This window comes from Kocuria sp. KKT182, assembly GCF_055635395.1.
In genome coordinates, this window is record NZ_CM145757.1 from 1,805,019 (window position 1) to 1,917,281 (window position 112,263).

General features: G+C 73.8%; 102 protein-coding genes, 3 tRNA genes, 1 other RNA gene and 2 riboswitches (2 of these 108 running past the window's edge). Of the genes, 56 read left to right on the forward strand and 50 right to left on the reverse strand.

Annotated elements, in window-relative coordinates; genetic code table 11:
* A protein-coding gene (locus tag ACZ2G1_RS08330; protein ID WP_095651256.1) for a thiamine pyrophosphate-binding protein crosses the window boundary here: on the forward strand, positions 1–371 show its 3' portion. It extends 1,348 nt beyond the left edge of the window; 371 of the gene's 1,719 nt are visible here — the last part of the coding sequence; its start codon lies off the left edge, out of view; its stop codon occupies positions 369–371.
* Between the two features lie 55 nt (positions 372–426).
* Here the strand turns inward: ACZ2G1_RS08330 and ACZ2G1_RS08335 are convergent, their stop codons facing one another.
* On the reverse strand, positions 427–1,767 hold the full coding sequence (locus tag ACZ2G1_RS08335) for a hemolysin family protein (protein WP_031283023.1): 1,341 nt from the start codon (positions 1,765–1,767) through the stop codon (positions 427–429).
* Between the two features lie 130 nt (positions 1,768–1,897).
* On the opposite strand from ACZ2G1_RS08335, the gene ACZ2G1_RS08340 reads away from it, so the two are divergent.
* Positions 1,898–3,112: a glycerophosphodiester phosphodiesterase family protein gene (locus tag ACZ2G1_RS08340; RefSeq protein ID WP_035927705.1), complete on the forward strand. Its 1,215-nt coding sequence runs from the start codon at positions 1,898–1,900 to the stop codon at positions 3,110–3,112.
* A 60-nt stretch (positions 3,113–3,172) separates the two neighbouring features.
* Here the strand turns inward: ACZ2G1_RS08340 and ACZ2G1_RS08345 are convergent, their stop codons facing one another.
* The 5 genes from ACZ2G1_RS08345 to ACZ2G1_RS08365 form a co-directional block, all read right to left on the reverse strand.
* Positions 3,173–3,385 carry a hypothetical protein gene (locus ACZ2G1_RS08345; protein ID WP_017833937.1) on the reverse strand — a complete coding sequence of 71 codons (213 nt, stop codon included), beginning with the start codon at positions 3,383–3,385 and terminating at the stop codon, positions 3,173–3,175.
* Positions 3,386–3,479: 94 nt separating this feature from the next.
* The gene (locus ACZ2G1_RS08350; protein ID WP_232035252.1) at positions 3,480–4,358 is read right to left on the reverse strand and encodes an ABC transporter ATP-binding protein; all 879 of its coding nucleotides are present in this window, start codon (positions 4,356–4,358) and stop codon (positions 3,480–3,482) included.
* Between the two features lie 16 nt (positions 4,359–4,374).
* Positions 4,375–5,148 carry an ABC transporter permease gene (locus ACZ2G1_RS08355; RefSeq protein WP_017833935.1) on the reverse strand — a complete coding sequence of 258 codons (774 nt, stop codon included), beginning with the start codon at positions 5,146–5,148 and terminating at the stop codon, positions 4,375–4,377.
* Positions 5,145–5,939, reverse strand: coding sequence for an ABC transporter permease (locus ACZ2G1_RS08360; RefSeq protein ID WP_051063790.1), 795 nt, complete (start codon positions 5,937–5,939; stop codon positions 5,145–5,147). Before ACZ2G1_RS08360 ends, ACZ2G1_RS08355 begins: the two co-directional genes overlap by 4 nt.
* 38 nt (positions 5,940–5,977) lie before the next feature.
* On the reverse strand, positions 5,978–6,943 hold the full coding sequence (locus tag ACZ2G1_RS08365) for an ABC transporter substrate-binding protein (protein ID WP_031283239.1): 966 nt from the start codon (positions 6,941–6,943) through the stop codon (positions 5,978–5,980).
* Positions 6,944–7,075: 132 nt separating this feature from the next.
* On the opposite strand from ACZ2G1_RS08365, the gene ACZ2G1_RS08370 reads away from it, so the two are divergent.
* Together ACZ2G1_RS08370 and mdlC are read left to right on the forward strand one after the other, a co-directional pair.
* Entirely contained in the window at positions 7,076–8,026 is a 951-nt protein-coding gene (locus tag ACZ2G1_RS08370; RefSeq protein WP_426119810.1) for a LysR family transcriptional regulator, read from the forward strand.
* A gap of 94 nt (positions 8,027–8,120) precedes the next feature.
* The gene (mdlC, locus tag ACZ2G1_RS08375; RefSeq protein ID WP_426119812.1) at positions 8,121–9,722 is read left to right on the forward strand and encodes a benzoylformate decarboxylase; all 1,602 of its coding nucleotides are present in this window, start codon (positions 8,121–8,123) and stop codon (positions 9,720–9,722) included.
* Between the two features lie 23 nt (positions 9,723–9,745).
* Here the strand turns inward: mdlC and manA are convergent, their stop codons facing one another.
* Entirely contained in the window at positions 9,746–10,858 is a 1,113-nt protein-coding gene (gene manA / locus ACZ2G1_RS08380; protein ID WP_052132974.1) for a mannose-6-phosphate isomerase, class I, read from the reverse strand.
* A gap of 64 nt (positions 10,859–10,922) precedes the next feature.
* On the opposite strand from manA, the gene ACZ2G1_RS08385 reads away from it, so the two are divergent.
* A complete protein-coding gene (locus ACZ2G1_RS08385) occupies positions 10,923–12,323 on the forward strand; it encodes a phosphomannomutase/phosphoglucomutase (protein ID WP_035927725.1) in 1,401 nt (466 codons plus the stop codon).
* A gap of 66 nt (positions 12,324–12,389) precedes the next feature.
* Here ACZ2G1_RS08385 and ACZ2G1_RS08390 read toward each other — a convergent pair whose 3' ends face one another.
* The 3 genes from ACZ2G1_RS08390 to ACZ2G1_RS08400 all read right to left on the reverse strand — a co-directional run bounded on the left by ACZ2G1_RS08390 (position 12,390) and on the right by ACZ2G1_RS08400 (position 16,171).
* Entirely contained in the window at positions 12,390–13,577 is a 1,188-nt protein-coding gene (locus ACZ2G1_RS08390; protein ID WP_470377686.1) for a globin domain-containing protein, read from the reverse strand.
* 58 nt (positions 13,578–13,635) lie between these two features.
* Complete coding sequence (locus ACZ2G1_RS08395; RefSeq protein ID WP_017833927.1) at positions 13,636–14,127, reverse strand: RrF2 family transcriptional regulator; 492 nt, start codon at positions 14,125–14,127, stop codon at positions 13,636–13,638.
* Positions 14,128–14,305: 178 nt separating this feature from the next.
* Positions 14,306–16,171 (reverse strand): phosphoenolpyruvate carboxykinase (GTP), encoded by a 1,866-nt coding sequence (locus tag ACZ2G1_RS08400; RefSeq protein ID WP_017833926.1) that lies wholly within the window; start codon positions 16,169–16,171, stop codon positions 14,306–14,308.
* 299 nt (positions 16,172–16,470) lie between these two features.
* Here ACZ2G1_RS08400 and ACZ2G1_RS08405 point away from each other — a divergent pair.
* Positions 16,471–16,546, forward strand: a tRNA-Arg gene (locus ACZ2G1_RS08405).
* 83 nt (positions 16,547–16,629) lie between these two features.
* Here the strand turns inward: ACZ2G1_RS08405 and ACZ2G1_RS08410 are convergent.
* From ACZ2G1_RS08410 to upp, 5 genes are all read right to left on the reverse strand, one after another.
* Entirely contained in the window at positions 16,630–17,814 is a 1,185-nt protein-coding gene (locus tag ACZ2G1_RS08410) for an FAD-dependent monooxygenase (protein ID WP_109242943.1), read from the reverse strand.
* Positions 17,815–17,826: 12 nt separating this feature from the next.
* Positions 17,827–18,813: an aldo/keto reductase gene (locus ACZ2G1_RS08415; RefSeq protein ID WP_470377687.1), complete on the reverse strand. Its 987-nt coding sequence runs from the start codon at positions 18,811–18,813 to the stop codon at positions 17,827–17,829.
* A 53-nt stretch (positions 18,814–18,866) separates the two neighbouring features.
* Entirely contained in the window at positions 18,867–19,406 is a 540-nt protein-coding gene (locus ACZ2G1_RS08420) for a SixA phosphatase family protein (RefSeq protein ID WP_017833923.1), read from the reverse strand.
* A 96-nt stretch (positions 19,407–19,502) separates the two neighbouring features.
* On the reverse strand, positions 19,503–20,327 hold the full coding sequence (locus tag ACZ2G1_RS08425) for a winged helix-turn-helix domain-containing protein (RefSeq protein ID WP_035927744.1): 825 nt from the start codon (positions 20,325–20,327) through the stop codon (positions 19,503–19,505).
* Between the two features lie 507 nt (positions 20,328–20,834).
* Positions 20,835–21,470 (reverse strand): uracil phosphoribosyltransferase, encoded by a 636-nt coding sequence (gene upp, locus ACZ2G1_RS08430; RefSeq protein ID WP_031283230.1) that lies wholly within the window; start codon positions 21,468–21,470, stop codon positions 20,835–20,837.
* A gap of 88 nt (positions 21,471–21,558) precedes the next feature.
* Between upp and tadA the strand changes: the two genes are divergently transcribed.
* The 9 genes from tadA (at position 21,559) to ACZ2G1_RS08475 (ending at position 35,201) form a co-directional block, all read left to right on the forward strand.
* A complete protein-coding gene (gene tadA / locus ACZ2G1_RS08435; RefSeq protein ID WP_109221733.1) occupies positions 21,559–22,104 on the forward strand; it encodes a tRNA adenosine(34) deaminase TadA in 546 nt (181 codons plus the stop codon).
* A 29-nt stretch (positions 22,105–22,133) separates the two neighbouring features.
* Positions 22,134–22,223 (forward strand) — tRNA-Ser (locus ACZ2G1_RS08440).
* 206 nt (positions 22,224–22,429) lie between these two features.
* The gene (locus tag ACZ2G1_RS08445) at positions 22,430–23,263 is read left to right on the forward strand and encodes a thioesterase family protein (RefSeq protein ID WP_035927749.1); all 834 of its coding nucleotides are present in this window, start codon (positions 22,430–22,432) and stop codon (positions 23,261–23,263) included.
* A gap of 123 nt (positions 23,264–23,386) precedes the next feature.
* Positions 23,387–23,713 carry a 2Fe-2S iron-sulfur cluster-binding protein gene (locus ACZ2G1_RS08450; protein ID WP_017833918.1) on the forward strand — a complete coding sequence of 109 codons (327 nt, stop codon included), beginning with the start codon at positions 23,387–23,389 and terminating at the stop codon, positions 23,711–23,713.
* Between the two features lie 85 nt (positions 23,714–23,798).
* Entirely contained in the window at positions 23,799–26,669 is a 2,871-nt protein-coding gene (locus ACZ2G1_RS08455) for an FAD-binding and (Fe-S)-binding domain-containing protein (protein ID WP_017833917.1), read from the forward strand.
* Positions 26,670–26,811: 142 nt separating this feature from the next.
* A complete protein-coding gene (locus ACZ2G1_RS08460) occupies positions 26,812–27,666 on the forward strand; it encodes a DUF4232 domain-containing protein (RefSeq protein WP_470377688.1) in 855 nt (284 codons plus the stop codon).
* Complete coding sequence (locus tag ACZ2G1_RS08465) at positions 27,656–32,674, forward strand: Lhr family ATP-dependent helicase (protein WP_470377689.1); 5,019 nt, start codon at positions 27,656–27,658, stop codon at positions 32,672–32,674. Before ACZ2G1_RS08460 ends, ACZ2G1_RS08465 begins: the two co-directional genes overlap by 11 nt.
* Positions 32,675–32,701: 27 nt before the next feature.
* Complete coding sequence (locus tag ACZ2G1_RS08470) at positions 32,702–33,544, forward strand: DNA-formamidopyrimidine glycosylase family protein (protein ID WP_109268501.1); 843 nt, start codon at positions 32,702–32,704, stop codon at positions 33,542–33,544.
* Between the two features lie 127 nt (positions 33,545–33,671).
* Entirely contained in the window at positions 33,672–35,201 is a 1,530-nt protein-coding gene (locus ACZ2G1_RS08475) for a stealth conserved region 3 domain-containing protein (protein WP_470377690.1), read from the forward strand.
* An 89-nt stretch (positions 35,202–35,290) separates the two neighbouring features.
* On the opposite strand, the gene ACZ2G1_RS08480 is transcribed toward ACZ2G1_RS08475, so the two are convergent.
* The 4 genes from ACZ2G1_RS08480 to ACZ2G1_RS08495 all read right to left on the reverse strand — a co-directional run bounded on the left by ACZ2G1_RS08480 (position 35,291) and on the right by ACZ2G1_RS08495 (position 39,412).
* Entirely contained in the window at positions 35,291–35,848 is a 558-nt protein-coding gene (locus ACZ2G1_RS08480; protein ID WP_017833912.1) for a hypothetical protein, read from the reverse strand.
* 494 nt (positions 35,849–36,342) lie between these two features.
* Complete coding sequence (locus ACZ2G1_RS08485) at positions 36,343–37,446, reverse strand: pyridoxal-phosphate-dependent aminotransferase family protein (RefSeq protein WP_017833910.1); 1,104 nt, start codon at positions 37,444–37,446, stop codon at positions 36,343–36,345.
* Positions 37,447–37,548: 102 nt separating this feature from the next.
* Positions 37,549–37,914 carry a hypothetical protein gene (locus tag ACZ2G1_RS08490; protein WP_109221737.1) on the reverse strand — a complete coding sequence of 122 codons (366 nt, stop codon included), beginning with the start codon at positions 37,912–37,914 and terminating at the stop codon, positions 37,549–37,551.
* A gap of 226 nt (positions 37,915–38,140) precedes the next feature.
* On the reverse strand, positions 38,141–39,412 hold the full coding sequence (locus ACZ2G1_RS08495; RefSeq protein ID WP_232035251.1) for an MFS transporter: 1,272 nt from the start codon (positions 39,410–39,412) through the stop codon (positions 38,141–38,143).
* A gap of 401 nt (positions 39,413–39,813) precedes the next feature.
* Here ACZ2G1_RS08495 and ACZ2G1_RS08500 point away from each other — a divergent pair, with 401 nt between their 5' ends.
* Positions 39,814–40,305: a nucleoside deaminase gene (locus tag ACZ2G1_RS08500; RefSeq protein WP_017833907.1), complete on the forward strand. Its 492-nt coding sequence runs from the start codon at positions 39,814–39,816 to the stop codon at positions 40,303–40,305.
* A 338-nt stretch (positions 40,306–40,643) separates the two neighbouring features.
* Here ACZ2G1_RS08500 and ACZ2G1_RS08505 read toward each other — a convergent pair whose 3' ends face one another.
* Complete coding sequence (locus ACZ2G1_RS08505) at positions 40,644–44,150, reverse strand: bifunctional proline dehydrogenase/L-glutamate gamma-semialdehyde dehydrogenase (protein ID WP_470377691.1); 3,507 nt, start codon at positions 44,148–44,150, stop codon at positions 40,644–40,646.
* 128 nt (positions 44,151–44,278) lie between these two features.
* Here ACZ2G1_RS08505 and ACZ2G1_RS08510 point away from each other — a divergent pair, with 128 nt between their 5' ends.
* Positions 44,279–45,187: a LysR substrate-binding domain-containing protein gene (locus tag ACZ2G1_RS08510; protein WP_035927786.1), complete on the forward strand. Its 909-nt coding sequence runs from the start codon at positions 44,279–44,281 to the stop codon at positions 45,185–45,187.
* A gap of 27 nt (positions 45,188–45,214) precedes the next feature.
* Here the strand turns inward: ACZ2G1_RS08510 and idi are convergent, their stop codons facing one another.
* Complete coding sequence (gene idi / locus ACZ2G1_RS08515) at positions 45,215–45,766, reverse strand: isopentenyl-diphosphate Delta-isomerase (protein ID WP_017833904.1); 552 nt, start codon at positions 45,764–45,766, stop codon at positions 45,215–45,217.
* Positions 45,767–45,888: 122 nt separating this feature from the next.
* On the opposite strand from idi, the gene ACZ2G1_RS08520 reads away from it, so the two are divergent.
* The 5 genes from ACZ2G1_RS08520 (at position 45,889) to tgt (ending at position 51,409) form a co-directional block, all read left to right on the forward strand.
* Positions 45,889–46,830 (forward strand): pseudouridine synthase, encoded by a 942-nt coding sequence (locus ACZ2G1_RS08520; protein ID WP_043739122.1) that lies wholly within the window; start codon positions 45,889–45,891, stop codon positions 46,828–46,830.
* On the forward strand, positions 46,827–48,080 hold the full coding sequence (locus ACZ2G1_RS08525) for a DUF418 domain-containing protein (RefSeq protein WP_470377692.1): 1,254 nt from the start codon (positions 46,827–46,829) through the stop codon (positions 48,078–48,080). The genes ACZ2G1_RS08520 and ACZ2G1_RS08525 overlap by 4 nt, the downstream gene beginning before the upstream one ends.
* A 42-nt stretch (positions 48,081–48,122) precedes the next feature.
* Positions 48,123–49,436, forward strand: coding sequence for a glycoside hydrolase family 76 protein (locus tag ACZ2G1_RS08530; protein WP_172604388.1), 1,314 nt, complete (start codon positions 48,123–48,125; stop codon positions 49,434–49,436).
* A 62-nt stretch (positions 49,437–49,498) separates the two neighbouring features.
* Positions 49,499–50,041, forward strand: a complete 543-nt coding sequence (locus ACZ2G1_RS08535) for an NUDIX hydrolase family protein (protein ID WP_017833900.1) — start codon at positions 49,499–49,501, stop codon at positions 50,039–50,041.
* Positions 50,042–50,107: 66 nt separating this feature from the next.
* A complete protein-coding gene (gene tgt / locus ACZ2G1_RS08540; RefSeq protein WP_172604911.1) occupies positions 50,108–51,409 on the forward strand; it encodes a tRNA guanosine(34) transglycosylase Tgt in 1,302 nt (433 codons plus the stop codon).
* Here the strand turns inward: tgt and ACZ2G1_RS08545 are convergent.
* The 3 genes from ACZ2G1_RS08545 to ACZ2G1_RS08555 form a co-directional block, all read right to left on the reverse strand.
* A complete protein-coding gene (locus ACZ2G1_RS08545) occupies positions 51,391–51,858 on the reverse strand; it encodes a universal stress protein (protein ID WP_095651285.1) in 468 nt (155 codons plus the stop codon). The two genes, tgt and ACZ2G1_RS08545, sit on opposite strands and share 19 nt — an antisense overlap.
* Before the next feature lie 138 nt (positions 51,859–51,996).
* Positions 51,997–52,488: a universal stress protein gene (locus ACZ2G1_RS08550; RefSeq protein WP_251355919.1), complete on the reverse strand. Its 492-nt coding sequence runs from the start codon at positions 52,486–52,488 to the stop codon at positions 51,997–51,999.
* A 67-nt stretch (positions 52,489–52,555) separates the two neighbouring features.
* Positions 52,556–52,981, reverse strand: a complete 426-nt coding sequence (locus ACZ2G1_RS08555; protein ID WP_035927806.1) for an Lrp/AsnC family transcriptional regulator — start codon at positions 52,979–52,981, stop codon at positions 52,556–52,558.
* A 161-nt stretch (positions 52,982–53,142) separates the two neighbouring features.
* Between ACZ2G1_RS08555 and ACZ2G1_RS08560 the strand changes: the two genes are divergently transcribed.
* Together ACZ2G1_RS08560 and ACZ2G1_RS08565 are read left to right on the forward strand one after the other, a co-directional pair.
* Entirely contained in the window at positions 53,143–53,334 is a 192-nt protein-coding gene (locus tag ACZ2G1_RS08560; protein WP_017833895.1) for a hypothetical protein, read from the forward strand.
* Between the two features lie 212 nt (positions 53,335–53,546).
* Positions 53,547–55,100: an alanine/glycine:cation symporter family protein gene (locus tag ACZ2G1_RS08565; RefSeq protein WP_043739146.1), complete on the forward strand. Its 1,554-nt coding sequence runs from the start codon at positions 53,547–53,549 to the stop codon at positions 55,098–55,100.
* Between the two features lie 105 nt (positions 55,101–55,205).
* Here ACZ2G1_RS08565 and ACZ2G1_RS08570 read toward each other — a convergent pair whose 3' ends face one another.
* A complete protein-coding gene (locus ACZ2G1_RS08570) occupies positions 55,206–55,928 on the reverse strand; it encodes a TVP38/TMEM64 family protein (RefSeq protein WP_158279190.1) in 723 nt (240 codons plus the stop codon).
* Between the two features lie 61 nt (positions 55,929–55,989).
* Here ACZ2G1_RS08570 and ACZ2G1_RS08575 point away from each other — a divergent pair, with 61 nt between their 5' ends.
* Together ACZ2G1_RS08575 and ACZ2G1_RS08580 are read left to right on the forward strand one after the other, a co-directional pair.
* The gene (locus ACZ2G1_RS08575) at positions 55,990–56,463 is read left to right on the forward strand and encodes an SRPBCC family protein (protein ID WP_158279191.1); all 474 of its coding nucleotides are present in this window, start codon (positions 55,990–55,992) and stop codon (positions 56,461–56,463) included.
* A 43-nt stretch (positions 56,464–56,506) separates the two neighbouring features.
* Positions 56,507–57,316, forward strand: a complete 810-nt coding sequence (locus ACZ2G1_RS08580) for an MBL fold metallo-hydrolase (RefSeq protein WP_035927815.1) — start codon at positions 56,507–56,509, stop codon at positions 57,314–57,316.
* Here the strand turns inward: ACZ2G1_RS08580 and ACZ2G1_RS08585 are convergent.
* A complete protein-coding gene (locus tag ACZ2G1_RS08585) occupies positions 57,301–57,960 on the reverse strand; it encodes a DUF4126 domain-containing protein (protein ID WP_035927819.1) in 660 nt (219 codons plus the stop codon). The genes ACZ2G1_RS08580 and ACZ2G1_RS08585 overlap by 16 nt on opposite strands.
* 53 nt (positions 57,961–58,013) lie before the next feature.
* Positions 58,014–58,724 (reverse strand): queuosine precursor transporter, encoded by a 711-nt coding sequence (locus ACZ2G1_RS08590; RefSeq protein WP_109221741.1) that lies wholly within the window; start codon positions 58,722–58,724, stop codon positions 58,014–58,016.
* A gap of 226 nt (positions 58,725–58,950) precedes the next feature.
* Here ACZ2G1_RS08590 and ACZ2G1_RS08595 point away from each other — a divergent pair, with 226 nt between their 5' ends.
* Both ACZ2G1_RS08595 and ACZ2G1_RS08600 read left to right on the forward strand, forming a co-directional pair.
* Positions 58,951–59,808 carry a hydroxymethylpyrimidine/phosphomethylpyrimidine kinase gene (locus ACZ2G1_RS08595; RefSeq protein ID WP_017833888.1) on the forward strand — a complete coding sequence of 286 codons (858 nt, stop codon included), beginning with the start codon at positions 58,951–58,953 and terminating at the stop codon, positions 59,806–59,808.
* A 206-nt stretch (positions 59,809–60,014) separates the two neighbouring features.
* On the forward strand, positions 60,015–60,683 hold the full coding sequence (locus tag ACZ2G1_RS08600) for a TetR/AcrR family transcriptional regulator (RefSeq protein ID WP_017833887.1): 669 nt from the start codon (positions 60,015–60,017) through the stop codon (positions 60,681–60,683).
* Here the strand turns inward: ACZ2G1_RS08600 and ACZ2G1_RS08605 are convergent.
* Both ACZ2G1_RS08605 and ACZ2G1_RS08610 read right to left on the reverse strand, forming a co-directional pair.
* The gene (locus tag ACZ2G1_RS08605) at positions 60,667–61,017 is read right to left on the reverse strand and encodes a type II toxin-antitoxin system VapB family antitoxin (protein ID WP_017833886.1); all 351 of its coding nucleotides are present in this window, start codon (positions 61,015–61,017) and stop codon (positions 60,667–60,669) included. The two genes, ACZ2G1_RS08600 and ACZ2G1_RS08605, sit on opposite strands and share 17 nt — an antisense overlap.
* Positions 61,018–61,085: 68 nt before the next feature.
* Positions 61,086–62,432: a hypothetical protein gene (locus ACZ2G1_RS08610; protein ID WP_109221743.1), complete on the reverse strand. Its 1,347-nt coding sequence runs from the start codon at positions 62,430–62,432 to the stop codon at positions 61,086–61,088.
* Positions 62,433–62,634: 202 nt separating this feature from the next.
* Here ACZ2G1_RS08610 and ACZ2G1_RS08615 point away from each other — a divergent pair, with 202 nt between their 5' ends.
* Positions 62,635–63,414, forward strand: a complete 780-nt coding sequence (locus ACZ2G1_RS08615) for a hypothetical protein (RefSeq protein ID WP_470377693.1) — start codon at positions 62,635–62,637, stop codon at positions 63,412–63,414.
* Positions 63,415–63,554: 140 nt separating this feature from the next.
* Here the strand turns inward: ACZ2G1_RS08615 and ACZ2G1_RS08620 are convergent.
* A tRNA-Ser gene (locus tag ACZ2G1_RS08620) sits at positions 63,555–63,639 on the reverse strand.
* 132 nt (positions 63,640–63,771) lie between these two features.
* On the opposite strand from ACZ2G1_RS08620, the gene ffs reads away from it, so the two are divergent.
* The 6 genes from ffs to ACZ2G1_RS08650 all read left to right on the forward strand — a co-directional run bounded on the left by ffs (position 63,772) and on the right by ACZ2G1_RS08650 (position 70,517).
* An RNA gene (gene ffs, locus ACZ2G1_RS08625) (signal recognition particle sRNA small type) lies at positions 63,772–63,868 on the forward strand.
* A 75-nt stretch (positions 63,869–63,943) separates the two neighbouring features.
* The gene (locus ACZ2G1_RS08630; RefSeq protein WP_470377694.1) at positions 63,944–67,090 is read left to right on the forward strand and encodes a DNA polymerase III subunit gamma and tau; all 3,147 of its coding nucleotides are present in this window, start codon (positions 63,944–63,946) and stop codon (positions 67,088–67,090) included.
* A gap of 91 nt (positions 67,091–67,181) precedes the next feature.
* A complete protein-coding gene (recR, locus tag ACZ2G1_RS08635) occupies positions 67,182–67,778 on the forward strand; it encodes a recombination mediator RecR (protein WP_017833883.1) in 597 nt (198 codons plus the stop codon).
* 96 nt (positions 67,779–67,874) lie between these two features.
* A complete protein-coding gene (locus tag ACZ2G1_RS08640) occupies positions 67,875–69,161 on the forward strand; it encodes an aspartate kinase (protein ID WP_017833882.1) in 1,287 nt (428 codons plus the stop codon).
* Positions 69,162–69,207: 46 nt separating this feature from the next.
* Positions 69,208–70,143 (forward strand): 3-methyladenine DNA glycosylase, encoded by a 936-nt coding sequence (locus tag ACZ2G1_RS08645; protein ID WP_470377695.1) that lies wholly within the window; start codon positions 69,208–69,210, stop codon positions 70,141–70,143.
* Positions 70,140–70,517 (forward strand): Rieske 2Fe-2S domain-containing protein, encoded by a 378-nt coding sequence (locus ACZ2G1_RS08650; RefSeq protein ID WP_017833880.1) that lies wholly within the window; start codon positions 70,140–70,142, stop codon positions 70,515–70,517. The genes ACZ2G1_RS08645 and ACZ2G1_RS08650 overlap by 4 nt, the downstream gene beginning before the upstream one ends.
* A gap of 7 nt (positions 70,518–70,524) precedes the next feature.
* Here the strand turns inward: ACZ2G1_RS08650 and ACZ2G1_RS08655 are convergent, their stop codons facing one another.
* Together ACZ2G1_RS08655 and ACZ2G1_RS08660 are read right to left on the reverse strand one after the other, a co-directional pair.
* Positions 70,525–71,124 (reverse strand): helix-turn-helix domain-containing protein, encoded by a 600-nt coding sequence (locus tag ACZ2G1_RS08655; protein ID WP_109268512.1) that lies wholly within the window; start codon positions 71,122–71,124, stop codon positions 70,525–70,527.
* Positions 71,121–71,669: a hypothetical protein gene (locus tag ACZ2G1_RS08660; RefSeq protein WP_272026187.1), complete on the reverse strand. Its 549-nt coding sequence runs from the start codon at positions 71,667–71,669 to the stop codon at positions 71,121–71,123. The genes ACZ2G1_RS08655 and ACZ2G1_RS08660 overlap by 4 nt, the downstream gene beginning before the upstream one ends.
* 188 nt (positions 71,670–71,857) lie before the next feature.
* Here ACZ2G1_RS08660 and purS point away from each other — a divergent pair, with 188 nt between their 5' ends.
* The 5 genes from purS (at position 71,858) to cls (ending at position 77,370) form a co-directional block, all read left to right on the forward strand.
* Complete coding sequence (gene purS / locus ACZ2G1_RS08665) at positions 71,858–72,121, forward strand: phosphoribosylformylglycinamidine synthase subunit PurS (protein WP_031283211.1); 264 nt, start codon at positions 71,858–71,860, stop codon at positions 72,119–72,121.
* A gap of 2 nt (positions 72,122–72,123) precedes the next feature.
* Positions 72,124–72,918, forward strand: coding sequence for a phosphoribosylformylglycinamidine synthase subunit PurQ (gene purQ, locus ACZ2G1_RS08670; protein WP_272026188.1), 795 nt, complete (start codon positions 72,124–72,126; stop codon positions 72,916–72,918).
* A 17-nt stretch (positions 72,919–72,935) separates the two neighbouring features.
* Positions 72,936–75,233, forward strand: a complete 2,298-nt coding sequence (purL, locus tag ACZ2G1_RS08675; protein ID WP_470377696.1) for a phosphoribosylformylglycinamidine synthase subunit PurL — start codon at positions 72,936–72,938, stop codon at positions 75,231–75,233.
* A gap of 93 nt (positions 75,234–75,326) precedes the next feature.
* Positions 75,327–75,845 (forward strand): GNAT family N-acetyltransferase, encoded by a 519-nt coding sequence (locus ACZ2G1_RS08680; protein WP_144835880.1) that lies wholly within the window; start codon positions 75,327–75,329, stop codon positions 75,843–75,845.
* 31 nt (positions 75,846–75,876) lie between these two features.
* Positions 75,877–77,370 (forward strand): cardiolipin synthase, encoded by a 1,494-nt coding sequence (gene cls, locus ACZ2G1_RS08685; protein WP_017833873.1) that lies wholly within the window; start codon positions 75,877–75,879, stop codon positions 77,368–77,370.
* 16 nt (positions 77,371–77,386) lie between these two features.
* Here the strand turns inward: cls and ACZ2G1_RS08690 are convergent, their stop codons facing one another.
* The 4 genes from ACZ2G1_RS08690 to ACZ2G1_RS08705 form a co-directional block, all read right to left on the reverse strand.
* Positions 77,387–78,220, reverse strand: a complete 834-nt coding sequence (locus ACZ2G1_RS08690) for an anti-sigma factor (protein WP_109221750.1) — start codon at positions 78,218–78,220, stop codon at positions 77,387–77,389.
* Complete coding sequence (locus tag ACZ2G1_RS08695; RefSeq protein ID WP_035927855.1) at positions 78,204–78,767, reverse strand: RNA polymerase sigma factor; 564 nt, start codon at positions 78,765–78,767, stop codon at positions 78,204–78,206. The genes ACZ2G1_RS08690 and ACZ2G1_RS08695 overlap by 17 nt, the downstream gene beginning before the upstream one ends.
* 129 nt (positions 78,768–78,896) lie before the next feature.
* The gene (locus ACZ2G1_RS08700) at positions 78,897–79,583 is read right to left on the reverse strand and encodes a class F sortase (RefSeq protein WP_017833869.1); all 687 of its coding nucleotides are present in this window, start codon (positions 79,581–79,583) and stop codon (positions 78,897–78,899) included.
* Between the two features lie 101 nt (positions 79,584–79,684).
* Positions 79,685–80,503, reverse strand: coding sequence for a DUF4397 domain-containing protein (locus ACZ2G1_RS08705; protein ID WP_035927860.1), 819 nt, complete (start codon positions 80,501–80,503; stop codon positions 79,685–79,687).
* Between the two features lie 153 nt (positions 80,504–80,656).
* Here ACZ2G1_RS08705 and ACZ2G1_RS08710 point away from each other — a divergent pair, with 153 nt between their 5' ends.
* Positions 80,657–80,968, forward strand: coding sequence for an SDR family oxidoreductase (locus ACZ2G1_RS08710; protein ID WP_323632581.1), 312 nt, complete (start codon positions 80,657–80,659; stop codon positions 80,966–80,968).
* 39 nt (positions 80,969–81,007) lie between these two features.
* On the opposite strand, the gene ACZ2G1_RS08715 is transcribed toward ACZ2G1_RS08710, so the two are convergent.
* A complete protein-coding gene (locus tag ACZ2G1_RS08715; protein ID WP_017833866.1) occupies positions 81,008–81,226 on the reverse strand; it encodes a hypothetical protein in 219 nt (72 codons plus the stop codon).
* A gap of 160 nt (positions 81,227–81,386) precedes the next feature.
* Here ACZ2G1_RS08715 and ACZ2G1_RS08720 point away from each other — a divergent pair, with 160 nt between their 5' ends.
* On the forward strand, positions 81,387–82,517 hold the full coding sequence (locus ACZ2G1_RS08720) for a baeRF2 domain-containing protein (RefSeq protein ID WP_017833865.1): 1,131 nt from the start codon (positions 81,387–81,389) through the stop codon (positions 82,515–82,517).
* A gap of 93 nt (positions 82,518–82,610) precedes the next feature.
* Here ACZ2G1_RS08720 and ACZ2G1_RS08725 read toward each other — a convergent pair whose 3' ends face one another.
* The 3 genes from ACZ2G1_RS08725 to ACZ2G1_RS08735 form a co-directional block, all read right to left on the reverse strand.
* Positions 82,611–84,029 (reverse strand): LLM class flavin-dependent oxidoreductase, encoded by a 1,419-nt coding sequence (locus ACZ2G1_RS08725; protein ID WP_017833864.1) that lies wholly within the window; start codon positions 84,027–84,029, stop codon positions 82,611–82,613.
* A 78-nt stretch (positions 84,030–84,107) separates the two neighbouring features.
* Positions 84,108–84,222, reverse strand: a riboswitch (SAM riboswitch).
* Between the two features lie 142 nt (positions 84,223–84,364).
* Positions 84,365–84,829: a CoA-binding protein gene (locus tag ACZ2G1_RS08730; RefSeq protein WP_017833863.1), complete on the reverse strand. Its 465-nt coding sequence runs from the start codon at positions 84,827–84,829 to the stop codon at positions 84,365–84,367.
* A gap of 85 nt (positions 84,830–84,914) precedes the next feature.
* Positions 84,915–85,592 carry a maleylpyruvate isomerase N-terminal domain-containing protein gene (locus ACZ2G1_RS08735; RefSeq protein ID WP_017833862.1) on the reverse strand — a complete coding sequence of 226 codons (678 nt, stop codon included), beginning with the start codon at positions 85,590–85,592 and terminating at the stop codon, positions 84,915–84,917.
* 107 nt (positions 85,593–85,699) lie between these two features.
* Positions 85,700–85,804, forward strand: a riboswitch (SAM riboswitch).
* A 5-nt stretch (positions 85,805–85,809) separates the two neighbouring features.
* Between ACZ2G1_RS08735 and ACZ2G1_RS08740 the strand changes: the two genes are divergently transcribed.
* From ACZ2G1_RS08740 to ACZ2G1_RS08775, 8 genes are all read left to right on the forward strand, one after another.
* Positions 85,810–86,643 carry an ABC transporter ATP-binding protein gene (locus tag ACZ2G1_RS08740; RefSeq protein ID WP_109243045.1) on the forward strand — a complete coding sequence of 278 codons (834 nt, stop codon included), beginning with the start codon at positions 85,810–85,812 and terminating at the stop codon, positions 86,641–86,643.
* A 95-nt stretch (positions 86,644–86,738) separates the two neighbouring features.
* Positions 86,739–87,782, forward strand: coding sequence for an aliphatic sulfonate ABC transporter substrate-binding protein (locus ACZ2G1_RS08745; protein ID WP_017833860.1), 1,044 nt, complete (start codon positions 86,739–86,741; stop codon positions 87,780–87,782).
* On the forward strand, positions 87,779–88,600 hold the full coding sequence (locus ACZ2G1_RS08750; protein WP_095649792.1) for an ABC transporter permease: 822 nt from the start codon (positions 87,779–87,781) through the stop codon (positions 88,598–88,600). Before ACZ2G1_RS08745 ends, ACZ2G1_RS08750 begins: the two co-directional genes overlap by 4 nt.
* 59 nt (positions 88,601–88,659) lie before the next feature.
* Entirely contained in the window at positions 88,660–90,786 is a 2,127-nt protein-coding gene (locus tag ACZ2G1_RS08755; protein WP_136341140.1) for an AMP-binding protein, read from the forward strand.
* Positions 90,787–90,993: 207 nt separating this feature from the next.
* Positions 90,994–91,752 (forward strand): succinate dehydrogenase/fumarate reductase transmembrane subunit, encoded by a 759-nt coding sequence (locus tag ACZ2G1_RS08760; protein ID WP_229587216.1) that lies wholly within the window; start codon positions 90,994–90,996, stop codon positions 91,750–91,752.
* A 5-nt stretch (positions 91,753–91,757) separates the two neighbouring features.
* Positions 91,758–91,880 carry a hypothetical protein gene (locus ACZ2G1_RS08765; RefSeq protein ID WP_336649597.1) on the forward strand — a complete coding sequence of 41 codons (123 nt, stop codon included), beginning with the start codon at positions 91,758–91,760 and terminating at the stop codon, positions 91,878–91,880.
* Complete coding sequence (locus tag ACZ2G1_RS08770; RefSeq protein ID WP_017833855.1) at positions 91,877–92,599, forward strand: 2Fe-2S iron-sulfur cluster-binding protein; 723 nt, start codon at positions 91,877–91,879, stop codon at positions 92,597–92,599. Before ACZ2G1_RS08765 ends, ACZ2G1_RS08770 begins: the two co-directional genes overlap by 4 nt.
* Before the next feature lie 79 nt (positions 92,600–92,678).
* Positions 92,679–94,298 carry an SLC13 family permease gene (locus tag ACZ2G1_RS08775; protein WP_109268521.1) on the forward strand — a complete coding sequence of 540 codons (1,620 nt, stop codon included), beginning with the start codon at positions 92,679–92,681 and terminating at the stop codon, positions 94,296–94,298.
* Between the two features lie 69 nt (positions 94,299–94,367).
* Here the strand turns inward: ACZ2G1_RS08775 and ACZ2G1_RS08780 are convergent, their stop codons facing one another.
* Positions 94,368–95,435 carry a tartrate dehydrogenase gene (locus ACZ2G1_RS08780; RefSeq protein ID WP_109242965.1) on the reverse strand — a complete coding sequence of 356 codons (1,068 nt, stop codon included), beginning with the start codon at positions 95,433–95,435 and terminating at the stop codon, positions 94,368–94,370.
* A gap of 333 nt (positions 95,436–95,768) precedes the next feature.
* On the opposite strand from ACZ2G1_RS08780, the gene ACZ2G1_RS08785 reads away from it, so the two are divergent.
* Positions 95,769–97,163: an O-acetylhomoserine aminocarboxypropyltransferase/cysteine synthase family protein gene (locus ACZ2G1_RS08785; protein ID WP_470377697.1), complete on the forward strand. Its 1,395-nt coding sequence runs from the start codon at positions 95,769–95,771 to the stop codon at positions 97,161–97,163.
* Positions 97,160–97,654, forward strand: a complete 495-nt coding sequence (locus tag ACZ2G1_RS08790) for a CoA-binding protein (protein WP_017833126.1) — start codon at positions 97,160–97,162, stop codon at positions 97,652–97,654. The genes ACZ2G1_RS08785 and ACZ2G1_RS08790 overlap by 4 nt, the downstream gene beginning before the upstream one ends.
* A gap of 66 nt (positions 97,655–97,720) precedes the next feature.
* Here ACZ2G1_RS08790 and ACZ2G1_RS08795 read toward each other — a convergent pair whose 3' ends face one another.
* The 3 genes from ACZ2G1_RS08795 to ilvD all read right to left on the reverse strand — a co-directional run bounded on the left by ACZ2G1_RS08795 (position 97,721) and on the right by ilvD (position 101,788).
* Positions 97,721–98,242, reverse strand: coding sequence for an OsmC family protein (locus tag ACZ2G1_RS08795; RefSeq protein WP_470377698.1), 522 nt, complete (start codon positions 98,240–98,242; stop codon positions 97,721–97,723).
* A gap of 71 nt (positions 98,243–98,313) precedes the next feature.
* On the reverse strand, positions 98,314–99,798 hold the full coding sequence (locus ACZ2G1_RS08800) for an alanine/glycine:cation symporter family protein (protein ID WP_017833124.1): 1,485 nt from the start codon (positions 99,796–99,798) through the stop codon (positions 98,314–98,316).
* 157 nt (positions 99,799–99,955) lie between these two features.
* On the reverse strand, positions 99,956–101,788 hold the full coding sequence (gene ilvD / locus ACZ2G1_RS08805; protein ID WP_035927896.1) for a dihydroxy-acid dehydratase: 1,833 nt from the start codon (positions 101,786–101,788) through the stop codon (positions 99,956–99,958).
* Between the two features lie 217 nt (positions 101,789–102,005).
* Between ilvD and ACZ2G1_RS08810 the strand changes: the two genes are divergently transcribed.
* Together ACZ2G1_RS08810 and ACZ2G1_RS08815 are read left to right on the forward strand one after the other, a co-directional pair.
* Positions 102,006–103,532, forward strand: a complete 1,527-nt coding sequence (locus ACZ2G1_RS08810) for a gluconokinase (protein WP_368827498.1) — start codon at positions 102,006–102,008, stop codon at positions 103,530–103,532.
* Positions 103,533–103,744: 212 nt separating this feature from the next.
* Entirely contained in the window at positions 103,745–104,038 is a 294-nt protein-coding gene (locus ACZ2G1_RS08815) for a hypothetical protein (protein ID WP_052132987.1), read from the forward strand.
* Between the two features lie 69 nt (positions 104,039–104,107).
* On the opposite strand, the gene ACZ2G1_RS08820 is transcribed toward ACZ2G1_RS08815, so the two are convergent.
* The 4 genes from ACZ2G1_RS08820 to ACZ2G1_RS08835 form a co-directional block, all read right to left on the reverse strand.
* Positions 104,108–105,475, reverse strand: coding sequence for a short-chain fatty acid transporter (locus ACZ2G1_RS08820; protein ID WP_017833120.1), 1,368 nt, complete (start codon positions 105,473–105,475; stop codon positions 104,108–104,110).
* Between the two features lie 115 nt (positions 105,476–105,590).
* Positions 105,591–106,811 (reverse strand): fumarylacetoacetase, encoded by a 1,221-nt coding sequence (gene fahA / locus ACZ2G1_RS08825; RefSeq protein ID WP_017833119.1) that lies wholly within the window; start codon positions 106,809–106,811, stop codon positions 105,591–105,593.
* An 84-nt stretch (positions 106,812–106,895) separates the two neighbouring features.
* Complete coding sequence (locus ACZ2G1_RS08830; protein ID WP_470377699.1) at positions 106,896–107,768, reverse strand: hypothetical protein; 873 nt, start codon at positions 107,766–107,768, stop codon at positions 106,896–106,898.
* Positions 107,765–108,991, reverse strand: a complete 1,227-nt coding sequence (locus ACZ2G1_RS08835) for a homogentisate 1,2-dioxygenase (protein ID WP_017833117.1) — start codon at positions 108,989–108,991, stop codon at positions 107,765–107,767. Before ACZ2G1_RS08835 ends, ACZ2G1_RS08830 begins: the two co-directional genes overlap by 4 nt.
* A gap of 97 nt (positions 108,992–109,088) precedes the next feature.
* On the opposite strand from ACZ2G1_RS08835, the gene ACZ2G1_RS08840 reads away from it, so the two are divergent.
* Positions 109,089–109,676, forward strand: coding sequence for a MarR family winged helix-turn-helix transcriptional regulator (locus ACZ2G1_RS08840; protein ID WP_176337346.1), 588 nt, complete (start codon positions 109,089–109,091; stop codon positions 109,674–109,676).
* 133 nt (positions 109,677–109,809) lie between these two features.
* Positions 109,810–110,610, forward strand: a complete 801-nt coding sequence (locus tag ACZ2G1_RS08845; protein ID WP_470377700.1) for a type IV toxin-antitoxin system AbiEi family antitoxin domain-containing protein — start codon at positions 109,810–109,812, stop codon at positions 110,608–110,610.
* Between the two features lie 73 nt (positions 110,611–110,683).
* Here the strand turns inward: ACZ2G1_RS08845 and ACZ2G1_RS08850 are convergent, their stop codons facing one another.
* Together ACZ2G1_RS08850 and ACZ2G1_RS08855 are read right to left on the reverse strand one after the other, a co-directional pair.
* Entirely contained in the window at positions 110,684–111,874 is a 1,191-nt protein-coding gene (locus ACZ2G1_RS08850) for an acetyl-CoA C-acetyltransferase (protein ID WP_017833115.1), read from the reverse strand.
* On the reverse strand, positions 111,871–112,263 hold the 3' portion of the coding sequence (locus tag ACZ2G1_RS08855; RefSeq protein WP_115163072.1) for a CoA transferase subunit B. The gene runs 309 nt beyond the window's last position; 393 of the gene's 702 nt are visible here — the last part of the coding sequence; the start codon falls outside the window, past its right edge — the gene reads right to left on this strand; the stop codon is at positions 111,871–111,873. The genes ACZ2G1_RS08850 and ACZ2G1_RS08855 overlap by 4 nt, the downstream gene beginning before the upstream one ends.

Below are 112,263 nucleotides of genomic sequence, written 5' to 3' on the forward strand. Positions count from 1 at the left end.
CGCACCGGCTGCCGGTGCTCGGCACGGGGGACGGCGGTTTCCTCATGGGGATCGCCGAGCTCGAGACCGCCGTCCGGCTGGGCCTGCCGCTGGTGTGCGTGGTCTACGACGACGCCGCGTACGGCGCGGAGGTGCACCACTTCGCCGGTGACGGGGACGCGCCCCTGGACACGGTGGTCTTCCCGGACGCCGACATCGCCGCGATCGGCCGGGGCTTCGGCGCCGACGGCGTGGTCGTGCGCTCCGCCGAGGACCTGGCCGCCGTGCGCACCTGGCTCGACGGGCCCCGGGACCGGCCCTTGGTGATCGACGCCAAGATCGCCTCCGACGGCGGGGCGTGGTGGCTGGCCGAGGCCTTCCGGGGCCACTGACCCGGCTCCCGCGCCACGAGGTCACCGCCGGCGGGACGGGCCCCGCCGGGACGGATCAGGCCCCGGACCGGCCGTCCTCCGCCGCGTCCCGCCGCAGCCGGGTGATCCGCACCCGCTCCACCCGGCTGCGGTCCACGGCCAGGACCTCGAGCCGGTAGCCGTCCACGTCGACGACGTCCGCCGGGCGCGCCACCCGCCCCAGCCGGTCCATCACGAACCCGCCGACCGTCTCGTAGTGGCCCTCGGGGATGACGAGCCCCGCCTCCACCGGGACCTCCTGGATGATCAGCCCGCCGTCCACGAGCACGGCCCCGCCCTCGCGCAGCACCGTGTCCTCGTGCTCCCGGACCCCGGCGTCGAACTCGTCGTAGATCTCGCCCACGAGCTCCTCCACGAGGTCCTCCAGGGTCACGATGCCCGCCGTCCCGCCGTACTCGTCGACCACCAGCGCGATGTGGTGCCCGTCCTTGCGCATGGCCTGCAGGGTGCGCAGCACGTGGTTGGTCTCCGGCAGGAAGGGGATGGGCCGCACCACGTCCCGCAGGGTCCGCGGAGGGGCCTCGATGACCCCGTCGCCGTCCTGGTCCGCGACCACGAGGTCGCGGATGTGCACGAAGCCCAGGACGTCGTCCACGCTCGTGCCGAGCACGGGGTAGCGGGAGTGCGGCAGGGCCAGGGCCGTGCGGTAGGCCTCCGTGACGGGCAGGGTGCCGTCCAGGAAGTGGACGTCGGGGCGCGGGCGCATGACCTCGGCGAGGCGGCGCTCGCCCGCCTCGAAGACGTCCGTGAGGATCGAGCGCGAGACGGCCCCGATGCCCCGGGTGTCCACGACCATCTCCCGGATCTCCTCCGCCGAGACCTCCTCGGTGACGGCGTGCGGGTCCCCGCCCACCAGCCGGACCACGAGGTTCGTGGACACGGACAGCAGCCAGATGACGGGGCGCATGAGCGTGGCGAAGACGCTCAGCGGAGGGGCCAGGATCTTCGTGAAGCCCACGGAGCGCTGCATGGCCAGGCGCTTGGGCACGAGCTCCCCGAGGACGAGGGAGAGGTACGCGATCACCAGGGTCATGCCGATCAGCGCGGAGGTCTCCGCGGCCGCGGTGGACAGACCGGCCCGCTCGAAGACGGGGGCCACGTCCGGGGCGAGCGTCGAGGCGCCGTAGGCCGAGGAGAAGAACCCCGCCACCGTCACGCCGATCTGCACCGCCGAGAGGAAGAGGTTGGGGTCCCGGACGAGGGCGGCGGTCCGGGCGCCCTTGCGGCCCGAGCGCTCGATCCGCTTGACCTGGCTCTCCCGCAGGCTCACGATCGCCATCTCGGTGCCCGCGAAGACGCCCCCGACGGCCACGAACAGCAGGACCAGGAGGATGTTCACGATCGTGCTGTTGTCCATGGCGACCACAGTACCGGCCGCCTCCGGGACGCCAGGAGATCACCTGCTCGTCACGTCGCGTTGACCGGTTCGTCTCCGCGCTCCGCTTCGGTGGAGGGGCACTGTCCCCCCAGGCACGAGGAGCACCGTCATGACCACCCGTTCCCCCCGCACCCTGCGCGGCGCCGCCGCGGCCCTGTCCGCCGTGGCCGTGCTCGGCTCGGCGCTGCCGGCCGCCGCCGCCCCGTCCGGCACCGAGGACCCGATCGTCGTCGGGCACCGCGGCGCCGCCGGCACCGCCCCCGAGAACACGGTCCCCGCGTTCAAGGACGCCCGCGCCGCCGGCGTCGACTACCTGGAGATCGACGTCCAGCTCAGCGCCGACGGCGTGCCGTTCCTGTTCCACGACAGCACCCCCGCGCGCACCACGGACGTCGAGGAGGTCTTCCCCGGCCGCGAGGACGACCCGATCACGTCCTTCACGTGGGACGAGCTGCAGCAGCTCGACGCCGGCTCCTCCTTCGACGCGCAGTTCGCCGGGGAGCGGATCCCCCACCTCGACGACGCCGCGCGGATCGCCACCGTCAACACCGGCGTCTACATCGAGATCAAGTCCCCGCAGAACTCCCCCGGCATCGAGCAGGTCGTGGCCGACGCCCTGGCCGAGGACCGGGACTGGGCGAAGCTGCTCGCGGCGGACAAGGTCACCGTCATCGGCTTCGACGAGGCGTCCAACCGGACCTTCGCCGGGCTGGCCCCCGACGTGCCCCTGCAGCAGCTCACCGGCAGCGTCCCGGACGCCGCCACGATCGAGCGGTGGGCCGGTGTCGTGGACTCCGTGGGCACGAACTACCGCACCCTCGACGCCGGCGACGTCGCGCGCGTCGACGCCGCCGGCCTGGCCCTGGGCGTCTACACCGTCAACTCCCCGGAAGCGGTCCAGCACGTGGTGGACCTCGGCGTCGACATGATCACCGGCGACTTCCCCCTCCAGACGGCCCGCCACCTGGACGGGCGCGACCCCTTCCCCGCGAACAACGGGATCCGGATCGAGGACTCCGTCAACGACGTCCCCGGCGACGACCTCCAGCCCGGGACCGGCGAGCACGTGGTGCTCACCAACACGGGCCGGACCGCCGTGGACGTCAGCGGGTACGTGCTGCGCGACGCCGCGAACAACGTCCTCACCGTGGGCGAGGGCTACGAGCTGGCCCCGGGCGAGCGGCTGCGCGTGCACACCGGACCGGGCACCGGCACGGAGGACGCCCACTACAACGGCGGCACCTCCGCCGTGCTCAACAACGGCGGCGAGTCCGTCGCCCTGTGGACGGACAACGGCCGGCTGCTGGACGTCTTCGCCAACTGATCCGGGACGCCCCCGCGCCGAGCGGGCCCCGCCGGCGACCACCGGCGGGCCCGCCCGGGCTCACCAGAGGTGGCGGCACTGCCCGTTCTGGCAGGAGAACTCGGGGGCGCGCCCGTCGGGCAGCATCATCGACGGGGACGCCAGCTCGACGTCGCGCGCCAGGTCCCAGTCGTCGGGCATGATCTGCACGTAGACCAGCTCGAACCCGGTGGCGCCGCAGCGCGGGCACGGCGCGGTGGTGCCGCGCAGACCGTCGGACGGGGTGGTGCTCATGGCGGGCCTCCCGGGGAGAACGGCCCCGGGCGCTCCGGAGCCGGTGGGCCCAGTGTAGTGGGCGCACCGGCTCCGGACGCGGCCGCGGGCCGGCTCAGACCCTCGTGCCCGCCTCCCGCTTGGCGCGCTGGATCTCCTCGTAGACGTGCCCGCGCAGCTCGGTGAACCGCGGCAGGCCGCGGGTGGTGAGCTGGTCGCGGTCGTCGGGCAGGTCGATCGGGAGGTCCTCCTGGACCACGGTGGGCGAGCTCGAGAGGATGATGACGCGCTCGCCGAGGTAGACGGACTCGTCGATGTCGTGGGTCACGAACAGCACGGTCACGCCCATCCGGTGCCACACGTCCCGGATGAGGTCCTCGAGGTCGGCGCGGGTCTGGGCGTCCACCGCGGCGAAGGGCTCGTCCATCAGCAGGATCTTCGGCTGGTAGGCGACCGCCCGGGCGATGGCGACGCGCTGCTGCATGCCGCCGGAGAGCTGCCACGGGTACTTCTTGTCCGCGCCGCGCAGGTCCACGGCGGCGATCGCCTCCTCCACGAGCCGGTTCCGCTCGTCCCGGGCCAGCCTGGCGTTCTTCAGCGGCAGCTCCACGTTCTCGCGGACCGTCATCCAGGGGAACAGGCTGCGCCCGTACTCCTGGAAGACCACGGCCATGTCCTTGGGCGGACCGGTCACCTTCTCGCCGCCCAGCAGCACCTCGCCGGAGGTCGGCGCCATGAGCCCCGAGATGCACTTGAGCAGCGTGGTCTTGCCGGAGCCGGAGGGCCCCACGAGGCACGCCAGCTCGCCGCGGCCGAGGTCGAACGTGAGGTTGCGGACCGCCTCCACGTCGCCGTGGTCGCTCTGGTAGATCTTCTGCAGCCCGCGCACGGACAGCAGCACGTCCTTCCCGCCGGTGCGTCCCGCGCCGGCGTCCGAGACCCCGGTGGCGGTCGCGTCCGTGCCGGTCCGGGGTGCGGTCGCGCCGCCGTCCACTGCCGAGCTTCCTGATTCAGCCTGCATTCTCCACCTCTTTCAGGCCCCGGTACCAGGCGAGGACCTTGCGTTCAACACGTTGGAAGACGAACGCCAGCACCACCCCGATGAGACCCAGGACGGCGATGCCGCTCCACATCTCGGGGATGGCGAACGATCGCTGGAACTGCACGATGGTGAAGCCGAGCCCCGAGGACGAGGCGAACATCTCCGAGATCACCATCAGGATCAGCCCGATCGACAGGGCCTGCCGGATGCCGGCCATCATCTGGGGGCTGGCGGCGGGGATCACCAGGTGGACGATCCGCGACCACCCGTGGATCCCGTACGAGCGCGCCGTCTCGTTCATGACGGAGTCGACCGAGCGCACGCCCTCGATGGTGTTCAGCAGGACGGGCCACACGGACCCGAGCACGATCACCACCACCTTCATCTGGTCGTTGACGCCGATGAGCAGCATCAGCACGGGCACCAGCACCGGCGGCGGGATCGCCCGGAAGAACTCGAGCACGGGCTCCAGCAGGTTCCGCAGCCAGCGCACCGACCCGATCACGAGACCGGCGACGACGCCGACCAGGATGGACAGCGCCAGCCCCACCAGGAGCCGGCCGATGCTCGGCAGCACGTCGTCGAAGAACCGGTCGCCGAACCAGACGTCCACGAACGTCGTGGCGAACTCGCCCGGCTCCGGGACGTAGAAGTTGGTCGTCGTCAGGGTGTAGGCCCACCACAGCAGGACCAGCAGGACGGGCAGCGCGAGCGCGTAGCCCAGGGTCTTGACGAGTCTCACACCGCCACCTCTCCGCGGACGGACGAGTGCCAGGCCAGCGCCCGGCGCTCGAGCGCCCGCATCCCCAGGTTGATGAGCACGCCCAGCAGCCCGGCCGTGACGATGAACGCGTACATGGCCGTGACGGCGCCGCCGGACTGGGCCAGGGAGATCTCCCGGCCCAGCCCCGGCGTGCCGATCACGAGCTGGGCGGTGACCGCCAGGATCAGCGCCACGGCCGCCCCGAGCCGCAGCCCGGTGATCACGTAGGGCAGGGACGTGGGCCACGTGACGTACCGGACGCGGGCCAGCGTCCCGAGCCCGTAGCTCTTGGCCGTGTCCTGCGCCACGGTGTCCACGTCCCCGACCCCGTAGAGGACCTGGATGAGGATCTGCCAGAAGGACGCGTACACGACCAGCAGCAGGGTGGACTCGAGCTGCACGCCGAACAGCAGGACGGCCAGCGGGATGAGCGCGACCGACGGGATGGGCCGGAGGAACTCGATCGTGCTGTGGGTGGCCCGGCGCAGGAACGTGCTGCTGCCGATGACCAGCCCCAGGACGATCGCGGCGACCGCGGCGATCAGCAGCCCGAGGAACCAGGCCCGGACGGTCTGCCAGACCGCCAGCCAGAAGCCCGCCGAGCCGAGCTGCTCCCCGAGCTCCAGCAGGACCGCGCTGGCCGGGGGCAGGTACCGGGGGTCGACGATCCCCGTCAGGGGCAGCAGCTCCCAGGTGAGCAGGAACCCGAGGATCCCCAGCACCCCGAGAACCCCGGGCCCCCAGGCCCGTCCCGTGCGCTTTCGTGCCATGTCGTGCTCCCTCCCTCGGGTGCCGGGTCCGCGGACGGCTACGGCAGCAGCGCGTCGAGGTCGGGGGCCTGCTCGAGGGTCCCGTACTCCACGGCGGCGTCGCCCAGCTTCTGCAGCGCCTCGCGGTCGAACTCGGTGCGGAAGCGCGGCAGGGCCATCTCGGCGCGCAGCTCGTCGCTGATCTCCGTGTAGGTCCCGACGATCTCCCGGACCGCGTCCGGGTTCTCGTTCGCGTACTCGAGCGAGCGGTTCATGGCGTTCTGGAACTTCTCCACCAGCTCGGGGTCCTCCTCGAGCTTCTGGGCGGTCGTGAAGTAGCCGGCGATGTCGAGCTCCGGGTCGAACTCCACGAAGTTGTAGGACACCGCGCGGGCGCCCTCGTCGAGGACCTGGGTGAGGAACGGGTCGAGGATCCAGGCCGCGTCCACCTGGCCGCGGTCGAGCGCGGCCGGGGCGTCCGGGAAGCCGACCTCCACGAAGTCGATGCTCTGCGGGTCCCCGCCGGCCTGCTCGACGACGTGGCGGATCGTCGTGTCGCCGATGTTGTTGAGGTTGTTCACCGACACCGTCTTGCCGGCCAGGTCCTCGGGGCCCTGGATGTCCGAGTCGGCGGGCACCACCACGGCGCCGAAGTCCCGCTCGGTGTCGCCCGAGGTCGTGGTGCCGTTGGCGACGTACTCGAGGTCCAGCCCCTCGCCCTGGGCGACCATGACGGACAGGGTGTTGCCGAAGGCGAAGTCGAAGTCCCCGCTGACCACGCCCGGCACGGCGGCGGCGCCGCCGCTGGTGGTCTGGATGTCGAGGTCGATCCCCTCCTCCTCGAAGAAGCCCTGCTCCTCGCCCAGCCAGATGGCGGCGGTGTCGACGATGGGGATGACGCCGACGGTGACGGCCTGCATCTCCCCCTCGGCCTCCGTGCCGCCTCCGCTGTCGCCGCCGCCGCCGCACGCGGCCAGCGCCAGTACGGATCCTGCTGCTCCCAAGCCGATGAGCGGTCGCCGCATCGTGCCTCCCCTGTGTCGTCCGGTGCCCGTTGTGATGGGGATCACTCTAGTGACGTAGCATTCACAAACCAGTGCATGTTGTCGATGGACCGATGTATGACATCTATGAGTCGCTGACCGAGGAGGGGTGCCGTGGAGCTGGACCTGAACCTGATGCGCGTGTTCTGCACGGTCTACGAGCAGGGCAGCGTCACGGGGGCCGCCGCCGAGCTGCACCTCACCCAGCCCACGGTGAGCCACGCCCTGAAGAACCTGCGCCGGCAGTGCAACGACCAGCTGTTCGTCCGGGAGGGCCGGGGCCTGAGCCCCACGCCGTTCGCGAGGAGCATCTTCCCGCAGGTCAAGGCGGGGATCGCCCAGGTGACCGCGGCCGTCTCCTCCGGCGGGCTGTTCGACCCGGAGACCGCCCGCGAGCGCTTCACCCTGGCGCTGACCGACCTCGGGGAGCTGGCGTTCCTGCCGTCCGTCATGGTGGCGCTGCGGGAGCAGGCGCCCGGTGTGGAGCTGACCGTGCTGCCCCTGGACGTGGAGCGCGTCCCGGAGGACCTGCTGCGCAACCGGGTGGACGCCGCGATCTGCGCCCCGTACATCGGCGGGCCCGGCATCGTCCGCACCGTCGTCGGCACCGACGAGTACGTGGTGATCGCGGCCCGCGGCCACCCGCGGGTCCGGGAGCGGCTCACGCTCGAGCAGTTCGCGGAGGAGCCGCGGATCCGGCTCGCCCCGTCGATGGGCCACGACCTCGCCGAGGTCGCGGCGGAGCGGGCGGGCGCCCCGGGCAGCACGGCCCTGCGGCTGTCCCACTTCACGGGCCTGGTCTCCGTGGTGGAGCGCACCGACTGCCTCGCGGTGCTGCCGCGGTTCCTCGCCGAGACGCTCCAGGAGGCGGCCGGGATCCGGGTCTTCCCGCACCCGGTCGAGATGCCGGTCCTCCAGCTGGCCGCCTACACCCGCGAGACCGCCCACCAGCGCCCCGCGCAGCAGTGGTTCGCGCGGCTGGTCGTGGACACGCTGCGGGAGTCCGTCTCACCGGACCCGTCGGCGCCGCTGCGGCCCGGGCACTGGCATCGTCGCCGTCTATGAGGGGATAGAAAACATCGACTGGCCGTGCCCCCGGCCCCCTTCTACTCTCGCGGTGAGGCGGCACGCCGGTGCCGCGTCCCGATTGGAGCGCAGCGTGACCACCATCCGTGCCAGGACCCACCGCTGGATGCAGGCCCGTGGCCTCGACACCGTGTTCGGCAACCCGGGCTCCAACGAGCTGCCCTTCCTGCGGGACCTGCCCCCCGGCATCCGGTACGTCCTGGGGCTGCACGAGGGAGTGGTCGTGGGCATGGCCGACGGCTACGCGCAGGCCACGGGCCGGCCGGCGCTCGTGAACCTGCACTCGGCCTCCGGCACGGGCAACGCCATGGGCGCGCTGACCAACGCCGCCAGCTCGCACACCCCGCTCGTGGTCACGGCCGGCCAGCAGGTGCGCGCCACGATCGGCGCGGAGCCCATGCTCGCCAACGTGGCGGCCCCGGACCTGACCTCCCCGCTGACGAAGTGGGCGGGCGAGCCGCTGTCCGCGCAGGATGTCCCCCGGATGCTGGACCAGGCCCTGTGGGAGGCGTGCACCGGGTCCCGCGGCCCCACCTACGTCTCGGTCCCCTACGACGACTGGGACCGGGAGTCCGCCGACAACGACGACTACCTGCTGCCCCGGCGGGTGGCCGAGGGCCTGCACCCGGCCCCCGAGCACGTGCGGGAGATCGCGGGTCTGCTGGCCGGAGCCCGCCGGCCCGCACTGGTGCTGGGCTCCGAGGTGGACGCCGTGGCGGCGAACGGGGTCAGCCGCGAGCTCGCCGAGCTGCTCGGCGCCGACGTGTGGGTGGCACCCTCCCCCTACCGGCTGCCCTTCCCCAACCGGCACCCGCAGTTCCGCGGCGTCCTCCCCGCCTCGGAGCGGGGCGTGCACGCCGCCCTCGAGAAGAACGACGTGGTCCTGGTGCTCGGCGCCCCCGTCTTCCGCTACCACCAGTACGAACCCGCCCGGTACCTGGCCGAGGGCACGCAGCTGCTGCACGTCACCGAGGACCCGGGCGAGGCCGCCCGGGCGCCGTTCGGGACCTCCTTCGTGGCCGGGCTCGCCGCGACGGCCGCGGCCCTGGTGGCCGCCCTGCACGAGCGGCGCGGCGGGGCGCGCCCGGCCGCCCCGGTCGGATGGACGGTGCCGCCGCCCGCCCGCGAGCCCGTGGACGGCGTCTTCCACCCGGGCGCCGTGTTCGAGGTGCTGCGCGAGACGGCGCCGGCGGACACCGCCTACGTGGTGGAGTCGACCTCCACCAACGGGGACTTCTGGAGGCACATGGACCTGCGGGAGCCCGGCTCCTACTTCTGGCCGGCCTCCGGCGGCCTGGGCTTCGGGCTGCCCGCGGCGGTCGGCGTGAAGCTGGCCCGGCCGGACCGTCCCGTCATCGGGGTGGTCGGCGACGGGTCGGCCAACTACGGGATCACCGCCCTGTGGAGCGCGGCGCAGTACCGGGTCCCGGTCGTGTTCGTGATCCTCAACAACGGCACCTACGGCGCGCTGCGCTGGTTCGCGGGCATGCTCGGCACGGGGGACGTGCCGGGGCTGGACGTGCCGGGCATCGACTTCCTGAGCCTCGCCCGGGGCTACGGGGTGCCCGCGCAGGCCGCGGGCACGGCCGCGGAGCTCGCCGACCTGGTGCGGCAGGGTCTCGCGGCCGAGGGTCCCACGCTCATCGAGGTCCGCACGGAGCTGACCACCCCCTGAGCGGCACCGCGCGCCGGGGCGGCTCAGCGGCAGGAGACCGTGAACACCCTAGCGTCGCCGGACAGCTCGACGGTGCCGGGGCCGCCCCGGTGCAGCAGCGACTCCCCGCCGGCCAGCTCCCACTCCCGGCCGGCGGCCCGCACCAGCGCCCGGTCCCCGGTGCTCAGCAGGACCGTGGTGCCCCGCAGCCCGACGGGCACGGCCCGTCCCGGCACGAGCTCGTGGGCGGTCAGCGACAGCCGCTCGTCCCACAGGGGGTAGACGCGGCGGCCGTGCTCGTCGGCGGCGGGCTCGACGACCTCCGGGGCCGCCTGCTCGTCGGCCAGCACGGCGAGCAGCTCGGCCACGTCCACGTGCTTGCCCGTCAGCCCGGCGCGCAGGACGTTGTCCGAGGAGCTCATCACCTCGATCGCCGTCCCGGACAGGTACGCGTGGAGCTGCCCGGCCGGGGTGTGCAGGGACTGCCCCGGGGCGAGGCGGACGTGGTGCATGCACACCGCGACCAGCAGCCCGCGGTCGCCCGGGTGCCGGTCGTGCACGTAGCGGACCAGCGAGGCCACCGGGTCCTGCGGGCCCGCGGCGCGGGCCGCGTCGACGGTCGCCGCCACGGCGGCCGCGGCGGCGTCGTCGTCGAGCGTCAGCACGGCCGGCAGCACGGGGCGCCCGCCGGCGGCGGCGTCGCGCAGCCAGTCCAGCCCCAGGCGCGCGGCGGTGGCGCGCAGCCGGTCCGCCGGCTGCACCCCCGTGAGCAGCTCCACGTCGGTGAGGGCCACGACGGTCTCGGGCTTGGCGGAGCGGTCCTTGTAGTTGCGCCGCGGGTCGTCGAGCGGGATCCCCGCCCGCTGCTCGCGCTCGAAGCCCGCCTCGGCCTGCTCCGGCGAGGGGTGGACCTGGATGGACAGGGGGGCGTCGATGGCCAGGATCTTGAGCAGGAACGGCAGGCCCTCCAGCGGCTCGTCCCGGCCGTCCCGGACGACGACGGAGGGCGCGGAGGGGTGCGCGCCGACCCACAGCTCGGCCTCGGGCTCGGGGCTCGGCACGGGTCTGCCCTGGAGGCGGGCCAGCACCTCGCGGGAGCCCCACGCATAGTGCTGGACGGGATTGCGCATGCGGAGGATCTCGACCATGCTCGTCATCCAATCACAGGACCGCCCGCGCCCCGCGGCACCCGGGAGCGCCCGTGGCCTAAGATCACCCCTTGTGACTATCGATCTCTCAGCTTCGTTCAAGGCCTACGACGTGCGCGGCATCGTGGGCGAGTCCATCACCGCGGAGACGGTCCGGGCCACCGGCGCCGCGTTCGTGGACGTCCTGGGCCTCGCCGGCCTGACGGTCCTGGTGGGCGGCGACATGCGCCCCTCCTCGCCGGAGTTCGTGGACGCCTTCGCCGAGGGCGCGGTCCGCCGCGGCGCGGACGTCGTGAAGATCGGGCTGATCTCCACCGACGAGCTGTACTACGCGTCCGGGACGTTCGGCGCCGCCGGGGTGACCTTCACGGCGAGCCACAACCCCGCCGAGTACAACGGCATGAAGATGTCGAAGGCCGGGGCCGTCCCGGTCTCCTCCGAGACGGGCCTCTACGACATCCGCGACCTCGCCCAGCGCTACCTCGACGACGGAGCGGTCCCGGAGGCCCCCGTCCCCGGCACGGTCACCGAGCGGGACGTGCTGACCGGCTACGCGGAGTACCTGCGCTCCCTGGTGGACCTGTCCGGGACCCGCCCGCTCAAGGTGGTGGTCGACGCCGGCAACGGGATGGCGGGGCTGACCACTCCCGCGGTGCTGGGCGACGCCGTGCTGGAGCCGCTGCCGCTGGAGGTCGTGCCCCTGTACTTCGAGCTGGACGGCACGTTCCCCAACCACCCCGCCAACCCGCTCGAGCCGGAGAACCTCGTGGACCTCCAGCGGGCCGTGCGCGAGCACGGCGCGGACCTGGGCATCGCGTTCGACGGCGACGCCGACCGCTGCTTCGTGGTCGACGAGCAGGGCGGGGCCGTCTCGCCCTCGGCCGTCACCGCGCTCGTGGCCGAGCGGGAGATCGAGCGCGCCCGGGCGGAGGGCGTGGAGAACCCGGTGATCATCCACAACCTCATCACGTCCCGCGCCGTGCCCGAGCTGGTCACCGCCCGCGGCGGCCGCCCCGTGCGGACCCGGGTGGGCCACTCGTTCATCAAGGCCGTCATGGCCGAGGAGGGCGCCGTGTTCGGGGGCGAGCACTCCGCGCACTACTACTTCAAGGACTTCTTCAACGCGGACACCGGGATGCTCGCCGCGATGCACCTCCTGGCCGCGCTGGGCGAGCAGGACGGGCCGCTGAGCGAGCTGATGCACCAGTACGACCCGTACGCGGCCTCCGGTGAGATCAACTCCACGGTGGAGGACAAGGCCGGTGCCGTCCGGCGGGTCGTCGACGCCCTGGCCGGCCGGGACGTGAGCGTGGAGGAGCTGGACGGCACCACGCTCAGCTGCCCGGACGAGGGCTGGTGGTTCAACCTGCGCCCCTCCAACACCGAGCCGTTCCTGCGCCTCAACGTCGAGGCGAAGGACCCGGCGACGATGGAGCGGGTCCGGGACCGGGTGCTGGACATCGTGCGCGTCTGAGACCCCGGCACGCAACGGGGCCCCGCCGGACGAGCCGTCCGGCGGGGCCCCGTGCGCTGCGGGCGCTCAGACCGCGGCGGTCTCGCGCGCCTCGTCGTGGAGCATCCACTGGTCCGGGCCCAGGATCTCGTAGGCCACGCTGCGCCCCGGGACGCCCTGGGCGATCACGGCGGAGCGGACGGCCTGCATGAAGGGCAGCGGGCCGCACAGCACCACCTGGGCGTCGGCCGGGATCCGCACGGCGCCGAGGTCCATGAACCCGTCGTGGTCGCCGTCCCCCGGGGTCTCCATCCAGGTCTCCAGGCGGGCGTGGGGCAGCTCGGCGACCAGCATCTCGTGCAGCTCGCGCAGCGCCCAGTCCTCCGCCGAGCGGTCGGCGTGCAGGACGAGGACCTGCCGCTGCGACTCCTGGCGGACGAGCCGGTCCAGGAACGCCAGCATGGGGGTCACGCCGATGCCGGCGGAGGCCAGCACGAGCGGCCCCTCCCCCTCCGGGAGCACCACGTCCCCGTAGGGGTTGGAGACCCGCAGGACGTCGCCCACCTGCACGTCGTGGCAGAGCACCGGGGTGACCTCGCCGCGCTCGTCGAGTCGCACGGCGATCCGGCGGGTCCCCTCGGGCCCGGGCACCAGCGTGAACTGCCGCGGCTGGTCCACGCCGTCGGGCATCCGCACCTCGACGGTCACGTACTGGCCGGCCACCGCGGGGGTCATCGGGGTGCCGTCGGCGGGCTCGAGGGTGATCGCCGTGGTGGTGGTCCCGGTCTGCTCCTTGGCCGCGACCCGGAACGGGGCGAAGACCACGCTGTTCGCCTGGCCCGCGTAGAGGCCCACCTCGATCTTGATCAGGGCGTCGGCCATCAGCCAGTACACCTCGTCCCAGGCGGCCACGACCTCGGGCGTCGCGGCGTCGCCGAGGTCCCGGGCGATCGCGCCGAAGAGGTGCTCGTGGACGATCGGGTAGTGCTGGGGCAGCACGCCCAGGGACGCGTGCTTGTGCGCCACGCGGGAGAGCAGCTCGTCCGGGTAGCCCTCGGGGTGGGTCAGCAGCCAGGAGGCGAACATCGCGATGGAGCCGGCGAGGGCCTGCGCCTGGGTCCCGTTCTTCTGGTTGGAGCGGCTGAACATGCCGTCCAGCAGATCGGGGCGCGCCTCGAACATGGACCGGTAGAACTCGGGGGTGATGAACGGGATGCGCTCGGCGACGACGCCGATGGTCTGCTCGATGACGGGACGGGACTGGTCGGACAGCACGGTTGCCTCCTGGGGAGCCGGTGGATGACTCCTCAAAAGTAGCATCTCAAATGCTTGATTACGTCATCGGCGGCGGCGCGCCCCCCGCGGTGGCCGCCGGCGGCTCGGGCGGGCGCAGCCCGATGGACACCAGCACCGGGCCCACCTGCCGCTCGCTCACGAGGTCCCGCACCCGCACGTCGTCGAGCGCGCCGTAGAAGGCCTCCCGCGCGTCCGCGAGGGCGCGGCGCAGCCGGCACCCGCGGTCCAGCGGGCAGTCGCCGCCGGCCGACTCGCACTCGACCATCGCGGAGCCCGCCTCCAGCTCGCGCAGGAGCGAGCCAACGGTGGCGTCCAGGCCGGCGGGGGTGATCGACACCCCGCCGGTGCGGCCGCGGCTCGAGGCCAGCAGCCCGAGCCCGCTCAGCCGGCCCACGGTCTTGGTCACGTGGTGGTAGGGGGCGCCCACGCCCTCGGCGATGGCGCGCGTGGTGAGCTTCTCCCCCTCGGGGACGGCTCCTGTCAGCAGCAGGACGCGCAGGGCGATGTCCGAGAACGCGGTCAGCCGCACGGCGGGGTCCTCCGGTCGCTCATGGCGGCTCCTTCCGAGACCTCGCGCGTCCCGGCCGGCCGCGGGAGCGCCCCCATTGTCCCACGCGGACGGCGGACACGGACGAGGGGCCTCCCGGCACGGGAGACCCCTCGTCCGACCGCCGGCCCCGGGGCGCCGCAGCACCCCGGGACGGGGATCACGCCTGGTTCAGGCGGTCCTCCAGCCCGGCACGCTGCTCGAGGATGGGCTCGGGCACGTGGCCGAGCCGGTGGAACCACTCGTCGATGCTGGGCAGCTCGGCCCGCCACTCCTCGACGTCGACCTTGAGGGCGGCCTCGAGCTCCTCGTCCGAGACGTCCAGGCCGGTGAGGTCGAGGTCCTCCTTGGTGGGCACGATGCCGATCGGGGTCTCCCGGCCGCCGGCCGTGCCCTCGAGGCGGTCGAAGATCCACTTGACCACGCGGGAGTTCTCGCCGAAGCCCGGCCAGGCGAAGCCGCCGCTCGGGGTGCGGCGGAACCAGTTGACGTAGAAGACCTTCGGCATGTCGTCCTCGCCGATGCGCTCGCCGACCTCGACCCAGTGCTCGAGGTAGTCGTTGGCGTTGTAGCCGATGAACGGGAGCATGGCCATGGGGTCGCGCCGGACGACGCCCACGGCGCCCTTCGCGGCGGCGGTGGTCTCCGAGGACAGCGTGGCGCCCTGGAACACCCCGTGCTCCCAGCCGAAGGACTGGGACACGAGCGGGATGGTGGTCTTGCGGCGGCCGCCGAAGACGATCGCGGACAGCGGCACGCCCTCCGGGTCGTCGTACTCGGGGGCGAGGATGTCGGCCTGCTTGATCGGGGTGCAGAAGCGCGAGTTCGGGTGCGCGGCGGGACGGCCGCTCTCCGGGGTCCAGTCGCGGCCCTTCCAGTCGGTCAGGTGCTCGGGCGTCTCGTCCGTCATGCCCTCCCACCAGACGCCGCCGTCGTCGGTGAGCGCCACGTTGGTGAAGATCGTGTTGCCCCGGGCGATGGCGCGCATGGCGTTGGGGTTGGTGGGCCACCCCGTGCCCGGAGCCACGCCGAACAGACCGGCCTCCGGATTGGTCACCCGGGCCTGGCCGTCCTTGCCGAAGCGGATCCAGGAGATGTCGTCGCCGACCATCTCGGCCTTCCAGCCCTCGAGCGTGGGCTCGAGCATCGCGAAGTTGGTCTTGCCGCAGGCCGAGGGGAAGGCCGCGGAGATGAACCGGCTCCTGCCCTCGGGGTTCGTGACCTTGAGGATGAGCATGTGCTCGGCAAGCCAGCCCTCGTCGTGGGCGATGGCGGAGGCGATGCGCAGGGCGTAGCACTTCTTGCCGAGCAGGGCGTTGCCCCCGTACCCGGAGCCGAAGGACCAGACGGCCCGGTCCTCGGGGAAGTGCACGATGTACTTGGCGGGGTTGCAGGGCCAGGGCACGTCCTGCTCGCCCGGGGCCAGCGGGGCGCCCAGCGAGTGCAGGCACTCGACGAAGAAGCCGTTCTGCTCGGTCATCTTCTCCAGCACCGGGGTGCCGATGGTCGCCATGATGCGCATGGAGCACACCACGTAGGCGGAGTCGGTGATCTCCACGCCGTAGCTCGGCCGCGAGGCCTCCAGGTGGCCCATGACGAAGGGGATGACGTACATCGTGCGCCCGCGCATGGCGCCGCGGAACTTCTTGCGCAGGGAGCTGCGCATCACCTCCGGGTCCTCCCAGTTGTTGGTGGGGCCCGCCCCCTTCTCGGTCTTGGTGCAGATGAAGGTGCGCTCCTCGACCCGGGCGACGTCGTCCGGGTCAGAGAACGCGGCGAAGGAGTTGGGAAACTTCTCCTCGTCCAGGCGGACGAAGGTGCCGGCGTCCACGAGCTCGTCGGTGAGCTGCGTCCACTCGGCCTCCGAGCCGTCGACCCAGTGGATGCGGTCCGGCTGGGTCAGCTCCGCCATCTCCCGCACCCACGAGAGGAGGTGCGCATGGGTGGTGGGCGCGCTGTCCAGCGCGTCCTTCACAGCCTCGTTCAGCCCGGTGGTCTCCGTCGTTGCAGTGGGGTTGTCAGCCATTGACATGTCTCCTCGTTGAGGCCGTCCGCCGACCGCCCGGGGCTCTCGTGGTGGTGCTCGTCGTCGAACACTCGACCCGGTGTCACCGGGCCCACAGTGAGCGGCGTGGAGGTGGGCGGCCGGTCTCTACTGTGATGTGGGTCCATCGTATCGCCCCGGCCCCGGCCGCCCCAGCAGGGTTACGCGCGCCGCGGCCCGTCGCGCCGGGTGCCGGGCGGGGCGCCCCCGGATTTTGCGCAGCCGGGGGCCGCATGTAGAGTGATGTCCGGTTTGAACGGCGGTGACGCCGGGACGCCGATGCGCCTGTAGCTCAACGGATAGAGCATCTGACTACGGATCAGAAGGTTGGGGGTTCGAATCCCTTCGGGCGCACCATCCACGAAAGAGCCCCTCACCGGCGGAGACGCCGGTGAGGGGCTTCTTCGTGCCCGGCCGCTGCGGCCCGGGCCGCGGACGGCTCAGGCCGGGGCCGCGGTGAGCGCCCGGACGTCTCCCCCGGCGCGCCCCACGAGGCCGCGGGTCACCACGGTGTCGAGGCCCGGGAGGGCGGCCAGGCGCAGCGCCAGGCGCCGCACCTGCCGGCGGGCGCGGGAGGACGGCAGGAACCACTGCGCCCCGCCGCGGGCGACGCGCTGCTTCTCCGCCACGACCGGCCGCCAGACCCGCTCCCAGCCCGTCAGCGCCTCCTCGACCGATCCGGCGCGGTCGAGCCGCTCGGCGAGCAGCCACGCCCCGGCGATCCCCAGCGAGGCGCCCTGGCCGCCCAGCAGGGACACCGCCTGGCCCGAGTCCCCGAGCAGCACGACCCGGCCGCTGCTCCACCGCGGCAGCTCGACCTGCACCACCTGGTCGTAGTAGAGCCGGTCCCCGCCGGGACAGGCCGCCAGGACGCGGGGCACGATCCAGCCCAGCGAGCCGTGGACGGCGCGCAGGCTCTCCCGGGGGTCGGCCGGCAGGGACGGCGCGGCGGCCCGGTGCACGGCGAACACCGCCAGGCGCCCGTCGCGCAGCCCGTAGAACCCCATCGCCCGGTCGATGCTGTCCGTGAGGCAGAAGCGGTCGCCGACCTGCCGGCACGCCTCCGGGTCGTCGACCACGAACGCCGCCGTGTGCAGGCCCAGCCAGCGGCGGAAGCGCTCCTCGGGCCCGAACGCGGAGCGCCGCACCGCCGAGTGCACCCCGTCGGCGCCGACCACCAGGTCGGCGTCGAGCACCGTGCCGTCGTCGAGCACCGCGCCCGCCCCGCCGGGCCGCTGCCGAACCCCGGCGACGCGCCGGCCGTAGCGGAGCTCCGCGACGCCCCGGGCGTGCTCGCGCAGCACCCGCTCGAGGTCGGGGCGCATCACGCTGACCAAGTGCCCGTCGAGGGCGTGGGCGAACCGGGCGAACGGCAGCCCGGCCCGGTCGCGGCCGCGGTCGTCCACGTAGCTGAGCCGCTCGACCCGGTAGCCGAGCTCCAGGACCGCCGGCAGCACGCCCATCTCCTCGGCGGCGTCCCAGCCGGGGCCGAAGAAGTCCATCATGTAGCCCTGCTCCCGCGGGCGCGGCGCCCGTTCCAGGACCACCACGTCCCAGCCCCGCCGGCCCAGGCACCCGGCCAGGGCCAGTCCCGCGATGCCCGCCCCGCAGACGACCGCGCGCACGGCCGGCGCCGCTCAGTACCGGTCGCCGACGGCTGCCACGCCGTCCAGCAGGGTCAGGTCCTCGGCCGTCAGGCGCAGGTCCGCGGCCGCGGCGTCCTCCCGCAGGTGGCCGGGGTCGGTGGTGCCGGGGATCGGCAGCACGTGCTCGCCGCGCACCGTGGTCCAGGCGATCGCGACCGCCGCGGGCGAGGTCCCGTGCCGGCCGGCGACCTCGCGGAGGGGCGCCAGCACAGCGTCCTCGTTGGCAGCCATGGCCTCCGCTGTGAACCGGGGGTTGCGCGAGCGGAAGTCGGAGCCGGAGAACTCCCGGCCCGCGAGGGCGCCGGAGAGGTAGCCGCGGCCCAGCGGGGAGAAGGGGACGAACACCGCCCCGTGCTCGGCGCACCACCCGATGACGTCCCCGGAGGGGTCCCCGTCGGCGGTGGGGCCAGACCCCTCGGGGTTGCGGGTCCACAGGGAGTACTCCGACTGGACGGCCGCGACCGGGTGGATGGCGTGCGCCCGCTCGGCCTGCTCCGTGCTGACCTCGGAGAGCCCCAGGTGGCGCACCTTGCCCGCGGTCACGAGCTCGCCCATCGCGCCCCAGGTGTCCTCGAGGGGCACGTCGGGGTCCACGCGGTGCAGGTAGTAGAGGTCCACCGCGTCGGTGCGCAGCCGGCGCAGGCTGTCCTCGATCGAGCGGCGCACCTCGTCCGGGTGCCCGCAGCGCTCCGTCCGGGGCGGCTCCAGGGAGGCCGCGCGCAGCCCGGTCTTGGAGCAGAGGAACACCTCGTCCCGGCGCGGGGCGAGGGCGGCGCCGACGAGCTCCTCGTTGGCTCCCCCGCCGTAGAGCACCGCCGTGTCCACCACGTTCATGCCGAGGTCCACCGCGAGCCCGAGCACCTCGTGCTTGCGCCGCTCGGTCAGCCCGTGCCGGTCGTAGACCCAGCTCAGGCCCATGGCCCCGAACCCGATCGCGCCCACGCGGTCCCCGGACGGGGTGAATTCGATCTGTCGCATCCAGTGCTCCTTCGTCGGTCCGGCCGCCGCGCCGGCGCCCGGAGGACCGCCGGTCAGCGGTCTCCCGCGGACGGTCGCGGCACCGTGAAGTCCACCAGGCGGGCGTCGGCGCCGTCCAGTCCGGCCCAGGTGCCGGGAACCTCCAGGACCGCCAGCCCGGAGGTGGGGCAGCCGTCGGCGAGGGCCATGACGGCGTCGTAGTCGGAGTCCGGTGTGGCCAGGCGGAGGGCGGCGTCGCGCAGACCGGGCAGGTGGCCGATGAGCAGCAGGGACTCCACGGTGTCCGGCACGTGGTTGAGCACCGCGATGATCCGGCTGTCCTGGGCCGCGTATAGGGACTCGTCGAGCCGGGCGGTCGGGGCGAGGTCGCCGAGCTCGCTGCACACCCACGTGCAGGTCTGGCGCGCGCGCAGGGCGCTCGAGCACAGGATCATGTCCGGCACGTGCCCGTTCGCCAGCAGCCAGCGCCCCGCGGCGGCGGCGTCCGCGGCCCCGCCGCGGTCCAGGGGGCGGTCGTGGTCGGCCACGCCCCACGGGTGCTCGGCCTCCGCGTGGCGCATGAGGACGAGCTTCTTCCGGTCGTGGCGGGTCATCGGTTCATGATGCCACGCGTCCGCCGGGCACGGAGCGACCCCGGCTCCTCCGCGTCGCGGGACGGAACCGGGGCCTGCACGGATCGGGGACGCGGATCAGATGGAGTACTCGGGGGCCGCCCACACGACGACCTCGGGGTGCTCGTAGAAGCGGTAGCCCTGGCCGCGGACGGTGCGCACGGTGTTCGCGAGCCGGCCGAGCTTGGAGCGCAGGCGCCGGATGTGCACGTCGATGGTCCGCTCGTTGGGCACCTCCTCGGAGTCGCGCCACAGGCTGTGCAGCAGCTCGTGGCGGCCCACGGTCCGGCTGCCGTTCTCCACGAGGTAGTTCAGCAGCTCGAACTCCTTGAACGTGAGGTTCAGGAGGCCGCCGTCGAGGAAGACCTCCCGGCGGGAGAGGTCGATGAGCACCCCGGTGGACTGGCTGGTCTTCGTCTCGGGCGCCGGCGCGGGCGCGGCGGGCGCCGTGGGCCGCACGGCCCCCGAGGTGGGGTCGCCCAGGGCGTTGCGCACGACCTCGAGGTCGGTGCCGGCGGTGTTGGCGGGAGCCAGCGCCACGGCGGCGTAGGAGTCGGCCTGCGGGACCAGCTGCTGGGCGTACGCCCGGATGCTCTGGACCATCTTGACCAGCGAGGTGCCGCTGGCCGCCGCGGTCTCCTCGTCGAGACCCACGTAGATCACGAACCCGCGCGCCTCGTTCTCCTGCACCTGCGGACGCGGCGCCGTGTCCCGCTGCAGGCGGGTGGGGAGCGGGGTCTCGCCCGGCGCGGCCGACATGGGGCCGATCGTGCTCCGGAGGCTGCGGTAGTCGGCGGGGGCGGTCTGCCCCCGCTCGGGGGCCGCGGCCGGACCGCGGACAGCACGGGCCTCGCTCGTGCGGTTGCGCTGGGAAATGTGCACGTATCCCGGTGTGCCTGGCATCTGGTGCCCCTCGTCTTTCCGTCGTGCGGCGGACGAGGTTCCGTCCGCCTGAGTCGATCCGCCCCTCGGAACGGCCCCGCCGCTCCCAGCTCCCGAACCGGCCCGCTCCGTGGTGGTCGGGGAGGGTCCCCGCGAAGCTGGCAAATTCCTGACAGTGGCGTTGCTCTCATGGTCCACCAGCCCCCTGGATCCCGCAAGTAATATTCGAGGCGTTATCTCACGATGCGAGATTCGAACGACGGCTGTCCAAGTGCTCCGCCAAAATGAACCTCCTTCACCTTGCGGCTGTGATGCCGTTTTCCGTCCGACCCCCGGGATATCAGACCTCTGGGACCATCCGGGGGCTTTTCCGCCCCTCAAGCAGGTCCCGATCCTGTTGTCAAGACGGCTTCGTCGGTGAACTCTTCGTCTCACGATGTGAACACGTGGCCGGAGGTCGAAAAAAGGCCCGCCGAGGACGTCGGCGGGCCTTTTCAGCGCGTGGTCTGCGGTGTCACGGGACGGCGGTCAGTCGACCACGCCGTAGAGCCGGTCCCCGGCGTCCCCGAGGCCCGGGACGATGTAGGCGTTCTCGTCGAGCCGTTCGTCCCTCGCAGCCAGGACGATGTTGACCTCGGAGTCCCCCAGCTCCTCCTCGAGGGCGGCCAGGCCCTCGGGGGCGGCCAGGAGGCAGACGCACGTGATCTGCTCGGCCCCGCGGCGGTAGAGGAACTTGATCGCCTCCCGCAGCGTCCCGCCCGTGGCCAGCATCGGGTCGAGGACGAAGACCTGGCGGCCGGTGAGGTCGTCGGGCAGCCGCTCGGCGTAGGTGATGATGTCGAGGGTGTCCTCGTTGCGGGCCATGCCGAGGAAGCCCACCTCGGCCGTGGGGATCAGCCGGGTCATGCCCTCGAGCATGCCCAGGCCCGCACGGAGGATCGGCACGACCAGCGGCCGTGGCTTCGACAGCCCCACGCCCGTGGTGCGCGTGACCGGCGTGTCGATCTCCACCGGTTCCACGCGGACGCCCCGGGTGGCCTCGTACGCGAGCAGCGTCACGAGCTCCTCGACGAGCAGGCGGAACACCGGGGACGTGGTGTTCTTGTCCCGGAGCACGGTCAGTTTGTGTGCCACCAATGGGTGGTCGAGAACGGTCACTCGCATGGACCAAAATTACCATCGGGCCACGGGGGCGCCCCGCCCCCTCGCCGGACCCCGCCCGGCCCGGCGACCCGCCCAGGAGGAGAACCGCATGGCACTGCCCCCGCGCACCCGCTCCGAGGCCCGGGCGGAGGAGTGGATGCGGCTGGCCCTCGCCGAGGCCCGGGCGGCGCTCAGGACGCAGGACGTGCCGATCGGCGCCGTCGTGGTCGGCCCGGACGGGACGGTGGTCGGCCGGGGCCGCAACCGCCGGGAGGCCGACGGCGACCCCACCGCCCACGCCGAGATCCTGGCGCTGCGCGACGCCGCCCGCGCCCTGGGCTCGTGGCGGCTGGACGGCTGCACGCTGGTGGTGACCCTCGAGCCCTGCGCGATGTGCGCGGGCGGGATCGTCCTGGCCCGCGTGCCCCGCGTGGTCCTGGGCGCGTGGGACGACAAGGCCGGGGCGGCCGGCTCCGTCCTCGACGTGCTCCGGGAGCGGCGGCTCAACCACTGGGTGGAGGTGACCGGCGGCGTGCTGGCCGAGGAGTGCTCCCGGCTGCTCCTCGACTTCTTCGCGGAGCACCGGCGCGGCGGGGACGACAGCGCCGGGCCCGCCGCTCCCGGTCCCGCCGGCCCCGCGGGTTTTGGCGGTTGAGCTCGCCAGCCGGTACAGTACTGCGAGCTGGTGACGTGTCCGAGCGGCCGAAGGTGCATCACTCGAAATGATGTTTGGTGTAAGAGCCAACGAGGGTTCAAATCCCTCCGTCACCGCCAGTCGGGAAGGCCCCGGGTCCTGAGGGATCCGGGGCCTTCCGCATGCCCGCCCGCCGGTCCCGCCCCGTCCGGCGCCCCCGGAGGACGTGGACGGCCCCGGCCCGGGGCGGCCGGCGGCGGGGAGCGCGGGCCGCCGTTGGATACCGTGGTGGCGATCACCACGCCCGCCGTGCGGCGGGCCCGGACGGAAACGGAAGAGGGGCAGCATGACGACGTCGGCGCAGGCAGTCGGACACCTGGGAGCGGACGGGGAGGAGTACCCGGACGCGTACTTCGTGCGGCTGGACCGCACCCGGTTCCGCTCGACGCTGCACTCGCAGGGCGCGTGGAGCGAGGCCGAGCAGCACATGGGCGCCGCCTCGGGGCTGCTCGCCCACGCCGTGGAGGCCGACCACCCGCGCGCGGACCTCCTGCCCGTGCGCTTCTCCTACGACATCCTCGGCTTCATCCCCGGCGGCGAGGTCGAGGTGACCACGCGCGTGGTCCGCCCGGGCCGCACCATCGAGCTGGTCGAGGCCACCATGAGCCACGCCGGGCGCTCCTGCATCCGGCTGAGCGTGTGGCGGCTGCTCCGGGGCGAGACCGCCGACACCGCCGGCACGCACCGGGAGGCCCTGCCGCCGGTGGGCGACGCCCTGCCCGCCACGATGACCGGGCGGTGGCCGGGCGGCTACATCGCCTCCCTCGAGGGCCGCACCGTGCGCGAGCACCGGCCCGGCCGGGCGGCCATGTGGCTGCGCGCGCCGCACGCCGTCGTCGCCGGGGAGGAGTCCTCCACCACGGCGCGGTTCCTGGCGGCCGTGGACGCCGCCAACGGCATCGCCGTGCGGGTGGGCCCCGACGAGATGGTCTTCCCCAACGTGGACCTGAGCGTGCACCTGGTCCGGGAGCCGGTCTCCCCGTGGGTGGGCCTCGACACGCACGTCACCTTCGGCGACACCGGCGTGGGCCTCACCGAGTCCGCGCTGCACGACGAGGCCGGCTACCTGGGCCAGGTCGCCCAGTCCCTGACGATCCGGCCGCTCCCGGTCTCCGGCTGAGCCGAGCCGGACGGGCCGGGCGCGGGCCCCGGCCCGTCGGTGGGCGCCGCCGCGCGACCGTACAATGGGGCGGGATTTCCGACGTCGAGACCAGGGGCGACCGCGCCCCGAGGAGGACACCCAGTGAGCAGCATCAACATCACCGTGATCGACCGCGAGGGCAACCGCACCGAGGGCGTCGAGTGGAAGGACTACGAGAGCCTCATGGAGGCCCTCACCCGCCACAAGTACCCGATCCTCGCGACCTGCGGCGGCAACGCGTCCTGCTCCACCTGCCACTCCTACCTCGACCAGACCTCCTTCTCGAAGGCCAACGAGATCAACGACGAGGAGGAGGACCTCCTCGACATGCTCGACGACACCCGCCACGACACCTCCCGGCTCAGCTGCCAGGTCGAGTGGGCGGAGGAGCTCGACGGCGCCGAGGTCACCATCGCCCCCGAGTGGTGAGCCCCCCGTCCCCGCGGGGACGCCCCCGCCAGCCCTGACCAGACCCCGGACGGACCGGCCTCGCCGGCGCGCAGGAAAGTGGACCATGACCGACATCCGCGAGGACCTCACCACCCGCGCCGCCTACGTCTCGGACGCGTCGATCTACCGGCGGCTGCCCGAGGCGGTGGCCGAGCCGCGCAGCGTCGAGGAGGTCCGCGAGCTGCTGGCGCTGGCGAAGGAGCGGGGCTGGTCGGTGGTCTCCCGCGGCGGCGGCACCTCCGTGGCGGGCAACGCGATCGGCGACGGGCTGGTCATCGACACCTCCCGGCACTTCAACAGGATCCTGTCGATCGACCCCGAGGCGATGACCGCCACGATCGAGCCCGGGGTGATCTGCGACCAGCTGCGCTCCGCGGCGTCCGAGTTCGGCCTCACCTACGGACCCGACCCCTCGACGCACTCGCGGTGCACGATCGGCGGGATGGTCGCCAACAACGCCTGCGGCTCCCACTCCGTGGCGTGGGGCACGTCCGCGGACAACCTGGTCTCGCTGAAGGTCATGCTCGCCGACGGCCGGGTGGTGGAGCTGCACGAGGGCGGCACCTCCGAGCCGGGGATCGACCGGGCGCTGACCGGGATCCGGGACCGGCACCTGGCCATGCTGCGCACCGAGCTCGGCCAGTTCCCGCGCCAGGTCTCCGGGTACGGGCTGCACTACCTGCTCGGCGAGAAGGGCTTCGACGCCGCCAAGGCCTTCGCCGGCACGGAGGGCACCTGTGGGGTCATCACCGAGCTCACGGTCCGTCTGGTCCGCAGGCCCGCCCACACGGCCCTGGCCGTGCTGGGCTTCGAGGACGCGTTCGAGGCCGCCACGGCGGCGCCGAAGCTGCGCGTGCCCGGGGTGTACACCATCGAGGGCATGGGCGCGGACCTGCTCGACGCCCTGCGCACCCGGCAGGGCCAGGAGCACGCCGGCGGCGAGCTGCCCCGCGGCGGCGGCTGGCTCTACTGCGAGGTCGGCGCGGACACCCTCGAGGAGGCCGAGGCGGCCGCCCGCACCCTGCCGGGGCTCGTCCCGGAGAACGTCGTGGACTCCGTGATCGTCTCCGACGCGGGGCAGGCCCGCGCCCTGTGGCGGATCCGCGAGGCCGGCGCCGGGATCGTCACCCGCCTGCCCGACGGCGGGGAGGCCTGGCCGGGGTGGGAGGACTCCGCGGTGCCCCCGGCGCGCCTGGGCGAGTACCTGCGCGACCTCTACGACCTGCTGCACGAGCTGGGCCTCACCGGCATCCCCTTCGGGCACTTCGGGGAGGGCTGCGTGCACATCCGCATCTCCTTCGACCTCGGCACCGAGGAGGGGATGGCGACCTATCGCACGTTCATCGAGCGCGCCGCGCGGCTCGTGCACCGCTACGGCGGCTCGGTCTCCGGCGAGCACGGCGACGGCCGCGCCCGGTCCGAGCTGCTGGCCACGATCTACTCCCCCGAGGCCCTGGCCGCCTTCGCGGCGTTCAAGGCCGTCTTCGACCCGGACGGCGTCTTCAACCCCGGCGTGCTCGTGGACCCGGAGCCCATCGACCAGGGCGTGCGCCCCGGGCCCGGCGCCCGCACGTTCGAGCTGACGCCCGTGCATGCGTTCTCCCGCGACGGCGGCTCGTTCTCCAGCGCGGTCAACCGGTGCGTGGGCGTGGGCTCCTGCCGCTCCGACGTCGGCGCCATGTGCCCGTCCTTCCAGGCGACCCACGACGAGGTGCACTCGACCCGCGGCCGCGCCCGGTCCCTCGCCGAGATGCTGCGCGGGGAGTCCATCACGGACGGCTGGAAGTCGAAGGAGACCCTCGAGGCCCTCGACCTGTGCCTGTCCTGCAAGGCCTGCGCGTCCGAGTGCCCGGTCAACGTGGACATGGCGACGTACAAGGCCGAGTTCCTGCACCACCACTACCGGCACGGCCTGAGCTCCTTCCTGGGCCGGAACCGGCGGCCGATGGCCCACTTCACGATGGGCTGGATGCCGCTGCTGATGCGGATCGTGGAGAAGGTGCCCCTCTCCTTCCGGCTGATCAACCTCCTCGAGTCCCACCGCGGCGTCGAGGAGCTGACCAAGCGGCTCGGCGGGATCGAGCCGAGGCGGCGGATGATCACCTTCGCCGAGCAGCCGCTCACCCGGTGGTTCCGCGGCCGTCCCGCCGCGCGGTCCGGGGGCGGGCCCGCCGAGGCCCGACCGTCCGTGGTGCTGTGGCCGGACACGTTCACGAACTTCTCCGCCGACGCCCCCGGCCGGGCCGCCGTGGAGGTGCTCGAGGCCATGGGCTACCGGGTGCTGATGCCCATGGGCAACGTCTGCTGCGGGCTGACCTGGCACTCCACCGGGCAGCTGGAGATGACGCAGAAGGTGCTTCGCCAGACCCTGGACGTGATGGAGCCGCTGATCGAGGCCGGGTACCCGATCATCGGGCTCGAGCCCTCGTGCACGGTCATGCTCCAGGAGGAGATCACCGAGCTGCTCCCCGGCGACCCCCGGGCCCGGCGGGTCACCGAGCTGACGACGACGATCGGCGCGTTCGCGGCCCGCCACCTGGCCGAGGGCGGCGCGTGGCCGTTCCGGGAGCTGGCCACCGAGGCGGGCCCCGCCGGCGCCGTGTGCCAGGTCCACTGCCACCAGCAGTCCATGAGCGGCTACGGCCCGGAGCTGGAGGTCCTCGCGAAGCTGGGCGTGGACACTGCCGTGGTCGGCGGCGGGTGCTGCGGGCTCGCGGGCAACTGGGGCTTCGAGCCCGGCCACTACGAGGTCTCGCAGACCCTCGGCGAGCGGGAGCTGTTCCCCGCGATCCGCAGTGCGGCGGACGGGACGATCGTGCTCGCCGACGGCTTCTCGTGCCGCACCCAGATCGCCCAGGGCACGGGCGCGGACGGCGTCCACCTCGCCGAGGTGATGCGCGCGGCGCTGCCCCCGGCGGAGCCCGGCGAGCGGTAGCCCCGCTGGGAGCGGCCCCGGCCGGGGCGGGCGCCGCCTCCGGCAGCGGTGTCGGTGGCCCTGCCTAGAATGAAGCACCTGGGAGGGATCCCTTCCCGGGACGTGGTACGCCACGACGTCCGTCCGAGGAGGATATCCCCCCGTGTCTTCGCTCTCCCCCGCCCCCCGCCCCGTCCTGGGAGCCCTCGCCCTCGCCGCAGCCCTGCTCCTCACCGCCTGCGCGGGCGAGGAGCCGGAGCAGACCGGCACCGCCGACGCCCCCGCCGAGAGCGGGCCGGCCCCGACCTCGGCGGCGACCCCGGAGACCGCCCCGGCCACCGGGACGGAGGACACCACGGCCCCGGCCGAGGACCGGACCGGCGGGCAGGGCACCGCCGGTCCGGCGGAGGACCCGGCGGCGGAGAACCCGGCGGCGGAGCCCGCCGCGGACGGGCCGGCGGCGGACCGGACGGACGACGACAGGGCCGACGACGACGGGCCGGACGAGGCTGCGGCGGAGCGGACGGACGGCGGCGCCCCCGACGCCGGCGCGGAGGGCGAAGGCACGGCCGCCCGCGGCGGCACCGCGGGCACCGGCACCGGCGGCTCGCCCCTGTGCACCACCTCCCGGCTCGAGGTCGCGGCCGCCCCCGTGGGCGGCGCCGCCGGCTCCGTCCACGTGGACGTCGTCCTCACCAACGCGGGCGAGGACCCGTGCACGCTCGCCGGCTACGCCGGGGTGTCCTTCGTCGACGCCGACGGCACGATGATCGGCTCCCCGGCCCTGAGGGACGCCACCGTCCCCGGCACCGGGCAGGTCCTGGCACCCGGGGAGTCCGTCACCGCCGGCCTGCGCATCAGCCAGGCCGGCAACCACCCGACCTGCGACGCCCGGACCGCCACCGGTCTGCGCGTCTACCCGCCCGAGAACACGGAGTCCGTCGTGATCCCCTTCCCCGTGGAGGCCTGCGGCGATCCGCGGATCCACCAGCTCGAGATCCAGGGCTTTGGCGCCTGAACCAGCCCTGAGCCTGTTCACCGAGCACACCCGGGCCTGGTTCTCGGGTGCGTTCGCCGCGCCCACCGCCGCCCAGGAGGGCGCGTGGCGGGCCATCGCCGCGCGGCGCCACGCCCTGATCGTGGCGCCCACCGGCTCGGGCAAGACCCTGGCCGCGTTCCTGTGGGCCCTGGACCGGTTCGTGGCGGAGGCCGCGCCCGGCGCCGGGACGCCGGCCGCCGGGCCCGCCCCCGGCCCTGCGGGCGGCGCCCCGGCCCCCGGCGGGACCCTGCGGGCCAAGGCCCGCTCCGCGAGCGCCGCGGGCGAGCGGCGCGGGACCCGCGTCCTCTACATCTCCCCGCTCAAGGCCCTGGGCGTGGACGTGGAGCGCAACCTGCGGGCCCCCCTGATCGGCATCTCGCAGACTGCCCGGCACGCCGGGATCGAGCCGCCGGAGATCAGCGTGGGCGTCCGCTCCGGAGACACACCGCAGGCGATCCGCCGGGCCCTGCTCACGAACCCCCCGGACATCCTCATCACCACCCCCGAGTCGCTGTACCTGATGCTGACCTCCAAGGCGCGGGAGACCCTCACGGACGTGCAGACGGTCATCGTGGACGAGGTGCACGCCGTGGCCGGCACCAAGCGGGGCGCGCACCTGGCGCTCACGCTCGAACGGCTGGACGCCCTGCTGGAGCAGCCGGTGCAGCGCATCGGGCTGTCCGCGACCGTCGAGCCGATCGAGACGGTCGCCCGGTTCCTGGGCGGCCGGGAGCCGGTCACCGTCGTCGCGCCGCGCACGGAGAAGACGTGGGACCTCACCGTCTCGGTGCCCATCCCGGACATGACCGTGCTGGGCGGGCCGAGCGCCTCGCCGTCCCTGGCCGGCTCGGCCTTCGGGGACGACGACCTCGACGCCCTCGCCCCCACGACCACGGCGTCGATCTGGCCGCACGTCGAGGAGCGGGTCGTGGACCTGGTGCTCGAGAACCGGTCGACCATCGTGTTCGCCAACTCCCGCGGCCTCGCCGAGAAGCTCACCGCGCGGCTCAACGAGATCTACGCGTTCCGCGTGGAGCACGCGGACCCGCACGACGGGCCCCGGGACGGCGCCCCCGCGGACGGCGCCGGTCCGGGCGACGACGGGGCGCCGGGGCCCCCTGCCGGCTCCGCGCCCCAGCAGGTCGGGGACGTGCTGCGCTCCGCCCTCGCCGGGCAGGAGCCGGCCGCGGCCCGCGGGCCCGCCGCCCCCGAGCCCGCGGACCTGCGCCGGCAGACCGGCCGCTACGAGGGCGCGGCGCCGGTGCTGGCCCGCGCCCACCACGGGTCGGTCTCGAAGGACCAGCGGGCGGTGATCGAGGACGACCTCAAGACCGGACGGCTGCGCTGCGTGGTGGCCACCTCCTCCCTGGAGCTGGGCATCGACATGGGTGCGGTGGACCTGGTGGTCCAGATCGAGGCCCCGCCCTCGGCGGCCTCGGGCCTCCAGCGCGTGGGCCGCGCCGGCCACCAGGTGGGCGAGGTCTCGCGCGGCTGGTTCTACCCGAAGCACCGCGGGGACCTGCTGGACGCCGCCGTCACGGTGGAGCGGATGCTGCAGGGACGGATCGAGCCGCTCGCGGTCCCGCTCAACCCCCTGGACGTCCTGGCCCAGCAGACGGTCGCGGCGACCGCGCTGGGGCCGATCGACGTCGAGGAGTGGTTCGACACCGTCCGCCGGTCCTGCCCGTTCCTGACCCTGCCCCGCTCCGCCTACGACGCGACCCTGGACCTGCTCGCGGGCCGCTACCCGTCCGACGAGTTCGCCGAGCTGCGCCCGCGGATCGTGTGGGACCGGGAGACCGGCACCATCGAGGGCCGGCCCGGGGCGCAGCGCCTGGCCGTGACCTCCGGCGGCACGATCCCGGACCGCGGCCTGTTCGCGGTCTACCTCGTGGGCGAGCAGGACGGGAAGAACTCCCGGCGGGTAGGCGAGCTCGACGAGGAGATGGTCTACGAGTCCCGCGTGGGGGACGTGATCGCCCTGGGCGCCTCGAGCTGGCGGATCGAGGAGATCACCCACGACCGCGTCATCGTCTCCCCCGCCCCCGGTGTGCCGGGCAAGCTCCCGTTCTGGCACGGCGACGGCCCCGGCCGGCCCGTGGAGCTGGGCCGCGCGGTGGGCCGGTTCAACCGCGAGATCGCCGGGGCCTCCGCGGAGGACGCCCGCGCCCGGCTGCGCGCGGCCGGTCTCGACGAGTGGGCCGCCGACAACCTGCTGGCCTACGTGGGCGAGCAGAAGGAGGCCGTGGGGCAGGTCCCGTCGGACCGGCTGTTCGTCGTCGAACGCTTCCACGACGAGCTCGGGGACTGGCGCGTGGTGCTGCACTCCCCGTTCGGGATGCCCGTGCACGCCCCGTGGGCGCTGGCCGTGGGGGCCCGGCTGCACGAGCGGTACGGCCTCGACGGCTCCGCGCAGGCCGCCGACGACGGGATCGTGCTGCGCGTGCCGGCCATGGAGGACGAGCCCCCGGGGGCGGAGCTGTTCCTCTTCGACGCCGACGAGCTCGACCAGATCGTCACCGAGGAGGTGGGCGGCTCCGCACTGTTCGCCTCCCGGTTCCGGGAGTGCGCCGCCCGGGCCCTGCTGCTGCCCCGGCGCGACCCCGGCCGGCGCTCCCCGCTGTGGCAGCAGCGCCAGCGCTCGGCGCAGCTGCTGGACGTCGCCCGGAAGTACCCGCAGTTCCCGATCATCCTCGAGACGATCCGCGAGTGCCTCCAGGACGTCTACGACCTGCCCGCGCTCAAGGAGCTGCACCGAGCGGTCGAGCGGCGCGCGATCCGGGTGGTCGAGACCACCACGGAGCAGCCCTCGCCCTTCGCCCGGACCCTGCTCTTCGGCTACGTGGCCCAGTTCCTCTACGAGGGCGACTCCCCGCTGGCGGAGCGCAAGGCGGCCGTCCTGTCCCTCGACGCCGCCCTGCTCAACGAGCTCCTGGGCCGCGCCGAGCTGCGGGAGCTGCTGGACCCCGACGTCATCGAGCGCACGGAGGCGGAGCTGCAGCGACTGGCCCCGGACCGGCGGCTGCGCGGGGTCGAGGGCGCGGCCGACCTGCTGCGCCTGCTCGGCCCGCTCACCACCGCCGAGGCCGTCCGCCGGCTCCAGGACCCCGGGGACCCGGAGTCCGCGTGCCCCGAGGACGTCGCCGCCGGGTGGCTCGAGCAGCTCGTGGCCGCCAACCGCGCCCTGCGCGTGCACCTGCGCGGCGTCGAGCACTGGGCCGCGATCGAGGACGCCTCCCGGCTGCGCGACGCGCTCGGCGTGCCCCTGCCCATGGGGGTGCCGCTGGCCTTCGTGGAACCGGTCGAGGACCCGCTGGCCGACCTCGTCTCCCGCTACGCCCGCACCCACGGGCCGTTCACCGTGGACGAGGCCGCGGCGCGGCTCGGGCTGGGCACGGCCGTGGTGCGCACCACGCTGGAGCGGCTGGCCGCGGACCGGCGCGTGGTCGAGGGCGAGTTCCGGCCGGTGCGCCCCGACGGCGGCGGGGCCGGCCCGGCGGCCTCCGAGTGGTGCGAGTCCGAGGTGCTGCGCCGGATCCGGCGCCGCTCGCTGGCCGCGCTGCGCCGGGACGTTGAGCCCGTCTCCGGGCAGGTCTACGCCCGGTTCCTGCCGGCCTGGCAGCACGTGGGCCGGGGCCACCAGCTGCGCGGCGAGGACGGGGTGCTGACGGTGGTGGACCAGCTCGCGGGCGTCGCCGTCCCCGCCTCGGCCTGGGAGCCGCTGGTGCTCGCCGCCCGGGTGGCGGACTACCGGCCCGAGCTGCTGGACGAGCTGACCGCCACCGGGGAGATCCTGTGGTCCGGGGCCGGGTCCCTGGCGGGCGACGACGGATGGGTGTCGCTGCACCTGAGCGAGGCGGCCCAGCTCACCCTGCCCCCGGCCGAGACCCTCGAGGTCGCGGCGTCGGCCCTGGACTCCACGCTGGAGCGGCGGGTCCTCGACGTCCTGGCCCCCGGCGGCGCGTGGTTCTTCCCGCAGCTGTTGGGCCTGCTCGACGCCGCCGGGGACCCGGTTCCCGCCCCGGCGCTGACCACCGCGCTGTGGAACCTCGTCTGGTCCGGGCTGATCACCAACGACACCTTCCTGCCCGTGCGCACCCTGCTCTCCGGCGGGCAGGCCGCCCACCGGCACCGGGCCCAGGCCCCGCGGGGACGCACCACGTCCCGCCGGGGCGCCGCCCGGCTGCGGCCCGGCGCGGCCTCCCGCCCGGGGATCGGCGGGGCGCTGCGCGCCCCGGCGCGGGCGGCCACCCTGGAGCGCCACGACTCCCCGCTCGTGGCCGGGCGCTGGTCGATGCTGCGCCCCGAGCCCCTCGACCCCACGCTGCGGGCGTCGGCCACCGCGGAGCTGCTCATGGACCGCTACGGCGTGGTGACCAAGGGCCCCGTGGCGGTCGAGGAGCTCCCCGGCGGCTTCGCCACCGTCTACAAGGTGCTCTCCACGCTCGAGGACACGGGCCGGGCCCGCCGCGGCTACTTCATCGAGGGCCTGGGCGCCGCCCAGTTCGCGCAGGCCGCCACGGTGGACCACCTGCGCACGTTCAGCACCGACGACCAGGTCCGCGCCGAGGAGCCCGTGGCGCTGGCGCTCGCCGCGACCGACCCCGCCAACCCCTACGGGGCGGCCCTCGAGTGGCCGGAGCCCGTGTCCGTGCCCGCCCCGGACGGCCGGGACGCGCCCGCGGGGCGGCACCGGCCCGGGCGCAAGGCGGGCGCCGTCGTCGTGCTCGTGGACGGCGCCCTGGCCCTGTACGTGGAGCGCGGCGGGCGGACCGTGCTCGCGTACACCGACGACGCGGCCGCCCTGGCCGCCGCCGGACCCGCCGTGGCCGAGATCGTCCGCCGGGGCGCGGTGGACAAGCTGACCGTCGAGAAGGTCAACGGCGCCGGGGTCCTGGGGCACGGCCCCGTCGAGACCGCGGTGCGGGAGTCCCTGCTGGCCGGCGGGTTCTACTCGACGCCGCGCGGCCTGAGGATGCGCCGATGAGCGCGGACCCGAGCACCGGGGGCGGCCGTGCCCGAGGGTGACACCGTCTACCGCCAGGCCGTCCTGCTGCGCCGCGCCCTGGCCGGGAGGATCCTGACCCGCAGCGACCTCCGGTTCCCGTCGATCGCCACCGCGGACCTCTCGGGGCGCACCGTGACCGAGGTGGTGCCGCGGGGCAAGCACCTGCTGGTCCGCACCGACGGCGGGCCCGACGGCCTGCCCCCGCTCACCCTGCACTCCCACCTGCTCATGGAGGGCATGTGGCACGTCTACCCGCGGGGCGCCCGGTGGCGGCGCCCCGGCCACCAGGCGCGGGCGGTGCTCGAGAACGCGGCCGCGCAGGCCGTCGGCTTCGACCTCGGCATGCTGGACCTCGTGGCCACCGCCGACGAGGACGAGCTCGTGGGCCACCTCGGCCCGGACCTGCTGGGCCCCGACTGGGACCGGGCGGAGGCCCTGGCCCGGCTCGCCCGCCACCCGCTCCGGCGCGTGGGGGCCGCGCTGATGGACCAACGCAACCTCGCCGGCATCGGCAACGTCTACCGCAACGAGATCCTGTTCCTCCAGCGGCTGCACCCCTTCACCCCGGTGGCCGAGGTCCCGGTCCTCGGCGCGGTCGTGGACCTCTCCCACCGGCTGCTGCACGTCAACCGGGACCGCTCGCAGCGCTCCACGGTGGGGGGCCCGGCCCGTCGCGGCGAGCAGTTCTGGGTCTACGGCCGCGGCCGGCAGCCGTGCCGCCGGTGCGGGGCCCCGGTCCGGGAGGCGCGGATCGACGACGCCGAGCTCGTGCCCGGCGAGCCGTACCCCGGGCCGCCGCGGGACCGGGCGGTGTGGTTCTGCGAGCGCTGCCAGCCCCTCCCCTCCTGAGTCCGGCCGCCGCGGCTTATCATGAGATCGCCGCCCCAGCGGCCCGACACCATGAGGAGGCACCATCAACACGACCCTGCTCGGCGCAGAGTACTTCGCGGCACCCGAGGACGGCACGGACGGCGAGGTGTTCCGCTCCGCTTCCCGTGCCTCTGCCGCGGCCCTGGACCAGCGCGAGGACGTGGTCCGCTACAAGGACCGCTTCGCGCTGCGGATCACGGACCAGACCCCGCACGACGTCATGGTCCAGAACCTGCTCTTCCTGCGCGGGGTCCTGGACTCGGCGGGCGTCGACTACCTGCTGGTGCGGGGCAACGACGAGCGCCCCGTCATCGCCGTGGACCTCAAGGACCGGCCCCGGCTCCGGCAGGCCCTGGTGGACGCGGCCGTGGGCGAGCCGTACTACGTCAAGCCGATGGACACCAAGAAGAAGACCGTGCAGCTGCTGGCCGACGGCGAGCTGTCCTCGCGCCGCAACGCGCGGGTCCTGCGGCTGTTCCGGCCCCACTACTCCGCGGAGGCCAGGCTCTACTACGGCGCCGGCACCGGGGTGCAGGTGGAGCTGTGGGAGTTCGGCGAGGACGAGATCCGGCTGCCCATCGAGAACTCGCTGACCCGGCGCACCGTCCCGGTGGCCGAGGCCGTGCGCGGCACCGTGGAGCGCTTCGGCCTCACCTGGCCCACGATCGAGAACATGTTCGCCGACCACGCCATCGACATCGACTTCGCGGTCGACATGATCTTCTCGTGGGTGGACGGCTCCGACGAGGAGTACCGCAGGGTCCGGGCCTCGTACATGGCCGACGCCGTGGTGGGCGAGGGCGACGCGCACGAGGCCCGCTTCCGGCAGGTCGACGAGCTGAAGTACGCCCTGCGCTCGGTGCACATGTTCGCCCCCTGGGTGCGCAACATCTACATCGCCACCGACTCCCGGCCGCCGGCGTGGCTGGCCGAGCACCCGCGCGTGCGGGTCGTGCGCAGCGAGGAGTTCTTCGCGGACACCTCGGCCCTGCCAATCTACAACTCCCAGGCGGTGGAGGCGCAGCTGCACCACATCGAGGGGCTCTCGGAGCACTACCTGTACTCCAACGACGACATGTTCTTCGGCCGCCCGATCGGCCCGGCGCTGTTCTTCTCCCCGGGCGGGATCACGAAGTTCGTGGAGAACGAGACCCGCATCGGCCTGGGCGAGAACTCCGCCGAGCGCTCCGGCTTCGAGAACGCCGCCCGCGTCAACCGCCGGCTCCTGTGGGAGCGCTTCGGCCGGATCACCACCCGCCACCTGCAGCACTGCGCCGCGCCCCTGCGGCGCAGCGTGGTGGCCGAGATGGAGCGGGAGTTCCCGGCGGAGTTCGCCCGCACCGCGTCCAGCCGCTTCCGCGCGGCGGACAACATCTCGGTGACGAACTCGCTCTACCACTACTACGCGCTGCTGACCGGCCGGGCCGTGACCCAGGAGACGGCCCGCACGGAGTACGTGGACACCACCACGCGCGCCGGGCTGCAGCAGATGGAGAAGATGCTCGTTCGCCGCAACCTCGACATGTTCTGCCTCAACGACGGCAGCTTCCCGGAGGTGCCCGGTCCCGAGCGCGCGGAGCGGATGACGGAGTTCCTGGAGCGCTACTACCCCATCAAGGCTCCCTGGGAGAAGTGACCGCGGAGAATGAGCGGGGCCGGTGCGGGATCCCGCACCGGCCCCGCTCGCTCTCCGCGGCTCGACGACCGCCGCGTCCGAGCCGGGGCTCAGGTGCGCGGCCGGTCCCCGGGGCCGGGGTCGCCGGCGGGGCGGGCGCTGCCGTCGTGCAGGGTGTCCCCGTGCAGGGTGTCGCCGTCGTGCCGGGTCCGGGTGTCCGGTCCGGCGTCGCCGTCCTGCCAGGGGGCCTCGTCGGAGCGCGTCCCGGAGGCGCGATCGGTGACGTCCTCGCGGCGTCCGCGGGAGGCATCAGAAGGGGTGGAGTCGTCCCCGTCCGGGACGAGCGAGGCGGCGTCCCGGCGATGGGTCTCCGCCTCCTGGCGGACCTTCTCGGCGTCCTCGGTGCGCCGCTGGGCGTCCTGCTCGAGGCGGTCGGCCTCGATCCGGGCCTTCTCGGCCTCGGCGCGGGCCGCGTCCGCGTCCGCCTTCCGCTCGCGGGCCGAGAGGTCCTCCTCCTCGCTGCGGGCGCGCAGCTCGGCGGCGCGTTGCTGGTTCTCCCGCCGCTCCACGGCCTCGCGCTCCTTCTTCTTGCGGCTCCCGGCCAGCACGGCCAGGACGACCACGGCCAGCACGGCCAGGGCCAGCACGATCCAGATCCAGGTTTCCATCGGATGTTCCTCCTCGGTAGGTCCCCACGTTCCTCAATAGAAGCAGAGCCGGACGGGTCCGGCTACAGGCCCCGGCGCCCCGGCGGGCGGCTCCGTGCCGGAGCACCCCGGGGTCGTGCCACCGGCACGGGGCGCACCGGCCGCCGGGCGGCGTGCGCGGGAGACCCGCGCCGCCCGGGTGCGTGCTCCGCCGGCGCAGTGGCCGGGGGATCGTGCCTTGCCAGCGGCGGTTTCGGCAGCACGCTTCCCGCTCCGCCCCGCCGCGCCCCCGGGCCGCCCGAGCAGCGCGGCGCCGGGCCGGGGAGCACGGGTCGCCCCGCGGGACACGGGGCGCCCGCGCCGTCGTGACCGAACATGACCCTCCGCGTCGGGCCGGGTCGCCGCCGCCGTGCCGTCCCGGCGCCGCTCCACCCGCCGCACGGTGGCGGACCCCGGCACCGGGGAGCGCATCGAGCGCTCCGAGACCGACCTCATCTGAGCGGACGCGGAGCGGCTCACACCAGGGCGGGGACCTTCCGCAGCGCCTCCTGGAGGGCGCCCAGGACGAGGGTCACCGACCCGGCGTCGGCGTTGGGGCCCATCAGGCCGATCCGCCACACGGTGTTCGCGTACTCCTTCACGCCCGCCCCGATCTCCACGGAGAAGTGCTCCAGCAGATAGGCCCGCACCCAGGCGGAGTCGACGCCCTCGGGCACCTTGACCGTGGTCAGCTCCGGGAGGCGGTGCCCCTCGGCGGCGAACAGCTCCAGCCCCATGTCCTGCAGCCCGGCCTGGAGCGCGTCGCCCGCGGCCTGGTGACGGGCCCAGACGTTCTCCAGGCCCTCCTCGGCGATCCTGCGCAGCGCGGCGTCCAGGGACGCGATCATCGCCGTGGGCGCGGTGTGGTGGTAGGTCCGGGCCCGGCCCTGGGCCTCGCCCACGTAGCCGCCGAGCATGCCCAGGTCCAGGTACCAGGAGCGGGGGTGCTGCACCCGGCGCTCGAACGCGGCGTCCGAGATCGTGAACGGCGCCAGTCCCGGGGCGACCCCCAGGCACTTCTGGGTGCCCGCGTAGCCGAGGTCCACCCCCCAGTCGTCCGCGCGCAGCTCGATGCCGCCGATGGACGTGACCGCGTCCACGAGCAGCAGGGCGTCGCCCTTGAGCTCCCCCAGCGCGGCGATGTCGGAGCGCACGCCCGTGGAGGTCTCCGCGTGCACCGCCGCGATGATCTTGGGGGACGGGTGCGCCTCCGCGACGCGCTGCGGGTCGATCGGCTCCCCGTAGGGGAAGTCCACGCGCACCACCTCGGCACCGCACCGGGCCGCGACGTCGCACATCCGCTCGCCGAACAGGCCGTTGACGGCGACGACGACGACGTCGCCCTCCTCCACCGTGTTGACGAACGCCGCCTCCATGCCGGCGGAGCCCGTGGCGCTCAGCGGCAGGGTGCGCCGGTTGTCCGTGCCCCAGACGGTGCGCAGGCCGTCGCAGGCGCTGTCCATGACGTCGAGGAAGGCGGGATCGAGGTGGCCGAGCAGCGGGTGGCCCAGCGCCGCCGTGGCCTCCGGGTAGGGGTTGGACGGGCCGGGGCCGAACAGGTGTCGCTGGATCAGGGGCACGGTGCACTCCTCAAGGGAACGGGTGGACGGGTCCGCCGACCAGCCTATGGCCTGCCCGTGCCGGCGGCCCTCAGCGTGCGGCCCCGCAGGTCGCCGGAGACCTCACCGGCGTCCGAGCCGGCGGAGCAGCGGGCCGAGGCGTCGCGCCGGGGCCCGCCGCGGGGCGGAGCCCTCCGTGCGTCCGTCCGGGCGGCGGGGCTGCCGGGCGATCTCCGACCAGGAGGCGAACATCGCGCTGCCCTCGGTGGCCGTCACGCGGTTCTGCAGCGTGGGGCGCCCCGCGGGGCCCTGGACCACACCGGTGCGCTTGTCGTAGGTGAAGCCGTCGTCGAGGACGATGTGCCGGTCCGTCTCGGTGACCACTGTGTACAGCACCACGTGCTCGCCGGAGTCCGCCCCGGGGTGGACGGCGGCGCGAGAGCCGGGGTGCGTGGCGCCGCCGTGGTTGAAGTCGAACAGGTCGGCCATGGGAGGGGCGTCCTCCTGAGAGCTCGGGGACTCCGGTCGCCGGCACGGCGCCGGCGACGGTCCGGCCCGGGCCCGGTGGCGTGCGGACCCGGTGCGGCGGGTGGGCGCTCCCCACTCTAGCGACCGGTCGCGGGGCCCTCGAGGCGCCGGGTCGCTCTCCCGGCCGGGGCCCCGGGCCGGGGGAGCGCCCGAGGGCTTCCCGCCCCGCGGGCTCGGTCCCGCGGACTCAGTCCCGGGGGCCGGCCGGGACCGGCTGGTGGGTCTCGTACATCCGCGCCGCCACGACCAGGGCCGAGACGGCGCTGATGCCGGCGGCGGCCCAGACCGCGGCGTGCAGGCCCAGCAGGTCGGCCACGATCCCCCCGAGCACGGCCCCGACCGCGTAGCCCAGGTCGCGCCAGACCCGGTAGACGCCCACGGCCCGGCCGCGCCACACGGGGTGGGCGACGTCGCCCACCACCGCCAGCAGCGTCGGGTAGACCATCGCGGTGCCCGCCCCGAGCAGGACCGTCCCGGCGGCCCAGCCGCCGAACCCGTCGCCGGCGGCGATGACGGCCAGGGCCGCGGCCTGGGTGGCCATCCCGGCGGTGATCAGGTGCTTGCGCCCGACCCGGTCCGACAGGGCGCCGGTGACCAGCTGCCCGACGCCCCACACCCCGGGGTAGAGGGCGAAGAGCAGCCCGATCTGGGACACGGTGAGCTCCGCGGTGGCGAACAGCAGGGGGAACAGGCCCCAGGAGAGCCCGAAGTTGAGGTTGTTGACCAGCCCCGCCTGGCTGGCCGAGGACAGCGCGGGCTCCCTCAGGCTGGTCTGGGCGATGATCTGGCGGTCGGTGAGACCGGCGTGCAGGTGGTCGTGCATCCCGTCGGCGCGCGGGGTGTGCCGGCCGGCGTCGAGCAGCGCGTGGCCGCGGGTCTCCTTGACGAAGGCCCCCGACAGCAGCAGCGCCAGGGCGGTGTAGGCCAGGCCCAGCAGGAACGGGGCCGGGCGCAGCCCGTACTGCTCGGCCAGGTACCCGGCCAGCAGGGAGGTCACGGCCACCGCACCGTAGCCGGCGGCCTCGTTGAGCCCCATGGCCAGTCCGCGCTGGGCCGGGCCCACCAGGTCGATCTTCATCACCACGGTCGTGGACCAGGTCAGGCCCTGGTTGACGCCGAGCAGCACGTTGGCGGCCACCACCCACCCCCAGTCCGGGGCGAAGATCAGCATCAGCGGCACCGGCACGGCGAACAGCCAGCCCACCAGCAGCACCGGCTTGCGCCCGTACCGGTCGGAGAAGGTGCCGGCGAACCAGTTGGCGATCGCCTTGGTGATCCCGAACGCGGCCACGTAGGTGAAGATGAAGGTGTAGCCGGTCAGCCCGAACTCGTCGGCGGCCAGCAGCGGCAGCACGGTCTGCTGCTGGCCGACCATGCCGCCGACCAGGGCGTTGACCGCCACCAGGAGCGTGAACTGGGCGGCGTTGGCGCGCAGCCCCAGACGGAGGGGCTCGGGCATGCCGGAGGGTCTCGTCTGCCGACCCATGGCCGCTCCTTCCGGTGTCGTGGGCCCGCCGGACGGCGTGCCCGCTGATGCTCCGAGGAACCGGGAGCAGTGCTGTCAGCAGTGTTCCACGGTTCGCCGGAGGATCGGCCGAGGGAGGGGCGGCGTGACACAGCGCGGGCGGCGCGGCACGCGGAGCCCGGCCCTCCTCCCCCGCCGGCACGCCGGGGCACCTGTTGTGGTCCGGCACACTCCTCGGTAACCTCTGGACAGGCCCACGGCGGGCCCGGATCCCCGGGCCATCTACTAGGCAGAACCGCACCATCGACCACGCAGCGGCCGCCGTCGGCGCACGTCCCCCCGCCCCGGCCCGGGACGCTCCCCGGCGACATCTGCCCCCACCCCGGGAGTTCCGCATGGACACTGACCGCACCCCGCCCGCCGACGCCCGGCAGCTGCTGCTGGAGGCCATCGACCTGGCCGTGGGCAACGCCGCCGTCGACGGCGGCCCCTTCGGCGCCGTCGTCGTCACCGCCGACGGCCGCCGCTTCAGCGGCGTCAACCGCGTCACGGCCGACAACGACCCCACCGCGCACGCGGAGGTCATGGCGATCCGCGCCGCCTGCCGCGAGCTGGGCACCTTCGACCTCTCGGGCGCGACCCTCTACACCAGCTGCGAGCCGTGCCCCATGTGCCTGTCCGCCTCGCTGTGGGCCCGGCTGGACGCCGTCTGGTTCGCCGCGGACCGGCACGACGCGGCCGCCGGCGGCTTCGACGACGCCGAGTTCTACGAGTACTTCGCCACGCCCGAGCACGAACGGTCGCTGCCCGTGCGTCCGGTGGCCCTTGCCGAGCGCACCGCGCCGTTCGAGGCCTGGGCCAGGAACGTCGCGCGCACGGCCTACTGAGCCTCCGTGCGGTCGCGCTCCCGGGCCGCCGCGGCGACCTGCCGGAGGACGTCACCGCACGTCGGAGCCGATCCGTACCGGAATTGTGAGCCGCCTTACGAAATGGTGAACATTTATTTACATGTCAGTACCCTTGCATCGGCGAGCAGCGGCCGGCTCACGGGTCCGATGTGCGATGCAAGTGGGGGGACACCGGAGCACAGCCGGTCGAGCTCCACGGGCGCCGCCCTCGTCCTGATGCATCGAGGACGGCGCCCCTCCTGTCCAGCGCCGGAACCGTTTCCCGAACTGGATTCACGGCCCCGGACCGAGGTCCGGGGCCGTGGCCGGAAGAGCCGCTAGACCAGCTCGTCCGTGAGGTGGTTCGGCGTGCCGAACCGGTGGGCGGTGATGCTGATCGCCTGCTCGTGCAGGAACGGCAGCAGCTCGACCCGGCCGGCCCCGGTGACGGGGTGGGCGTAGACGGCCAGGTCCGGGCGCGAGCCCGTCGCGGCGATGAGGGCCGCGCGGTCCCCGCCGATGAGGCGGACGCGCCCGCCCCCGAGGGCGGGGGCGCCGGCCAGCCACGCGGCGTCGTCCTCCACCCGCACGGGCACGCCGCGGTCGGTGAGCACGGCGCGCACCGGGGCGGGCAGCTCGTGCGCCGTGGAGACGGTCAGCGCGGAGCCCGCCCGCAGCCCGGCGGCGACGACGCGCAGCAGGTCGGCGAGCGGCTCGCCCTCGGACAGGCGCACCGTGACGGGCAGGGGCAGGTAGCGGAAGACGTTGCGCTCGGCGTAGAGCCCGGTGACGTCCTCGGCGACGCCGAACTCCTCGGCCCAGGCGGCCTCGTCGCTGCGCAGCGCCTGCTCGAGGCCCTGCGCCTCGGCCGGCCCGAGGTCCGCCGTGCCCGAGTGCGCGGCCTGCAGCAGCTCGACGGCGGCCGCGTCGGCCACGGGGAGCCCGGCCCCGCGCAGCGGCGCCGGCTCCCACTCGCCCAGGCCCATGAGGTAGCTGGGCCCGCCGGCCTTGGTGCCGGGGCCGACGGCCGACTTCTTCCACCCGCCGAAGGGCTGGCGCTGGACGATGGCCCCGGTGATGTGGCGGTTGACGTAGAGGTTGCCGGCCTGGACGTGCTCGAGCCAGTAGCCGATGTCCTCCGGGTCCAGGGAGTGCAGGCCGGCGGTGAGGCCGTACTCCACCTCGTTCTGGAGGGCCACGGCCTCCTCCAGGGTCTCGGCGGTCATCACGCCGAGCACCGGGCCGAAGTACTCCACCAGGTGGAACTCGGAGCCGCGCTGCACGCCGGTGCGCACGCCCGGGGACCACAACCGGCCGGTCCCGTCGAGCTGCTGCGGCTCGATCAGCCAGGACTGCCCCTCCTCGAGGGTGGTCAGGGCCTGGAGCAGCTTGCCCTCGGCGGGCTCGGTGAGCGGGCCCATCTGCGCGGCAGGGTTGGTCGGGTGGTCGACGGTCAGGGAGGTCACGGCGTCCACGAGCTGGTTGCGGAAGCGGCGGGATTGCGCCACGGAGCCGACCAGGATCACCAGGGAGGCCGCCGAGCACTTCTGCCCGGCGTGGCCGAACGCCGAGTAGGCGACGTCCTTGGCGGCGAGGTCGAAGTCGGCGCTGGGCGTGACGATCAGCGCGTTCTTCCCCGAGGTCTCGGCCAGCAGCGGCAGATCGGAGCGGAAGGTGCGGAACAGCTCCGCCGTCTCGTAGGCGCCGGTGAGGATCAGCCGGTCCACCGCCGGGTGGGAGATCAGCTGGCGGCCGAGGGCGCGCTCCTCGAGGTCCACGAGGGCGAGCACGTCGCGGGGGATCCCGGAGGCGTCGAGGGCCTCCCAGAGTGCCTCGGCGACCACGGCGCCGCAGCGCTTGGTCGGGCCGGCCGGCTTGAACACCACCGGGGAGCCGGCGGCGAGGGCCGCCAGCGCGGACCCTGCCGGGATGGCCACCGGGAAGTTCCACGGCGGGGTCACCACGGTGAGCCGGGAGGGCACGAAGGACGCGCCGTCGACCTCGTCCAGCTCACGGGCGCGCTCGGCGTAGTAGTGGGCGAAGTCGATCGCCTCGCTGATCTCCGGGTCGGCCTGGTCGAGGGTCTTGCCGGCCTCGGCGGCGGCGACCTCGAGCAGCTCGGCCCGGCGGGCGGACAGGGCGTCGCCCGCGCGGTGGAGCACCTCGGCGCGCTGGGCGCCGCTCAGCGCGGCCCAGCCGCGCCCGGCCTCGAGGGCCGCCTCGATGACACGGTCGAGCTGCTCCTCCGTGCGCAGCGCCGCGGCCGTGACGGTCGCCACGCCGGCCCGGGAGCCGGGGACCCGGGCGAGGATCGCCCGCCCCCAGTCCCGGTTGGCGGCCACGGCCGGGTCGGTGTCCGGCGTGTTGGTGAACGCGTCGACCGGGGCGGGCGGCTCGGGCAGGCTGCGGTCCTGGACCCGGTGGGGGGCCGGCACGGTGTCGTCGAGGCCGGCCAGGGAGGCGAGGAAGCGCTGCTTCTCGCGCTCGAAGAGCTCCTCGTCGGTGGAGAGCTCGAAGACCGCGGACATGAAGTTCTCGCGGGACGCGCCCTCCTCGAGCCGGCGGATCAGGTAGGCGATGGCCACGTCGAACTCGGCCGGGTGCACCACGGGGGTGTAGAGCAGCAGGGACCCGACGTCGCGCTTGACGGCCTCGGCCTGGCCGGTGGCCATGCCGAGCAGCATCTCGAAGTCCACGGCCCCGGCCACGCCGCGCTCGGTGGCCAGCAGCCAGGCGAAGGCGATGTCGAAGAGGTTGTGCCCGGCGACGCCGATGCGCACGGCGTCCGTGTGCTCGGGCTGCAGCGCGTAGTTGAGGACCCGCTTGTAGTGGGTGTCCGAGTCCTGCTTGGTGTCCCAGGTCGCCAGGGGCCAGTCGTGCAGGGACGCCTCGACCTGCTCCATCGGCAGGTTCGCGCCCTTGACCACGCGCACCTTCACGGGGGCGCCGCCGGCGGCGCGGCGGGCGGCGGCCCACTCCTGCAGGCGGATCATCGCGGCCAGGGCGTCGGGCAGGTAGGTCTGCAGGACGATGCCGGCCTCCAGGTCCTTGAACCGGGGCTGGTCGAGGATCCGGGTGAAGACCTCGAGGGTCATGTCCAGGTCCTTGTACTCCTCCATGTCCAGGTTGATGAACTTGGGCGCGGTGAAGGAGGCGGCCCGCTCGTACAGCGGGGTGAGCTTCTCGACGACCTCGGTCACTGCCTCGTCGAAGGCCCAGGGCGAGTGCGGGGCGACGGTGGAGGAGACCTTGATGGAGACGTAGTCGACGTCGGGGCGGGCCAGCAGGTCGTGGGTGCCCTGCAGCCGCCGGGCGGCCTCGCGGTCCCCGAGCACGGCCTCGCCCAGGAGGTTGACGTTGAGCCGGACGTCGTCCTTGCGGATCTTCGCGATCGACCTCCCCAGCTTGGCCTCGCTGGCGTCCACGATGAGGTGGCCCACCATCTCGCGCAGCGCCTTGCGGGCCGCGGGGATGACGACCTGCGGGGCCACGGGGGCGAGGGCCCCGCCCGCGCGCACCGCGGAGCGCAGGTACCAGGGCAGGAAGCCGGGGACCTTCGGCGCCAGTCGGGCCAGGTTGCGGGCCGCCACCCGGAGGTCCTCGGGGCGGATGACGCCGTCCACGAAGCCGACCGTGAAGTCCAGGCCGGCGGGATCCTTCAGCACGCCCGCCAGCTGCTCCCCCGAGGCGTCCCGGGGGAACTGCTCCGCCTCGGTGAGCCAGCGGCGCACCGTGGCCACGGCCTGCTCGGGCAGCGACGCCGGGATGGCGGCGTGGGGGAGGGTGCGTCCCACCGCGGGGCGGCCGGTGGCCTGCGCCGCCGGGGGGACGGGGATCGTCGTCATGGGTGGTACTCCCTGGGTTGGGTCGAAAGCACTGCGGTACGTCCAGTGTGCGCCCCGGGACGATTCGGATAAAGTGAAGAATTCCACAGATGATTCGTCAGCAGTACTAATCTTTGGGAGGCGGCGGAATGCTGGACGTGCGCAAGCTGCGGCTGCTGCGGGAACTCGCCCTGCGGGGCACCCTCGCGGAGGTCGCCGCCGCCCTGAACTTCAGCCCCTCGGCGGTCTCCCAGCAGCTCTCGGCGCTGGAGAAGGAGGCGGGGGTGGCCCTGCTCTCGAAGGCCGGCCGGCGGGTCCAGCTCACGCCGCAGGCGGAGATCCTGGTGGCGCGCACCACCGAGCTGCTGGACGTCCTGGAGCGCACCGAGTCGGACCTGGCGGCGTCGCTGAGCACGGTCACCGGCACCGTGCGGGTCGCCGTGTTCCAGTCCGCGGCCCTGGCGCTGCTGCCGGAGGTGCTGGGCGCCATGCGCCGCGAGCACCCGGACGTGCGGGTCGAGATGGTGCAGGCCGAGCCGGAGCGGGCCCTCTACGAGACCTGGGCCCGGGAGTTCGACGTGGTCGTGGCGGAGCAGTACCCGAGCCACGCCGCCGCCCACCACCCGGACCTGGACCGGCGGCGGCTGATCACGGACGCCATCCGCCTGGCCGTCCCCCCGGGCCCCGAGCACGCGTCCGTCGCCTCCCTGCGGGACGCCCGCGAGCTCCCGTGGGTCATGGAACCGCGGGGAGCCGCCTCGCGGCACTGGGGCGAGCAGCTGTGCCGGCGGGCGGGCTTCGAGCCGGACGTCCGGTTCTCGACGGCGGACCTGCAGGCGCAGACCCGGCTCGTGGAGTCCGGCAACGCCGTGGCGCTCATGCCGGACCTGATGTGGGCGGGCGGGGACTCGCCCTGCCGGCTGGTCGACCTGCCGACCGGGCCCCGGCGGACGGTGTTCACCTCGATCCGCGGAGCGAGCGCCCACCGCCCGGCGATCCTCGCGCTGCGCGCCGCCCTCGAGACGGTGGCCGCCGGCCTGGCCGGACGGATGGAGTGAGCCGGAGGGAGCCGGCCGGGCGGAGCGCTACGGGCGGAGCGCTGCCCGGCTCGTGAGCGCCCCGCGCAGCCGGTCGTCCGCGATCTGCTCCAGCAGCCACGGGCTGAGCAGGAACGGCGCGGCCTCCGCCGCGGCGAACAGCTCCTCCGGGGCGATCCAGGCGACCTCCGCGACCTCGGCGGGCAGCGGCCGGGGCCGCCCGGTGGCCCGCGCCAGGTAGACGGGGCAGAACTCGTTCTCCACGATCCCGGAGGCGTCCACCGCCCGGTAGCGGAAGTCGGGCAGCACCTCCGTCATCGCCGTCACCTCGAAGCCCAGCTCCTGGCCGGCGCGGCGCGCGATGGCTTCCACGAACCCCTCGCCGGGGCCCGGGTGACCGCAGAAGCTGTTGGTCCACACCCCGGGCCAGGTCTTCTTCGCGAGCGCCCGGCGGGTCAGCAGCAGCCGCCCGTCGTCGTCGAGGACGTAGCACGAGACCGCCAGGTGCAGGGGGGTGTCCGTGGTGTGCACCCCGGCCTTGGGCGCGGTTCCGATGGGACGGTGCGCCTCGTCGAGGAGGACGACTTCTTCGGCTGACATGGGCCTCGTTCCGGTCGGCGGGCGGGTGCGGGTGCTCCCCCATTCTCGCAGGATCCGCGGGGCGGCGGTACGCGGGCCCGCCGAGTGGACAACGGGGCGCGGGCGGAGCACGATCGGGAACCATGCGACGACGTCGGCCCGCCACCGCCCCCCTGCCGCTGCGGGACGGGGTGGACCCGGTCCGGGTGCGGCTGCCGGCCGCCGGGGCCGACGCCCCCGGGACCGTCCGCGGCTATCTGCTGAGCAGGTTCCCCGCGTCCGCGCCCGAGCTCGAGGAGCTCTTCGCGGCCGGCGGGATCGTCGACGACGCCGGGCGGCCCCTCCCCCACGACGCTCCCCTCCGCCCCGGCGGCTCGGTCTGGTACCACCGCGCCCTGCCCGAGGAGCCGGAGCTGCCCGGGGACCTGCCGGTCCTGTTCGAGGACGAGTGGCTGCTGGCGGTCGACAAGCCGCACGGGCTGCCCACCACGCCGCGCGGCGGCTTCGTGGCGCAGAGCGCGCTCGTGAAGCTGCGCCGCTCCCGCCGCGAGGACCGGCTCTCCCCGCTGCACCGGCTCGACCGCGGCACCGCGGGGGTGCTGCTGCTCTCGCGGGACCCCGGCACCCGGGGCCGGTTCCAGACCCTCTTCCAGGAGCGTGCGGTGGCGAAGGAGTACGAGGCCGTGGCCGCGCACCGGCCCGGGCTGCGCCTCCCGCGGCTCGTCGAGTCCCGCATCGTCAAGGACCGCACGTCCCTGCAGGCGCGGGAGGTGCCGGGACCCGTCAACGCCCGCACCCAGGTGGAGAGCGCCGGGCCGCCGTTCGCGGACGAGGAGGGGACGTGGGCCCGCTACGTCCTCCGGCCCGAGACCGGGCGCACCCACCAGATCCGGGTGCACCTGGCCGGCCTGGGCGTCCCGGTGCGCCACGACCCCCTGTACCCGCAGGTGCGGCCGGCCGGCGCCGAGGACCCCGGCCGGCCGCTTCAGCTGCTGGCCCGCCGCATCGCCCTCGTCCACCCGGTGACCGGCGAGCCGCTCGTGCTCGAGAGCCGCCGCGCCCTGCCGTCCGGGGACGCCGCGTGAGGGCTCCGCACGCCCCCCGGGCGACGGGCCGCGTCCCGGCGCCGGACGTGGCCCGGGGGCTCATGCTCTGGGTCATCGCGGTCGCCAACGTCACCGTCTGGATCTGGGCTGCCGGGCCCACGGACGGTCCCCGGGACCGGACGCTGGGCACCGGTGCGGGCACCGCGGCGTGGACGGCGGACGACGTCGCCAACATGGCCATGTCGATGCTCGTGGACGGCCGCGGCTTCCCCCTGTTCTCGTTCCTGGTCGGCTACGGCGTGGGCCAGATCGCCGCGCGGGAGGCCGCCCGCGGCACGCCGCCGCCCCTGGCGCGCCGGCTGCTGCTGCGCCGCTACGGGTGGCTGCTCCTCGTCGGGGCCCTGCACGCGTGCCTGCTCTTCCCCGGGGACATCATCACCGCCTACGCGTTCGGCGGGCTCTTCCTCGCCGTGCTGATCGCCGAGAGCACGCGCACCCTCGTGATCCTCTCCGCCCTCGGCTCGGTGCTCATGGTGCTCTACGGTGCGGCGAGCTGGTCCGTGCGGACACCCGGCACGCCGCCCTTCCCCAGCCTGGTGGCGGACTCGATCCCGGAGCGGCTGGTCCTCGGGCTCGTGGAGGGGCTCGGGGTGGTGTCCTTCGCCCCGCTCCAGCTGCTCGGCCTGCTGCCCATGCTGCTGCTCGGGCTGGCCCTGAGCCGGTACCGCGTGCTCGAGGACCCCGGGCCCCGCCGCGGCCGGCTGCTGGTCACGGCCCTGGTCTGCATCGGGCTCGGGCTGCTCACGGGCGTGGGCACCGGACTCCTGACCACGGACCGGCTCGAGCCCTCGCCGGCCGCCGGGTCCGTGCTCACCGGCCTGGACGCGGTGACCGGCGCCGCGCAGGGCATCGGCTACGCGCTGCTCGTGGCGCTGGTCTGCGACCGCGTGCTGGGCCCCCGGGCCGCGGCCCTCCGGGCGCGCGAGCATCCCGCGCTGTGGTCGCTGCAGGCCCTCGGCCGCCGGTCGATGAGCGGCTATCTCGCCCAGTCCGTGCTGTTCACCGTGCTGCTGCCCCCGTTCGCACTGGGGCTCGGCCGCTCTCTGACGCCCACCGCCGCGCTGCTGCTCGGCTCCGCCGTGTGGCTGGTCACGCTGCTCGGCGCGGCCCTGCTGGAGCGGCGCGGCCTCCCCGGACCGGCCGAGACCCTGCACCGGCGGCTCTTCCTCGGCCCCGGCGGGAACCGCGCCGAGGACCGCGGCGGGCCGCCGGCCCCGGCGAGCGCCTAGGCTCGGCACCAGCACCCCTCCCCCGCCAGCACAGGAGTTCCCATGCCCCCGACGACCGGAGCGGGCGCCGCGCCCACCGCGGCGACCCCCGAGCCCACCGCACACCCCACGCCCACCGAGCACCCCGGCGCCGCCGCACCGGGCGCCGCGGCCGCGCTGCGTGCCGACAAGGCCGCCCACTCGGTCCGAGAGCTGTTCGCCGGACGGGCGCTGGGGGTGCCCGGCACGCTGCTCGGCGCCCCGGCGCACCCGCGTCCCACGTCCCCGAAGGCCCCGTGGCACTACTGGTGGCAGGCGCACCTGCTCGACGCCCTCGTGGACGCCGGGCTGCGGCACCTGGACGACCCGGCGCGGGCCCGGCGGTTCCGCCGGGAGGGGCACCGCCTGCTGCGGGGCATCACCCTGCGCAGCGGCGGCCGGGTGACCCACAACTCCTACTACGACGACATGGCGTGGCTGCTGCTGGCCGTGGGCCGTCTCGCCGAGCTGGACCGCGCCCTGACCGGCCGGCCGGACGTCGCGTGCCTGGACGCGGGCAGCGCCCTGCTCGCCCGGCTCGAACGGGGCCACACCGGGGACCTCGGGGGCGGGGTCTTCTGGAACACCCGCCACGACGTCAAGAACACGGCGTCCTCCGCGCCCACGGCCCTCGGCTTCGTGCGCACGCACCGCCGGGAACAGGCCGGCGCGGTGCTCGACTGGCTGCGGGCCACCCTCTGGGACCCGGAACGGAAGGTCTTCCACGACGGTCTGCAGCTGGTCGCCGCCGGGTCCGGCACCGAGGTGACGCGCCGGGACGAGAGGCTGTTCAGCTACAACTCCGGGCCGGTGCTCGGTCTGCTCCTCGAGCTCGCGGACGCCCCGGGCACGGGCGAGCAGGACCGGGCGGACCTGCTGCGCACGGCCGCCGACGTGGTGGCGGGCGCCGCGCAGGAGTACGGCCGCGACCTGGACGGACGCCCCGTCCTGCGCACCCACGGCGGCGGGGACGGCGGCCTGTTCAGCGGGATCCTGGCCCGCTACCTCTCCGATGCCGCCCTGCACCCGGGACTGCCCGCCGCGGCGCGCCGCACCGCGGCCGCGCTCGTGACCGGCACCGCCGACGCCCTGTGGGCGGGCCGGCGGGAGTTCGATCCCGCGGTGGACTTCAACGCGCCCCCCACCGCACCGGCGGCCGCCGGCGAGACGGTCGCGATCTTCTCCCCGGACCCGGCGCGGCACGCCGACGAGTCGCAGCGCCCCGGCGTGCCGGTCGAGCTGTCCACACAGGTGCAGGCGTGGACGGTCCTGGAGGCCGCCGCCCGGCTGGCCCGCCCGGGAGCGGTCCCCGGGGACACCGGCTCCGCTGAGCGCTGAACCGGCCGCCCCGGGCGGTGCGGGCCGTGGCCCCGCCCGGGGTCTTGGGATAGAACAGCAGTATGAACTTCCTCCGCACCCCCGATCCGAACCCCGGTTGGCTCAACGAGGACGACCTGCAGGAGGCCCGGCGCCGCCTGCCGATGGTCTACGTGCAGGCCCTGCCGGTCCGGCTCGATCCGCTGGGCTACCTCTCCGAGATCGGGCTGCTGCTGCAGGCGACCCCCGAGGGGAAGATGATGTACACCTTCGTCTCCGGCCGGGTGCTGTACCGGGAGACCATCCGGGCCGCGCTGCTGCGCCATCTGGAGAAGGACCTGGGGGCCATGGCGTTCCCGCAGCTGCCGGTCTCCACCACGCCCTTCGCCGTGGCCGAGTTCTTCCCCTCGCCGTCCGAGACGGGGCTCACCGACGACCGGCAGCACGCGGTGGCGCTGAGCTACATCGTGCCGGTGCGCGGGGAGTGCAGCCCCCGCCAGGACGCCCTGCAGCTGTCCTGGATGAGCCCCGAGGAGGCGCTCAGCCCCGAGGTGCAGGCGGAGTTCGCGGGCGGTCGCGGAGACCTGGTGCGCCAGGCCGTGGCCCACGCCGGCTGGGGCCGCTGAGCGGCGTCACCGGCGCACGGGCGCTCGCCGTCACCCGCCCCCGGGGCGGTGACGCACAATGGACGGGTGCCCGCTCCAGAAGAGACCCTGCTCCCCGCCGCCGCCCGCTCCGACTTCGGCTTCGCGGTGGAGCACCGGCTCGCCGAGACCGCCACGATCGCCGGCGGGCGCCTCGAGGCCAACGGCGGCCCGTTCCTGGGCCGCACCGGGACCATCACCACCCCGCACGGGACGATCCGCACCCCCGCGTTCGTCCCCGTCGGCACCGCCGCCACCGTCAAGGCGGTGCTGCCCGAGTCCATGGCGGAGCTCGGCGCGCAGGCCCTGCTCGCCAACGCCTACCACCTCTACCTCCAGCCCGGCGCGGACGTCCTGGACGCCGCGGGCGGGCTCGGGGCGTTCATGAACTGGTCCGGCCCCACCTTCACGGACTCCGGGGGCTTCCAGGTCATGTCCCTGGGCTCGGGGTTCCGGAAGGTCATCGACATGTCCACGGTCGCGGCCTCGGCGGCGGGGGACGACGACGTCGCGACCGGCAAGGAGCGCATGGCGCGGGTCGACGACGACGGGGTCACGTTCACGTCCCACATCAACGGGGACGTCCACCGCTTCACCCCGGAGATCTCCATGCAGGTGCAGCACCGGCTGGGCGCGGACATCATGTTCGCGTTCGACGAGCTGACCACGCTGCACAACTCCCGCGGCTACCAGGAGACGTCCCTCGAGCGGACCCGCCGGTGGGCGCTGCGGTGCGTCGCCGAGCACGCCCGGCTCACCGAGGAGCGCGCCGACCGGCCCTACCAGGCCCTGTTCGGCGTGATCCAGGGCGCCCAGTACGAGGACCTGCGCCGGAAGGCGTGCCGGGACCTGGGCGCGATGGACTTCGACGGGTTCGGCATCGGCGGGGCCCTCGAGAAGGAGAACCTCGGCACGATCGTGCGCTGGTGCAACGAGGAGCTGCCCGAGGACCGGCCACGGCACCTGCTGGGGATCTCGGAGCCGGACGACATCTTCACGGCTCTCGAGAACGGCGCGGACACCTTCGACTGCGTCTCCCCCACCCGGGTGGCCCGCACCGGGACCGTGTACGCCCCGGACGGCCGCTTCACCGTCAGCAACGCCCGCTTCCGCACGGACCTCGCCCCGATCGACAGCGGCTGCGACTGCTACACGTGCGCCCACTACACCCGGGCGTACCTGCACCACCTGTTCAAGGCCAAGGAGCGCCTGTCCGCGACGCTCACGTCGATCCACAACGAGCGGTTCGTCGTGCGCATGGTGGACGGCGCCCGCGAGGCCATGGCCGACGGGACGTACTTCGAGTACCGGGACGAGGTCCTGGGCCGCTACTACGCGGGACGTTCCTGAGCCGGCCCCTCCGCCTCGGGGTGCTCGTGGATCACGAGCACCGGGCACTTCGCGTGGGCGACGCACGCGGCGCTGACCGAGCCCAGCAGCAGCCCGCGGAACCCGCCGTGGCCCCGGCGCCCGACGACGAGCATCGTGGCGTCCTCGCTCTCGTGCACCAGGACCTTCGACGGGTGGCCGAACACCACGGAGGTGGTGAGCCCGGCCGGCACGTCGTCGCCGAAGGCCTCCCGCACCGCCTTGTCCACCTGCTTCTGGGTGACCTCGTCGAAGTTGTCGCTGCCCAGCGGGACGTACCCGGCGTACTCGGGCGGGTAGTCCCACGCCCCGACCGCCCTGATGCCCGCACCGAAGGACGGCGCGATCCGCGCCGCCCAGCGCAGCGCCTCGACGGACTGCTGGGAGCCGTCGACCCCGACGACGATCGCTGCTGCGGTTCCGTTGCTCATGCCGAATCCTTTGCTCACGTGATCACGCTGACGTGATCAGTATCACAGAGCCCGCGGCGCCGCGCGCACGATCGCGGGAGCATGTTGTGGGGACACGGCGGACGAGTCCCTCCGGTCCCGGGCGGGACGGGCGGCGCCTCAGCCGGCGGGCCCGGCCCCCTGAGCCTGCCCGGAGTCCTCCGCCCGCCCGGTGCCGACCGTCTCGTCGGGGAGGACGAGCACCGGGCACGGGGCGTGGGCGACGCACGCGGAGCTCGTCGACCCCATCAGCAGCCCTTTGAAGCCGCCGTGGCCCCGGCGTCCCACGACCAGCAGCTCGGCCCCCTCGCAGTGGCGCATCAGCACCTTGGACGGGTGCCCGAACTCGACCACGGTGCTGAGTCCGGCCGGCACGTCCGCCCCGAACGCCTCCCGGACGGCCCGCTCCACCCGCTCCCGGGCGAGCTCGTCGAACCGGTCGTCCTTGAAGTGGACGAAGCCGACGTACTCGGGCGGGTTCTCCCACGCCCCCACCACCTTGACGGTCGCCCCGTACGCGGGCGCGAGGCGCGCGCCCCAGCGCAGCGCCTCCACGGACTGGGGGGATCCGTCGACCCCGACGACGACGACTGCTTCCGCTGCGTTCTCCATGACCGGTCCTCCGATGCGGTGACGAGGGTGCTGTGCGGCCAGTATTCCAGAGCCCGGCGGGCCGCGCTCAGAGGTGCGAGAGGATGACCGAGCTCCTCGTGTGGTTGATGCCCTTCCACTCCCTGATCCGGACCATGACGTCCTCCAGGTGGGTGGTGTTCTCGGCCCGGATGAGGAAGATGCCGTCCGCCTCGCCGGTCACGGTGTAGGCCGCGGTCACCTCGGCGATCTCGGCGGCCATGGTGCGCATCATCGACGGCGAGAGCCCGCCGTCGCAGTGCAGCTCCACGAACGCCTGGATGTTCCACCCCATCACCGACGGGTCGAGCTCCGCCGTGAAGCGCTTGATGGCCCCGGTCTGCTGCAGGACGTCGACCCGCCGCTTCACCGCGGGGGCCGACAGACCCACCTTCTGGCCGATGGCCGCGTAGCTCTCCCGGCTGTCCTGGACCAAGGACGCAACGATCTGCTGGTCAATCTCGTCAAGACGCAACGATTCACCTCTCTGGTGAGGGTTCTCACATTGATTGATTCACTATCGGCCCGTTAGACTTCAGATGTCAACCGAGGAGCCACTGCTCGCCGGACCACCCGGCCGCTCGCCCTCGGACCCCAGGACCTCCTCGCACCACCCACAGAAAGTTGCCTGCTGCCATGGCTCTCCTCCTCGTCTTCGGCCTCCCCGCCCTCCTCTTCACCGCCATCGGCCGGGCTGCGGCACCGTCCCGCGCCACCTCGGTGGGCGGCGCTCTCCGCAGCGCCGGCAGCGACCTGGCCCGCGGCCTGCGCGTGTGCGCCATGACCGCCCCCCAGTTCCTGGCCGGCGGGACCCGCGCCGGCCGCTGACCCTGCGCCGGCGGCGTCAACGGTGACGCCGCCCCGGCACCGCCTGCGGCCCGGCCCCCTCGCGACGAGACGTCCTCGCGGGGAGGCCGGGCCGCTGCGTGTTAATTCTTTGTTGCCACGGCAAGATGGCTCTTTCGGCGACAAGCGTGTCTGTTGCCAACGGGGTGTCCACAGGGTGTAGTGGTGAGATGCAGATCACGCAGGCGTTACCCATGACTACCGTCACCGACGACGTCGGGTGGCTCGCAGCGATCGACAACGCCATCAACACCGCGTTCGCTCCGATCACCGAGGTCTTCTCGACCATCGTCTTCTACCCCATCACCATCGCGGGGGTGAGCTTCCCGTTCGTCGTGGCCTGGCTCATCGCGGCCGGCGTGATCTTCACGATCTACTTCGGGTTCATCCAGTTCCGCGGTCTGAAGGTCGCCGCCGACGTGGTGCGGGGCAAGTTCTCGACCAAGGACGACCCCGGCGAGGTGCCGCACTTCCAGGCCCTGACCTCCGCCCTGTCGGGGACCGTGGGGCTGGGCAACATCGCCGGCGTCGGCGCGGCCATGGCCCTCGGCGGCCCCGGCGCGACGTTCTGGATGATCTGCGCCGGCCTGCTCGGCATGGCGACCAAGTTCGCCGAGTGCACCCTGGGCGTGAAGTACCGCGAGGTCCACGAGGACGGCACGGTCAGCGGCGGGCCCTTCCGCTACCTGCCCATCGCCTTCAGCAAGTTCGGCCGCATCCCCGCCAAGATCCTCACCGGCGTCTTCGCCGTGGCGATCCTGTTCTTCGGCGCGGCCGGCGGCAACATGTTCCAGGCCAACCAGACCTTCGCCCAGGTGCAGAACGTCACCGGCGGCGCCGACGGCTTCCTCGGCAGCGCCGGGGCGGCCCTGATCTTCGGCATCGTCCTCGCCCTGTTCGTGGGCCTGGTCATCATCGGCGGCATCAAGTCGATCGGCGCCACCACCAGCCGGCTCGTGCCGGCCATGGGCGCCGTCTACGTCACCGCCTGCCTGATCGTCATCCTCGCCAACCTCGACCACGTGCCGGGCGCGATCGCCGCGATCATCGACGGCGCGTTCTCCCCCGAGGGCATGGCCGGCGGCGTCCTGGGCGTCATGATCGTGGGCTTCCAGCGTGCCGCGTTCTCCAACGAGGCCGGCCTGGGCTCCGCCGCGATCGCCCACTCCGCCGTCAAGACCCGCCGCCCCGTGAGCGAGGGCTTCGTGGCCCTCTTCGAGCCGCTCGTCGACACCGTGCTGATCTGCACCATGACGGCCCTGGCCATCATCATCGCCGGCGCGCCGAGCCTGCAGGCCGGCATCGACCAGGTGCAGGCCGGCGGAGGCGCCCCCGACGGCGTCATCCTCACCTCGGACGCCTTCGCGACGGTCATCCCCTGGTTCCCGATCGTGCTGGCCGTCGCGGTGGTCCTGTTCGCCTTTTCCACCCTGATCACCTGGTTCTACTACGGGCTCAAGGCGTGGGAGTACCTGTTCGGGCGCAGCCGGCTCAGCGACAACATCTTCCGCGGCATCTACCTGTTCTTCACGATCGCGGGCTGCGTCCTGACCTTCAGCGAGGTCATCAGCTTCGCGGACGCGGCGCTGTTCGTCTGCGGGTTCGTGAACCTGCTGGGCGTCTACCTGCTGCTGCCCGTCATCAAGCGGGACATGAAGGAGTACCTCGCCGACCGCAGGAGCGGCAAGCTCCACCTCCTCGGCAACGAGCCGACCGACGGGTCCACCGCGGTCCGGCCCCAGGTCTAGGCCCGGGGACCGCACGGCCGCACCGGCCGGTCACCCCGAACGGCATCCGCCCGGTCCTCGCCCCGAGGACCGGGCGTCGCCGTGCCGTGGACCCGCGGCGCGCGCCTAGTCGGCGCTCCCCACGCCGTCGGCCTCGGGCGCGCGCTCGGCCTCGCCGCGGGAGCGCCGCCAGGCGAGCACGCCCACGACCACCACGACCGCCCAGGAGGCGGCGACCGCCGCGAGGGCCGGCCACGACGGCCGGGACGTGAAGGCCCCCACGGCGGCGAAGCTCACCTGGCCCGGCATCCCGCCGAGCAGGGTCGCGCCGAGGTAGTCGCGCTGCGGGATGCGCACGAGGCCCGCACCGTAGCTGAGGGTCCAGTTGGGCAGGACGGGCCGGAGCACGAGCACCGTGAGGAAGCCCTTGCCGACGAGCTTGCGCTCCACCAGCTCGACCCGGTTGCCCGCGAGCCGGTACAGGGCGTCGCGGCCGAGGAACCGCGCGAGCCAGTACCCCAGCCAGGCTCCCGCCGTGGTGGCCACGACCCCGACCACGCTGCCCTGGGCCATGCCGAAGAGGAATCCCCCGGACACGGCCATGATCGTCACCGGGACCGGCGTGGCCGCCACGAGGACGAAGACCGCGGCGAAGACGACGGGCCCCCACGCGCCGAAGCCCTCGACGAAGACCCGGACCTGCTCCACGGTGGGCAGCTCGTGGCCGATGAGGTACCAGACCGCCACGGCCAGCAGCAGCAGGAGCGCACCGCCCTTGAGCGCGGTGACCCAGGCCGGCCGCGTGCCGGGCTCGCGGGGCCCCGGCTCCGGCGCGGGTTCGGTGCTCACGTGCGCCACTGTACCGACCGCCGCGCCCGGGGGCCGAGAGCGACCGGGGACAATGGGGGGCATGGACGTCACCGATCTGGACCCCGCGGAGGTCTTCTCCGTCTCCCACGCCCTCGCGCACCCCCCGGCCGCGGTCTTCGCCGCCTTCACGGAGCCGGACCGGCTCGCCGCCTGGTTCGGTCCGCCGGGCTGGAGCGTGCCCCGGGAGTCGGTGCTGCTCGAGGTCAGGCCCGGGGGCCGGCAGCGCTTCCGCATGGTCCACGACACCGACCCCGCCCAGGTGGCACCGGTGCACGGCACCTATCTGCGGGTCGAGCGGGACGTCCTGCTCGAGGGCCGCGAGGCGCTGCCCGGACCGGACGGCCGGCCCACCGCCGGCCACGTGCTGACGCGCACCGAGTTCGTCCCCACCCAGGAGGGGGGCACCCTGCTGGTGCTCACGCAGGGGCCGCTGCCCCCCGCGGTGCACCCCGGGGCGGCCGCGGCGTGGCGCGGCTCCTTCGCCCGGCTCGAGACCCTGCTGGCCGCGGGGTGAGCCGGGGCGCCGGTCCCCCGCCGGGCTCGGATAGTCTGCCCGCATGACCCAGGACGCCGGCACCCGCACCACCGCCCTGACCCGGCGGCTGACCGCCCCCAACCCGGGCCCCATGACCCTGGACGGCACCAACTCGTGGCTGGTCGGGGCGCCGGGGCAGCAGGACGTCGTCGTCGTCGACCCGGGGCCGGCCGACCGCGGGCACCTCGCCGCCCTGGCCGCGGCGGGGCGGACCGTCCTGACACTGATCACGCACCGCCACGCGGACCACACCGAGGCCGTCGACGACTTCCACGCGCTCACCGGCGCGCCCGTGCGCGCCGTCCTGCCGCAGTTCTGCCGCGACGCCGGACCGCTGCTCGACCGCGAGACGATCGAGGCCGCCGGGTGCCGCATCCGGGTGCTGCACACCCCCGGGCACACCTCCGACTCCGTGAGCTTCCACCTGCCCGACGACACCCCGGTCGCGGGCGCGGCCACCGCCGCCGCGGGGCGCACCTCGGGCTCGGTGCTCACGGGCGACACGGTCCTGGGGCGGGGGACCACGATGCTCGACCACCCGGACGGGAGCCTGGGCGACTACCTGCGCTCCCTGCAGCGCCTGGCGGTGCTGGGCGACGCCCTGGTCCTCCCGGCGCACGGGGACGTGCGGGAGGACGTGGAGGCGGTGTGCGAGGAGCTGCTCGAGCACCGGATGGAGCGTCTCGGCGAGGTCCGGGAGGCCCTGCGGGCCCTGGGCCGCGCCGCGACGCTCGAGGCCATCACGGCGCGGATCTACGCCGACGTCCCGGAGCACGTGCTGCCCGCCGCCCGGAGCTCGGTGGGCGCGCAGCTGGCCTATCTCGGCTTCTGAGCCGTGCCGGCGGCGCCCGGCCGGCCGGGGTCCGTCCCCGGCCGGCGGCGGCGCCGGAGCCCGCGGTAGAGGAAGAACAGCAGGACGGCGACGGCGGCCAGCAGCACGAGGACGAGCAGCGGCAGGAGGACGGCCACGAGGGACAGCGTGAGCGCGGAGACGTCCTCCACGGTCGAGACCACGGGCGCCGCGGCCCCGGCGCTCAGGGTGTTGACGGCCGGCCGCGAGACCGTCTTGGTCACGTGCACCACCAGGGCGATCACCGCCCCGGTGGCCACGGGGATCCAGGCGTGCGAGGAGAGGAACGCCTCCGGGTCCGTGACGGTCGCCGTCTGCCCGCCGAGGTCGATCCCGGCGATCTGGGCGGTGGCCGAGGAGCCGAAGACGATGCCCCCGGCGGTCGGGCGCACGAAGGTCTGCAGCAGGTCGTTGAAGGAGTCCACGACCGGGACCTTGTCCGCCACCACCTCCACGGCCAGCAGCACGGCCAGGACCGTCAGGACCCACCCGTTCGACAGCCAGGCGAAGCCCGGGCCGAGGTCGACGACCTCGGTCCAGCGGTCCAGCAGGCCCAGCACCACGAGCGGGATGTAGGCGTTCAGTCCCGCCGAGGCCGCGAGTCCGGTGCCCGTGAGGAGATCCATGCGCTCATCGTAGGCCCGTGCACCGCCCCGGCCGGGCGGGGCGCCCGGGCCCGTCAGCGCTGGGGCGCGAGGGCCGCCCCCGGGACGGCGGTCTCGCCGTAGGTCGGCTCCCGGCGCTTGAGCCAGCCGATCACGGCGTAGGTCACCGGCATGACCAGCACCTCGACCAGGACCTTGTACACGTAGCCCACCACCACGTAGTTGAGGAAGTCGGCCGCGGTGGTGATGCCGATGACCGGGGCCGCGACGGTGCAGAAGATCACGGTGTCCACGAGCTCGCCCACGAGCGTCGAGCCGATGAGCCGGGCCCACAGGTGCTTCTCCCGCGTGCGCGCCTTGATCCGGACCATCACGAACGCGTTCAGCAGCTGCCCCGCGAGATAGCCCAGCAGGGAGCCGGCCACGATGAGCGGGACGGGGCCGAGCACGGACTCGAAGGCCGCCTGGCCCTCGTAGAACTCCGCCGGGGGCAGAGCGATGACCAGCCAGAACACGACCGAGGAGAACAGTCCCGCGGCGAAGGACGTGACGATGGCGCGGCGCGCGGCCCGGAAGCCGTAGACCTCCGCCACGACGTCGCCCAGGACGTAGGCGAGGGGGAAGAGGAAGAAGCCTCCGTCGGTGATGACGGGGCCGAACGCGACGCCCTTGGTCGCGGCGACGTTGGAGAGCACCAGGACCACGCAGTACGCCGCGACCACCAGGTCGAAGTACGTGCGGGGACGGCGGGCGAACCCGGCGGGGGCAGGAGCGGAGGAGGACACGGTCGGTCACCAATCTGTCGTGACGCGGCGCCGGCCCGCGCGGGGCGGACGCCGAGGGTCGATCTGTGCGGTGTGCTGGACGGACCCGGGGCGCCCGCCTGCCACCCGGGAGCCCCTTTCCGGCCGCCGCGGGCCCCTGCGGGGACCGCGTGCCGGCCGGAGACCGTCCGACAGTCTAGCCCCGGCGGTTGGCCCCGGCACCGCGCGGGGGCGCAGAATGGCTCCCATGACCGACACCAGCACCGTTCCCACGCCCGCCGCGGCGGGCCCCGCCGACCAGCCGTCCGTCGCCCTGACGATCGCCGGCTCCGAGGCCACCGGCGGCGCCGGCGCGCAGGCGGACCTCAAGACCTTCCAGGAGCTCGGGGTCTTCGGCTCCCTCGCGCTGACCTGCATCGTGTCCTTCGACCCGTCCGCCGACTGGGGCCACCGCCTGTTCCCCGTGCCGCAGGACGTCCTGCGCGAGCAGCTCGAGGCGATCACGGCCGCCCACGCGCTCGACGCCGTGAAGATCGGCATGCTGGGCAGCCCCGAGACCATCGCCACCACCGCCGAGGTGCTCACCGCGCTGGCCCCGCGTCACCTCGTCCTGGACCCGGTCCTCATCTGCAAGGGCCAGGAGCCCGGCGCGGCCCTGGACACGGACGAGGCGCTGAAGGCGAAGATCCTGCCGCTGGCCACGTTCGTGACCCCGAACCACTTCGAGTCCCTCTCCCTGGCCGGCATGGACGAGATCAGCACGGTCGAGGACCTCGAGGAGGCCGCCCGGCGGATCCACGAGACGTCCGGCGCCGTGGTCCTCGCCAAGGGCGGGGTCCGCCTCGCGGGCCCCGACGCCGTCGACGTCTTCTACGACGGGACCACCCTCGAGGTGCTCTCCGAGCCCAAGGTCGGCGAGGTCCCGGTGGCCGGGGCCGGCTGCACGCTGGCCGCCGCGGTCGCCGCGGAGCTGGCGAAGGGGGCCGCGCCCCTCGAGGCGGCCCGCACCGCGAAGGCCTTCGTCTCCGCCGGCATCCGGCGCCGGATCACCTCGCGCGCCCCGTTCGACTCCCTCTGGCAGGGCGGCTCGGCCGCCGAACGGTGAGCGGGCGGCGGGCCCGGCCGCCGGATCGGCACCCGGGCCCGCCGTGCCTCACCCCGCCCGTGCTGGGGGTTTCCTGGACGTTTCCCCAGACTGTCTGCGCGAAGGAGTCCGAACGCGGGAAACGGTGGTGTCATAGTCAGACACACCGTCACCAAGGCCCAGAAAAGTGTGCATAATTTGGTGACACGGACAGATAAGGTGTCATCATGCCTCGTATTTCTGCGGCCACCAACGCCGCGCAGCGGGAGAACACCAAACGAGCGATCCTCGACTCCTTCGGCCAGCTGCTCTACCAGCAGGGCCTCACCGGTCTGACCATGACGCACGTGGCCAAGAACGCCGGCGTGGGCCGCACCGCGGTCTACAACTACTTCGCGGACATGGGCGAGCTCCTCGTGGCCTACGCCCTGGACGAGACCGAGCGGTTCATGACCGACCTGCGCCGCGACCTCGAGGGCGTCGCCAACCCGGTCGACCGGCTCGCCGTCTACATCCGCGCCCAGATCGAGGACCTCACCCGGCGCCACCTGCCCCCGGGCCCCACCATGCGCACCGTCCTCTCCCCGGAGGACTACCAGAAGCTGGGCGAGCACGTGGGCGAGCTGCAGGGCCTGCTGGCCGCGATCCTGCGGGACGCGATCGGCCGGGCCTACCTGCCGGAGGGCGACATCTCGGAGCTCGCCGCCCTGGTCCACGGGTCCCTGACCGCCGCGGCGGACCGCGGCCAGAACTCCGACCAGGACCGGGCGGCGCGGGAGCAGCACATCCGCTCCACCGTCCGCTTCATCCAGCAGGGCCTGGGGGCGCAGTTCGACGCCGGGGGCCACCCCGTGCCGCTCGCGTCCGAGCGGCCACCCCTCAGCGCGGCGTCCTGACCGCGCCCCGCTCGCTCCCCGCCCGCGTGCCCGGCGCCGGGGCGAGCTCCAGCACGCGCGCGTGCAGCACGGTGCGGTGGTGCAGCGCGGTGCGCAGGGCCCGGTGCAGCCCGTCCTCCAGGTAGAGGTCGCCTCCCCACCGCACCACGTGCGGGAAGAGGTCGCCGTAGAAGGTGGAGTCCGCGTCCAGCAGGGTCGCCAGGTCCAGGGTGGTCTTCGTGGTGACCAGCTCGTCCAGCCGGACCTGCCGCGGCGCGATGCCGGACCAGTCGGTCGGCGTGACGAGGCCGTGGTCCGGGTACGGGCGGGAGTCGCCCACGGCCTTGAAGATCATGCGTTCATCCTAGGGGCGGGCCCCGCAGGAGGCACCTGCGGGGCCCGCCGGCCGGCGCCTGCCCGGGGTCAGCCGCGGGTCACGGTGACGGCCCGGGTGGTGGCGTTCCACTCGATCCGCCCACCGGTGTAGTTCTGGGCCGCGCCGCCCGGGGTGCTGTACTCGTCGGTGGTCGGATAGCCCAGGCCCCGCTCGTGGCCCAGCGCCGCCCACTTCCGGCCGATGGCCCCGTACTCCTTGACCGCGTTCGAGCCGGTGCGCGCGGACCACAGGATCTTGGTCCGCTTCCCGGACGCGTCGAAGAGCTGGTATGCGCCGCCGTCGGCGGCACGCTGCTCGTCGGTCCGCGGCGGGCCGTAGCTGCCCGCGTAGCCGCCGGCCGCGAACTTCCGGCCGATGGACCCGCCGTAGTCGACCACCCGGGTCCCGGTGGTCGCGGACCAGTAGAGGGCCTTGTCCCGTCCGTCGGCGCCGGCGAAGCGCTGGTAGACGGAGCCGTGCCCGGAGGCGTACTCCGCGCTGACCGGGGTGGCCCACGCGGTGCCGCCCAGCGCCGCCCACGTGCGCCCGATCGCACCGGTGAGCTGGTAGCCGTCGACCACGTCGTTGCCCGTCGGCGCGACGGTCTCGGGCCTCGGGGCGGCTCCGGCGTAGAGGCGGTCGACGTCGTCGCCGACCAGGTCGGCCAGGTCGTAGTTGGTGTGGTGCAGCCCGGGCATCACCACGCGGTCGGCCTTCGTGAACCCGGCCTTCTGGTACGCGGCGGCGCCCTTGCCGGCCGCTTCCAGCGCGGACCAGGTGGACGGCTGGGTGGCGCCGTAGCTGTCGAGGGAGCCGACGTACCAGGTCGGGTCCGTGGCCCGGAGCGCGGCGTCGGGAGTGCTCTCGAGCCTGCCGTTGTAGACGCCGCCGCCGCCGATGAGGGTCGACCCGCCGCCGCGGATCCAGCCGGCCCGGTCGGAGAGCACCTCGGTGGAGATGAACTCGGCGCCGCCGGAGTACCCGGCCAGGTGGATGCGGGTCGCGTCGACGCGCTGCTCGGCGACGACCTTGGCCGCCAGGGCGCGGAACCAGTCCCCGACCGCCTCGCTGTTGGAGGTCCAGGACCGGTTGGCCGGGGCGACCGGCACCACGAGGATCATGTTCCGGGCCGCGGCCCGGGCGGCCATGCTCTTGAGCATCGACGTGGTGGGGCGCTGGGCGTAGTACTGTCCGTCGCCGTCGAAGTAGAAGACCACGCCCACGGTCTTCGAGCGGTCCACCCCGGCGTCGTAGAGGTGGTACTGCGAGGAGATGCCGGCGGCGGTGTGGACCGTGTTGGTCGTCGAGGCGTGGGCCGGGGCGGCCGCGCCGGCCATCGTCCCGGCGAGCATCGCGCCGGCCAGCAGAGCGGCGGGCAGAGCGGTCGAGGGCATGGGGAATGAAGGCAGCTTCATGAGGACCTCTTGGGGGGAGAGAGGACGGGGGGCGCGCAGCCGGGGGGCAGCTGCGAGTGCGGCGGAACAGCCCGTTCCGCCACATCAGCAGGGTATTGCATTAGTGAACGCAGGGGACGGAACGACGTAAAGTTACGGTGTGCTCCTGTCCCGCCCGCTTCCCCCCGGAGAGACCGCCCCCATGACCCTTCGCCCCCTGGCGCTGGCCGCCCTGCTCCTGCTCGCCCCCGTGCCGGGAGCGGCCCACGCAGCCGAGACCGCACCGCCCCCCGCGCCGGGCGCAGACTCCCCCGCCGGAGTTCCGTCCCCCGCGCCCCCGTCCGACGACGAGCCGGCCGACCCCCGACCGGGAACCGGTCCCGCCGAGGCCCCCGACACCACGCCCGAGCCCGGCGGCGCCCCCGCCCCGGAGCCCGGCGGCACGGCGCCGGGCGCGCGCCCCTCCCCCGCTCCCGGGGGGCACGCGGCACCGGAGCCCGGCGGAGTCCGCGCCGAGGACGGCCGTGCCGGAGACGCCCGCGCAGAGGACGGCGGCGCGGGGAACGACCGTGCAGGAGGTGACCGCGCAGGGGATGCCCGCCCGGAGGCGGCCCCCGGCACGCCCTCGGGTGCGGACTCGAACCCCGGCTCGGACCCGGACCGGGACCCGGACCCGGGGGAGCTCTCCGCCCTGGAGCGCGCCTCCTTCGTCGGGCCCGGCCCCGCCGCGGCCCACCGTCCCGGCTCCGGAGCGCTGGTCCGGGACGGTGCCGCGCTGCGGGCACAGGTCCTGGCGGGGCAGCAGCAGGTGACGCCCGGGACGCTCACGCGCATCTCGGTGGGAACCGTGACCCGGGTTCCCGCGCAGGACGCGACCGGGGACTCCTCCACCGCGTGGTGGGCCGGTGGGCTCGCGGCACTGGGCGCCGCGGCGGCCGGCGTCGTCGTCGCCCGCGGCTCCCGCGCGCGCCGCCCGCACTGAGGGGCGGCCGCCGGGGCGCCGCGGCGGCCGGAGCCGCGGGCCGGCGACCCTCGGGCCGGTGGGCCGCGAGCCGGCGGAGGAACGAGAAAGAGCCCCGCACCGGGATGAACGTCTCCGGTACGGGGCTCTTGCTGCAAGTGCGGAGGATGGGGGATTTGAACCCCCGAGGGCGTGAACCCAACACGCGTTCCAGGCGTGCGCCATAGGCCGCTAGGCGAATCCTCCAGGCACGCACGACCGGCGGCCTGACGGTGCCGGAACATGCGGGGTCCAGCATAACCGAACCGCCGGGCAATGCCGAATCCACGGCGCCGGGGCCGGGTTTCGACCCGGCCCGCCGCATCCGCTAGACTTGTCGACAGCCCCTCGCGTGGCGTCATCCTGTTGAACTCCCCCAGGACCGGAAGGTAGCAAGGGTAAATGGGCTCTGGCGGGTGCGCGAGGGGTCTTCTCGTCCCCGCGGCGGCCCGCGTCCCCAGCGCCGATCCGCCCGGCCCGCCTGTCGGATTCCGTCGCTAAGGTGTCATCTGTGACTACCGCCCTGTACCGCCGCTACCGCCCGGAGACCTTCGAGGACGTCATCGGTCAGGAGCACGTGACCGAGCCGCTGATGACGGCGCTGCGCAAGGACAGGGTCAGCCACGCCTACCTCTTCTCCGGCCCGCGCGGCTGCGGCAAGACCACCTCCGCCCGCATCCTGGCCCGCTGCCTCAACTGCGCGGAGGGCCCCACCGCCACCCCGTGCGGCCGCTGCGACAGCTGCCGCGACCTGGCCCGGGACGGCGCCGGCTCCCTCGACGTGATCGAGATGGACGCGGCCAGCCACGGCGGCGTGGACCACGCCCGCGACCTGCGGGAGCGCGCCACGTTCGCGCCCGTCCGGGACCGGTACAAGATCTTCATCATCGACGAGGCGCACATGGTCACGCGCGAGGGCTTCAACGCCCTGCTCAAGATCGTCGAGGAGCCGCCGGAGCACATCAAGTTCATCTTCGCGACCACCGAGCCGAGCAAGGTGCTCACGACCATCCGGTCCCGCACCCACCACTACCCCTTCCGGCTGGTCCCCACCGAGCCGCTCATGCACTACCTGGAGCAGCTCTGCGCCGAGGAGCACGTGCAGGTGGCCCCGGGGGTGCTCTCCCTCGTGGTCCGCGCGGGCGCCGGATCCGTCCGCGACACCCTCTCCGTGCTCGACCAGCTCATGGCCGGCTCCGACGAGCAGGGCATCGGCTACGACCTCGCCGTGGCCCTGCTGGGCTACACGCACGGCGCCCTGCTCGACGACGTGGTCGACGCCTTCGCGTCGGGGGACGGCGCCACGGTGTTCCGCGCGGTGGACCGGGTGGTGCAGACGGGGCAGGACCCGCGCCGCTTCGTGGAGGACCTGCTCGAGCGGTTCCGGGACCTCATCATCGTCAACGCGGTCCCGGAGTCCGCGGGCAACATCCTGCACGGCATGCCCCAGGACCAGATCGCCCGGCTGCGCAACCAGGCGTCCCAGCTCGGGGCGGCGGAGCTCTCCCGCGCCGCCGACATCACGAACACGGCCCTCACCGAGATGACGGGGGCCACCTCGCCCCAGCTGCACCTCGAGCTGCTGTGCGCGCGCATCCTCCTGCCGTCCTCGGAGGACACCACGCGCGGCGTCACGGCCCGCGTCGACCGGCTGGAACGGCGCCTGAGCATCGGGCGGGGCGCCGCCGCGGCCGGTCCGGACGAGACCGCCGACGCCCCCGCGCCCTCCCCCGCGCCCTCCCCCGCGGCCTCATCCTCCGCGCCGACCGCGCCGGCGGGTCCGGGCGCCCCGCCCGGGGGCCGGAGCCACTCGCAGCCCGACTCGCAGTCTGCCCCGGCGCCGGAGCGACCGGCACCGCCCGCGCCCGGCGGGGACGCGCAGCAGGCGGTCCCGGCGGTCCCGCGGGGGACGGATCCGCGCGAGCGGACCGCCCAGGGCGCTGGACAGGGCTTTGGACAGGACCCCGGGCACGCCGCGGCGGCTCCCGAGCGCCCGTCCGCCCGGGAGGACAGCGGACCGGAGCGGCCCACCGGACGGGAGGCGCCCGCCGCAGCGGAGCGTCCTGACGCGCCGCGGCAGGACGCCGCGGCGCAGGCGCCCCGCCAGGACACGCCCCGGGCGGGCGAGCAGAGCGGCAACGAGATCGACCTGCTGCGGGCCTCCTGGCCGGAGATCGTCAACGCCCTCGCGGACATCCGCCGCGTCGCGTGGTTCACGGTCCAGCGCGGCACCCCGCAGTCCTTCGACGGCAAGGTGCTGCGCATCATGTTCGACGCCGAGGGCGACCTCATGAACTTCCCGCGCTTCGAGGACGACCTGCGGCAGGCGGTCCAGCAGATCCTCGGCATCGACTGCCGTGCGGAGGCCGTCCCGCCGGGCGGCGGCGGGCACGGCCGGGGCGGTGGCGGCGGCGGAGCCCCGCGCGGCCCGGAGCCGTCGACGCGCCCGCCCGGGCGCCCGGCCGAACCGGGGCCCGGGACCGACGGGGAGCGCCCCGAACGGCGCGCCCCCGAGGACCGGTCCCGGGGCGGCCAGGACCGGCGACCCCCGGCCCAGGACCGGCCGGGCGCACCGCGCGGCCGGGAGCAACAGCCGACCCCGCCCCGGGCCGCGAGCACGCCCCCGGACGGCGCACCGGGCACCGCGACGGACTCCGCGCCGGAGCCGCCCGCGGGCGCGCCGTCCCCGGACGGGGACGGCGGCGGCCAGGACCCCTGGGACGCCCACGGCCGACCCGCCACGGACGCGCCGGCGGAGTGGACCGACCCCGCCTGGGCCCAGGAGCCCGTGCACAGCTGGTCCGTGGCCGCCATTCCCCAGGGCGGCGCCCCGGCCGCGGCCCCTGCCGGGCCCCCGGCCGCACCCGCACCCCGGGCTCCGGCGCAGCCCGAGGCCCGGCCGCCGGGACCGGCCCGGACGGCGGAGGACCCCGCCGGCGCCCAGCCCGCCGACCGGCCGGCACCGCAGCCCGGGACGCAGCCCGGGACGCAGCCCGGAGCACCGTCCGACCCCGGTCGGACCGGGCGCCCGGGCCCCGCCTTCCCCGGCGAGGCCCCGGGGGCACGGGACCGGGGCGTCCCCCCGTCGGACGACGACGTCCCGCCGCCCGAGGAGCCCCCGTACCCGGACGATCCCCCCTACCCCGACGACCTGGACGCGGCGCCCCCGGAGCAGTGGCGGCCCGCGGCCCCCGCACGGCAGAGCCCTGCGTCCGCTCCCCGTTCCGGGGGCGGACCCGGCAACCGGTCGACCGGCAGCGCCACGCCCCCCACCGCCCACCCGGCCGCCCGCCCGGAGGATCCCCGGACCGCGACGGGCGCCTCTGCCCCGGCTCCGACGGCGAACCCGGCGGCCCCAGCGGCCCCAGCGGCCCCGGCCGCCCCGCAGCAGGACGCCCCGTCGGCGGCACCGGCCGGCGCCGACCGGAACGCACGGCTGAGCTTCCGGGAGCGCCACGCCGCGGCCATCGCCGCGGGGCGCAAGGCACCCGCCTCCGCCGCGGCCCCGCAGGACAGCGGCGTAGAATGGGACGACTCCTTCGTGCCCAGCTCGGACGACGAGGCGCTCGAGGACTCCACCCTCTACGGCCGCGCCGCGATCGAGCGGATCCTCGGGGGGATGCTGATCGAGGAGCGGGACCTCCACACCGGGGAGTGAGCCGGGACCGCCCCGCGCACCGGCACCCCGGTAACGTCGTGGCCGAGGACGATCAGGAGGGCCGTGCACCGGCCCGGAAATCGAGGGAAACGTGTACGAAGGCGCTGTTCAGGATCTGATCGACGAGCTGGGCCGGTTGCCCGGCGTCGGGCCGAAGTCCGCGCAGCGGATCGCGTTCCACCTCCTCGACGCCGACAAGGAGGACGTCCGGCGGCTGGCCGACGCCATGACGGCGGTCAAGGACAAGGTGAAGTTCTGCCGGATCTGCGGGAACGTGTCCGAGCTGGACGAGTGCGCCATCTGCCGCGACGCCCGCCGGGACGACAGCGTCATCTGCGTGGTCGAGGAGTCGAAGGACGTCATGGCCATCGAGCGCACCCGCAGCTTCCGCGGCCGGTACCACGTCCTGGGCGGGGCGATCAGCCCCATCCAGGGCATCGGCCCCGACCAGCTGCGCATCCGGGAGCTCATGACGCGGCTCTCCGGCGACACCGTGCAGGAGGTCGTGCTCGCCACCGACCCGAACCTGGAGGGCGAGGCCACCGCCACCTACCTCTCCCGCATGCTCAAGACCCTCGGGATCCGCGTGACCCGCCTGGCCTCCGGGCTGCCCGTGGGCGGCGATCTCGAGTACGCCGACGAGGTGACCCTCGGCCGCGCGTTCGAGGGCCGGACGGTCGTCGCCTGACGCACTCGCGTAGGATGTCCTGGTGCCCTGCCGCGGGGAGCGGGCGCACGGCCCGGCCCCGACCGCCGGCCGCCCTCGAGCACAGGAGTTGAACCCATGAGCCTGATCGTGCAGAAGTTCGGTGGATCCTCCGTCGCGGACGCCGACGGCATCCGCCGCGTTGCACGGCGGATCGTCGAGACGCGCAACAGGGGCCACGACGTCGTCGTCGTCGTCTCCGCGATGGGCGACACCACGGACGAGCTCCTGGACCTCGCCCACGAGGTCACCCGCAAGCCCCCGGCCCGCGAGCTCGACATGCTGCTCACCGCCGGCGAGCGGATCTCCATGGCGCTGCTGGCCATGGCGGTGTCCGGGATGGGCGCTCCCGCCCAGTCCTTCACCGGGTCGCAGGCGGGGATGGTCACCGACGGCGCGCACGGCGCCGCCCTCCTCGTGGAGGTCAATCCGCTGCGCGTGCGCGAGTCCCTGGACCAGGGCAACATCGCGATCATCGCCGGGTTCCAGGGCGTGCACCGCCAGACCAAGGACATCACCACCCTGGGCCGCGGCGGCTCGGACACCACGGCCGTGGCGCTGGCCGCGGCCCTCGACGCCGACGTCTGCGAGATCTACTCCGACGTCGACGGCGTGTTCACCGCCGACCCCCGCATCGCGCCCAGGGCCCGCAAGCTGGACGTGGTCAGCAGCGAGGAGATGCTCGAGCTCGCCGCGAACGGCGCGAAGATCCTGCACCTGCGCTGCGTCGAGTACGCCCGCCGCTTCGGCGTGAAGCTGCACGTCCGCTCGTCCTTCTCCCACAACGAGGGCACCTGGGTCATCCCGGGCCCCGAAGACGCCGTCACCTCCCCGAAGGAGATCCCGTTGGAACAGCCCCTCATCTCCGGCATCGCCCACGACCGCACGCAGGCGAAGGTCACCGTCGTCGGAGTGCCGGACAAGCCCGGCATCGCCGCCCGGATCTTCCGGCTGCTCGCGGAGGCGAAGGTCAACGTGGACATGATCGTGCAGAACATCTCCACCGGCGACGACCCGCTGACGGACCTCTCCTTCACGGTGGACGAGTCCCAGGGCGATCTGGCCATGAGCCTGCTGCGCGCCGCCGAGGAGAAGATCGGCTACGCGGGCCTGGAGTACGACGACGAGGTCGGCAAGCTCTCCCTCGTGGGCGCCGGCATGAAGTCGAACCCCGGGGTGACCTTCACGTTCTTCGAGGCGCTCGCGGCCGCGAACATCAACATCGACATGATCTCGACCTCCGAGGTCCGGATCTCGGTGGTCACGGCCGCCGACCGGCTCGACGAGGCCGTGCGCGTGGTGCACAGCGCCTTCGGCCTGGACTCCGACGAGGAGGCCACGGTCCACGCGGGGACCGGCCGCTGATCCCCGTGCCGCGCTCCACCGGTCCGTCGACGACGGGGCGGGTCCCGTGACCCGCCCCGTCGTCGTCCTGTCCCGCGCGGAGTGGGCGCCGCGGTCGCACGCCCACGAGCAGCGCGCGGCGCGCCGCGCGGACCCGTTCGTGGCCCGCCGCCACCGCGGGCACAAGCACCCGGTCGAGGACTTCCTGTTCACCTACTACACCCTCAAGCCCGCGCAGCTGAAGCGCTGGCACCCCGGGGCGGGCACCGTGCTGCTGGACGCCGCGGACCGCGCCGGGGAGAAGTTCTACCGCGCGCTCACCGGCGCCGAGCTCACGGCCCTGGGGCTCAGCGCCCGGGACGGGGCCGTGACCGTCGACGACGACGCCCTCCGGGACCGGCGGGCCCCCGCGATCGACTTCGCCCGGGCGGTGCTGGGCGCGCACGCGGGCAACCCGGGCTTCTTCGGCTGCTTCGGCCTGCACGAGTGGGCGATGGCCTACCGCTCGGAGGACAACGACCTCCGCCACGAGCAGCTCGAGCTGCGGCTCGGGGCCGCGGGCACGGACGCCGTGGTGGAGTCCGCCCGGATCCGGTGCACCCACTTCGACGCGTTCCGGTTCTTCCAGCCGCAGGCCGTGCCGCTCAACGAGCTGCGGCCCACCCGGGAGTCCCAGCGCCGGATGGAGCAGCCGGGCTGCCTGCACGCCACCATGGACCTCTACAAGTGGGCGTACAAGCTCGTCCCGGGGATCCCCTCCGAGCTGCTGATGGACTGCTTCGAGCTGGCGTGGGACGTGCGGGAGACCGACATGCGGGCCGCCCCCTACGACCTCTCCGGCTGGGGCTACGAGCCCGTGCGGATCGAGACGCCGGAGGGCAAGGCCGAGTACGTGCGCCGGCAGCGGGAGTTCGCCCGGCGCGCCGGGCCGCTGCGTCGCCGGCTCGGCGCTGCCCTCGAGGTCCTCGACCCGGCCCGCGCCACCGACGGGGCGGCGGCGTGAGCGCGCCCGGGGAGCCCGCCGGCGGCTGGGAGCGGATCGTGGCGGTCTCCGCCGTGCCGGGCCCGCTCGACTTCGTGACGGCGCCCTCCAGCACGGGGCCGGTCCTCGTCACCCGTGACGCCGGGGGCGCGCTGCACGTGCTGCGCAACACCTGCACGCACCAGCAGGCCACCGTGTGCCGGGAGTCCGCCGGGCGCGCCGAGACGTTCGAGTGCCCCAACCACTTCTGGGTCTTCGCCGCCGACGGGCGGTTCGTGGGGTCCCGCCTGGCCCTGGCGGCCGGCCGGGAGGCACCGCCGGACCCCGCCAAGGACCTCCTCCGGGCGGCGGCGGTCGACGTGGTCGAGGGCTGGGTCGTGGCCCGCTTCGGCTGAGGCGGGGTCAGTGCGGCGCGGGCGCGCCGTCGTCGTCGCGCCGCTGCCGCCCCGCGAGCCAGGCCTGGACGTCCGAGCGCCGGATGCGGCGGTGGCTGCCCCGGTACTGCACGGGCAGGGCGCCCTCGGTGGTGAGGTTGCGCAGATAGGTGGCCGAGATCCCGGCGAGCGCGGCCGCCTGCGAGGTGGTCAGCAGGTCCTCCGGGGAGTCGGGGGCGGCCCCGTCCTCGCCGTGGCGGGCGAGCCAGGCCTGGACGTCCGCGCGCCGGATCCGGCGGTGGCTGCCCCGGTACTGCACGGGGAGGACGCCCTCCGTGGTGAGGTTGCGCAGATAGGTGGCCGAGATCCCCGCGAGCGCGGCCGCCTGCGAGGTGGTCAGCAGGTCCCCGGGGTCCGCCGGCGGCTCCGCGGCGGACGTCACCGTGACGGTCTCCCCGCGGGTCATCCGGGAGAGGAGGTCCACGACGGCGTCGCGCGCCCCCTCCGGCAGGCGCAGGGAGGTGCCGTCCACGAAGACCGTCACGTCCCGGGCCTCGAGGGCGTCCGCGAGCCGCTCGGCCTCCCGGCCGCTGAGTCCGGGGGTGGTCGTCGCTGGGTGCTGGGTCATGGGCCCATTGTTCCAGCACCGCCCCGTTCCCCTCCGCCGGCGGCGGACCGGGCTCGGTCCGTCCCGCGCCGCCAGCGGAGGACGGCGAGCCACAGCAGCACCCCCGCCAGGCCCATCGTGCCGGGCACGAGCACGGGGGACGGCCCGACGGCCCCGCTGGTCGCCGCCCACAGCCGGGCCGCGCCCGACATCGCGTCCCAGGCCTCGGCGTACCGCGGGTCCAGCGGTCCGGCCCGCAGGTTCGCCAGGACGTGCTCGTAGACGCCGTAGGCGCTGCCGAGCACGGAGACGACCGCGGCGACCCGCACGGTGCGGGCCGTCCCGGTGGTGCGCCGCACCAGCCACGCCACGGCCCCGAGCAGCAGCACGGCCAGCACCGCCCAAGGCACCAGCTGGCCGGGTCCCTGCCAGTGCCGCAGCATCGCCAGCTCGGTCAGGGCGCCGAGAACCGTGCCGATCCCCAGCAGGGTCAGGACCCGGCGGTAGACCGAGACCAGGCGTGCGTCGTCGGTGCGGGCCCCTGCGGTCTGCGGTGCGGTGCTCATGGCACCACGGTCTACCGGACACGCCTTGGAGAATCCCGGGGGCCCACCGCCCGGGCGGCCTGCCGGCAGGTGACCCCTACCACACCCGGCGGGCGGTCCGGGCCCGGCACGACCGGCGTGCCCGAGCCGATAGAATGGCTGACGTTCGCCGGATCCCGGCCCGCTGCTCGACCCTCAGGAGTTCCCCGATGGCCCGCATTGTTGTCGACGTCATGCCCAAGCCCGAGATCCTCGACCCGCAGGGGAAGGCGATCGCCAACGAACTGCCCCGCATCGGCCTGGACGGCTTCGCCGGTGTCCGGCAGGGCAAGCGCTTCGAGCTGACCGTCGACGGCGAGGCCACCGAGGACGCGCTGGCCCAGGCCCGCGAGGCCGCGGAGAAGCTGCTCTCCAACCCCGTCATCGAGGACGTCGTGCGCGTGGCCGTGCTCGACGAGACCGAGGAGAACTGAGCATGGCCGGTCTCGAGACCCCCCTCATCGCGGATCTCTCCGGCCCCGCGCCGGACGCTGGGCTCGCCGGCGCGCGCGTCGGCGTCGTGACCTTCCCCGGCACCCTCGACGACCGCGACGCGGCGCGCGCCGTGACGCTGGCCGGCGGCACCCCCGTCCCCCTCTGGTACGCCGACGAGGACCTGCAGGGCGTCGACGCCGTGATCCTGCCCGGCGGCTTCTCCTACGGCGACTACCTGCGCGCCGGGGCCATCGCCCGGTTCGCCCCCATCATGGCGCCGATCATCGACGGCGCGAACGCCGCGGGCACCTCCGGGTCCGCCCCGCTGCCGGTCCTCGGGATCTGCAACGGCTTCCAGATGCTCACCGAGTCGCACCTGCTGCCGGGTTCCATGATCAAGAACGAGCGCCTGAAGTTCCTGTGCCGGGACCAGCGCCTGCGCGTGGAGAACAGCACGACCGTGTGGACCACCGAGTTCGAGCAGGGCCAGGAGATCGTGGTCCCGCTCAAGAACCAGGACGGCCAGTACGTGGCGGACGAGCGGACCCTCGACGCCCTCGAGGCCGAGGGCCGCGTGGTCTTCCGCTACGTCGAGGGCAACCCCAACGGGTCCCGGCGGGACATCGCCGGGATCTGCAACGCCGGCGGCAACGTGGTGGGCCTCATGCCGCACCCCGAGCACGCGGTCGAGCCGGGCTTCGGCGCGGACTCCTCGGCCTCCGGCGAGGTCGGCATGCGCGACGGCACGGACGGGCTGGGCCTGTTCGTCTCCGCCCTCAAGGCACTGGTCAAGTAAGGGACACCGAGCACTCCATGAGCGACAAGCACTTCAACCTGGACACCGTCGAGCACGCGACGGCCACCCCCGACACCGAGCTGCCCTGGGCCGAGCTGGGCCTCAAGGACAACGAGTTCGAGGAGATCAAGAAGATCCTCGGCCGCCGGCCCACCGCCGCGGAGCTCGCCATGTACTCGGTCATGTGGTCCGAGCACTGCTCCTACAAGTCCTCCAAGGTCCACCTGCGCCAGTTCGGCGAGAAGGTCACCGAGGAGATGAAGAAGGACCTGCTGGTGGGCATCGGCGAGAACGCCGGCGTCACCGACCTCGGGGACGGCTGGGCCGTGACCTTCAAGATCGAGTCCCACAACCACCCGTCCTACGTGGAGCCCTACCAGGGCGCCGCCACGGGCGTCGGCGGGATCGTGCGCGACATCATCTCGATGGGCGCCCGGCCCGTGGCCGTCATGGACCCGCTGCGCTTCGGGGCGATCGACCACCCGGACACCGCCCGCGTGGTGCACGGCGTGGTGGCGGGCGTGGGCGGCTACGGCAACTCCCTGGGCCTGCCCAACGTGGGCGGGGAGGTCGTCTTCGACTCCTGCTACCAGGGCAACCCGCTCGTCAACGCGCTCGCCGTGGGCGTGATGCGCCACGAGGACATCCGCCTCGCCAACGCCTCCGGCGTGGGCAACAGGGTGGTGCTGTTCGGCGCCCGCACCGGCGGCGACGGCATCGGGGGCGCCTCCGTGCTCGCCTCGGAGTCCTTCGACGACGCCAAGCCGTCCAAGCGGCCGGCCGTCCAGGTCGGCGACCCGTTCGCGGAGAAGGTGCTCATCGAGTGCTGCCTCGAGCTGTTCAAGGGCTCCCTCGTGGAGGGCATCCAGGACCTGGGGGCCGCGGGCATCTCGTGCGCCACCTCGGAGCTGGCCTCCAACGGGGAGGGCGGCATGCACGTGGACCTGACCCAGGTGCTCCTGCGCGACCCCACCCTGACCCCGGGCGAGATCCTCATGTCGGAGTCCCAGGAGCGCATGATGGCGGTCGTGACCCCCGAGAAGGTCGCCGCCTTCGAGGCCGTGATGGACAAGTGGGACGTCGAGCACTCCTGGATCGGCGAGGTCACCGGCACCGGCCGGCTCGTGATCGAGTGGGACGACGAGGTCATCGTCGACGTCGACCCCCGCACCGTCGCCCACGAGGGCCCCGTCTACGACCGGCCCTACACCCGGCCCGCGGACCAGGACCGGCTCCAGGCCGACCGCTTCGCCGGATCCCCGGCCGACGCCGGGCGGCCCTCGGGCGCGGAGCTCAAGCACGCCGTCCTCGAGCTCATGGCCTCCCCGAACCTCTGCGCCAAGGACTGGGTCACCGACCAGTACGACCGCTACGTGCAGGGCAACACCGCCATGGCGATGCCCGACGACGCCGGGGTGGTCCGCGTGGACGAGGAGACCGGCCTCGGCGTGGCCCTGTCCACCGACTGCAACGGCCGCTACGCCTACCTGGACCCGTACGCCGGCGCGCAGCTGGCCCTGGCCGAGGCCTACCGCAACGTGGCCACCGCCGGCGCCCGCCCCGCGGCCGTCTCCGACTGCCTGAACTTCGGCTCCCCCGAGGACCCGGAGACCATGTGGCAGTTCGCCGAGGCCGTGCGCGGGCTCGCCGACGGCTGCCAGCAGCTGGGGGTGCCCGTGACGGGCGGCAACGTCTCCCTCTACAACCAGACCGGCGGCGTGGCCATCCACCCGACGCCCGTGGTGGCGATGCTGGGCGTGCTCGACGACGTCCGGCGGCGCACGCCGTCGGGCTGGCGCGAGGACGGCCAGGCGATCTACCTGCTCGGGACCACCCGGGACGAGCTGGACGGCTCCGAGTGGGCGAACCTGCGCGGGCACCTCGGCGGGCTCCCCCCGGCCGTGGACCTCGCCCAGGAGAAGCTGCTCGGCGACCTGCTGATCAACATGTCCCGCGACGGCATGATCGACGCCGCGCACGACGTCGCCGAGGGCGGCCTCGCGGCGACCCTCGCCGAGATGGCGCTGCGCTTCGACACCGGTGCGCGCATCGGGCTGGGCGAGGTGTGCGAGCGCGACGGCGTGGACCTGTTCACCATGCTCTTCTCCGAGACCCAGGGACGGGCCGTGGTGGCCGTGCCGCGCAGCGAAGAAGTACGGTTCAAGGACATGTGCACCATGCGCGCCTATCCGCACACGCGGATCGGCGTGGTGGACACCGAGAACCGCGCGCTGGACGTGCAGAGCGAGTTCGGCATCGGCCTGGACGAGCTCCGCACCGCGCACGAGGGCACGCTGCCGAAGCACTTCGGCTGATCCGCCGGGGGCGGATCCCCGCCCCCGGCACCCCGCTCCACGGATCCACCCAGTCCACCCTCGGCACCCGGACCCGCAGAAAGCAGCACCAGCATGACTGAGGACCTCGAGGCCCAGCGCCCCGCACCCGTCCTGGAGACGGAACGGCTCCTGCTCCGCCCCTTCACCGCCGAGGAGCTCGACGCCGTGGCGGCCGGCGAGCACGGCGCCCACTTCGCCCACGGCTTCCCGACCGCCGAGGACATGGACTTCGCCCGCGAGTCCCTCATGGCCGGGGGCTACTTCTTCACGGAGTCCGTGTACGCGCGGATGGCCGTCGTGGAGAAGTCGACCGGCGAGATCGTCGGCACGGCCGGCTTCGTGGGCCCGCCGATCGACGACGAGCTCGAGATCGTGGGTTCCCTCGCCGCGAACCGCCGGAACCTGGGCTACGCGCAGGAGGGCATCACCGCGCTGCTCGGCGTCGCGTTCGCGGACCCCGCGGTCACCGGGGTGCGCGCCAGCGTGCCCGGGGACAACGCGCCGGCCGCGCAGGTGCTCGTCGCCGCGGGCTTCGTCCACCGCGAGACCCCCGGCCCGGAGACCGACTACGTCCTGCCGCGCCCCGCGTAGACCGCGCGGCGCCGGAACCTAGACTGGCGAGGTGATCCCGGCCCTGTTCCCCTTCAGCGGCATCCCCGCGCACCTCCTCCCGGAGACCGCGACGATCGTGGTGCTGGTGCTGGGGCTGCTCATCAACCTGGTGGCCCTGGGCTGGATCCCGCACAACCGGCGGCCCTCCGTGGCCCTGGCCTGGCTGCTCGCGATCTTCCTGCTGCCCTACGTGGGGATCCTGCTGTTCCTGGCCATCGGCTCCGCCAAGCTGCCGAAGAAGCGGATGGCGATGCAGGCGAAGATGAACGACGTCATCCGCGAGAACACCCCGGACCTCCACATCCTGGGCAACACGGACGAGGAGCTGCCCGAGTGGGTGGCCTCCACCGCGGCCCTGAACTACAAGCTCGGCGCCCTGCCCATGGTCGGCGGCAACTCCTTCGAGATCCTCACCGACAACCACGAGGCGATGCGGATCATGGCGGACGCCGTGGACCGGGCCCGGGACTACGTCCACTTCGAGTTCTACATCGTGGCCATCGACGACGCCTCGCGTCCCCTCCTGGAGTCCCTGGTGCGCGCCCACCGGCGGGGGGTGCGGGTGCGGGTGCTCATCGACCACCTCGGCTCCGTGGGCTACCCGGGGTACCGGGGGATGATCAAGCGCTTCGACGAGGCCGGGCTGCCGTGGCAGCGCATGCTGCCCGTCCGGCCGTGGAAGGGCGAGTGGCAGCGGCCCGACCTGCGCAACCACCGCAAGATCCTCGTGGTCGACGGCTCCCTGGCCTACACGGGTTCGCAGAACATCATCCACCGCTCCTACAACAAGCGCCGGAACCGCCGGAAGGGGCTCGAGTGGAAGGACCTGATGCTCGAGTGCACCGGTCCCGTGGTCGCCGAGCTCAACGCCCTGTTCACGAGCGACTGGTACTCCGAGACCGGCGACCTCCTGCTCGACGAGGCCGCCCGCGACCTCCCGGACACCCAGGGGCCGGTCTTCGCCCAGGTCGTGCCCTCCGGCCCCGGGTTCGAGACGGAGAACAACCTGCGCCTGTTCAACCATCTGATCTACAACGCCAACGAGCAGATCGTCATCGCCAGCCCGTACTTCGTCCCGGACGAGTCGCTGATGCACGCGCTGACCACCGAGGCGCAGTCCGGGGTGGACGTGCGGCTGTTCGTGGGCGAGACCTCGGACCACTTCCTGGCCTACCACGCCCAGAACTCCTACTACCAGGAGCTCGTCGAGGCCGGCGTGAAGATCTACCGGTACCGCTCCCCCACCGTGCTGCACGCCAAGTTCGTGCTCGTGGACGACTACGTCTCCGTGATCGGCTCGTCCAACATGGACGAGCGCTCGTTCGCCCTGGACCTCGAGGTCTCCGTGTTCATCGCGGACCGGGACTTCCGGCGGCGGATGGACGCGGTGGTCGCCGAGTTCCTCGAGGCCAGCACCCTGCTGGACTTCGACGCGTGGAACCGGCGGCCGCTGTGGCACAAGTACGCCGACAACGTGGCCCGGCTGACCTCGGCCCTGCTCTGAGGGGCCGAGCCCCCGCTCAGACCTCCAGGACGCCGCGCACGATCGAGTCCCCCGAGTGCGTCGGGTCGCCGTCGATCGGCTCGTTCGAGACGTCCACGACCGGGAACTCGCCGACGTCCAGGTTCTCGGGCAGCACGAACACGGCCTCGTCCCCTGCCATCACGCCGAGGCTGACCATCCGCTGCGCGTCGGGGGCGAGCAGCCAGACCTCCTTGAACCCGTCCACGTCGGCGGGGTCGGTCCGCACCACCAGCTGACGGGTCCCGTCCGGGCGCTCGTCCACCTCCGCCGAGCCGCGGGCGGTGTAGCCGGCGAGGGGCTCGAGCTCCGCCGTGGCCAGCACCGTGGGGTCCGGCTCAAGGCCCAGGCGCTGCGCGCCCCAGACCGAGACGCCGCCCACGAGCAGCGCCGCGGCGGCCGCGGCGGCGGCCAGGGGGTACGGCACCCCGCGCCGGGGCCTGCGCCGGCGGGCGTCGAGGTCGACGACGGTCGCCCCGCCGCGCCCTGCGCCGTCGTCGCCCCGCGGGCCGGCCGCGGAGCCCGTGGGGGCACCGACGGTGCCGGCGCTGTCCTCGGCGGCGGTGTCGCCGCGGGCGCCGTCCCGGGTGCCGGCGAGCGGATCCGCCGCGACCTCGTCGGAGAGGCCCAGCTCGGCGTGGATCGCAGCCCAGACCCCGGGGCCGGGCGCCGTCACGGCGGGCGCCTCGGCCCGGCCGGCGTGCACGACGCGCTGCAGGGACGCGAGCTCGGCCGTGCAGTCCGCGCAGGAGGCGACGTGCTCCCGGCTCTGGGGGTCGAGGGCCTCACCCAGAGCCAGGAGCGTCAGCGACTCCTCACTCAGGTGTGCCATGACCGTCTCCCAATCGTGTTCGTAGGTTCGTGAGGCCGCGCCTCAGATGACTCTTGACCGTGCCGAGGGGCAGGTCCAGGTGCTGTGCGATCTGCTGGTGCGTGAGCTCCTCGTAGAACGCCAGCGCCATGATCGTCGACTTCGGGGGCCCGAGCCGCTCGACCTCCGCCCGCACCACGAGCCGGTCCACCAGCAGGTCCGACTCCTCGTGCCGCGGCTCCCGGTCGGTGCGCACCGCGTCCGCCTGGCGCCGCTCCGCCTCGCGGCCGGCGGTCCTCGCGGCGTCGGCGATGCAGTTGCGCGCGATCCCGATGAGCCAGGCGGGGGCCGAGGAGTGCTCGGGGCGGTAGCCGGACCGGTACTTCCACGCCCGGATGAAGACCTCCTGCACCACGTCGTCGGCACCCGCGTCGTCGCGCAGCGCCCGGAGGGCGAGACCCCGGATGACCCCGGCGCAGTGCCGGTACGCGGCACTCAGCGCCTGCTCGTCCCCCGCGGCGAACGCGGCGTCGAGCTCGGGTCCCCAGTCCGGGGGCGGCGGCGGCATCGTGGAAGGACTCCTCGTGGGGCGGAGGTCGTGGTCGCGGGCGGCCGGGCGGTGCCCGGGCGCACGAGTCCTGCCCAGCCTAGTGGACACCGGCCATCCGGTCATGCGCCTCTCGCCTCCCTCCGCCGCTCAGGGCACCGGGACCGCCCGCAGCACCACGTTGTCCTCGTAGTCCCCGATCTCCTCGAGCCACTCCCCGCCGCACGTCACGAGGTGGAGCACCGGCTCGCCGGTCCGGCGGAACAGGTCCGCCTCCGCGAGGGACTTCTTGTGCACGTGCTGGACGGACTCGGTGCGGTAGCGCTGGACGCTCCCGTCCGCGCGCTCCACGCGGACCTCCGCCCCGACCGGCACGTCCTTGAGCTGCGCCATCGGCGTGACCTCGGTGAGGGTGTCGACGTGGCCGGCGACGACCGCGGCGCCCTCGTCCGCCCCGGGGGACGGACCGTACCGGTACCAGCCCAGCTCCACGTGGTTGTCCGGGATGGTCATGGCCCCGTTGTCCTCGACCCCCACCGGGACCACCGGCATGTCGATCGGGGAGCCGTCCACGACCACCCGCACGGGGGCGGGGACCTTCTCGGCGGGCGCCTGGGTGGCGGGAGCGACCGGGATCTCCGCGGGTGCCGCGGCGGACTGCGCCGGGGCCTCCGCGGAGACCGGACGGTCGAGGCCGGCGAGTGCCGGCACCGCCTCCTCGCCCTGGTACGGTCCCGCCGCCAGGGAGTTCGCGGGCGGCACGGCCCCGCTCTCCGGGAGAGCGGTGACGGCCGCTGCCGCGAGCAGGGACACCGAGGCGACCGCCCCGGCACCCACCGCCGCCAGACGACGACGACGGGTGCCGGGAGTTGTCGGTCCGGGCGCGCGGTGGGCCGCAGCCTGCCGCGCACCCGGACCGTGCCTGTCAGGACCGCTCACTACCGGCGGTTTCCCGCGAGCACCCGGCGGGCACCGTACGCCGCGCCGATCAGCCCGAGCGCACCGGCGGCCGCGAGGCCGGCGGTCAGCATCGTGCGCTGCTCCTGGGCCGCGAGGCCGGACTGGCCGCCCGGCACGGCCTCGGGCGCCTGCTCCATGCCCTCCAGGGTCTGGACGGCGAGGTCCAGGTTCCCGGCCTCGAGGGAGCCCCACGCGTACACGATGTTGTGGGTGCCCTCGGCGAGCTCGAGATCGGCGGGGCCGATGACGGGCTCGGTGGTGCCCGCGGCGGCCACGGACGCCGAGACCGTGCCGGCGTCGACCGGGAGGGTCTCCTCGTTCGGGTTCTCGAGCCCGGTGATGATCGCCTGGTCGCCCGCGAGGACGTCCACGGCCGGGGCCGCGGCCACGTGCCGGACGGTCAGGTGCGACTTCCCGGCCTCGATCTCGGACATGTCGTTGGTGAACAGGGCGGCCGTGGGGTTGCCCTCGGCGTCGAGGTGGGCCGCGGCCGTGTAGCTCATCCCGGTCTGCAGGTCGGCGGTGACGGGACCGATGATCGGCTCCGAGGCGTCGGCGGCGTCGGGGGCCGTGATGGCCAGGTCGTAGCTGCCGGCGGGCAGCTCCAGCGGGCCGGCCAGGGTGCCCGGCTCGAAGTCGTCGAGGGTGAGCTCACCGTTGACGTAGACGTCCACGACGGTGTCGGGGACGCCGTGGAGCACGGAGAGCTCGGCGTGCTCGGCGGCGAACGCCGGGCTCATGCTGAGGGCACCGGCACCGAGGCCGAGGACTGCTGCAGCGGAAAGGGTCTTGCGCATGGTAACTGCTCCTTGAACGGGCTCCCTGGCGGAAGCGGAATCGACCTTGCACCCGTACTACCGCCGTTGACCCCTCCGTGGATGCAGCAGGTCACATTTTTTCCGGGAAGTTTTTCCGGGCCCGTTCCGCACCACCATGAAGAGGGCGGCGCCGTGGCCCGCGCGGCGATCCCGCTGCTCCGGGCCTCCGGACGGGACGCGATCGTCAACGTGGCCTCCGAGGCGGCCCTGCGCGGCTCCGCCGCGGGCGCGGCCTACACCGCCTCCGAGCACGCCGTGGCCGGGCTGACGAAGAGCACCGCCCTCATGCACGCCGCGGACGGCATCCGCACCAACGCGGTCGCCCCCGGTGCCACGGCCACGGCAGAGCAGGTCGCCGCCGTCATCGCCTTCCTCGCGAGCGACGACGCCTCCAACGTCAACGGCGTGATCATGCCCTCGGACGGCGGCTGGTCCGCGGTGTGACGCACCGCGCGGGGTCCTTGCCCCCGCGCGGTGCGCGGCTCACTCCTCCTCGAGCGTGGAGACCTCCTGCGGCTCGTCGAGGACGACCTCCTGGTCCTGCTCCACGAGGTCGTCGGGGTTCGCCTCGAGGGAGGACGCCTCCGAGCGGTCGGGCGCGTGCACCGGAGCCTCCTCGTCCTGGTCGTCGAGATCCTGCTGATCGGCGTCGATCGACTGCTCGAGCCGGTCGGCCTCGTCGTACTCGGGTACGTCGCTCATGACTGCCTCCTGCGTCGTGGGACCTGCGGGACCACCGGCCGTGGGGCCGGTCGTGTGCCTCCGACCCTACTCGTCGGGCCGTCTGTTCCCAGCCCCCTGGTGGTCGGATAACGTGGTCTGCACCACAGGAAGCACCGCTCAACAGCAGGAGTTGTCGATCATGACGAGCCGATTCCACCGCTACGCCGAACTGTTCAAGAGCAAGGGCCCCTGGTGCACCGTGTACACGGACATCAGCACCGGCACCGTCGACTCGCTGCACGCCATCGACGTGCTTCCGGAGAACATCTGCCGAGAGCTGGAGCGCCAGGGTGCGAGCAAGGCCGACCTCGCCGCGGTGGAGGCCGCCGTGCGCCCGGCCGAGGGCGTGCCGGACCCGGTGTGCCGGTACCTGCTGGTGCGCGGAGGCACCGTGGAGATCGACGAGGTCCTCCCCGGGCCCCGGGCCGGCAGCGGTGTCGTCCAGGTGGAGGACGTCCCCGATCTCACTCCCCTGTTCCGGCACCGCCCGGACGACTTCCCGTACGTGGTCGCCGAGGTGGGCCGGGACGGCGGCGAGATCTGCCTCCAGCACGCCAGCCGCGTCCGGGCCGCGGACGAGCAGCAGATCGAGGGCGAGACCGAGCACCTGAAGAAGTTCCCCGGGGGCGGCTGGTCGCAGGGGCGCTGGCAGCGGCACACGGAGGACGTGTGGCGGCGCAACACCGAGCAGGTGGCCGAGCAGATCGACAAGGTCGTGGCCGAGAGCGGGGCCCAGCTCGTCGTCCTGGCCGGGGACCTGCGGGCCCGGGGCCTGGTCGAGGAGCAGCTGTCCAAGGCGAGCCGAGGGATGCTGAGCGTCGTGGACGCCAACACCCGGGCGGAGGGCAGCAAGTCCGCCGACTTCGACCACCAGGTCGAGGAGCGCGTGGCGGAGGTCGTGGCGCACCGCCAGCAGGCGCTGCTCGAGCGGCTCGCCGAGCAGCAGGGACGCGCGGACCCCACCGCCGTCTCGGGGATGGCGCCCGTGGTCTCCGCCCTGCAGCAGGCCCAGGCGGAGACGCTGCTGATCGACGACACCCACCTGGACACGGAGCAGCAGCTCATCGCCCTGGACGCCGAGCCGTGGATCGCCCTGGAGGAGTCGGAGGCCGTGGGCGCCGGCGTGCTGGGCCGGGTCTCCGCCGACGCCGCGCTGGTGCGCGCCGCGGTGCTGACCGACGGCCGCCCCGTCTTCGTGCCGCCGGGGGCGCTGCCCCACGGCACGGACGTCGCGGCCCTGCTGCGCTGGAGCGCCGCACCGGCGTCCTGACCCGGCACGGACGAGGGGCCCCCGCACGCGGGGGCCCCTCGTCCGTGCCCTGCCCCGTGCTCCCGGCGGAGCCGCGGGGTCAGGGGACGGGGGTCAGAGGGCCAGCTGGCGGGCGGGGGTGTCCGCGGCGGAGGGCCTGCCCGCGTAGGCGCCCCGGAACGCGGCGGCGGGGTGGGTGCCGAGCACCTTGGTCTGCCCCTTGCCGTAGAGGTTCTCGCGCAGCGTGGTGCCCTCGTAGCCGGTGCGGTAGCGGCCGCGCTTCTGCAGCTCCGGCACGACCCACTCCACGAAGTCCTCGAACGAGCCCGGGGACACGTGGTAGGCGAGGTTGATGCCGTCCAGCCCGCCCTCGTCGATCCACCGCTCGAGCTCGTCGGCCACGGTCTGCGGGGACCCGACGATCGGCACGCCCATGCCGCCCATCGAGATGTGCTTGGCGACCTCCTTGATCGTCCACTTCTTGTGCGGGTCGGCCGTGGTGAAGGGGGTCAGGAAGGACTGGATCGAGTCGGTCTTGATGTACTCCAGGACGTCGTTCTCGTCGTAGCGGCCCAGGTCCAGCCCGGACCAGCCGCCCACGAGGCCCAGCGCGCCGTCGGTGTCCGCGTACCGCTCGTAGTCGCGGCGCTTCTGCTCGGCCTTCGCGTCGGTCTCGTCGACGATCACGTGCAGCATGGCGAAGATCTTGAGGTCGTCCCGGTTCCGGCCGCCGGCCTCCGCCTCGTCGCGCAGCTTGTCGGTCACCACCCGGGTCAGGTCCGGGCGGATGCCGCCCACGAACACCGCCTCCGCGTGGCGGCCGGCGAACGCCCGCCCGCGGGAGGAGGCCCCGGCCTGGAAGATCAGCGGCGTGCGCTGCGGGGACGGCTCGGTCAGCCCGATGCCGGGGACGTCGAAGTACCTGCCGTGGTGCTGGATCGGGTGGACGAGCGCCGGGTCGGCGAAGACCCCGTTGACCCGGTCGCGCCGGACCGCGCCGTCCTCCCAGGAGCCCTCCCAGAGCTTGTAGCAGACCTCCATGAACTCCTCGGCGATCTCGTAGCGCTCGTCGTGGGAGATCTGCTCCGTCAGCCCGTGGTTCTCGGCGGCCGACTTCAGGTAGGACGTCACCACGTTGAAGCCCATCCGGCCCTTCGTGAGGTGGTCGAGGGTCGCGAACTTCCGGGCGAGCGGGTACGGCTGCTCGTAGGTGATCGCGCTCGTCACGCCGAAGCCGAGGTGCTTCGTCACGGCCGCCATCGCGGAGATCTGCATGAAGGGGTCGTTGACCGGGATCTGGGTAGCGTCCCGGATCACCGGCGCCGCGGAGTTCTGGTAGACGTCGTAGTACCCGACGACGTCCGCGAGGAACAGCGCGTCGAAGAGCCCCTTCTCCAGGACCTGGGCGACGTCCGTCCAGTACTCGATCGTGTTGTACTCGTCCGCCCGGGAGCGGGGGTGCTTCCACAGACCGGGGGCCTGGTGGCCCACGCAGGTCATGTCGAAGGCGTTCAGGGCGATGCGCTTGCTCATGGGGTGTTCCTCCCGGGTCGATGCCGACCCGCGCCCGTGCGTCGTGGAGACCTGCCCGCGGGTCCGACGCACTGGTGGGCGCCGTACTTGCCGCGGAGCACGTGCACCGCGGCCCGATGTTCATCTGGGGCACCCCGCTACGGGAGAGGGTTGCCGCCCGACCAGCCAGAGCTTCGTGTCGGGACTCGTCATCGTCGTCGGGGGACAGCTTAGCGGGTGGCCCCTGACCGGGTGCAACCCCTGTGCGGTCCCGCCGCACGGGGACGGTCCCGGCCCGCATCGGGCCTGCGCCCACCCGGTTCGGGCGGCTCCGCCGGGTCGCTCAGCCGGGTCGTTCAGCCGGGCGGGGCGAGCGGCGGGGTCCGGCCCGGGTCCAGGGTCCAGCCCCGCCGGAGCAGGGACCGGAGCTCGATCAGGGGGCAGGTGTCCATGACCACGTCGAGGCCGGCCCGCTCCGCCCGGGCGGCGGCGTCCTCGTCGACGACGCCCAGCTGCAGCCACACCGCGGCGGCGCCCACGGCGATGGCCTGGTCCACCACCGCGCCGACGCGGCGGGAGTTCACGAAGCAGTCCACCACGTCGATCGGCCCCGGGACCTCGGCGAGCGTGCGGTGGCCGGGCTCGCCGTGCACCGGCTCGCCCTTCGGGTTGACCGGGACGATCGTCATGCCGAGGTCGTCCCGGATCCGCTTCGCCACCGAGTGCGCCGGACGGGCCGTGTTGCCGGTCAGCCCCACCACGGCCCACCGGCCGGGCCGTGTCATGAGGCGGTCGATGACGGCGGGGTCGTTGCGGCTCATGCCCCCAGCCTGGCACGGAACCCGTTCCCCCTCCTTCTTCCTCCGCGGGATTGCACGTGTCGGCGACCTCGCGGAGGGGGGAGGGTCAGGAGAAGAGCGGCAGGAGGTCCGCGTGCGCGCCCAGCTCCGCACGCTCCTGGGCGGTCAGCTCCGCCCGGCCGGTGCCCACGCGGGCGAAGTGCTCGTCGCTCCAGTGCTCGAGCGGTTCCCGCTCCCACAGGTCGGTGAGGACCCGGCGGACCTCGGCGAGCCCGTCCACGGCGGGACCCGGGGAGCCGTCCAGGTGCTGGATCAGGTCCAGGTGGTGGACCGTGGCCTCCACCGCGAGGGTGCTCAGCAGGTCCTCGACGCGCAGCACGTGCCCCTGGGTGCGGACCGCGCCGTCGCCGCAGTGCTGCGCGGCGTGCACGAGCGCCCGGGTGGTCTCGCGGTGGAGGGCGCGCACCGGCTCCCAGTCCAGGACCATGGACGCGGCCACGCGGGTGTGGCGCCGGGCCTCGGCGGCCCCCGCGGGATCGCCGCCCCAGTCGGTCCAGTAGGTCGCGGCGTCCCGGTCGGGGCGGGCGGTGGTGGGCGTATGCAGCGCGACCAGCCCCCGCAGGGCGTCCATCGCGCAGTGGTGGGTGAGGTCCCGGACCGACCACCCCGGGCAGCCAGTGGCGGCCCAGGAGTCGTCGTCGCCGAGCCCGTCGAGGACCGCGCCGAACGCCGCGCAGGCGTCGCGCACCAGGTCCGCCCGGGCCGGGCTTCTGCGGCTCGTCATGGGTCCATGGTGGGGCACGGAGGGCTCCCGTGCCAGCGATGTGTCGCGATCACCACGGATGCGACGGATTTGCCAGGGAACACGCCGAGGACGTTCAATTGGTGGTGTAACCATCCGGAGCGGCTGAGAGACCTGGCTCGTCGACGTCGCAGCAACCGGCACGGATCCGTCTGATCCTCCGTGCGAGGTGCTAATGCCAGGACCGATGGAGTTGATCATGAGCACTTCCCTGCTGGGCTCTGCGCCGGCCACCGCACCGGGCACCGCGAAGCGCGCCTTCTCCGTGGCCTTCGAGCACGTCGGCAAGGCCTTCCCGTCCGGCCGCGAGACCCACCACGTCCTGCAGGACGTCGACGTCACGGCCCGGCCCGGCGAGGTCCTGGCGGTCCTGGGGCCCTCGGGGTGCGGCAAGTCCACGCTCCTCCGGGCCGCGGCAGGGCTCGACACCGCCTCGGCCGGGCGGGTGCTCATCGACGGCACCCCCGTGTCCGGCATCGACCCGCGCTGCGCGGTCGCCTTCCAGGAGCCCCGCCTGCTGCCGTGGCGCTCGGTGCGCGAGAACGTCCGCCTGGGCCTGCCCCGCGGACTCCCCCGGGACGAGGGGGACGCCGTGATCGACGACCTGCTGCGCCTGGTGGGGCTCACCGCGCACGCCGGCCACCGTCCCCGCGCGATCTCCGGCGGCATGGCCCAGCGCGCGTCCCTGGCCCGGGCCCTGGCCCGCAATCCCGGGGTCCTGCTGCTCGACGAGCCCTTCGGCGCGCTCGACGCCCTGACCCGCCTGAAGATGCAGGACCTGCTGCTCACGATCCACGCGGCCCAGCCCACCACCGTCCTGCTCGTCACCCACGACGTCGACGAGGCGCTGCAGCTCGCGGACCGGATCGTGGTCCTGGGCCGGACCGGGCCCACCGCCCCGGCCTCGATCAGCACGATCCTCGCCGTCCCCGGCGAGCGCCCCCGGGACCGGGCCTCCGAGGTCCTCGCCGAGCTGCGCGTGCAGCTCCTCGGCCACCTCGGCGTCGACACCCACCACCCCGCGACCCGCTGACGCGGCCCGCCCCCACCCCGACTCCCCTCCCCGGACCAGCGGCGGCACCCGCCCGCGCCGCCCGGCACCGTCCGTCCACCACGAAAGGCTCCGCCATGCCCCTGCCCCAGCGCTCCGTCCGCACCGTCCCCGCACTCGCCGCCGTCCTGGCCCTCGGCCTGACCGGGTGCATGGCCGGTGAGGGCTCCGGTGAGCCGCCCGCGGAGGCCGCCGGGGACGGCACCGTCCGCGTGGACTGGGCCACCTACAACCCGCTCTCCGTGGTGATCAAGGAGAAGGGCTGGCTCGAGACCGCGTTCGCCGAGGAGGGCATCGAGGTGGAGTGGGTGCAGTCCGCCGGGTCGAACAAGGCCAACGAGGCGCTGCGTGCGGAGGCGGTGGACATCGGCTCCACCGCGGGCTCCGCGGCGCTGCTGGCCCGCAGCAACGGCACCCCGATCCGGGTGATCGACCTCTACTCGCAGCCGGAGTGGTCCGCCCTGGTCACCACCGCCGGCAGCGAGGTGCAGGAGGTCGCGGACCTCGAGGGCCGCACCGTGGCCGCGACCAAGGGCACCGACCCGTACTTCTTCCTGCTCCAGGCCCTCGACGAGGCCGGGGTGGACGCCGGGGACGTCACGATCCAGAACCTGCAGCACGCCGACGGCCGCGCCGCCCTGGAGAACGGCCAGGTGGACGCCTGGTCCGGGCTCGACCCGATCATGGCCGCCGCGGAGGAGAACGGCGCGGAGCTGTTCTACCGCAACGTCGACTTCAACACCTACGGCTTCCTCAACGCCCACGAGAGCTTCCTCGAGGAGCAGCCCGAGGCCGCCCAGACCGTGGTGGACGTCTACGCCTACGCCCGGCAGTGGGCGCAGGAGAACACGGAGGAGACCGCGCAGCTGCTCGCCGAGGCGGCCGGGATCGAGCTGTCCGTGGCCGAGAAGGTGCTCGAGCGCACCAACCTGGACATCGACCACGTGCCGGGCGACGAGCAGCTGGCGGTCCTCGAGAAGGTCGGGCCGATCTTCGTGGAGTCCGACGACGTGGCCGGCCAGGAGCAGATCGACGAGGCGCTCGGGAGCATCGTGGAGAGCTCCTACGCCGAGAACGCCGACGCCTCCCGCGCGGCCGAGCTGGTCGGGGCCGGGCAGTGACGCAGCCCCTGGCCCCCGCCGAGGAGGCGCAGCGTCTCGAGGACGCCCCCGCCGCGGCCCCCCGGCGGCGGCCGCTGCTGCGCACCGGGCTGGGCCTGCTGCTGCCCGCCGCGCTGCTGGTGCTGTGGCACGTGCTGTCCACCGCCGGCGTCTTCAGCGCCGTGCAGCTGCCGGCCCCGCTCGCGGTGCTCGAGGCCGGGATCGGCCTGCTGGCCGGCGGGGACCTGTGGACCCACGTGGGCATCTCGACCCAGCGCGTGCTGATCGGCTTCCTGATCGGCGCCGGGCTCGGCCTCGTGGCCGGGTCCTTCATCGGCCTCTCCCGCTGGGGCTCCACACTGGTGGGCCCCACGATCGGGGCGTTCCGCGCGGTGCCGTCCCTGGCGTGGGTGCCGCTGCTGCTGCTGTGGATCGGCCTCGGCGAGGACTCCAAGGTCACGCTGGTGGCCATCGGCGCGTTCTTCCCGGTCTACACCACCGTCTCCGCGGCCCTGCAGCACGTGGACCGCAACCTCATCGAGGCGGCGCGGGCGTTCGGGTTGCACGGGCTGCGCCTGCTCACCACGGTGCAGCTGCCGGCCGTCATGCCGTCGGTCATCTCGGGGCTGCGCCTGGCCCTGGCCCAGGCGTGGCTGTTCCTCGTGGCCGCCGAGCTGCTGGGCGCCTCCATGGGCCTGGGCTGGCTGCTCACCGACTCGCAGAACAACGGCCGCACCGACCGCCTGCTCCTCGCCATCGTGCTGCTCGCGGTGCTCGGCAAGGCGACGGACGCGCTGCTGGGAGTCTTCGAGAAGTGGGCCGCCAAGAAATGGGCCTGACACGTGCGCCTGGCACAGTGGAACCGTCGTCCGTGCCGGCCGGAAAGGACAGCAGCACCGTGAGCTTCAGCTGGAGCGACCCCTCCTCCCCCACCCCCAATCCCGCCCTGGTCTCGGAAGAGGCCCGGATCGCCTTCTGGGAGGCGCAGGCGTCGCGCCTCGACTGGGCGCGGCCGTGGACCACCGCGCACCGCTTCGAGGCCCCGCGGCGGCTCGGGACGGACGAGCAGGGCGGCCCCACCTGGTCGGTCCCGGAGATCGCGTGGTTCGAGGGCGGCAGGCTCAACGTGGCCCACAACTGCGTGGACCGCCACGTCGAGGCCGGCCGCGGCGCCCACGTGGCCCTGTACTTCGAGGGAGAGCCCGGGGACCGGCTGGTCTACACCTACGCCGACCTGCAGCGGGAGGTCTCCCGCGCCGCCAACGCCCTGCTCGCCCTGGGCGTGGAGCAGGGCGACCGGGTGGTGATCTACCTCCCCGTCATCCCGGAGACCGTCATCATCACGCTGGCCTGCGCCCGCATCGGCGCGGTGCACTCCCTGGTCTTCGGCGGGTTCTCCGCCGAGGCGCTGCGCTTCCGCGTCGAGGACACCGGCGCCAAGGTCCTCGTGACCACGGACGGGCAGCACCGGCGCGGCGCCGTGGTGCCCGTGAAGGCCGTGGCCGACGAGGCCTGCAGCGGTGACAACGCGGTCGAGCACGTCGTCGTCGTGCGCCGCACCTCCCGGCCCGGGCGCACGGACCTGCCGCGGGGCACCCGGGGGACGCACTCCAAGGAGGAGGACGCGGTCCCGTGGACGCGCGGGCGGGACGTGTGGTGGCACGAGCTGGTCGCCGACCAGTCCGACGTGCACGTGCCCGAGGCGTTCGACGCCGAGACGCCGCTGTTCATCATCTACACCTCCGGGACCACCGGACGGCCCAAGGGCCTGGTGCACACGATGGGCGGCTACCTCGTGCAGACCGCCTACACCCACGCGCTGCTGTTCGACCTGCTGCCCGACGTCGAGGACGAGGACGGCGTGCTGCGCCCGGACGAGCTGGCCACCGTCAACGACCCCGCGAAGGTGGACTCGACCGTCCACTGGTGCACCGCGGACCTCGCGTGGGTCACCGCGCACACCTACGAGATCTACGGGCCGCTGGTCAACGGCGTGTCCGAGGTGATCTACGAGGGCACCCCGAACACCCCGCACTGGGGCCGGCACTTCGAGGTGGTCGAGCGCTACGGGGTCACCGCCTACTACACGGCGCCCACGCTGATCCGCTCCCTGATGGGCGCGTTCCCGAAGGGCGTCCCGCCGCTCTACAACCTCAACTCGATCCGGCTGCTCGGCTCCGTGGGCGAGTCGATCAACCCCGAGGCCTGGCGCTGGCTGCGCGCGCAGCTGGGCAGGGACGAGGTGCCGTTCGTGGACACGTGGTGGCAGTCCGAGACCGGCGCCACCGTGATGTCCCCGCGGCCGCACGACCCCCAGTTCGCGCCCCCGGGGACGTTCGACGACGGAGCCCCGCGCACCGCGCTCAAGCCCGGCTGCGCGACCCGGGCGGTCCCGGGGATCTCCACCCGCGTGGTCGACGAGGCCGGGGAGACGGTCCCGCCCGGGGTGCAGGGCTTCGTGGTGGTGGACCGGACCGGTCCCTCGATGGCCCGCACCGTGTGGGGCGACCCGCAGCGCTACCTCTCCTCCTACTGGCAGGCCTACGCCGAGCAGGGCTGGTTCCTCGCCGGGGACGGCGCCCGCTACGACGAGGAGGGGGACATCTACATCCTGGGGCGGGTCGACGACGTCATCAACGTCTCCGGGCACCGGCTGTCCACCATCGAGATCGAGTCGGCGCTCGTCACCCACCCGTGGGTGGTGGAGGCCGGTGCCGCGCCGGTGCGCGACGAGCTGACCGGGCACGCGGTGCTCGCCTACGTGGTGCTGACCCCCGAGGCCGCCCGGGTCCCGGCGGAGGAGCTGACCGCGGCCCTGCGCGAGCACGTGGCGCACGAGATCGGGCCGATCGCCAAGCCGCGGGCGGTCGTGGCGGTCCCGGACCTGCCGAAGACCCGGTCCGGGAAGATCACCCGGCGGCTGCTCGCGCAGCTGTGGGAGGGCGCCCCGCTCGGTGACCGGTCCTCGCTGCAGAACGAGGAGTCCCTCGAGCGCATCGCCGACGTCCTGGCCGCACGGCGCTAGCCCCCGCCGCGAGGGGTCGCTTCCGGCGCTCCTCCGGCCGCGGGGGGTCGCTTTCGGTCGGAATGAGCTGCTCGCACCGGCGGAAAACGACCCCTCGCGCCGCCGCGGAGGCGGGAAACGACCCCTCGGCGCGGCTCCGTGACGGTCCGCGACCCCCTCCGCAAGGACGTTGAGACTTGTGACGTCTCAGCTCGCACCGCCCCTAGGATGAATGCCGTGAACGACTCCCCCCGCCCCGCAGGCACGGCCCGCTCCGCGCCGGACGGGCTGCTGCCCGCCCTGCCGAACACCGACCTCAAGCTCGCGATGGCCGCCTCCGGCGCCCTGTTCTCGGGCTACGTGCTGGTGCACATGCTGGGGAACCTGAAGGTCTACCAGGGCGCGCAGAAGTTCGACGCCTACGCCGAGCTCCTCCGCACGGCGGGCGCCCCCGTGCTGCCGCGCGGCACGGTGCTCTGGGCGGCCCGCGGCGTGCTCGCAGCCGGCCTCGTGGTCCACACGGGCGCCGCCGCGGTGCTCACCGCGCGGTCCTGGGCGGCGAACGGGACGCTGCTGCCGCGCACCGGCCGGCGTCCGCGAGGTCGTCGTCGCTCCCCGTGGACGGTGGCGAAGCGCTCGATGCGCAGCACGGGCGGCGTGCTCGGGCTGTTCACCCTCTTCCACGTGCTCGACCTGACCCTGGGCGCCCGGCCCGCCGCGGCCCGGGACTTCGAGCACGGCAGCGCCCACGCCAATCTCGTGGCCAGCCTCTCCCGCCCGCCGGTGGCCGCCGCCTACGCCCTGTCCATGGCGGCGCTGGCCGCCCACCTGGTGCACGGCATCCCGGAGATCGCCAATGACGTGGGCGTGGGCGGTGACCGGCGCTTCCAGCGGCGGCTGCGGATCGCCGCGAACGCGTTCGGCGCCGCGGTGGCCGCCGGCAACACCACGATCCCGGTGGCCGTGCTGACCCGCGCGGTGCGCTGAGCCCCGTGGCCGCCCTTCCCCGCCTGCGGGACGACCTCCCGCGGGACGCCCTGCTGCGGGACGACGTCCTGCAGGACGACCTTTTTCGAGACGACTTTCTTCGAGACGACAAGGATCCGAGCGAGTGAGCACCTTCTCCCTGACCGTGGACGTGTGGCGCCAGCCCTCCCCGGAGGAGCCCGGGGACTTCACGGCCTACGACGTCCCGGACGCGAGCCCGGACATGACCGTGCTCGAGCTGCTCGACCGGATCAACGCGCAGCTGGAGGCCGCCGGCGAGGACCCGGTGGTCTTCGACGACGGCTGCCGCGAAGGGGTCTGCGGCAAGTGCGGGGTGACGGTCGACGGCGTGGCGCACGGCCCCGAGCGCAACGCCGCGAGCTGTATGCAGCACCTGGGGGCCTACCGGGACGGGGACCGCGTGCGCATCGAGCCGCTGCGGGCGGCGTCCTTCCCGGTCAAGCGGGACCTCTCCGTGGACAAGAAGGCGCTGCGCCTCGTGGCGAAGGCGGGCAAGTTCCCGGTGGCGATGAAGGCCCTGGCCAACGGCGGCTGCATCAGCTGCGGGGCGTGCGTGGCGTCCTGCCCCAACGGGTCCGGCCAGCTGTTCGTGGGCACGATGCTGCGGGAGCTGCCGCCGCTGGCCAAGGACGACGCCGAGCGCCGCGAGCGTTCCGCCCGGGTGATCGACGCCTCCGAGGAGCAGTTCGGGCCCTGCTCCCTGCTCGGCGACTGCGTGGAGGTCTGCCCGGCCGGGCTGCCGATCGAGAACCTCTCCGCGGTGGCGCAGGAGAACCTGCGCAACCGTTTCCCGCGCCGGAGCAGGGACGCCCCGGACCCCGGATGACCCGGCGCGGCGCGCCTTGCCGCCCGGTGACGTGACTGCTACCTTTCGGGCACGCCCCCGAGACCATGAGGTGGATCACATGAGCGAGCGCCCCGGAAAGATCGTCCCCGAGCAGGGCGAGTTCGACTACGAGCCCGACGACCGCGAACCTGCCCGCCCGGCGGCGAAGACCTGGCTCTTCCGCGGCCTCGGCCTGCTGCTGGCCTTCCTGGTCTGGTTCCTGCTCGGCGGCGCGGACGTCTCGGCCGACGCCCGGGTGGTGGGTGCGGTCGCCACGCTGATGGCGGTCTGGTGGATGACCGAGGCGGTGCCGCTGTCCATCACCTCGCTGCTGCCCATCGTGCTCTTCCCGGTGCTCACGGCGCTCACCGTGGCCGAGACGACCGCACCCTACGCCAACCCGATCGTGTTCCTGTTCCTCGGCGGCTTCCTGATCGCGATCGCGATGCAGAAGTGGAACCTGCACCGCCGGATCGCGCTGCTGACCCTGCGCCGGGTGGGCACCCACCCGCGGCAGATCATCCTCGGCCTGATGATCTCCACAGCCTTCCTCTCCATGTGGGTCTCCAACACCGCGACCACGCTGATGATGCTGCCGATCGGGCTGTCCGTGCTGACCCTGGTGGTCGAGAACAGCCGCAACGCCGGCACCCGGGCCGAGACCGAGGCCATGGGCGAGGACATCCGCGGCGGCAAGGCCATCAGCGACGTCATCGACGATCGCGACGTGCGCCTGTTCGGCGTGGCCCTGGTCCTGGCGATCGCCTGGGCCGCCACCATCGGCGGCCTCGGCACCCTGCTGGGATCCCCGCCCAACGCCATCGTGGCCGGCTACATCAGCGACGAGCTGGACCGGACCGTGGGCTTCGCGCAGTGGATGATGCTCGGCGTGCCGATCGTGGTGGTCTTCATCGGCCTCGCCTGGCTGCTCATCACCCGCGTCATCTTCCGCTTCAACCTGGCGGAGGTGCCCGGCGGCAAGGAGCTGATCAACGAGGAGATCGCCGCCCTGGGGCCCATGAGCAAGGGCGAGAAGACCGTGCTGGCCGTGTTCGTCATCGCCGCGTTCTTCTGGATCGTCCCGGGGCTGCTGTCCGGCATCGGCACCATCGGCGAGCAGCTGCCCTGGCTGGACCTCTTCGACGACACGGTGGTCGCCATCGGCGCCGGCGTGCTGCTCTTCCTGCTCCCCGGCGACAAGCAGGGCAACATGACCCTGGAGTGGAAGGACGCCGAGGAGGGCCTCCCGTGGGGCGTGCTCCTGCTCTTCGGCGGCGGCCTGTCGCTCGCCGCGGCCGTGGCCGGCACGGGCCTGGACGCCTGGTTCGGCGCGCAGGTCTCCGGGCTCGGCGCGCTGCCGATCGTCCTGCTGCTCGCGGCGGTGGTCACGATCGTCCTGCTCCTGACCGAGATCACGTCCAACACCGCCACGGCGGCCACGTTCATCCCGATCCTGGGCGGCGTCGCCGTCGGCATCGGGGTGGACCCCATGACGCTGCTCATCCCGGCGGCGCTGGCGGCCACGTGCGCGTTCATGCTCCCCGTGGGCACCCCGCCCAACGCCATCGTCTTCGCCACCGGCCAGGTCAAGATCGCCGAGATGGTGCGCGGCGGCATCGTCCTCAACATCGTGGGCGTCATCCTGATCACGATCTTCACCGTGCTCATCGGGCCCTTCGCCCTGGGCCTGGTGATCTAGCCCGTCCTCGTCCCGGCGCAGGGGGGCCCGTGGTGTCCACGGGCCCCCCTGGTCGTGCCACCTCCTGCGTCAGGGGGCGTCGGTGCACCGGGCCAGCACGGCCTGCGTGAACTGCTCCGTGCTCGCCGTCCCGCCGAGGTCCCCGGTCAGGGTGCCGCCGGCCATGGTCTGCTCGAAGGAGGACTCCAGGTGCCGGGCCGCCCCGGTCTCCCCGAGGTGGTCCAGCATCATGGCTGCCGCCCACATCGTGCCCACGGGGTTGGCGATGCCCTGTCCGGCGATGTCGGGGGCGGAGCCGTGCACCGGCTCGAACATGGACGGGTGGGTCTTCTCCGGGTTCAGGTTCGCGCTGGGGGCGACACCGATCGAGCCGGCGGCCCCGGCGGCGAGGTCGGAGAGGATGTCGCCGAAGAGGTTGGAGGCGACGATCACGTCGACGCTCCGCGGCTTGAGGACCATCCGGGCGGCCAGCGCGTCGATGAGGACCTTCTCGACCGTCACGCCCGGGTACTCGGCGACCGTGGCCTCCACGACCTCGTCCCAGAACGGCATGGTGTGGATGATGCCGTTGGACTTCGTGGCCGAGACCAGCCGGCCTGTGCGGCGCTGGGCCAGCTCGGCGGCGTAGCGGGCGATCCGGGTGACGCCGGCGCGGGTGAACACGGACTCCTGGACGGCCATCTCCTCGGGCCGGCCGCGGTAGAGCCGGCCGCCGACCTCGGAGTACTCGCCCTCGATGTTCTCGCGGACGACGACGAGGTCCAGCTCGTCGAGCCCGCGCAGGGGCGAGGTCACGCCCGGGAGGATCCGGATCGGCCGGAGGTTGACGTACTGGTGGAACTCGCGGCGGATGGGGATCAGCAGGCCCCACAGGGTGACGTCGTCGGGGATGTCCGGGGCGCCCACCGCCCCGAGCAGGACGCCGTCGCCGGAGGCGAGCTGCTCGATGCCGTCGACGGGCATCATCCGGGAGTGGGCCCGGTAGTGGTCGGAGCCCCACCCCCGCTCGCGCCAGTCGACGGTGAAGCCGTGCGCCTGCGCCAGCGCGTCGACGCAGCGCAGCGCGGACGGCATGACCTCCTGGCCGATGCCGTCACCGGCGATCACGTCGATGGTGTAGTGCCGTGTCCTCGTCACCAGGTCCTCCGCAGCGTCGTGGGCGCGGGAAAGGCGGGCGCCTTCCGCGCATGGCGCAGATCATAGCGCCCCGGCCGGCCCGCCCGGGGTGCGGGCGGCGCCGCCCCGGGCCGGCGGTTGGCGCGGGGCGGCCCCGGGCAGCACAATGGGAGGCAGCCATCCCGAGCGGCCGAGGGACCTGGACCGACGACGCCGCAGCAACCGTGGTCGACGTCGCAGACCGCACGGTGCTACCGCCAGGACCGATGGGGCACCGCACCCCCGGCACCCCCGCCGGGACCCTCCTGACGCCCGGGACCGTCCAGCGGCACCACTCGCACGAGGAGCTTCCCCATGGCCGACCACCAGTTCGGGTTCCGCACCCGCGCCCTGCACGCCGGGGGCACCCCCGACGCCGAGCACGGCGCCCGCGCGGTCCCGATCTACCAGACCACCTCGTTCGTCTTCAAGGACGCCGACGACGCCGCCAACCTGTTCGCCCTGCAGAAGTACGGCAACATCTACTCCCGCATCGGCAACCCGACCGTCGCGGCGTTCGAGGAGCGCGTCGCGTCCCTCGAGGGCGGCATCGGCGCCGTGGCCACCGCCTCCGGCATGTCCGCCGAGTTCCTCGTATTCGCCGCGCTCGCCCAGGCCGGGGACCACATCGTGGCCTCCGCCCAGCTCTACGGGGGCACGGTCACCCAGCTGGACGTCACCCTGCGCCGTTTCGGGATCGAGACCACGTTCGTCCCCGGCACCGACCCCGCCGACTACCGGGCGGCGGTGCGCCCGGGCACCAAGGCCGTCTACACGGAGGTCGTGGCCAACCCCTCCGGCGACGTCGCGGACCTGGAGGGCCTGGCGGCGGTCGCGCACGAGGCCGGCGTGCCGCTGGTCGTCGACTCGACCATGACCCCGCCGTACCTGGTCCGCCCGATCGAGCACGGGGCGGACATCGTCATCCACTCGGCCACCAAGTTCCTGGGCGGGCACGGCACCACGCTGGGCGGCGTCGTCGTCGAGTCCGGCCGCTTCGACTGGGCGAACGGCAACTTCCCGTCCATGACGGAGCCGGTGCCCACGTACAACGACGTCACCTGGTGGGGGAACTTCGGGGAGTACGGATTCCTGACCCGGCTGCGCACCGAGCAGCTGCGGGACATCGGCCCCGCCCTGGCGCCCCAGTCCGCCTGGAACCTGCTCCAGGGCGTGGAGACGCTGCCGCAGCGCATGGACGCGCACCTGGCCAACGCGCGGGCCGTCGCGCGGTGGCTGGAGGAGGACCCCCGGGTCTCCTACGTCAACTGGGCCGGGCTGCCGAGCCACCCCCATCACGAGCGGGCCCGGCGGTACCTGCCCCTCGGCCCGGGCTCCGTGTTCGCGTTCGGGGTCTCCCCCACGGAGCGGCTCGGAGGGCGGGAGGTCGGGGCGCGCTTCATCGAGAACCTGCAGCTGGCCAGCCACCTCGCCAACATCGGGGACGCCCGCACCCTCGTCCTGCACCCCGCCTCCACCACGCACCAGCAGCTGAGCGCCGAGCAGCTGGTCGGCGCGGGGGTGCGGGAGGACCTCATCCGCCTGTCGGTGGGCCTCGAGGACGTCGAGGACATCCTCTGGGACCTCGACCAGGCCCTCACGGCGGCCACCGGCCTGCCCCGGGAGACCCCCGGCCGCGCGGCCGGCGCCCCGGCCGGCGCCACCGCTGCTGCCGACGCCGACGTCACGACCGAAGGAGCGCTCCGATGACCGCCGAGACCCGCACGTGGACTGGGCCGAGCGCGCCCGAGCGGCTGAGCATCCTGCACGGCACCGAGTCGATCGCCGTCGTGGGCGCGTCCGACAAGCCGTCCCGCGCCTCCTACTTCGTCTCGACCTACCTGCTGTCCTCCTCGCCGTACCGGGTGTACTTCGTCAACCCGGCGCTGCGGGAGATCATGGGCCGGCCCGTCTACCCGTCCCTCGCGGACCTGCCGGAGACGCCCGACGTCGTCGACGCGTTCCGGCGCCACGACGACCTCCCCGGCGTGGCCCACGAGGCCGTGGCCGTCGGGGCGAGGACCCTGTGGCTGCAGCTGGGGTCCTGGCACGAGGAGGCCGCCCGGATCGCCGAGGAGGGCGGGCTCTCCGTGGTCATGGACCGCTGCCTGAAGATCGAGCACGCCCGCTTCCACGGCGGGCTCCACCTGGCCGGCTTCAACACCGGGGTCATCTCGTCGAAGCGCCAGGTCCTGTCCTGAACGCGGAACGGCTCCGTGCGCCCTGAGGCGCACGGAGCCGTTCCGCGACCGGCGAGGGTGCGGCCGCTACACGCGCTCGACGACGAACGCCACGTCCGTGTTCAGGCTCTGGCTGACCACGCAGTACCGCTCGGTCGACTTGGCCAGCCGCTGGAGGGTGGCGTCGTCGGCGTCGGTGTCGAGGCGGACAGTGAGGACGACGTCCTGGACCCCCACGGCCACGGACCGGTCCAGGCCCAGCGTCCCGCGGGCGTCGAACATGCCCTCCGCGCGGAGCTCGGCCGACCGGATCGGCACGCCCATGGCCGTCGCCACGCTGCGCAGGGTCACGCCCGCGCAGGCCGCGAGCGCGTCGAGGAGCATGTCCCCGGAGCAGGCGTCGCTGCCGTCACCGCCGGTGGCGGCGTGCAGGCCGGCCCGCACCGGCCCGGCCCACGAGTCGACGGTGGTCGTGAGCCCGGTGTCGCGGAAGTCGCCGCGGGCGTGCAGGGGTGTGCGGGCCTCCTCGGGGTGCTCCCGGTAGCGATCCTTGAGGGGGGCCTGCAGCTGCCGCAGGGCCGAGGCGTCGATGTCCGTACGAGATTCCATGACCTCACTGTAGAGGGGCCGGGGCGGGGGCCGCCACGCGGTCCCGGCCCCGGCCTGCTGCTCCGTGCCCGTCAGCGGGTCCTCGTGGGCTTCTGCGCCAGCTCGTCCCAGTAGCCGCGGGTGGTCACCACGTCGGTGCCGTCCCACGCGCCGAGCCCGGACAGGCCCGGGACGTCGCCGCTGTGGAAGATCGGCTCGAGGCCCTGCTTGCGCTGGGCCTCGTAGTTCCGGAGCACCCGGACGGCCACGCCGGCGAGCAGCACCAGGGCCACCAGGTTGATGGTGGCCATGACCGCCATGAACAGGTCGGCCAGGGACCAGACGAGGTCCAGGGCCAGCACGGCGCCGCCGAAGACGAACACCAGCACGAGCACGCGGTAGGCGGTCATCGCCGCGGGCGAGCCCGTGAGGAAGCGGACGTTGGACTCGCCGTAGTAGTAGTTGCCGATCACGGAGGTGAACGCGAACAGGAAGATCGCCACGGTCAGGAAGTGCACCGCCCAGTTGCCCAGCTGCAGGGCCAGCGCGGACTGGGTCAGGGACGCGCCCTCCCGGCCGCCGAACTCGGGGTTGGAGAGGAGCACGATGAACGCGGTGATCGAGCAGATCAGCCAGGTGTCGAAGTACACGCCGAGCGCCTGCAGGAAGCCCTGCTTCGCCGGGTGGGACACGGACGCGGTGGCGCCGGCGTTGGGGGCCGACCCCATGCCGGCCTCGTTGGAGAACAGGCCGCGCTTCATGCCCTGGATGATGACGCCGATCAGCCCGCCGGTGACGAACTCGCGGATGCCGAAGGCCCCCTCGAGGATCTGGCCGAGCACGGCGGGGACCTCGCCGAGGTTCAGGAAGACCACGAGCAGGCCCAGCAGGAGGTAGAGCACCGCCATGATCGGGACGACGATCTCGGAGACCGCGGAGATCCGGCGGATGCCGCCGAAGATGATCGCGGCGGTCAGCCCCACGAGCACGGCGCCGACCAGGATCCGGAACCACAGGGCCTCCGCCGCCGCGATGTCCACGCCCAGGGAGCCGCCGAGCGCGTCCACGATCGAGTTGGACTGCACGGAGTTGAACACGAACCCGTAGGTAAAGGTGATGACGACCGCGAAGAGCAGCCCCATCCAGCGGGCGCCGAGGCCGCGCTCCATGTAGTAGGCGGGCCCGCCCACGTAGCCGGTGGGCGCCTTGATCTTGTAGAGCTGGCCCAGCAGGGACTCCGTGAACGCGCTGGCCGCGCCGATGCCGGCGATCACCCACATCCAGAACACGGCGCCCGGCCCGCCCAGGCTGATGGCGATCGCGACGCCGGCGATGTTGCCGGTGCCCACCCGGGACGCGGCGGAGACGGTGAAGGCCCGGAACGCGGAGATGCCCTTCTGGCCGTCCTCGGCCAGACCGGGCTTGTCGTTGAGCACCCGGAACATCTCCGGGACCAGCCGCAGCTGCACGACGCCGGTGCGGACGGTCAGGTAGAGGCCCACCCCGATGAGGATGGCGAAGACCACGTTCCACACCCAGCCGCCGAGGGTGCCCACGAGATCGGTGACGAGTTCCATTGCAGCTCCGAACTGTGACGGACGCGGGTCCCCGGCGTGGGGTCTGCGGGGCCCGCGTGAAAGACCGGGCGCAGCGGTTGCGCGCCCCGACGGAACTCTAGTGGAAGTGACCCGCGTCTCGGTGCCCCGCGGGCCCCGGGATCGCGGCCGGAGGGGGTCAGATCACGCGCACGGCGCCCTTGTCCGCGGAGGTGACCATCGAGGCGTAGGCGCGCAGGGCCTTGGAGACCTGGCGCTCGCGCGGCTTCGTGGGGTACCACGGGGCCGGCCCCCTGGCCTGCCGCCGGGCGGCCAGCGTCGCGTCGTCCACGTTCACGCGCAGCACGCGCCGGGCGACGTCGATCTCGATCTCGTCGCCGGTCTCGATGAGGCCCACGGCGCCGCCGGCGGCGGCCTCCGGGGAGATGTGCCCGATCGAGAGGCCGGAGGTGCCGCCGGAGAAGCGGCCGTCGGTGATGAGCGCGCACTCCCGGCCGAGGCCGAGGCCCTTGAGGTAGGAGGTCGGGTAGAGCATCTCCTGCATGCCCGGACCGCCCTTGGGGCCCTCGTGGGTGATGACCACGATGTCGCCGGGCTCCACGTTCTTGGACAGGATCTCGAAGACGGCCTCGTCCTGGGACTCGACCACGAAGGCCCTCCCCACGAAGTGGAACAGCTCCTCGTCGATGCCGGCGGTCTTGATGACCGCCCCGTCCTCGGCGATGTTGCCGTAGAGGATCGCCAGGCCGCCGTCCCGTGTGTAGGCGTGCTCCACCGAGCGGATGCAGCCGTCCTCGCCGTCGAGGTCGAGGGACTCGAACGTGTTGGCCGTGGAGAACGCCTGCGTGGTGCGCACGCCGCCGGGCGCGGCGTGGAAGAGCGCCCGGGCGCGCTCCGAGGACCGGCCGCTGCGGACGTCCCACTCGTCCAGCCAGGTGGCCAGGTCCGGGGCGTGCACCGCGTGCACGTCCTCGTTGAGCAGGCCCGCGCGGCGCAGCTCGCCGAGGAGCGCGGGGATCCCGCCGGCGCGGTGCACGTGCTCGATGTGGAACCGGGTGGAGTTCGGCGCGACCTTGCACAGGCAGGGCACCCGGCGGGACAGGGCGTCGATGTCCGGGAGGGTGAAGTCGACCTCGCCCTCCTGGGCCGCGGCGAGGATGTGCAGGATCGTGTTGGTGGACCCGCCCATGGCGATGTCCAGGGCCATGGCGTTCTCGAACGCGGCCTTGGTGGCGATGTTGCGCGGGAGCACGGACTCGTCGTCCTGCTCGTAGTACCGGCAGCACAGGTCCACCACCCGGCGGCCGGCCTCGAGGAAGAGCTCCTTGCGGGCCACCTGGGTGGCCAGCGTGGTGCCGTTGCCGGGCAGGGACAGGCCGAGGGCCTCGGTGAGGCAGTTCATGGAGTTGGCGGTGAACATGCCCGAGCAGGACCCGCAGGTGGGGCAGGCGTTGCGCTCGATCTGGCCCAGCTGCTCGTCGGTGACGGACTCGTCGACGGCCATGGACATCGCGTCCACGAGGTCCAGACGGTGCTCCACGACGCCCTCGACGGCCTCGCCGGACTCCATGGGCCCGCCGGAGACGAAGACCACCGGGATGTTCAGCCGCAGCGCGGCCAGCAGCATGCCCGGCGTGATCTTGTCGCAGTTGGAGATGCAGACCAGGGCGTCGGCCCGGTGGGCGTTGACCATGTACTCCACGGAGTCCGCGATGATGTCGCGGGAGGGCAGGGAGTAGAGCATCCCGTCGTGGCCCATCGCGATGCCGTCGTCGACCGCGATGGTGTTGAACTCCTTGGCCACGCCCCCCGCCTCCCGGATCGCGGAGGCCACGAGGTCGCCCATGTCCTTGAGGTGCACGTGGCCCGGCACGAACTGCGTGTAGGAGTTCGCGATCGCGACGATCGGCTTCCCGAAGTCGTCGTCGCCCATGCCGGTGGCGCGCCACAGGGCGCGGGCGCCGGCCATGTTGCGGCCGTGGGTCGAGGTGCGGGAGCGGAGGTGGGGCATGGCGGAGCTGGGTCTCCTCGGTCGGGGATGTCCGGTGGCGGGGCGGGCGGCGCACGGGCCGTGGGGCACCCGGGCCGGCCGCCGGCGGTCCGCCGTCCAGAATACGCTTTTCGACCGCAACGTCCTGGTGGGCGGACTCGCGTCTCACGATGTGACCGTCGCTCCGCGCCGCCTCCTACACTGGGGCCAGCCGCGCAGCCCCCAGGAGGAGCCGACCATGAGCCACCACCCGACGCCCCCACGGCCGGACGACGGCGCCGCGTTCAGCGTGGACCTGCGCGAGGCCCTCGATCCCCTGGTGATGGCCCTGGACGTCGGCTCCACGGGCAGCCGGGGCGGTCTGCACGACGCCACGGGGACCCCCGTGCGGGGCTACCGGCACAAGATCGAGCACGAGTTCACCACCGCGGCGGACGGGACCTCCGTGATCGACCCCGACCAGGTGACGGAGGAGCTCGCGGCGGTCCTCGACCTCGTCCTGGCCGACCCCGCACTGGCCGGCCGGGTCGCGGGCGTCGCCCTGGACACCTTCGCGTCCTCACTGGTCGGCGTCGGGACCGACGGCGCCGCGGTCACCACGTGCTTCACCTACGCCGACTCCCGGTGCGCCGAGCAGCTGGCCGGGCTGCGCGGCGAGCTCGACGAGCCCGCCGCCCTGCAGCGCACGGGCGCCCGCCTGCACACCTCGTACCTGGCCCCGCGGCTGCGGTGGCTCCGGGAGACGGACCCGGAGGCGTGGGAGCGGGCCCGGCGGTGGATGTCCCTGGGCGAGTACGTGCACCTGCGCCTGCTGGGCACCGCGCGCGCCGGGACCGCCACGGCCGCGTGGACCGGGATGCTGGACCGCCGCACGGGCCGGTGGGACGAGCCCCTGCTCCTGGCCTGCGGGCTGGACGCGGAGCAGTTCAACCCGCTCGCCGACCCGCACGAGCCGATCCCGGACGTCGCCGCGTCCGTGGCCGAGCGCTGGCCGGTCCTCGAGGGCGCGGCGTGGTTCGCGCCGGTGGCCGACGGGCTGAGCGCGAACCTCGGCACGGGCGGCACCGACGCCTCGACGATGGTCGTCTCCACCGCCACCTCGGGGGCCGCGCGCGTGCTGCTGCACCGGATCCCCGAGCGGGTGCCGCCGGGGCTGTGGTGCTACCGCGTGGACGGGGCACGGTGCCTGCTGGGCGGCGCCCTCAACGACGTCGGCCGGGCGCTCGCCTGGCTCGAGCGCACGGTGACCCTGCCGGAGAGCACCACGCTCGCGGACGTCGCCGCCGCGGACGTGTCCGGAACCACCCCCGTGGTCCTGCCGTTCTTCACGGGCGAGCGCTCGACGGGCTGGGCCGGCGGCGCCCGGGCGGTGTTCGCCGGCGTCTCGGCCTCCAGCACCGGGGCCGACCTGGCCCGCGGGGTGCTCGAGGGCGTCGCGGTCTCGTACGCCCGGGTGGCCGAGCAGCTCGAGGACGCCGCCGGCGGCGTGGACCGCGTGGTGGCCTCCGGCAGCGCGTCGCAGGACGTGCCGGAGCTGCTGCAGCTGCTCGCCGACGCCCTCGGCAAGCCGGTGGCGCGGGCCGAGTTCAAGCGGGCGACCCTGCGCGGCACCGCCCTGCTCGCCCTCGAGAGCCTCGCCCCGGACGTGGAGCGGGCCTCCCCGCCCTGCGGGCCGGAGCACCGGCCGGTGCCCGGACGCGCGGAGCACTACCGCACCGCGCGCGCCCGCTTCGAGGAGCTCTACGGGGCGGTCGTCGGCTCCTGACCCGGCCGGGCGGCTCGGCGTCGCCTGGGTGCCGACCGGGTGTTCCCTCACACTCGGACACAATGGTGTACCTCCGCTAATACCGTGGTCCCGGCACGGCCGCTTTCCTACCGTGGAGCCTGTGGGTGCGGGTGCGCGCTTCCTCCGGAGTTCGAGCACCCTGCTTCCGCACCCCCTACCCCCGCACCCCGCACCGCACGGAAGGAACCACGATGGAGGACTCCCTGGGCCGGGAACAAGCCGTCGGACTGCACCAGGCGCTCGAGCGGGCGTCGATCGGGCACCGCCGGCTCTGGGTCCGCTACCTGTACCTGGGCGGGACGGCCGACGAGCTCGAGGTCAGCGCGTACCTGCACCAGTGCCTGGACCTGCCGGTCCGCGAGCGGGACCTGCTGAGCTGGGCGGCCAACACCCTCCTCGACCGCCGGTACCACCCGCGCGTGCCCTCGAGCGCCGACTTCCTGCGCCACGGCACCGGCCGCGGCGCCCCGGAGCGCACCGCCTGAGCACACGCTCCCCGGCCGCCGCGGCACGGATCCAGCGGCACGGAGCCGGCGGCGCGGGCCGAGGCCCGCTCAGCCCGCGCCGACGAGCAGCAGGGTCGCCCCGAACACCAGGCCCGAGACCACGAGCACCACGGTGGTGTAGCCCAGGATGTCGCGGATCTTGAGCCCGGCGATGGCCAGCAGCGGCAGCGCCCAGAACGGCTGGATCATGTTGGTCCACTGGTCGCCGTAGGAGATCGCCATGATCACCACGGCCGGGTCCACGTCGAGGCGGGCGCCGGCGTCCAGCAGGATCGGGGCCTGCACGGCCACCTGCCCGCCGCCGGAGGGGACGAAGAAGTTCACGAGCCCCGCCGAGAGGAACGCGAGCAGCCCCAGCGTCTGGGGCGTGGCGACGGCCACGACCGAGTCGGAGAGCACCTGGATCAGGCCGGTCGCCGCCATCATCCCCATGATCCCGGCGTAGAGCGGGAACTGCAGGAGGATGTCGCCCACGTTCGCGGCGGCGTTCTTGATCAGCGCCATGACCTCGAAGGCATTGCGCGCGAGCAGGAAGATCAGGCCCAGGAACATCCAGTTCACGACGTCGAGCGTCACCGTCCCGCCCTCGGCGAAGTGCAGCACCAGGTAGCCGGCGAGCGCCAGTCCCACGACCAGGGTGGGGACCCGGCTGGCGTCGAGCCGGTCGGCGGGGGTGACGACCTCCTCCTCGGTGACCGTCTGCTCCGAGGCGGCGAGGGCGGCGGCGGTCATCCGGTGGGCGGGGTCCACGACCCGGGGCGCGATGAGCCACAGGGCCAGCGCGACGAGGACCACGGTGGCGACGACGGCGGTGAGGTTCCAGGCGGAGAACGTGGTCTCGGTGATGGGCACGGTGCGTCCGAGCTGCTCCTCGATGAAGGAGCCGGGGGTGGCCGCGGTGAGCGGCCCGGACCCGGAGTAGCCCATGTGCCAGACCACGAACCCGGAGAACCCGGAGGCCACGAGCATCGGGAAGCTCAGCTCCAGGCCGCGGCGGTCCCCCGCGGCGGCGACGTCGCGGGCGAGCAGGGCGCCGACGACGAGGCCGAGCCCCCACGTGATGAGGGAGGCGGCCGCCGCCACCAGGAACACGAACACGTACGCCTGGAGGGGCGTCCGGGGCACCTGAGCCAGGGCGCCGAGCAGCCGGCGCACGGGACGGGTGTTGGCGAGGGCGTGCCCCAGCAGCAGGATCAGCGCCATCTGCGTCATGAACGCGAGCAGCCCGGCGAGCCCCTCGCCCCAGCCGCGCAGCACGTCGGCGGGTCCGGCGTCGGTGAGCAGCAGGGCCATGAGCCCGACGGCGACGCTCAGCAGGATGGCGAAGTTCAGCGCGGACGGGATGTACTTCTCGACGACCGAGTTGACGGGCCGCATCGCCCGGGCGATCGCGGGTTCACGGGTGCCGGTGCTCATGGCGGGGACTCCTGCTGTCGGCGGGCGCGCGGGCGACCACGCCCTCCCCCGCCGGCCGCGGCGCGGCGGGCTCGGCGGGGGTGATCGTGGTCATCGGCGGGGACGGGACCAGTATTCAGGTGGCGGGCAGGATCGTGGCGGTGCACTCGCCGAGGTCGATGACGGAGCCGCCGGGGCCGGGCGCGGTGCCGGTGAGGGTCACGCTCTGGCCGTCGGCCAGGAACGTCATCTCGGTGCCCCCGGGCAGGGCGAACGGCTCCTTGCCGCCCCAGGAGAGCTCCAGGAAGGACCCGCGCTGGTCCTTCTCCGGCCCGGAGACGGTGCCGGAGCCGAAGAAGTCCCCCGGGCGCAGGGACGCGCCGTTGACGCTCATGTGCGCGACCATCTGGGGTGCGGTCCAGTACAGGGTGGACGCCGGGGGGTGCGAGACGGTCCGGCCGTCCACGCTCACGCCCAGGGTGATGTCCAGCCCCCACGGCTCCTTGCCCTCGTCGTCGAGGTAGGGGGCGAGCTCGTGCTCGCGCGCCGGGGGCGCCACGCGGGCCGCGGACAGGGCCTGCCAGGGCACGACCCACAGCGAGATCGAGGACGCGAAGGACTTGCCCAGGTAGGGGCCCAGGGGGACGTACTCGTAGGCCTGGATGTCGCGGGCGGACCAGTCGTTGAACAGCACCACGCCGAAGAGGTGCTCGGCGGCCGCCTGCTCGAGGGAGACCTCCCCGGCCGGGGCCGCCCCGCCGAGGACGAAGCCGAGCTCCGCCTCGATGTCCAGGCGGCGGGAAGGGCCGAAGCTGGGCGGCCCGTCCTGCTCGGGGCGCAGGCCCTTGGGCCGGGGGAAGTCCTTGCCGGAGGGGATCACGGTGCCGGCGCGGCCGTGGTAGCCCACGGGCAGGTGCTTCCAGTTGGGCAGCAGCGGGGCCTGGTCCGGACGGAACATCTTCCCCACGTTGGAGGCGTGGTGCTCGGAGGCGTAGTAGTCGACGTAGTCGGCCACCGTGAACGGCATGTGCAGGGTGATCCCGTCCACCGGGTGGGAGGCCTGCTCCACCGTGTCCGCGAGCCCGTCGGCGGTCACGACCTCCACCAGCCAGGCCCGCAGCGCGGTCCAGGTCCCGTGGCCGGCCGCGAGCAGCGCGTCCAGGTTCGGGGCCGACACCGCCGTGCGCGCGGCGTCGTCGAGCCCCTCCACCGTGGCGGCCAGGGCGGCGACGTCGATCGCCCGGTCCCCCAGGCGCACCCCCAGGCGCGGGTCCCCGCCGGTGGGCGAGAAGGAGGCGTAGGGCAGGTTCTCGGGGCCGAAGCCCTCGGCGGCGAAACGGTCGGCGGCGGTGCTCACGGGGTGGATCTCCTTGGACGTGGGGGGACGGTGGCGACGGCGGCGCCCTCCCGCCCCGGTGGTCCCGGGGGGGAGGGCGCCGTGTCAGGTGAGGCCGTGCGGGAAGAGGCCGAGGCGCTCGAGGCTCGCGGCGGGCTCGTCCACGCTGCACGTCCCGAAGGACGTGAAGGACCCGCGCCAGGACCCGTCGGAGGCCCGGGCGAGCTCGACGAGCGGTGCCGGGTCGGTCTCGGTGAGCAGCCGGGCCACCCGCTCGGCGGGCTCGTGGTCGCGGGCGGCCTCGGTGGCCATCGCGATGTTGAGGAAGCCGTGGTGGGTGAACCCCGTGGCGGGGTCCGTGTACCGCACGGCCTCGTGCAGGCCGGCGGTGAGCTTGAACGGGATCCGGGCGGCCACGGCCTCGGTGAGCACCGCGGCCAGCTGCTCGGGGCTGGGGAACAGGTGCGCCTCGATCCCGCCGGTGCGGTGCTTGAGGCGCAGCCCGGTGCCCTCCAGCAGCTCCAGCGCCCCGCCGCGGACCTGGTCCGCGGTCAGCTCCACGTAGACCGGGACGTCCTGCACCCGGGCCGCCTCGGTGATCTGCGCCTGCCAGGCGTCGGTGTCCGACGGGTCGGTCCTGAGCTCGACCGAGACGACCCGCAGCTCGGGCCCGGTCTGCTCGACGGCGTCCAGTGCGGCCTGCAGCTGCCCGGTTGGCGTCACGACGGAGACCTCGACCGCCCGGCCGCCGCGGTCCAGGCCGGCGGCGATGCGCCGGGCCTCCGGCAGGTCGTCGAGCTTCAGCACGGCCGGACCCACGGCGGCGACGAGCGGGTCCGCCCACCGCGCCACGTAGTCCGTGACCGCCTTCTCCAGCGGGGCGAGTCCCGGTGGGAAGGTCGCGGCGTCGTCGAAGAACGCAACGAACTGGGCCGGGACGCGCCGCTCGGCGGTCCCCGTGGTCGGGGCGGCGCTCACGAGTTCGACCAGAGCCCGCCGGTCCACTCCCGGCCGGGGGTCCAGGACGTGACGTACTTGCCGTCGTCGCCGGCCAGGCCTGCCTCGCCCAGCTCCAGCGGGGCGAAGGTGTCGACCATGACGGCGGTCTCGTCGAAGTACTCCACGCCCAGGGACTTCTCGATCGCCCCGGGCTGCGGGCCGTGCGGGTGCCCGCCCGGGTGCAGGGAGATCGACCCCCTGCCGATGCCCGAGCCCTTGCGCGCCTCGTAGTCCCCGTCCACGTAGAACATGACCTCGTCCGAGTCCACGTTCGAGTGGTAGTAGGGCACCGGGACGGCCAGCTCGTGATAGTCGACCTTCCGCGGCACGAAGTTGCAGATCACGAAGTTGCGCCCCTCGAAGACCTGGTGCACGGGCGGCGGCTGGTGCACCTTGCCGGTGATCGGCATGTAGTCCTTGATGTTGAAGGTGTACGGGTAGAGGCACCCGTCCCAGCCCACCACGTCGAAGGGGTGCTGCGGCAGGACGTGGACCGTCCCGTCCAGGCCGGAGGGGCCGCGGCCGCGGTGCTTGACGTAGACGTCCACGTCGGTCTCGTCCCGCAGGAGCACGCCGGAGGGACCGTGCAGGTCTCGCTCGCAGTAGGGGGCGTGCTCGAGCAGCTGCCCGTACTTGGAGAGGTAGCGGTGCGGCGGGGTGATGTGGGAGTTCGCCTCCACGAAGTAGAGCCGGGCCGTCTCGCCCTCCCGCAGCACCCAGCGGTGGATCGTGGCGCGCGGGATCATGACGTAGTCGCCCTCGACGGCCTCGAGCGGGCCGAACTGGGTCTCCACCAGGGCGGAGCCGCGCTCCACGTAGACGCACTCGTCGCCCACGGCGTTCTTGTACAGCGGGGAGGTCTTCCCCACCCAGGCGTAGGAGAGCCGCACGTCCGCGTTGCCCATCACCAGCCGGCGGCCGGTCACCGCGTCGGTCCCGGCGGCCTGCTCCTCGGTGAACAGCTCGTGCAGCTTCAGGTGCCGCGGCAGCAGGGGGTCGTTGGGGGTCAGGGTCTGGTCGGGCAGCTCCCAGCCGCGGGTCCCGACGATCGCCGAGGGGATGTGCCGGTGGTAGAGCAGCGACGAGTCGGAGGAGAAGCCCTCCTCGCCCATGAGCTCCTCGTAGAGGATCCTGCCCTCGTCGTCCTTGAACAGGGTGTGACGCTGCCGGGGCACCGGGCCCAGCTGCCGGTAGTAGGCCATGGCCGTCTCCTTGCGTGTGGCGGTCTGTGATCCAGCTCTCCCCCAGATAGTAAAGCGTTGTACTATATGGGGCAACCCCTCCCCTAGAATCGACGCCATGCCCCTCGCCGACCGCACCGAGCCCCCAGCGACGCCCACCCGGGCGTCCACCGAGGCGTCCACCGCCGCCGCGCTGCCCGACTACTGGTCCTTCGTCCAGGCCGCCCAGCGCCGGATCTCCGAGGAGTTCCCCGACGCCGACCTCGCGGCCAACCGGGTGTTCCTCTCGCTCAACCGGTCCTCGTCCACCGCGGTCTACGACTTCGAGTCGTCGATCCACCGCCCCGCCGGCGGAACCTGGTCGAGCTTCCGGCTGCTCCTGGCCCTCTGGGTGGCCGGTCCCCTCAACCCCCACGAGGCCGCCCGCCTCACGGGGATGAGCCGCGCGGCGGTCTCCAACCTGACGGGCACGCTGGTCGGCAAGGACCTGCTCCGGCGCGAGGCCTCTGCCGCCGACGGCCGGTCCGTGACCCTGCACCTCACCGAGGCCGGGCAGGAGAAGATCCGCACGGCGTTCCGGGCCCAGAACGACCGGGAGAGCCAGTGGGCCGAGGCCCTCACCGAGGAGGAGCAGCACACGCTCGTGACGCTGCTGGAGAAGCTCATGGAGCAGCGCGAGCGGATCGGCGCCCGCGCCCGCAAGTAGCCCCGCGGGCGGAGCACCGCCGGGACCGCAGATCACCCCCTCGCCGGATGACCCGCTGGGGCCCGGGTGACCACGATTTTTCGTGGTCACGCGGGCCGTCCGCCGGAGCGACCTCCTCCGGATCCGGCAGGGGGTGTACGCGACACCGTCCTGGTGGCGGGACCTGGGAGCGGAGGGACGGCTGCGGCAGATGCACGCCGCCCTGGCCCTGCGCGCCGCCAGTGCCCCGGTGTTCGGGCACTCCTCGGCGGCCCTGCTCCACGGCCTGGACCTGCTGCACCGACCGGCGGCACCGCACGTCGTCTCTCCGCCCGGCCGCGGTTCCCGGAACAACCGGACCTGCGTCCACCACTGGGCCGAGCTGCCGCCGGAGCACGTCGTCCGAGTGGGCGGGCTGCTGGCCACGTCCGTGCCCCGCACCGTGCTGGACTGCGCGTCCACCCTGCCCCTCCGCGAGGCGGTGGTGACCGCCGACCACGCCCTCCGCCGGGGCACCGAGCGCGCGGAACTCCTCGCCCTGCTCGAGCGCCGCGCCGGCGCGCCGGGGTGCCGCCGGGCCCGGCGGGTGCTCGACCTCGCCGACGGTCGCTCCGAGTCGCCCGGCGAGACGCTGACCCGGCTGGTGCTGCTTCGCGCGCGACTGCCCCGGCCGGAGCTGCAGGTGCGCATCCGGACGCCGCGCGGCCTGTATCGCGGGGACTTCGGGTGGCGGGCGCAGCGCCTGCTCCTGGAGTTCGACGGCGACACCGAGTACTACGACCACGGCCCCACCGACCGGGTCCTCGTGCAGGAGCGGCGGCGGGAGAAGGACCTCGCCAACGCCGGGTGGCGGATCCTGCGGACGGACTGGGCCACCGTGGTGCACCGGCCGGACGACCTGGTGGCTCTCGTGCGCCGGGAGCTCGCCGCGCGTGACCGCAGGATCATCGAATGACCCGCGGGGGCCCGGGTGACCACGAAAAATCGTGGTCACCCGGGCCCCCGCGGGTCAGCGGAGGGGGCGGGGGTCAGTCGCGGTAGAGCAGCAGCGCCTCGCCCTGGCCGCCGCCGCCGCACAGCGAGACCGCGGCCCGGCCGGAGCCCCGGCGGGAGAGCTCGAACGCCGCGTGCAGCGCCAACCGGGCCCCGGAGGCGCCGATCGGGTGCCCGACGGCCACAGCGCCGCCGTGGATGTTGGCCTTCTCCACCGAGTAGTCGAGGTCGCGCAGGGACTGGATCAGCACGGACGCGAACGCCTCGTTGATCTCGATGAAGTCCAGGTCCTGCACGGACCAGCCGGCCCGCTCGAGCGCGGCCTCGATCGCCCGGGACGGCTGGGAGTGCAGCGAGGTGTCGGGGCCGGCCACCTGGCCCGGGGCACCGACCACGGCCAGGTACTCGAGGCCGTGGCGCTCGGCGTACTCCCGGCTGGTCAGGACCACGGCGGCCGCGCCGTCCGAGAGCGGCGAGGAGTTGCCGGCGGTGATCGTGCCGTCCTTCGCGAACGCGGGGCGCAGCCTCGCCATGGACTCCGCGCTGGAGTCGGGGCGCACGCCCTGGTCGGTGTCGACGACGAGCGGGTCGCCCTTGCGCTGCGGGACGGACACGGGGGCGATCTCGTCGCGGAAGACGCCCTCCTCCGCGGCGCGGGCCGCGCGCTGGTGGCTCAGGGCAGCGACCTGGTCCTGCTCCTCGCGGGAGATCGAGCGATCGCTGTTGCCGGACTCGGTGAGCGAGCCCATGGACACGCACGCGGCGACGTCGACGAGCCCGTCCTTGGCCACCGCGTCCTCGAGCTTGAAGTCGCCGTAGCTCTTGCCCTGCCGCACGCCCATCGCGAGGTGCGGGGCGTTGGTCATGGACTCCTGGCCGCCGGCCACGACGATCTCGGCCTCGCCCGCGCGGATCATCCGGGCGGCGTTGGTGATGGCCACGAGCCCGGAGAGGCAGACCTTGTTGACGGTCTCGGCGGGCACGCTCAGCGGGATGCCCGCGGTGACGGCCGCCTGGCGGGCCGGGTTCTGCCCGGCGCCGGCCTGCAGGACGTGGCCCATGAGCACGTAGTCCACCTGCTCGGGGGCGATCCCGCCGCGCTCGAGCGCGGCCCGGATGGCGTGGGCGCCCAGCTCGGCCGCGGTGAAGGACGCCAGGTGGCCCAGGATCTTGCCCTGGGGCGTGCGGGCGCCGGACAGGACGACGACGTCGGTGGCGGTGCTCATCGGTTCTCCTCAGCGCCGCCGGCGGCGGCGGTCTCGGTGGGGACGGTGTCGGGGGTGACGTCCTGCAGGTCCGTGCGGAAGGACGCCTCGGTCTTCTCGCGGATCTCGTCCTCGGTGACCCCGGGGGCGAGGCTGCGCAGCACGAGCCCGCCGTCCTCGACGTCGAACACGCACAGGTCCGTGACGATGCGGTCGACCACGCGCACCCCGGTGAGCGGGAGATCGCACTCGGTCTTGATCTTGGCGGAGCCGTCCTTGGTGACGTGCTCGGTCAGCACGACGACGCGCGGGGTGCCGGCCACCAGGTCCATGGCGCCGCCCATCCCCTTGACCATCTTGCCGGGGATCATCCAGTTGGCGAGGTCACCGGTGCCGGAGACCTGCATGGC

Bases quoted from the DNA above. Each gene is read 5' to 3' on its own strand.
- ACZ2G1_RS08335 (WP_031283023.1), bottom strand. From the start codon at position 1,767: ATGGACAACAGCACGATCGTGAACATCCTCCTGGTCCTGCTGTTCGTG.
- ACZ2G1_RS08340 (WP_035927705.1), top strand. From the start codon at position 1,898: ATGACCACCCGTTCCCCCCGCACCCTGCGCGGCGCCGCCGCGGCCCTG.
- ACZ2G1_RS08345 (WP_017833937.1), bottom strand. From the start codon at position 3,385: ATGAGCACCACCCCGTCCGACGGTCTGCGCGGCACCACCGCGCCGTGC.
- ACZ2G1_RS08360 (WP_051063790.1), bottom strand. From the start codon at position 5,939: ATGGCACGAAAGCGCACGGGACGGGCCTGGGGGCCCGGGGTTCTCGGG.
- ACZ2G1_RS08365 (WP_031283239.1), bottom strand. From the start codon at position 6,943: ATGCGGCGACCGCTCATCGGCTTGGGAGCAGCAGGATCCGTACTGGCG.
- manA (WP_052132974.1), bottom strand. From the start codon at position 10,858: ATGACGAGCATGGTCGAGATCCTCCGCATGCGCAATCCCGTCCAGCAC.
- ACZ2G1_RS08400 (WP_017833926.1), bottom strand. From the start codon at position 16,171: ATGGCTGACAACCCCACTGCAACGACGGAGACCACCGGGCTGAACGAG.
- ACZ2G1_RS08415 (WP_470377687.1), bottom strand. From the start codon at position 18,813: ATGCGACAGATCGAATTCACCCCGTCCGGGGACCGCGTGGGCGCGATC.
- ACZ2G1_RS08420 (WP_017833923.1), bottom strand. From the start codon at position 19,406: ATGACCCGCCACGACCGGAAGAAGCTCGTCCTCATGCGCCACGCGGAG.
- ACZ2G1_RS08425 (WP_035927744.1), bottom strand. From the start codon at position 20,327: ATGCCAGGCACACCGGGATACGTGCACATTTCCCAGCGCAACCGCACG.
- upp (WP_031283230.1), bottom strand. From the start codon at position 21,470: ATGCGAGTGACCGTTCTCGACCACCCATTGGTGGCACACAAACTGACC.
- tadA (WP_109221733.1), top strand. From the start codon at position 21,559: ATGGCACTGCCCCCGCGCACCCGCTCCGAGGCCCGGGCGGAGGAGTGG.
- ACZ2G1_RS08445 (WP_035927749.1), top strand. From the start codon at position 22,430: ATGACGACGTCGGCGCAGGCAGTCGGACACCTGGGAGCGGACGGGGAG.
- ACZ2G1_RS08455 (WP_017833917.1), top strand. From the start codon at position 23,799: ATGACCGACATCCGCGAGGACCTCACCACCCGCGCCGCCTACGTCTCG.
- ACZ2G1_RS08480 (WP_017833912.1), bottom strand. From the start codon at position 35,848: ATGGAAACCTGGATCTGGATCGTGCTGGCCCTGGCCGTGCTGGCCGTG.
- ACZ2G1_RS08490 (WP_109221737.1), bottom strand. From the start codon at position 37,914: ATGGCCGACCTGTTCGACTTCAACCACGGCGGCGCCACGCACCCCGGC.
- ACZ2G1_RS08495 (WP_232035251.1), bottom strand. From the start codon at position 39,412: ATGCCCGAGCCCCTCCGTCTGGGGCTGCGCGCCAACGCCGCCCAGTTC.
- ACZ2G1_RS08500 (WP_017833907.1), top strand. From the start codon at position 39,814: ATGGACACTGACCGCACCCCGCCCGCCGACGCCCGGCAGCTGCTGCTG.
- ACZ2G1_RS08505 (WP_470377691.1), bottom strand. From the start codon at position 44,150: ATGACGACGATCCCCGTCCCCCCGGCGGCGCAGGCCACCGGCCGCCCC.
- ACZ2G1_RS08510 (WP_035927786.1), top strand. From the start codon at position 44,279: ATGCTGGACGTGCGCAAGCTGCGGCTGCTGCGGGAACTCGCCCTGCGG.
- idi (WP_017833904.1), bottom strand. From the start codon at position 45,766: ATGTCAGCCGAAGAAGTCGTCCTCCTCGACGAGGCGCACCGTCCCATC.
- ACZ2G1_RS08520 (WP_043739122.1), top strand. From the start codon at position 45,889: ATGCGACGACGTCGGCCCGCCACCGCCCCCCTGCCGCTGCGGGACGGG.
- ACZ2G1_RS08530 (WP_172604388.1), top strand. From the start codon at position 48,123: ATGCCCCCGACGACCGGAGCGGGCGCCGCGCCCACCGCGGCGACCCCC.
- ACZ2G1_RS08535 (WP_017833900.1), top strand. From the start codon at position 49,499: ATGAACTTCCTCCGCACCCCCGATCCGAACCCCGGTTGGCTCAACGAG.
- ACZ2G1_RS08545 (WP_095651285.1), bottom strand. From the start codon at position 51,858: ATGAGCAACGGAACCGCAGCAGCGATCGTCGTCGGGGTCGACGGCTCC.
- ACZ2G1_RS08550 (WP_251355919.1), bottom strand. From the start codon at position 52,488: ATGGAGAACGCAGCGGAAGCAGTCGTCGTCGTCGGGGTCGACGGATCC.
- ACZ2G1_RS08560 (WP_017833895.1), top strand. From the start codon at position 53,143: ATGGCTCTCCTCCTCGTCTTCGGCCTCCCCGCCCTCCTCTTCACCGCC.
- ACZ2G1_RS08565 (WP_043739146.1), top strand. From the start codon at position 53,547: ATGACTACCGTCACCGACGACGTCGGGTGGCTCGCAGCGATCGACAAC.
- ACZ2G1_RS08575 (WP_158279191.1), top strand. From the start codon at position 55,990: ATGGACGTCACCGATCTGGACCCCGCGGAGGTCTTCTCCGTCTCCCAC.
- ACZ2G1_RS08580 (WP_035927815.1), top strand. From the start codon at position 56,507: ATGACCCAGGACGCCGGCACCCGCACCACCGCCCTGACCCGGCGGCTG.
- ACZ2G1_RS08585 (WP_035927819.1), bottom strand. From the start codon at position 57,960: ATGGATCTCCTCACGGGCACCGGACTCGCGGCCTCGGCGGGACTGAAC.
- ACZ2G1_RS08595 (WP_017833888.1), top strand. From the start codon at position 58,951: ATGACCGACACCAGCACCGTTCCCACGCCCGCCGCGGCGGGCCCCGCC.
- ACZ2G1_RS08600 (WP_017833887.1), top strand. From the start codon at position 60,015: ATGCCTCGTATTTCTGCGGCCACCAACGCCGCGCAGCGGGAGAACACC.
- ACZ2G1_RS08605 (WP_017833886.1), bottom strand. From the start codon at position 61,017: ATGATCTTCAAGGCCGTGGGCGACTCCCGCCCGTACCCGGACCACGGC.
- ACZ2G1_RS08610 (WP_109221743.1), bottom strand. From the start codon at position 62,432: ATGCCCTCGACCGCTCTGCCCGCCGCTCTGCTGGCCGGCGCGATGCTC.
- ACZ2G1_RS08615 (WP_470377693.1), top strand. From the start codon at position 62,635: ATGACCCTTCGCCCCCTGGCGCTGGCCGCCCTGCTCCTGCTCGCCCCC.
- ACZ2G1_RS08640 (WP_017833882.1), top strand. From the start codon at position 67,875: ATGAGCCTGATCGTGCAGAAGTTCGGTGGATCCTCCGTCGCGGACGCC.
- ACZ2G1_RS08655 (WP_109268512.1), bottom strand. From the start codon at position 71,124: ATGACCCAGCACCCAGCGACGACCACCCCCGGACTCAGCGGCCGGGAG.
- ACZ2G1_RS08660 (WP_272026187.1), bottom strand. From the start codon at position 71,669: ATGAGCACCGCACCGCAGACCGCAGGGGCCCGCACCGACGACGCACGC.
- purS (WP_031283211.1), top strand. From the start codon at position 71,858: ATGGCCCGCATTGTTGTCGACGTCATGCCCAAGCCCGAGATCCTCGAC.
- purQ (WP_272026188.1), top strand. From the start codon at position 72,124: ATGGCCGGTCTCGAGACCCCCCTCATCGCGGATCTCTCCGGCCCCGCG.
- purL (WP_470377696.1), top strand. From the start codon at position 72,936: ATGAGCGACAAGCACTTCAACCTGGACACCGTCGAGCACGCGACGGCC.
- ACZ2G1_RS08680 (WP_144835880.1), top strand. From the start codon at position 75,327: ATGACTGAGGACCTCGAGGCCCAGCGCCCCGCACCCGTCCTGGAGACG.
- ACZ2G1_RS08690 (WP_109221750.1), bottom strand. From the start codon at position 78,220: ATGGCACACCTGAGTGAGGAGTCGCTGACGCTCCTGGCTCTGGGTGAG.
- ACZ2G1_RS08695 (WP_035927855.1), bottom strand. From the start codon at position 78,767: ATGCCGCCGCCGCCCCCGGACTGGGGACCCGAGCTCGACGCCGCGTTC.
- ACZ2G1_RS08705 (WP_035927860.1), bottom strand. From the start codon at position 80,503: ATGCGCAAGACCCTTTCCGCTGCAGCAGTCCTCGGCCTCGGTGCCGGT.
- ACZ2G1_RS08715 (WP_017833866.1), bottom strand. From the start codon at position 81,226: ATGAGCGACGTACCCGAGTACGACGAGGCCGACCGGCTCGAGCAGTCG.
- ACZ2G1_RS08720 (WP_017833865.1), top strand. From the start codon at position 81,387: ATGACGAGCCGATTCCACCGCTACGCCGAACTGTTCAAGAGCAAGGGC.
- ACZ2G1_RS08725 (WP_017833864.1), bottom strand. From the start codon at position 84,029: ATGAGCAAGCGCATCGCCCTGAACGCCTTCGACATGACCTGCGTGGGC.
- ACZ2G1_RS08730 (WP_017833863.1), bottom strand. From the start codon at position 84,829: ATGAGCCGCAACGACCCCGCCGTCATCGACCGCCTCATGACACGGCCC.
- ACZ2G1_RS08735 (WP_017833862.1), bottom strand. From the start codon at position 85,592: ATGACGAGCCGCAGAAGCCCGGCCCGGGCGGACCTGGTGCGCGACGCC.
- ACZ2G1_RS08740 (WP_109243045.1), top strand. From the start codon at position 85,810: ATGAGCACTTCCCTGCTGGGCTCTGCGCCGGCCACCGCACCGGGCACC.
- ACZ2G1_RS08745 (WP_017833860.1), top strand. From the start codon at position 86,739: ATGCCCCTGCCCCAGCGCTCCGTCCGCACCGTCCCCGCACTCGCCGCC.
- ACZ2G1_RS08760 (WP_229587216.1), top strand. From the start codon at position 90,994: ATGAATGCCGTGAACGACTCCCCCCGCCCCGCAGGCACGGCCCGCTCC.
- ACZ2G1_RS08775 (WP_109268521.1), top strand. From the start codon at position 92,679: ATGAGCGAGCGCCCCGGAAAGATCGTCCCCGAGCAGGGCGAGTTCGAC.
- ACZ2G1_RS08785 (WP_470377697.1), top strand. From the start codon at position 95,769: ATGGCCGACCACCAGTTCGGGTTCCGCACCCGCGCCCTGCACGCCGGG.
- ACZ2G1_RS08790 (WP_017833126.1), top strand. From the start codon at position 97,160: ATGACCGCCGAGACCCGCACGTGGACTGGGCCGAGCGCGCCCGAGCGG.
- ACZ2G1_RS08795 (WP_470377698.1), bottom strand. From the start codon at position 98,242: ATGGAATCTCGTACGGACATCGACGCCTCGGCCCTGCGGCAGCTGCAG.
- ACZ2G1_RS08800 (WP_017833124.1), bottom strand. From the start codon at position 99,798: ATGGAACTCGTCACCGATCTCGTGGGCACCCTCGGCGGCTGGGTGTGG.
- ilvD (WP_035927896.1), bottom strand. From the start codon at position 101,788: ATGCCCCACCTCCGCTCCCGCACCTCGACCCACGGCCGCAACATGGCC.
- ACZ2G1_RS08810 (WP_368827498.1), top strand. From the start codon at position 102,006: ATGAGCCACCACCCGACGCCCCCACGGCCGGACGACGGCGCCGCGTTC.
- ACZ2G1_RS08815 (WP_052132987.1), top strand. From the start codon at position 103,745: ATGGAGGACTCCCTGGGCCGGGAACAAGCCGTCGGACTGCACCAGGCG.
- ACZ2G1_RS08820 (WP_017833120.1), bottom strand. From the start codon at position 105,475: ATGAGCACCGGCACCCGTGAACCCGCGATCGCCCGGGCGATGCGGCCC.
- ACZ2G1_RS08835 (WP_017833117.1), bottom strand. From the start codon at position 108,991: ATGGCCTACTACCGGCAGCTGGGCCCGGTGCCCCGGCAGCGTCACACC.
- ACZ2G1_RS08840 (WP_176337346.1), top strand. From the start codon at position 109,089: ATGCCCCTCGCCGACCGCACCGAGCCCCCAGCGACGCCCACCCGGGCG.
- ACZ2G1_RS08850 (WP_017833115.1), bottom strand. From the start codon at position 111,874: ATGAGCACCGCCACCGACGTCGTCGTCCTGTCCGGCGCCCGCACGCCC.